Below are 115,343 nucleotides of genomic sequence, written 5' to 3' on the forward strand. Positions count from 1 at the left end.
GAATATCGCGACGTCGTAGGGTCATCGAAATCGCGATGACGACCAAATCCATCGAAAAAGAATCCAATATGGATCACGGCGCCGCACGGAATACAATCGGTGCTTGGATATGCGCTCCTGTTTTCGCCGATTGCAGCAATAACTTCATGCGGCGTCCGGTCAGCGGGATCGATTTGAGTCGTATCAGCCATGCTCGGCTCCTGTCAGCATATGCTCAAAATGGTTGCTCTTGATTTCCTGGATTACGGTATCAGGCAGCTTCTGCATCGCTACACCGAATGCACCGGGCTTCCCTTTCGTTTCCTGGAGGATGCGTTGCACGGCCGGATGCTCGTCGAACTTCGGGCTGACGAGCAGCGTGTAGTACACGTACTGCTCCAAATCCGCTGTGTCCGTTAGCTTGTATTTCAGCCAGCCCTGCGATGCGACGCGCGCGGTTCTTCGGAACGCTGTAGCCTCGTCCAGGTCATCGGAATTGACCATCTTCCCGTATTTGGTTTCGAACCAGTAAGCGACGTCTGCATAGACGATCCGGCTGCCGCTCAAATCGTTCCGAAATTCAAATTCAACGTGATAGTCGGGATAGAAATGCACGGCCAACACCACATCCCCGGCACCACCAGATATCTTGGTCTTGGGGAAGTGGACCTGCGTAACCTTGTGGATAGTCTGGATCGGTTTTTGCGAGTCAATCGCCTTGATCGCTTCGTCTGCGTCATACACTTCCCAATCCACAGTGAAATCTGTCCCTTTCAGTTTGTAGCAGCAACTCAGACTACCGGCGCCAGCACCTGGCATGAGATCACCACCACCACTGGCTCTGTTTCCATATTTATCGCGAATAGTAAATCTATCGAGATTGAACGGGGTGTAATTCATTCCCTCGACGCTAATACCGCTATAGGTCGGTTCCGAAGAAAACGCGTCACACCCTGCCAAGGCCACTGACGCAAACAACAGAAGAAGTAGCTGCTTTATCATCGTGTTGCTCCTGTCAGCATATGCTCAAAATGGTTGTTCTTGATTTCCTGGACCACGGCATCCGGTAGCTTCTGCATCGCTGCACCGAATGCGCCCGGCTTTCCCTTCGAATCCTGGAGAATGCGTTGCACCGCCGGATGCTCATCGAACTTCGGATTGACGAGCAGCATGTAGTACACGTACTGCTCCAGATCTGCCGTGTCCGTCAGCCGGTATTTCAGCCAGCCTTGCGATGCGACGCGCGCGGTCTTACGGAACACGGTGAATTCGTTAAGATTGCCCGGATTCGCCGCCTTTCCATATTTGGTTTGAAGCCAGTAATCGACCGCTGAATAGTCGATCCTGCTACCGCTCAGGTCGTTTCTAAAATCGAACTCAACGTGATAGTCGGGATAAAAATGCACGACCAACGCCACATCGCCCGCGCCACCGGATATCTTCGTCTTGGGAAAATGTATCTGCGTTGTTTTGTGAATTTTCTTAATAGGCGCGTAAATATTCTTGACAGCTTCATCTGCATCGTATATTTCCCAGTCGACCGTGAAGTCCGTTCCCTTCAACTTGTAGCAGCAACTGAGTCGCCCCTCACCGGCACCGGGCATGAGATCCCCTCCGCCGCTAGCTCTGTTGCCATATTTGTCGCGAATCACGAAGCGGGTAAGATTAAACGGGGTGTAATTCATCCCTTCCACGCTAATTCCACGATAGACCGGTTCCGACGAAAAAGCGTCGCAGCCCGCCAGTACCAGTGCGGCGAACACGGGGAGGACTATCCGTTTGTTGACGAATATCATGTGGTTAGCTCGCTTGTGAATCGGGCAGTTCGTGCATGCGGGAAGCCTGGCGCAGTACCTCACGATCGATCTGGGTCAAGGCTTCGCGGTAAGTCATCTGGCCTTGCATCGCGCGAGTTAGCCGCTCCTGGATGAGCGGGTGTTCGTCAAACCACGGTGAAATTACGAGCCCCTTGGAAACATAATTCAAGAGATCATCATCGTCGGCGATGCGGTATCGTGCGGCACGCCCAAGCTGTTCCGACACGTGGTGAAACAATGCAGTGTCCGATACGTTATCGATGACCGCGCCGTACATTTCTCGCAACTGCATCGCAAACTTATCGGGCAGGCCCAGCCAGAGCAGCGTCTTGTGTTGGTCAACCGACAGGACCTGTTCGTCAATGGTCGCAAGATCCGTGGCAGCAGCATCGTTGCGCCAGATAACCTCGTTCAGATCCCGATCGCGATACCAAAGCTCTTCGCAAGGCGAAAGGAAGGCATGCGCCTCTTCTTCGGTCCAAACCGCAAGCAAGCGCTCCAAAATACGGTTGTCATAGAAGTGCAGAAAGAACGCGCGCTTGTCTGGGGTCGCGTATCGGCAGTAATGTCGGAAATGCAGATTCAAAGACTTGAGCGACAACGGGGACCAGATCCACGTCAGCATGTGCAGATCGCGGCCCTCTTTCCAGAGACGCCGGACCAGTCGGCTCTGCAGGTCGCGTGGATCACCGAATGCAATCCGATCGATCTGAATCAGATACGGCGCGATGTCTGTATAGGACTCGAGAAGAGATTCCTGCCAGAGGGATGCCCAGGCAAGACCCGGCACTAGGGGCAAAAGCTTGTCAAGGCCAGGATTGGCCCGGGAATCAACAAGAAGGTAAAGCTGTGTGCGCCGTTCATCATTTTGCACAACGTCGAATTGCGCCAGCAGGCTCTCGCGCCACTTTTCCCAGGAGAATTCGTTGTCCTGGCTCGAAGCGATGACCGGATCGGGCATTATGCGACCTCCGTCATCGCTTCGACGCCGCGATGGGCGTCCAGCAGGCATTCCTTGCATGGTCCAATCGGCATTGCCGATAACGGGACAGACAGATTGCCAGGCCCGGTCCAATGAAAATTGCCGCACTTGAGTGTGATATCGCCAGGACACCCTAGTTCGATGTTGCCACCGTCGATCTTGATGTAGGCCCCCCCACTTGTCAGTGTCACTGCGCCGCGGGACGCAGCCACGATCGCCCCATCGACGCTAGTCAGATGCAGATCTTTCGACGCCGACAGCGCCATTGCGCCGGTACGAGCCTGCATGATCACGTCCTGCTTTGCGGCAACCAGTCTCATACCTTGCGCCTGCGCAAAAAGCGCAATTTGGCGAGCTGCCGCCACCGTGAAATTGTGCATGACACCTACGTCGAAGTTGCCCCCAGCCGTCGCGATGAGGTTCTGATCGGCGTTGACCTGCAGATGCTCACCCGACGTTAGTCCGATGCCGGCTGGAGCGCTCATGAGAATGGCTGCCCGTTTCAGGCCATCGAGTGCTTCCGCGTAAAGGGCCTTCTGCTTTCTCAGTTCGGCTACCGTGGATTCAGCAGCCTGAATGGCCCCGGTCAGTGACTCCATTCGGTCGATTGCCCGCTGCAGTTGCTCCTTGGCACCCGTCATATCGAGCTGGTGCCCCGATGCCCCGTTCTGAGTCTCCGTGGTCAATAACATGCCTTGCGGCCCACGTGCGGCCAGATGTCCGTCGGTCCGCAACTCCGCCCCCCGCCCCCGCTCCTTGCGATCCCCATCGACCATATGCCCCAGATTGAGCTCACTGGTCTGATGCGGCGTGGTCAGGTGAATGTGCTCGATCCCTTCCTTATCCTCCATCCGCAATTCGTTCTGCGCCGCAGTGCGAACGATGTTCCGGGTGTGATTCAGGTTGTTGACGAGATCGGGATGCAGGCTGTCGTGCATCGCCCCGATGATTACGGGCCTGTCCGGATGACCATCGGTAAAGACAACCGCCACCTCCGCCCCGTCGATCAGCGGGAAGTGATGACCGTAGTTGTCGCCGCTATACGGCTTCGCGAACCGCACCGGCCGGCTCGTACCGCCCGGGCTCCATTCGTCCAGATCGAACGGCAGCTTGATCACATACCAGCCCTGCTCGGTCAGGTACGCGTACTTGTAGTTTCCCGGCGACGTGATCCGCGCCGGCAGGATGCCGTCAATGGTCGGCCGCCTGATCACAGCGATGGGCGTGCGCCAGACCCGATCCGATGGAATCCCCTCGAAGGTCAGCCAGAATGAGTCACCACGCCCGCCACTCGATTCGACGGACGTGATAAAAATCCCGTGCTTGGCGTCGGCCGGATTCGGATCGACGCGCATGACCTCGCCCGCCTCGAGCCAGAACGGATTGCCGGTACCCTTGAAGGTGATTTGATTTGCCAGATACGCCTCGTGACGCCGACGAGCGACGCCTTTGCCCTCTTCCGGCGTCTCGTAGTGCTCGCCCCAGCGGTAGTCGATGCCGCTCGTCGTCTTGTCGTCGCGCGCCGCGTTTTCCTCTACCAATAGCGGTACACCTGCCTGACGGTGGTTATAGTCGTGCAACCGCACGGCCTCGGGCACGCGCCGGGTCCGCTTGTCGAGCGTCTTGATCGCGTCCATGCCGGAGCTTTCCAACCCCGAGTCGCGCCGATATGGCACGGTGCGCTGCTTGCGCGCGTACGCGTCGAGATCGTCGCCGAACACCACCACCGACCGATCCTTCTTCTGCTCCCAACGGAACCAGATGCCCTCTTGCGCACAGAGGCGCTGGATAAACGCAAACGTTGTCTCGCAATACTGGGTGGTGTACTCGTGCCGCTTGTACTTGTGGCGCAACTGAAACACGAAGTCCACGCCGGCCCGGTAGCCGTAATGGCGCAGCGTATCGGTGATGATCTCTTCGACCGACTGCTTCTGGAACAGCCGGCTCGTGACGCCTCGGTTCAGGTCGGCGAGCGCCGGCTCCAAGCGGACCCGATAGTGCGTCTGATCGGCGGACGTCGAGAACTCATCGAACTCCGTAATGACGCCGTGAACCGTATAGGCGGCCGGCATCTTGCTAAACTGCTCCGCGTTCTCTCCGAACATCGTGCGCAGATAGTTCATGTTCGGGTCGATCGGGGCAACGATGAACTTCGCGGGACGACCCACCACCTGGTCCATCGCGATGCCGGCCACGGGGCTCGTAAACTCGATGTCGTATCGGTAAAGCTCGCTCAGCGCATCCCTGCCCGTGAACTTCAGGACCGAGGTGGGCGCCGGATGCGGCGCCAGCTTCAACTCATAAGCCTGTGTAGGCAGGATCGACGACATGCGAAAACTCCGGGGTGCGGGCGGAAGATATGAACCGCACCGCCGGAGCAGCGAGGGCTCCGGCGGTGAACACAAGGTGCGTGTGGATCAGCTCTTGGCCTTGGGCATCTGCGAAACCAGCGACAGCCCGATATCCATACCCTCCACCTGGAAGTGCGGAATGATGAAGAGCTTGATGCGGAAAAAGCCCGGGTTGTCCTCGATATCCTCGACTGTCACCTTCGCTTCTCGCAGCGGGTGCGACGCCTGCAGCTCGTCACCCGGGTCCTTCATCTCGGTCACGAGCCCCTTGATCCAGCTGTTCAACTCCAGCTCGAGCAGACGGCGGTCCTTGGTCGTGCCGATGTTCTCGCGCTGGATCAGCTTCAGGTAGTGCGCGATGCGCGAGAGCAGGAAGATGTACGGCAAGCGCGCGTTGATGCGGCTGTTGGCCGTCGCCTCCTTCGTCTCGTACAGCGCGGGCTTCTGCGTCGAGCTGGCCGAGAAGAAGCACGCAAAGTCGTGATTCTTGTAGAACGACAGCGGAATGAAGCCCAGATTGGCGAACTCGAATTCGCGCGTCTCGGGAATCAGCACTTCCGTCGGGATCTTCGGCTGCACACCGGTGCCAAGGTCGTACAGGTGAACCGGCAGATCCTCCACCTTGCCGCCTGCCTGCGGGCCGCGAATCTGCACGCACCAGCCGTTGTTCACGAAGCTGCGCACCATGTTGGCCGCGAACGCGAACGACGCATTGACCCACAGATACTTGTCGTGATCGGGGCCCTTCACGGCCTCTTCGTAATTGAAGGCGCGCACCGGCGTCGTATCCTTGCCGTATGGCAGGCGCCCGAGCACCCGCGGCATCGTCAGGCCGACATAGCGCGCATCGTCCGTCTCACGGAAGCTCTTCCACTTGATGTACTCGGCACGGTCGAAGTAGTTGCCGATATCCTGGATAGCCGCCACTTCTTCCATCGATTTCTTGCCGAAGAACGCGGCGCCCACCGAACCGATGAACGGCATGTGGGCCGCCGCCGCAACCTTCGAGATGTTGCGCAGCAGCGCCACATCCATCGGCGAATTCGCGAACTCGAAGTCGCTGACCATCGCGCTAATGGGCTGCCCGCCGGGCGTGTCGTACTCTTCGACGTAGGTCAGGCGATAAAGACCGCTCTGGATGAGTTCCGGCGTGTCCTCGAAATCGCGCTGCAACGCATCCTTCGAAACGTCGAGCACCTCGATTCTGGCGTTCTTGCGGAAGTCCGTGCGCGACACGAGCATCTTCAGCCCGCGCCAACGGCCCTCGAGCGCCTGGAATTCGGGCGTATGCATCACCGCGTCGAGCTGGCGGCTGATTTGCCGGTCCAATTGCCCGATGTAGAAGTCCAGCAGCGACTTGTCGAGCCGGTCCACCGGCCGGCTCTCCTGCGCGATCAGGTTCAGCAGCGCGTCCATGCCGCGCGCCACCCGTTCATCGGCCGAAGCCTCGGATAACGTGTCGTTGTCTCTGAAGGCCTCAAGCGGCCGCGCTTCGGCAACCGCCTTCAGATTGATCTTGTCGCACAACGAAGCGTAAACGCTGTCGCTCTCGCCCATGGTCGGCTGCGCGGAAGTTTCGAGCACAGCGCTCTCGCTGGCGCTGCGCCGGGATTCGTTCTGTTTCATGTTTCTCTCGGTCTCGGTTCGTGTGGCTACCTGGTTGCGGAAAGCGGTCACGGCCATCTTGGGCCGTCCTCGCTTCGGAAGGAGCGGACGCTTCAATGCTCAGCTCCGGTTCCCGCCACCCTCAGGCATGTCCTTCCGGCTGCGTAGCCGCCGTTGCAATCTGCGCGAGCTCGCCCCGCAGCTTCTCCGAAAGCCGCTTGTCTTTCAGAATTTTTTCGAACTCCCGGCGGAAAGTGCCGTTGTCCAACAGGTTCGACTTGAGGTCGCGCAACAGATTGCGCATTGCCAACGCCGCTTGCAGCTCCGGGATCTGCCGGGCAACGTGCTCCGGCTCGAAGTCTTTCATCGAACGGAACGACAGGCTTACCGGCAGCTCGGAACCGTCACCCGCCAGCGTGTTCTCCGTCTCCAGCTTCAGATCCGGCGCGTAGTCGGCCAGCACCGCGTCGAAGTTGTTCTTGTCGATGTTCACCTTCTTGCGCTCGGCAAGCGGCGCCTGTTCGCGGCCCGCGCTGAAATCGCCCGCGACGAGCAGCTTGAGCGGCAACTCGACCTTCTTCTGGGCGCCGCCCGTATGCAAATCCAACGTAATCGAGACGCGACTCTTCGGAATTTCGCGCTGGAAGCTGTCCATTAGTGTTCCTTGTCAAATCAGGAGGAGGGTTCCCGCAGAACCCGCCCGTTTCGATGCCATTCCGCTTCCTGCGCGATTCCTGCGCGCTTCCCGCGCACAAAGCAATACAAGCGGAATGATCGGCGGCATCCGCTGGCGTGTCCTACATTCAATTGATCGACTACAGCGCGTATTAAACATGTTTACCCGATCATCGTCAAAGGCTATGAGATATCGCAATACACCAACAAATTGTCAACCAATGTTAAATGTCAAAATTATCGGACAATGTTACGCAGCATTGTGAATGTCGGATTGATCATCGCCGAGCGGTCGCCTCAAACCACCGCCCATAAAGGCTTTGGCGGATTTTCAAGACGCCAATTTACATCCAGTTACAAAACTTTTTTTGCCCCACTCTGTAAAACGCATTGCGCGCCTCGATCAAGGCGAGGCGCGCCACGCATGGAATTAGACCGTTGCCCGACCATCACCATCTCGAATGAGAACCGAAACGCGGGGGGGTATACGCTCCACTAATCGCGCAATTACAATCGCGGCTCCAATGACCGATAAAAAGACGCAGACCAACCTATGCGGATCGATAAACCGCTATGGCACGAGGGACTGATCCTCGCGCAGCAGCACTTTCAGCAGCAGGATCGATGGATGGGGTTCGCGATGCAGCAGCTCGCGACGTCCACGCTCGCTGCGCCGTGGGGGACGCTTGCCGTCGAGATCGACGAGGAGGCCCTCGCAACAGGGCGCCTGAAGCTGACGCGCTTGAAGCTGCGCTTTCCCGACGGCACGCCGTTCGACACGACGGTGGCCGACGCCTTGCCGCCCACGCGCAATCTGACGCAAGACCTGCCGGCCGATCGGCAAAGCGTCGTGGTCGTGGCCGCGCTGGCGCTATCCGATGCAAACGGCAACAACTGCCGTTTCGACGAAGCCGCGCTCGCGCGGCCGCGCCGTGCCTACCGCGAATTCGTCAAGGTCACGGACTTGAACGGGACGGGCGAAACCGAGATCGCCGCCGAGCGCTACGCGGTCCGGCTGCTGTTCGACTTCGAGCCGCATGCCGATGACACGGTCTGCGCGATCGCGCGCCTCACGCGCGGCACCAGCGGGCAGTTTCAGGTCGATCATCGGTTCGTACCGCCTTGCCTGACGCTCGGTGCACACTCGCTGCACGTCGATCGCATCGGCCGGCTCGCGGACATCCTGCAGGCCAAAAGCCTTGCTCTCGGCGCGCGCCGCAGCGAGCGCATCGAGCAGGTCGCGGAATACGGCGTGGCCGACGTGCAGCTCTTCTGGCTGCTTCACTGCATTCACGCGGCGTGGCCGCAACTTCGCCTCTACGCCGATCATCCGAGCCGCTCGCCCGAATGCTTGTATGAAACGCTCGCCCAACTTGCAAGCGCGCTGATGACGTTCTCGACCCAGTCGCAATTGACGGATCTTCCCGGCTACGATCATGCACGCGCCGACGAGGTATTCGCCAAGCTGGAATCGATGATTCGCGACCTGCTCGACGCGATCATCCCGTCTCGCGTCGTCTCGATCGGGCTCACGCGCAAAAGTGCGACGACGTGGGCCGGTCAATTCGCCGACGAACGCATCGTATCGGATACCGCCGACTGGTATCTATCGGTCAATGCGCCCGTGCCGGCGCTCGAACTCGTGGAGCAGTTCCCCCGGCTGTGCAAGATCGGCGCGCCGGACGATATCGAACACATCGTCAACTCGGCCCTGCTCGGCATCCCGCTCAAAGCGGTTGCGCGCGTGCCCGCCGCCATCCCCGTGCGTCTGGACAATCAGTACTTCGCGCTCGATTCGACGAGCGCGCCCCACGCAAGAATGCTTGCGGCGCGGGCCTGCCAGATCTATCTGCCGGCGTCGGTGCCTGACGCCTCGCTCGAACTCTACGCGGTGCTTCGCGCATGAACGCCCTGACCTCTCATCGGCATGAAACCGCCCTGCTCGAGGCGGGGGGCGCTCGCGCATCGAGCCCGGGCATGCGTGCGCTGCTGCGCGATACGGCATTGCTCGTCACCTCGCTCGCAACGGGCGGCGCACCCGGTGACGGACAAGCGCTGCGCAGTCGCTGCCGAGACCTGATCGAACAGTTCTCACAGGCGCTCGAGCAGCGCGGCTATCCCGACGACGTACGTCGCGAAGCGGTCATCGCACAGTGCGGGCTCCTCGATGAAACGGCGCTCCGGTCCTTGGATCCGGCGTTGCGGGCCGACTGGGAACGCAAGCCATTGCAAGTCGAACGATTCAACCTGCACGACGCGGGCGAGCGTGTGATCGAGCAGCTCGAAGCCAGAATGCGGGACGCCTCCTCTTCCGTGGATCTGCTCGAAGGCTATTCGGCGATTCTCGGCATGGGATTCGTCGGCCGATATGCGCGAGACGGAGAATCGAAACGCACTGCGCTGATCGCTTCACTGAACGCACAGCTCGAAACACGCCGTTCATCGGCCGCGCAGGCGTTCGTCGTCGATCGACCTGGGCGGCGCTTCTCCGATTGGCTCCATCGTCTCTCTCCATGGGCCATCGCGGGCCTCGCGTGCATCGCGGCGGGTGTGCTCTGGGTCGTGTGGGCCACGGCGCTCGACGCACAGGTTGCGCATTTGGCGCTGACCACGGGCGTCCGGCCGTGAAATCGGAGCTGACCGCCGTGCCGGCCACGCCTGTGACATCGCTCGACGACACCCACGCGAGCCTCGGCTATCCATTCAAGTCGATGCTCGCGTTCGCGGCCTTGCTGGCATTCGTGCTGATCTGGGCCGTGTTGCCGCTCGCGCGCACCGCGGCATGGATTCTTACGGCGGGCATCGCGCTCGTCGGCCTCGCGCTGGCAGGGTGGCACATGCGTCAACTGGCGCATGCTCGAAACAGCAATGCGAAGATATTTGCCGCACTGGGGCCGGCAACCGCGGATATTCCCGTCAACCTGCGCACGCGCATGCCGCTCGTCCTCGTAACGGGGGACGGCCTCGGCGCACTGTTCGATCGCGACGGCGAAACGCGGTACGCACATGTCGGCGAAGGCGCGATATGGCTGCGCGTCGATCGTCCCGAGGATCTGCCACGGCTGGCCCTGGCGATCGAGCAGTGGCGCGACGGCCGCGCGCCGGACGGCATCGTCCTGTCGGTCGCGCCCGCGTTGCACACGAGCGCGGACGCGCTCTCGCAGTCGCTGCGTATCGCACGGCAGGCGGCCGCCGATGCCTCGAGCAGACTCGGCGCGAAACTGCCGGCGTACGTGGCGGTATATCAACGGCTCACGGCGGGTCCGGCAGCGCTCTCGACGCCTCAGTGGTACGGCGTGTCGTCGGCTACCCGCATCGCGGACACCGGGCGCTTCGAATGGGCGATTCAGGCCGCCGAGAACGAAGTTCAACGCGCAACCGGCGAGCGCCTCGCAGCTGTCCGCGCAGCCGCACTGGCTTCGGTCGTCGGATGGACGCAACGCGTCGTTATCGGTGCGCTCACCGACCACCCGCAACCCGCCCCGGCGTGGCCGCTGTTCGGTGCCGCCTGGATCGACTGCGGCCCGGCGAGCGGCGCGAATAATCCGTGGCAGCGCGATGTCGAAATGCAAACGGAGGTCATGCGCGCGAATGCAGGCGCCTCCCCACTGCCCTGGCCGCTGCCGCAGCCGCTGATCGAGGCGATGCCTGTTCGCCGCTGGATCTCGCCGCGCATCGCCGCCCTCGCCCATGCCCTGATATTCGTCGCGTTGGCCAGCGCGACGGCCTTCTGGGGTGCGGCACGCAACAACCGAACGCTCGTGGATGGCATCGCCACCGATCTCATGCGCTATTTCGCGATTCCAGCGGCGCGGGACACCGCACGCCGCGACGCACTGAAGACGCTGATGGCCGACCGGGATCTTCTCGACCGCTATGCACGAACCGGTGTTCCCACGCGCCTGTCCTTCGGCATGTACCGCGGCGCGCAACTGATGCCCGTGCTCGACCATGCGATCGCATCGTATGCGCCGCCTCCCGCGCCCCCGGCCGTCGTGACGCTCGACAGCATGTCGCTTTTCGACAGCGGCAAAGCGAAACTCAAACCCGGCTCGACCCGCGCCATGGTGGAGGCGCTCGAAATGATCAAGGCACACCCCGAAAAGCGAATTCTCGTCGCGGGGCACACGGATAACGCCGGCACGCCCGAGAACAACCTGAAACTCTCCATCGCCCGCGCCGGTGCCATACGCGATTGGCTCATCGACGCATCGGGCATTCCGGCCACTCAGTTCGCGATTCAGGGATATGGCGACACACGGCCGATCGCCGGCAATGAGACCGCGGACGGACGGGCGAGAAACCGGCGCGTGGAGATCACGCTGATCCCCGACGAAGCGAACAATCGTTTGCCGGTCGAAACGGATTCGTCGCGCGAAAACGCCCCATCCGAGCGCATCGCGCATTAGATATCACGTTCAGCCCCGAAGCAGGCGCTTCGGGATCGTTACGCCCGGGGGTGGCTCCGGGCAATTGTCGCAGCACGAAAATGGAGTGAAACATGGCAATTCCGGCCTATATGTGGCTCAAGGACGATGGCGGCGCCGACATCAAAGGTTCGGTGACGGTCCAGGATCGCGAAGGTAGTGTCGAATTGGTCGCATTCGATCACGGCGTACACATTCCGACCGACGGCAACACCGGCAAATTGACCGGCACGCGCGTGCACCAGCCGATCACCTTGACGAAGGAAACGGACGCGTCCACGCCGTACCTTTACAAGGCCGTGACGAGCGGCCAGACGCTGAAATCGGTCGAGATCAAGTGGTACAAGATCGACGACGCCGGCAAGGAAAAAGAGTACTTCAACACCAAACTCGACAACGTCAAGGTTGTCGCCGTCCGCCCGAAGATGCTCGACATCAAGAATCCCGAATACGAGCGGCACAACCATCTCGAAGACGTCGAGCTGCGTTACGAGACGATCACATGGTCATACAAGGACGGCAACATCATCCACAAGGATACGTGGAACGAGCGTTCGTAAGCGACCCGCACGCGCGGTGAGATCGGCCTGCCGCCACTGACCGCTTCGCCAGCCCGCCAGCGGGCTGGTCCTTCTACTCCGGGCGCGCCGCATCGCCGATCGCCGGCTGCGCCCTTTCGTGATCGATCGCCATGACACCCCGAGACACGCCCGATCTGCTCCGCCAGCTCAACCCCTATTGCGCAAAGGCGCTCGAAGCGTCCGCGGGCCTGTGTCAGGCCCGGCTCGCGGACGAGATTACCGTCGAGCACTGGCTGATAAAGCTGATCGAGGCCGGCGACGGCGATATTCCTGCCATCCTCCGGCACTACGGGATCGATATCGATGCCGTGTGGGAGGCCCTGCTCGCCTCGATCGCGCAGGCGCCTCGCACACTGCGCGGCAAGCCCGCGCTCTCGCCGCAGCTCGCCACGGTGTTACGGGACGCATGGCTTCATGCCACCTCCGAAAGCGACGATGCACCGATCCGTTCCGGTAATTTGCTACAGGCAATCGTCGGCGCCCCCTACGTACTGCGCGCGCGCGACGCCTGGCCGCTGCTGTCGATCAGCGGTGCACAGATTCAGCGGCTCCTCCCGCGGCTCGGTCCGCGATCGTGCGAAAACGCACTTGATGAGGAGGCCAGCGAGCCCGATGCGCGTAAGAGCGGCGGCGCCCCCAATGCGGGCACCGGCGAAGCCCCAGGCGCGGCAGCGAGCAACGCGATCGGGCGCGACACGGCAACGGGCGAGCCGCCACGGCGCGAGCGCACGGCCGACGGCGATGCCCTCGCACGTTTTGCCATCGACCTGACCGGCAAGGCGCACGAAGGCCGCATCGATCCCGTGTTCGGCCGCGACAGGGAGATTCAGCAGGTCATCGACGTCCTCGCACGCCGGCGCAAGAACAACCCGATCCTCGTTGGCGAGCCCGGGGTCGGCAAGACCGCACTCGTGGAAGGCCTGGCCCTGCGCGTGGCGGAAGGCAGCGTACCGAACGCGATTCGCGACGTGCGCATCCTCACGCTTGATCTCGGCTTGCTGCAGGCGGGCGCTGGCGTGAAGGGGGAATTCGAGCAACGGCTCAAGAACGTCATTGACGAAGTGCAAGCCTCACCGGTGCCCATCCTGCTTTTTATCGACGAAGCGCACACGCTCATCGGCGCGGGCAACGCCGCCGGCGGCGCGGATGCCGCGAACCTGCTCAAGCCGGCGCTCGCGCGCGGCGAACTGCGCACGATCGCCGCCACGACATGGTCCGAGTACAAGGAGTTCTTCGAGCGCGATGCCGCACTCGAGCGGCGCTTTCAGATCATCAAGGTCGACGAGCCTGACGACGAGGCCGCCTGTCTGATGCTGCGCGGCCTCAAGACACGCTATGCGGCGTATCACCGGGTGCATATCCTCGACGAGGCGATCGTCGCCGCCGTGAAGCTTTCGCGCCGCTATATCCCCGCGCGGCAGCTCCCGGACAAGGCAGTGGATCTCATCGACACGGCCGCCGCGCGCGTGCGCATCGGACTCGAGTCTCCACCCGCCGAGCTGCAGCGGGCACGGGCAACCGTCAGTGCCCTGGAGCTCGAGCTCGCCACGCTTGCCGACGATGCGCAAGCAGGCATCGAGGGCACACCTGCGCGCCGCGACGCGCTCGACGCCGCGCTTGCCAACGCGCGAGCGGAGCGGGCGGCACTCGATGAGCGCTATGCGAGAGAGCTCGATCTGGTTCGAACGCTGCACGAACGACGCGAGGCACCACCGAACGAACGAGACGACGCATTGTTCGACCAGGCGCGAAAGGCACTCGCCAGCGCCCAGGGTAAGGCTCCGCTCGTGTTCGCCGACGTCGACGCACAGGCGATCGCCCGCGTGGTGGCCGAGTGGACCGGTGTGCCCGCCGGCAACCTCGTCGACGACGAGCTTCAGCGCTTGCTGACGCTGGAGGTTCAGCTCGCGCAGCGCGTGGTGGCGCAGGACGATGCATTGGGGGCGCTGGCGCAAGGCCTGCGCACCGCGAAGGCGGGGCTCCGGAGCGAGCATGCGCCGCTCGGCGTCTTTCTGCTCGCGGGACCGTCCGGCGTCGGCAAGACCGAGACGGCACTCGCACTGGCCGATATTCTGTTCGGCGGCAATGCGGCGCTTACCACGATCAATATGTCGGAGTACCAGGAGGCACACTCGGTATCGCAGTTGAAGGGCTCGCCCCCGGGCTACGTGGGATATGGGCGCGGCGGCATTCTGACCGAGGCGGTACGCCAGCGGCCTTATAGCGTGGTGCTGCTCGACGAAGTGGAAAAAGCCCACCGTGACGTGCTCGACATGTTCTATCAGGTATTCGACCGTGGCACGATGCGCGACGGGGAGGGCCGCGAGATCGATTTCCGCCATTGCGTCATCCTCATGACGGCGAACCTGGGTAGCGCACAGATCGACGACGCAACGGCCGCCCACCCGGAGGTTTCACACGCTGAACTGCTCGAAGCCATTCATCCGCAGCTGGTCGCCCATTTCCAGCCAGCACTGCTCGCCCGCTTTCAGACCCTCGTCTACCGGCCGCTCGACGTGCCTGCGCTCGGCGCCATCGTGCGCCTGAAACTGTCGAAAATTGCGGATCGCCTGCGACGTCAGCACGATATCGCGCTGACGTGCGAGGAGTCCTTGATCGAGGCCATGGCCGAGCTTTGCCTCGCGCGGGAATCGGGCGCTCGCAACGTCGATGCGTTTCTCGATCAGCGCATCCTGCCAACCGTGTCGCGAGAACTGTTGGCACGCATGGCAGCGGGTGCCGCGCCGGCGGAGATCGCGCTTTCGAGCACGGCGGAGGGCAGCCTCGTACTCGATTTCGTCGATCGCAACGAAGGGGACGCCGGCCGAATCGCCTCGGCGCCGGCCACAGCCTGAGGGGAGACGTACCGTGCAGGCAGGCCCCTCCCTTTACGACATGCTGCTAGGCCATATAGACGGCGAGCCGCTCGCCAACTACGACGACGGGACACTCGAATGCATGAGCATTCGGCGCAATGTCCAACGCATCCTCGACACGCGAGCCGGTTCGCTCAAGCATCTTCCCGATTACGGCCTGCCCGATTTGACGAACATCTATAAGGCCCTGCCCTCATCCGCCCACATATTGAAGCAGCAAATGGAAGCCACGCTGTTGAAATACGAACCGCGCATCCGGGCCATCGACGTCGAGATTCTCGAAAACGACAATCCGGGCGTGCTTGTCAGCTTCGAGATGACGTGTCATCTCAAGAAAGCCGGGCTCGTCCGGTTCGGCACATATTTCGAGCCACCCGGGCGCATGCGCATCCAACAGCGCATGGCGGCGCGGCGCTGACGCGCGCCGCCGAATTCGACCATGCCGCATGCCTCTGCGGCTCAGCGCTTCAAGCCTGCGACCGGTTTTTCGACGCCCCGATACATCGCATAGCTGAAGAGGAAGGTCAAACCGAACACGAGCGGCGCATACGCTGCCTGTTGCGTCAGGCCAATTACCGGCGGCGCGATCTTGCGGAGCGCCAACATGACATCGGAGTGAAGGACGTAGATGCAGTACGTCAGCGTACCGCCGAGTTGCGTCCAGCGAACGAACCATGCCATGCGCCCCTCGACCTTGCAGGACTCCCACAATCCGATGGTGAGGAGCGTCCCCGCGACAACCAGTGGTGGCACATACACGAGGTACCGTGCAAACCGCGTTCCGTAAAACGCCATGTAGGAGGCCAGCAGCGTTTGCGCGAGCAGCATCAAGCCAAGCACCATCGAGCCGGCGGAGAGCATTCCCGGCGCCCTTTTGCCCGTGTTCATCCGCAGTTTGGCGAAGAACATTCCTGCCACGAACAGAAACAGATTCGCGCCGATCGGATTGTAGATGTACTTCAGCATCCGCAGCAGATCCCAATCCATTCTGCGCGCCAGCCAAATGTTAACCACAGAACCGATTGCGATCACGAGTGCGAGCATCCAATATCGCGCCCCCCACTTTCGATCGACCCAGTTGATCGCCAATGCAATCAGCGGCGCGAGCAGGTAGAACTGGAACTCCGTGCTGACAGACCAGAGCGCCCCAATAATGTTGATCGGCATGTGGCCGCTATAGTCCATCAGCAGCACCTGGGCCGGCATCCACAAATTGGCACGCTGAAAGGTCTGGGGATACACAAAGACCATTACGACGAACAACGCGAACGCGTAAACGGGCCAGATTCGAAGCGCCCGATTCCAGAGAAAATCAGCCACGCCGAATTCATCGAGCGCATACCGCCCCGAGAAGAATCCTTTGCCCATCAAGTACCCTGAGAGCACGAAGAACATCCAAACGCCGGCCCACGGCGCTGACATCAGCAGCCGCTCGATGAAATGCGGATGCACCGCAGGCCCCGACGGCGGAGCGAACACGACGCCAAAATAATGCCCGAACATCACCACCATGCAGGCAATGAATCGCAGGCTCAGCAGAGGATCCGGCCCAGCCGATGCAAGGGCGTGGCGGACTGAAACACGCCCCGCATAGCACCATACCCAGACAGCGACAAGGCTGGCAGGTATCGCATCTGCGATGACGATATAAGCCCACCGCTCCGAATTGCTTGCCATCCCGGTCGTGTAATCGACCAAAAAAGACTTCGGGATGACAAAGATCAAGGAAAACGCAAAAAATAGCCCTAATGTGCGGCGTGAGATTGCCGCAGTGACCCCGTTCTTATTCATTTGTGCCCGCTCTATCGTTATTAACCCCTTGGCGCCGGCATTATCCTCCGTCCGCGAATATTTTGTAAGGATTTCCCTACATCGCTGGCCGTAGCAGGTGCAAGGGCCGATGTTGCACCGTGGTGCGGCAGCCGCGGCGCCCGCGCTCAGACATCGGCCGAACAGGCTCAACTGCAAGCCACCAATCGGCCGGCGACGAATCCCGGCGCGTACATCGCGATCACCTGCCACCGAATGCCGAGACTCGACGACGCCGGCGACAGTCCACAGCGCTGCATGGCCAACGGTGCGACTCCCCCTTCTCAATCGGCGCGCGCTGGCGATGTGCCGGGTCGGTCATTTAACCGATACCGCCGCGTCGCCCTGCATGCGACTCTGGTTCCCGGTCCAGGATCGCGGCACGTAACGGTTGGAACGGTCGGCCACGGACCATCGTTCGATGCGGGCGGCCGTCAGCCGCGGGCGCGCCGGGTTTGCGCGCCGCCCGCAGTCAGGCCAAACCCTTTTCGCCACCGTCAACAGCGAGGTTGCCTTGCATCAAGCACCGATACATCCCCTGTGGGTGCGTGTCAGCCACTGGATCAATGCGGCTTCGATCGTGCTCATGTGCCTGAGCGGTTGGCAGGTGTACGAAGCGTCGCCGATTTTTCAGGCCATCCGGTTTCCGGCCTCCATCACGCTGGGTGGCTGGCTCGGTGGCGCACTGCTTTGGCATTTCGCGGTCATGTGGATATTGGCCGCGAACTTCGTCGTCTACCTTGCCCTCGGCATTTTCACGGGACGCCTGCGCACGCGACTCTTTCCCATCGGCATTCGCGCGATTGCCACCGACCTCGCGGCCGCGCTGCGCGGCAGGCTCGCCCACGGCGATCCGGGCCAATACAACGCGGCGCAGAAGCTGGCTTACCTCGCCGTGATCGCCGACATCGTGCTCGCGGTGCTGTCAGGCCTGGCGATCTGGAAGCCGGTTCAGCTCCCGCTCCTGCGAATGCTGATGGGGGGCTTCGACACCGCCCGCATTATTCACTTTGCTGCGATGAGCGTCCTCGTCGCCTTTCTCGCGATACACGTCGCAATGGTTGCCCTGGTGCCGCGATCGCTACTCACCATGATCCGGGGCCGTTGATCGACATGACTTCGAAAAAATCCGAACACCCGCTCGATGCCGCCTCGCTCATCCGGGATGCGCAAAAAGAGCTGCCGTCGTCCGCTCGCCGCTTGTTCGGCAAACGAATTCTGACGCTGGGAGGACTGGCGCTGTTGTCGGGCTGCGATTTGACGAACGACAGATCGGTCAACGCCGCACTGCGAAAAATGTCTTCGCTCAACGATGCGGCGCAAGCCCTGATGTTCGATCCGCGCAATCTGGCGCCAACCTATCCGGAATCGATGATCACTCGTCCATTCCCGTTCAATGCCTTTTATGACATTGACGAAGTGCCGGACGTCGACGCGCGAACTTATCGTCTCGAACTCGGCGGTCTGATCAAAGGCAAGCGCGTTTGGACACTTGACGAGCTGCGGGCGATGCCGCAGCGCAGCCAGGTGACGCGGCATATCTGCATCGAGGGTTGGAGCGCGATCGGCAAGTGGGGCGGCGTTCGGTTCTCCGACCTTCTACTGCGGGCCGGCGCCGACACCACCGCAAAATACGTCGCGCTGCACTGCGCCGACAACTACTGGACGAGCATCGACATGCCGACTGCATTGCATGCGCAGACACTGCTCACGCTGACCTATGACGGCCATATCCTGCCCGCGAAGTACGGTTTCCCCATGAAACTTCGCATTCCCACGAAGCTCGGCTACAAAAACCCGAAGCATATCGTCGCCATCACCGTCACCAACGAATTTCCCGGCGGCTATTGGGAAAACCAGGGTTACAACTGGTTCGGCGGGTCCTGAACCGCAAGCCGCGCACGGCTGTCATTTCAATTAATCCACTCATTCGATGGAGCAATAATGTCCCAACGTTTCAAGCTCGCGGCCTCCTTTGTCGCGCTCGCCCTCGCCGGCACAGCATTCGCTCAATCTCCCGCGGAGAAGCCCCAGCGCATTCGTGGCGAAATCGTGTCGTTCGCCGGCAGCACGCTGAAAGTGCATCGGCGCAGCGGCGACACCGTGACGATCGACATGAAGGAGTCATCCGGTATCAACGCCGTGAAGGCGATCCAGCTGTCCGATATCAAACCGGGCTCGTATGTCGGCGCGGCGGCCATGCCCGGCCCCGACGGCAAGCTGACCGCAAAGGAAGTGGTGGTATTTCCGGAAGCCGCTCGCGGTACGGGCGAAGGCCACTATGCGTGGGATCTGGGCGCGAACAGCACGATGACGAATGCCGACGTGGATACGGTCGTGCAAAGCACGAGCGGGCGCGATCTCAAACTTTCGTACAAGGGCGGCAGCAACAGCATCATGGTGCCGGCCGGCGCTCCGGTCGTCACGCTTGTTCCAGCAACCCGCGCCGAATTGACCGCGGGCAAGAAGGTGTTCGTCGTGGCAACACCGAAGGCTCCCGGCACCTATGACGGCCGACTCGTCGTGGTCGAAAAAGACGGCGTTGCGCCGCCGATGTAAATTCGGGATATCGAGTCGGCACCTCGAGATTGCCGACTCGAGGAAAGCGGATCGACGGCAGCCTCCGGCGCCGCGTAGTCGATATGGCCGCTCGGACTTCCGGGCCGGCCCAATGCCGATGGGTGCCCGCCCGGGGACAAGCCTCAGGCGGGACGCAGATGCGGACGAAGCGCGAGCGCCAGGGGAAAGATGGCGAGCGCGGTGAACGCGGTTGCCATCGTGGCGCCGAGTACGCCGATTCCATCCCCCAGGATCCCGTAAGCAACCGGAGACAGTGCACCCGAAGCGATGGTGCCCGTATAGAAGAGCGCAAATGCCCGCTCCGTACGCTCGACGGAAGTCAGCTCGGGCACCGTTCCGTAGAGAACGGACGACGTACCGTTGAGCATGAGGCCGAGCAACGGCAGCACGATCACAGCGGGCGCCAGGGGCAGGTACATCACGGCAAAAATCAACGCCGCCGTGCCGCCTTCCGTTGCGAGCACGGTTCCCGTCACGCCCGCGCGCGTACCGAGCCAACCACAAACGAACTTGCCGGCGGCGCCGCCGATGAAGACGAGCGCGAGCGCCGTGCCCATCATCGGTTGCGAGATCCCTTTCGTCTTCAACAGAAATGGCAGGAAGGTCAACAACCCCATACGCACAGCCGTGTCGAGCACGCCGATCGTAAACAGCAGCGAGAATCCCGCTCGCGAGCCGCGCGCGGGCCGGCTCGATCGCTCCTCGACGGACGGCGCGTCTCTCGATACCGATGGGAGAAAAAGTGCAATCACCGCCGCGACCACGACGCCCGCGGCCGACACGGCCCAGAGCGCATGGCGCCACGCCATCACGATCATCAGCAGCGAGAGCGCCGCCGGAAACACGGATTTTCCGAGGTCGCCCGCGAAGTTGTAGATGCCGAGCGGCCCCCGGGCCTCGCGCCCATACGCGCGCGCGACGGCGCCTGAAGCCAGCGGATGTTGCGTGCTTGAACCGCACCCGGAAATGGCGAGCCCGGCGCCCAGGCCCAGCAGGGTCCCCGACATACCCGCGACGACATAGCCCAGCGCGGCCAGGAACGTGCCGAACGCGAGCGTCGCACGCGTGCCCCATCGGTGGGCGAGGCGCCCGGCAGGCATCTGCAGCGTTGCCATCGTGCCCGCATACACTCCGCGCAACACAGCCAGGGCACCGAAATCGAGTCCGAAATCCGCCTGCCAAACAGGAAGCAAGGCGTAGATCATGTCGGTGTACCCGTCGTGCAGCGCGTGCGCGATGCATGAAAGCCACAATACGCGCCTGCGTGAAACGGAGGCCAGCCGATCCGGCCTGCCGTCCGCGCGCGTCGTTGGCGAGGAGAAGGAAAAAAGTCTCATGATCAGGCCGAATCGCACAAGCGCGGGGCTTGGCGACAGCTCGAGCGTTCGTTGCGGGATGCCCGTAGTCTAGGTTCGTCCCGAACGTGTTACAACCGACGTAAAATCGAGCGAGACGTGAGAAAAAGTCACCCATGACCATGGACACCACGAACACCGCGGGCAAACGCACAGGCAAGGACGCGGAAAGGTTGCCGCCATTAAACGCGCTGCGGCACTTCGAGGCCGTCGCCCGCCTGGGCAGTTTCGCGGCCGCGGCGAGTGATCTGCACGTCACGCACTGGGCCGTCGGCAAACAAATCCGATTGCTCGAAGACTGGTTCGGCGTTCCGCTCTTCGAGCGGCGCTCACGCGGCGTCGTCCCTACCGACGAAGGCGCGGCCCTGCTCGATGACGTCAAAGGTGCATTTTCGCGGCTGAGCAGTTCGGCCACCCGTCTGCGGCACGAGTCCGTTGCCCGTCGCATTACAGGCGTCGTGCGCGTGAATGCACTGGCGAGCTTCGCTTTGTGCTGGCTGATACCGCGTCTGTCCGATTTCCACGCTCGTTACCCCGACATCGACGTGCGGCTCTCCACGACCTCGCGCAAGCTGCGCTACGTCGGAGAGGCATTCGACGTGGGCGTGCGCTCGGGGCCCGAGAACGCGGCGGGCCTCGCGTCGACGACGCTGATGCCCGACTTGCGCCTGCCCGCCTGCAGTCCGGCCTTGCTGCTGAGCCACCCGATCAGGACCGTCGCCGATTTGCGAGATCACACGCTCCTTCACTCCACGAGCACGCGCACAGCATGGTCGGATTGGCTGCGGGAGGCCGGTGCGCCAAGACTGCAAGGCGCCCGCCACCTCGACTTCGATCACGTCTTTCTCCAATTGGGCGCGGCGGCCGAGGGCCTCGGCGTGACGTTGGCATCGCTGCCGTTGATCGAACGCGAGATCGCAACAGGACGTCTCGTATGCCCCCTGTCCGAGCCGGCGTGGCACGCCCCCGATTACACGCTGGTTGTGAATACCGATCGCGCGGACGACGACGCGGTCATCGCATTCAAAACGTGGATCATGGCGGCAGCGGGAAATCCGGGGCGTTGACGCTCAAAGCAGCCCCATCGACGACGCCTTGAGCGTCGCCGCCGCCCGCGTGGTGCATTCGAGCTTGCGGAACACGCTCTCGACATGCGTGCGCACCGTGCTCGGACTCAGCGCCAACTGCCGCGCGGCCTCCTTGTTGCTCGCACCGCGCGAGATGACGCGCAGCACGTCGATCTCGCGTGCCGACAGGTGCGGACCTTGCGGCGCGCGCTTGACCGCCCGCCTGGCGACGGGCGCCTCCTCCACGAGCAGCGCCTCGACCGCCTCCACGCTCAGCCTGCCGTCCGCCGCCTCCGAGCGCAGGGTTTGTGCGGCAGCGCCGGCGGATAGCGCCGCGCGCCAAGGCCGCGGCGAGCGCAACGCGATCCATGCCACCGATGCGGCGAGCACGCGCGCTTCCAGCGTCAACGCCCGAGCGTCCGCGCCGCGGAAATATCCCGAACCGTCTTGCCGTTCGTAGGCATACGACGCCAGTTCGGCTGCCTCTCCGAGCGCGCCCGTCTGCCTGCCTGCCCGCGCCGCCCAATACGGCGCAAGCCGCACCTTCTCCCAGGCGCTGGCAGGCAGCGGGGTGGGCAGGTTCCATACATCGTTCGGCACGGCGGCACGGCCGATGCCGTGGATCAATCCGGCTCGATAAACGCGCGCTTGCGCCGCCTCATCGGCCGCGAGCCGTGCGCAGCACGCGGCAGCCGTTGCGGCAACGTTGCGCGAAAAGCCCGTCATCCACGGCAATTTCAGATCGATCACGTCGGCTATCAATTCGGCCGAGGTGGTGCCGCGCATATCCGGCGTGGTCAGCGCGGCATCGAAATCCGCAAGCGAGACCCGCTCGAGATCCGCGAGCCAGCCCGCTGCATGGTGGGTGGCGGCCTCGACGAGCGGCGCCGGGTATCGCACGCCTGCACGTTGCCCGATCAGCGCGAGCGCGCCCTCGACGCCATACGCGCGGCTGAAAATCTCCAGGTCGCCCGCAAGCGCAACGACGAATACAGGCATCGGCACCTTGTCGCGCGCAACGCGCGCGGGCAGGCCCGTACCGTCCCACGTTTCGAAAATGTGGCGCAGCGCGATTTCGGTAACGGTCGAAAGGCCGAGCATGCGCGCGACCTCGCCCGACACCTCGCAATGGATTTGCGCGAGCGGTCTCATGACGGCGCCGGTACCGCCCAACGCTTCCAGCGGCTCGGCCCAGCCTGGCCGGCCTTCGAGCATCGCCACACGGACCGCGATGTCGTCGCCAAACACCTGCGCGAAACCCTCGGCGTTCGCGGTGCAGCCGGACCAGCGCAGCAGCGACACCTCGCGAACCGTATCGCGAGCCTCTGCATCGAGCCCCGCCGCATGCGCGAGACGCGCAGCCAGCCATCCGGTGCGCAACGAATGGTCGGTGGGCTGCCCCATGCTGAGATCCCCGATGAACGCGAGCGCTCTCACGGAATCGAATACGCGCAGCGCGGTCGGGCCTGAATCGACGTCGAACATCGGTATTGAGTGCGGAAACTAGCGAGGCGCGGGCCCTCATCATATGCGACGCACCTTACAGACGCACGCGCGTCGCACGAAGCGTTTCGCAGGTTTCACTATCCAACTCTTATATAAGATATAAGACATTTGACGTTAGGCGCCGCTGCGATTAGAATCGCGAACGAAGCAGTGCCCAGGAAGCGCCTCGGAGACGCTTGAAAAAGTCTTCCCCTGAAACGCCAAATCAGCAGGTCCCCCATGCTTGAAAAATTTCGTGCTCACGCGGCCGAACGCGCCGCACTCGGTATTCCCCCCCTGCCGCTGACGGCCCAGCAAACCGCCGAGCTGGTTGAACTGCTGGTGAACCCGCCTGCCGGCGAAGAGCAGACCCTGGTCGATCTGATTACTCACCGCGTGCCTGCCGGCGTGGACGAAGCCGCCCGCGTGAAGGCGGGTTTCCTGGCCGCCGTGGCGAAAGGCGAGACGGCTTGCGCGCTGATCTCGCGCGAGCGTGCCACCGAGCTGCTCGGCACGATGCTGGGCGGCTACAACATCCAGCCGCTGATCGAACTGCTGTCCGACGCTCAAGTGGGCGCGGTGGCTGCGGACGCGCTCAAAAAGACGCTCCTCATGTTCGACCAGTTCCATGACGTCAAGGAACTGGCCGAGAAGGGCAACGCACACGCCAAGGCCGTGATGCAAAGCTGGGCCGACGCCGAATGGTTCACGAGCCGCCCGGAAGTGCCGCAAAGCCTGACTGTCACCGTCTTCAAGGTGACGGGCGAAACGAACACCGACGATCTCTCGCCGGCGCCGGACGCCACCACCCGCCCGGATATTCCGATGCACGCATTGGCGATGCTGAAGAACGCCCGCCCCGGTATCGTTCCGGAAGAGGACGGCAAGCGCGGCCCGGTCAAGTTCATCGAGTCGCTGAAGGAAAAGGGCCATCTGGTCGCCTACGTGGGCGACGTGGTCGGCACCGGCTCCTCGCGCAAATCGGCCACCAATTCGGTGCTGTGGTTCACGGGCGAAGACATCCCTTACGTTCCGAACAAGCGCTTCGGCGGCGTGTGCCTGGGCGGCAAGATCGCCCCGATCTTCTACAACACGATGGAAGACGCCGGCGCGCTGCCGATCGAACTCGACGTATCGAAGATGGAAATGGGGGATGTGGTCGAACTGCGCCCCTACGAAGGCAAGGCCTTCAAGAACGGCGAAGTGATTGCCGAGTTCCAGGTCAAGTCCGAGGTGCTGTTCGACGAAGTGCGCGCCGGCGGCCGCATTCCGCTGATCATCGGCCGCGGGTTGACCGCCAAGGCGCGCGAAGCGCTGGGCCTGCCGCCGTCGACGCTGTTCCGCCTGCCGCATCAGCCGGCCGATAGCGGCAAGGGTTTCTCGCTGGCCCAGAAGATGGTCGGCCGCGCCTGCGGTCTGCCGGAAGGCCAAGGCGTGCGGCCGGGCACGTACTGCGAACCGAAGATGACCTCGGTGGGCTCGCAGGACACCACGGGCCCGATGACCCGCGACGAACTGAAGGATCTGGCGTGCCTGGGCTTCTCGGCCGACCTCGTCATGCAGTCGTTCTGCCACACGGCCGCTTATCCGAAGCCCGTGGACGTGAAGACCCACCAGACGCTACCGAACTTCATCAGCACGCGCGGCGGCATCGCGCTGCGCCCGGGCGACGGCGTGATCCACTCGTGGCTGAACCGCATGCTGCTGCCCGACACCGTGGGCACGGGCGGCGATTCGCACACCCGCTTCCCGATCGGCATCAGCTTCCCCGCCGGCTCGGGCCTCGTCGCCTTTGCGGCCGCCACCGGCACGATGCCGCTGGACATGCCGGAATCGGTGCTCGTGCGCTTCAAGGGAAAGATGCAACCCGGCGTGACGCTGCGCGACCTCGTCAACGCGATTCCGCTGTACGCGATCAAGCAAGGCTTGCTGACGGTTGCCAAACAAGGCAAGAAGAACGTCTTTTCGGGCCGCATTCTCGAAATCGAAGGCCTGCCCGATCTGAAGGTCGAGCAAGCGTTCGAACTGTCGGATGCCTCCGCCGAGCGCTCGGCCGCCGGCTGCACGGTGCGCCTGAACAAGGAGCCGATCATCGAATATCTCAACAGCAACGTCACGCTGCTGAAGTGGATGATCGCCCAGGGCTACCAGGATCCGCGCAGCCTGCAGCGTCGCATCGCGGCGATGGAGCAGTGGCTGGCCGACCCGAAATTGCTCTCGCCGGATGCCGACGCCGATTACGCCGCCGTCATCGAGATCGATCTGGCCGACGTCCATGAGCCGATCGTGGCCTGCCCGAATGATCCGGACGACGTGAAAACGCTGTCGGACGTGGCGGGCGCCAAGATCGACGAAGTGTTCATCGGCTCGTGCATGACGAACATCGGCCACTTCCGTGCCGCATCGAAGCTGCTCGAAGGCAAGCGCGACATCCCCGTCAAGCTGTGGGTGGCCCCGCCGACCAAGATGGACCAGAAGCAACTCACGGAAGAAGGGCACTACGGCGTGTTCGGCACGGCCGGCGCCCGCACCGAAATGCCGGGCTGCTCGCTGTGCATGGGCAATCAGGCCCAGGTGCGCGAAGGCGCAACCGTCATGTCGACCTCGACCCGCAACTTCCCGAACCGCCTGGGCAAGAACACGAACGTGTACCTCGGTTCGGCGGAATTGGCTGCGATCTGCTCGCGTCTGGGCAAGATCCCGACCAAGGAGGAGTACATGGCCGACATCGGCGTGATCAATGCCAACGGCGACAAGATCTACAAGTACATGAACTTCGACCAGATCGCAGACTTCAAGGAAGTGGCCGACACGGTGACGATGTAAGCGTGCTGTCGGACTACGGCGGGTCGTTTGCGTCGTAGCTGTCCGCGCCATGAATAGCGCCGCAGGTCGAATGCCTGCGGCGCTATTTTTTTGGGCGCGTGGTGGATTACCGCATACCTCCGCTCGCGACGATGTGCTCTCCCGTCAGCCACCGCGCATCGTCCGACTTTGGCTTCGGAACATTTCGGCCACAAACGATCTTTTCTGTGTGGTTGTAAAGTCAAACTTGTTAATCGGCTCACCTGGGTCATCGAATTTCTGGAACGATTACCCAGGCAAACGATCGTCACCGCGACGAAGCACTGCCGCCAAGGACCGAACGCACGGGCGGGTCCACGCACCGCGCGCAGGAGGCGACGTTGCCCGCGCTGGCGAAACCGCTGGCGAAACGTTGGATGCCCCCGGTTTCCAGCACGATCACGGTGGCAAGCGTCTGGCCGATGCCGGGCACCGTGGTCAGAAGAGCGTAGTGCGTGTTTGACGCGACCTTTTCCTGAAGACGCTTTTCCACAATGGCGATCTGTGGTCTCTTCCACAAAGATAGCGGAATGCCCGGCAAGCCTTGTGTGGCGGAAGGCAGCCGGAGTCGAACCGACCCGGGAGCGGCTGGCGCCCCCAACCGGGTTTGAAGCCCGGCCGCACCACCGGATGCGGATGCCTTCCTTCGAGCACGGCATCCGCGATGCGGCGCCGTGCGATCGAGTATAGCGGGCGCACGCGCGACCGCAACCGGCATCGGCAGCCCAACGCATCGGGCTATACCCGTCGCACGCAGCCGAGCCAGGCCGCTCAATACAGCGTGAAATCCTCATTGCGCTCGGGGATGGCCGCGAGGAACGGCAACAATCGCTCCATTACATGAAGGCATCCGCCGACAACGCCCCCGATCGGCCGGCGTACCGCGAAACCGCGCGTGGTTCCCCGGCGCCTCGGACTCGCCTGCACGCCCACGTGTCGCCCAGCGCCTCGGCATACGGCACGGCGCGCATCGGTCGGGGTCATCGCCGCGCTCCTTCGTCATGTCCAGGAGGCACAATCCGCGCTGCCGCGCCGCTCGGCACGAGCCCGGCAAATACCGTGTCGATCGTCGTCTCGCCGAACCGTCGCTCGCTCAAGCCCGGCTCCACATCGATTCTCCCGGCGTTATGAGCGTCATAAAGCTCGACGATGAGCCGGACATAGGCAGGACTCATCCCGGCGCTCAGAAGTGTCCGCTCCCACTCGCCTCGCGGCAATTCGATCGCCTCGATATCGCGACCGCTCGCGCGGCTCAGTGCCTGCGCCACCTCGCATACGTCAATGCGCCGCTCGCCTTCCACACTCACGATTCGCCTTTGCGACCCGCTCTCGCTGTCGAGCAGGAGCGCCGCGGCCACGCCCCCGACGTCGCTCGCCGCCACGGTCGGGAAGTGCTTGCTCACCGGATGGTGAAAGCTCGGCAGCGTTCCGGTCGCCAATGCAGCGGGTATCACTCGCGCCCAGTTATGCATGTGTTCCGCCGAACGTAGCATGGACGAGCGGGATGCAAGATCGCGCCACTGTTCTTCCATCTCGTGGAAGAGCGTCGTGATTCCCGTCCCGCTCGGCACTTCGGCGCCGTAATCCGAAAGCGCCAGCAGGACTGGCGGTGGCGCGGCCCGCAGCGCCGCCGAAACCGCATCGATGGTCCGCCGCATCGTCTCCTCGGGCTGCGGATCATCGCGCGGGACCGGACACAAGATCTGCACCGCCCGCGCCCCAGCCATTGCGCGCGCAATCTCCACGCTGCGGCTCATGTCCGCATAAGCGACCTCGCAACCGAGCCGCTCGAACGGCCGCGCGCACCGCTCGTCGCGCAACACCGCTCGAACAGGCACTCCCGCGCGCCGCAGCGCCTCGACCGTTGCGCGGCCCACGTTGCCCGATGCACCAAAGATCACATACACGGTCCGTTACCTCGCAAACGCTCGATTGAATGGCCCCCATGCTAGCGACGAGCGAAGACACCGGCGCTCACGAACGGATGCAAATTCACAAAAACGGATGATGGACCGGCCACCCGAAACCGGCGCAAGGCGAAGCCAGCAAAATGTGCGAAAAGCCTGCACAATCGGGGCATTCGAGCGTCCTCCTTCGCCGGGGCGGTTCGACCGCCCACCTACTCAGCGGAACACGCGTCATGAGCACGATTGCACAAGCCACGATTCCAACGCCGACATCCCGCCACGCGCTGCGTTCGAGCGTCGGCCTGGGCTGGGAAGGTTTCGGCGCCGAATTGCTCGCGTTCCCGGCAGGGGTCTATCAGGTGCCGGCAAGCCGTGCGCATCGCGTCGCCTTTCATGTCGGCCCGCCCGTCAAGGCACGCTGCCGTTGCGACGAAAGCCGTTGCGTGCGCGTTCAAACGCATGGCGACGCCGATGTCGTCCCGGCCGGGCTCGAAGGCGAATGGATCGACGAAACGGACAGCACCATTCTGCGTATCTGGATCGGCGAGCACTTCGCGCGAACCACGTTCGACCAGTTGGGCCTCAAGGCCTCGCAAGCGCTCATTCACCCTCAGTTCCAATTGCGCGATCCGCGCCTGCAATACCTCGCATGGGGTCTGCGCGCCGAACTCGAAGCGCAGACTCCCTCCGATCCGCTCTACGCGGAGAGCCTGTGCACGGCCATGATCGTGCGCCTGGCCGGCGCGCCGCCGGCCGACGCCCGGCGCAGGCACACGCTTTCGCCGCGCGCCGCCGCCCGAGTCGTCGACTTCATCGAAAGCCATCTTGACGAGCGCCTGAGCCTCGCCACGCTCGCAGCTCTCGTCGAACTCAGCGTGCCGCATTTCAAAGCGCTCTTTCGCGAGACGATGGGCATGCCGGTACACCGATACGTCGTGCAGCGCCGCGTCGAGCGCGCACGCGACCTGTTGTTGCAAGGCAAGCTGCAAGCAAGCCAGATCGCCCTCGAAACGGGCTTCTCGCATCAAAGCCACATGGCGCAATGGATGAACCGGCTGCTCGGTGCGACACCGCGCGAAATCGTCCGATCGGGCAGGCAGCGCGAGGACGATGCGGGCTACAACGAATCCAGCAACCGGTTGTCGGGCCGCAGCAAGCGCACGCCGCGCTGAAAGCGCGTGAGCCCGATACGATCGTAGAATTCGAGCACCTGGATGGCGCGTTTTCTTCCGAGCCCCGATGCATCGCGAAACGTTGCCGCCGCAAGCCCGCACTCGCCTTGCTCGATCAGCGCGACGATCAGTTGCGCAACCGCTCGTACCGCATTGCGGCTATACACGAGGTCGGGCACCACCTGATAGGCCTCCGCCCGACGCGCAAGCACCCGAACCAGCCGGCGAACGACGTCCTCGGGTTCGCCCAGCTCCGACGCCAGATCGCGCACCCACTGCGGCTCATAGGGTTGCTCGTCCAGGAGCCGCAGCATCCGCTGCGCAAGCCCGTCCTCTTGCTCGCTCAAATGGGCGCGATGCTCGGGTAAATGCAGCCATGGGCCGACTCGCACGAGTGTGCCGTCAACGAGCAGCGCCTCGATCCGCGCATTCCATAGCCCCTCGTCGACGAGCGGCGCAGCGATACGGCGCAAGCGCCCCATCTCCGGCCCTTGCTCGTCGGGCGCCCTGGCGTGAAACTCGCGCAGTGCGGACAACGCCCGTTCGCCCATCGCCCTCCACTCGTTCCGATGCACGAAGTATTCGTCGGCTCCTCCTCGATGTTTCGTGCTTACGGCAACGGCCTCGCCCGGCAGCGCGATCGCATTCGCGTCACAGCCGATCAAACGTTCGAGCGCCGGCCGCGTCATACCCGAGGGCACATGTTTCAGCACTTCGTCGATACGTCCCGAATCGAGCCACTGCGCCAGCGCGTCGAGCAATGCGCGCCGCTGCGACGTGGCCCGCTTTCGCGCCGGGCCAAATGGATCGAGCACACGCCCACCTCCGACGGTATGTGTGGCCTGCGCGTTGCGGAGGATGAAGCGATCGCCCGCCAGGGCGCACACGGGTGCATCGAATACGAGTTGGACACGCGCGCCGCGTTCGCGCTCTTCGAGCATCACCACGTGCGCCATTCGGTGCGTCGTGGCGAGATGCACATGAAGCGGCATGCCATGCTTCAATGCGATGCCGGCATCGCGCAGCCATACGAGCTCCACGTCGAGGCGCTCGGAGCCCGCAGCCAGCCGCTCGTCTACGATCCAATCGCCGCGTGCGACCTCATCGCGCGCGATGCCTGCGAGGTTCAGCGCGCAGCGCTGCCCGGCGAAGCCTCGCTCGGCCGGCTGGTTTTGTGCGTGAATGCCGCGCACGCGTACGGCGACGCCCCGCGGCGCCACGCACAGCGAATCGCCTGCGCTCACGGTTCCGGCGAACACCGTCCCCGTCACCACGGTTCCGACGCCGGCCAGCGTAAACACGCGGTCGACCGCCAGCCGAAAAAAGCCGTCGGTCCGCCGCGCCGGCCTGACGGCGGCTCGCTCCGCCAGATACCGCTTCAAGGCCGCGACACCGGCGTCGTCTTCGCACAGCGACCGAGTGTCGACGATCGGGCAGCCGGCGAACGCTGAGCCTTCGAGCCACCCGCTCACCTCGCTGCGCACGGCGTGCAGGCGTTCGGCGTCTACGCGATCGACCTTCGTCAACGCGACCGCACCCTCGGAAATGCCGAGTAGCTCGACGATAGCAAGATGCTCGCGCGTTTGCGGCATGATGCCGTCGTCCGCGGCGATCACGAGCAGCACGAAATCGATCCCGCACGCACCCGCCGTCATCGTATGCACGAGCCGTTCGTGGCCGGGTACGTCGATGAAGCCCAATACCTCCCCATTCGGCAACGGCGCGTAGGCATAGCCGAGTTCGATCGATATGCCGCGCGTTTTCTCTTCCTTGAGCCGGTCGGTATCGACGCCCGTCAGTGCCCGCACGAGGGTGGTTTTGCCATGGTCGATGTGCCCGGCGGTGCCGACGATCATGCGGCCGGCCTCGGAACGATCGAATCGCATTGCGCGACGAACACCGCTTCGTCGCGCAGCTCCAGGCAGCGCAGGTCGAGCAGCAGCGCATCGTCGGCAATCCGGCCGATCACGGGCCGCGCCCACGCACGCATCGCCGCTTCGAGCCGCGACAGCGCCCGCCCGCTGTGCTTGTCCAACGCGGGACGCACCGCAAGCCCGAAGCTCGGCAAGCGGTCGACAGGCAACGCGCCGCTGCCGATCTGGCTCGACATCGGCGAGACCGCAACTTCATAGGCGCCGCCGAGCGCACGTTGCAGCACGGGCCGCACGCGTTGCGCGCAGGCCTGAATATCGTCGAGCGGGCGCGTCAGCAGACGCAATGTGGGCAACGCGCCGTCCAGATGCTCGGGCGAACGGTAAAGACGCAAAACCGGCTCCAGCGCGGCGAGTGTGAGCTTGCCCACGCGCAGCGCGCGCTTGAGCGGATGCCGCCGGATCTTCGCCACGAGATCGGCACGGCCGACGATCACGCCTGCCTGCGGCCCACCGAGCAGTTTGTCGCCGCTGAAGGTCACGAGATCGGCGCCGGCTTCGATCGTTTCCCGGACGGTCGGCTCCTTCGGCAGCCCCCACGCCGCGAGATCGACGAGCGTGCCGCTGCCCAGATCGACCGCCACCGGCACTTCGCGCGCGCGCATGGCCGGAACGAGTTCGGGCAACTCGACCGATTTCGTGAAACCGCTGATCGCGTAGTTGCTGCAATGGACCTTCATCGCAAGGGCCGTGCGCGCCCCCACGGCCGCCTCGTAATCGGCCAGATGCGTGCGGTTGGTCGTACCGACCTCGCACAGCTTCGCGCCTGCCGAACGCATGATGTCGGGAATCCGAAATGCGCCGCCGATCTCGACGAGTTCGCCGCGCGAAACGATGACTTCGCGCCGGGAAGCGAGGGCGGAAAGCATCAGCATTACGGCTGCCGCGTTGTTGTTGACGACCGTGGCCGCCTGCGCCCCCGTCAATTCGACGAGCAGGCCCTCGACGAGCGTATCGCGCTCGCCGCGCCCGCCCGAGGCAAGATCGAATTCGAGGTTGACCGGTTGCGAGAGTGCCGTCACGACGGCCTGTACCGCTTCGGCCGGCAGCAATGCGCGGCCCAGGTTCGTGTGCAATACGGTGCCCGTCAGATTGAATACGGGCCGCAGGCGCGGCTGGGCGTTCGCTTCGAGCAGACGCGACATCGCCTCGGCGATCGCCTCGACGGTGGGCATGGCAACGGGCGGCTTCCCGGGCGCGCGGCCCAAACGGCGCAATTCCTCGAGGACGTTGCGTGCCGCGGCGAGCACTTGTGTCCGCCCGTACCGTTCGATGAGCCGAGCGGCCGCGCGCGAAGACACGATGCGATCGACCGATGGCAGTCGGGCCAGCCTTTCATTGAGGTCGGGCGAATGTCGATGTTCGCCGCTTTCGCCGCTCGCTTGACGGTTGAGGGGCGCGGAGCCGCTCATTCGGCACCGTCCGTCACGAGCGGCCACAGCAGCGGATTCGGCGACGCGCGCTGGTAGCCTGCCTCGCCCATCAGCACATCGAGCGTGATGCTCGCCAGATCGTCGGCAAGCGGCTCGAAGGCATGGTCTTTCTCCTGATAGCCGATCTTTCGATAACAGCGGCATTCGTCGCACGACTCGGCTTTCAAGGCCTCGTTGCCGCCTTCCACGCCGTGATAGGCGATGCCCCTTGTCGAGTCGCAATGCGAGCATTTGACGCGCACCATATGCCATTCGGTCGCGCATAGACTGCATTGCAAATAGCGATAACCATGAAAAGCGCCGCCGATGCGTACTATGCTCGCCACCGGAAGCGAGCCGCAAACGGGGCACAGCCCCGGGGCCTCCAGATACGGAACGGCACGCGGATCGAGGCGGCTCGCCACCTGGGTCCAAACCACCTGCAGCGCCGCCATCAAAAACGGGGCAGCTGCGGGGTCGATTTCGGCGAACCGTAATGCCAGGACGGCATCGGCCGCGCTGGCCAGTTCGACATCGGCGGCGCAGCGCAGCCGTTCGAGCAGCGCCGCGAGCGCGGGCGTCACGGCGCCGGCCGCATCGACACGCTCCACGAGTTGGCGCAGCACGTCGCGCCATACGGGATCGCGCCCGGGCGTCAATGCATTGGCTATGGGCATCGAGTGGGCCTGAGCTTCGGCCATCGCCGCATCGCTCGGCATACGCGCCGAAATTCCCGAGAAAGCTCGCTCCTGCGCCGCAACGAGCACGGCCATGAGCTGCAAGTAGCCGGACAGCCGGTGCCCATGGGCAAGTTCGGAAAGCCGCGTCGCGCGAGCGGCAAAGACGCCGCTCTGCTCGGGCAAGCGAATACGCGGAATGGCCGTCCGATCCAGCGATTCGATCTCGCCCGGCTGCAGGATTCGCTGAGTCATGTCGTGCCCCAAAGAATGAGTCATTGCCGCCGACGAAGGGTGCGCTTCCCTCGCCGGACGGCGCATAACAGACTACAAACGATGTTTTAGGCCAAATCCGTTCGGACGTAAATCGACATGCTTGACGCAACGACGGATGGATAACCGTCCGACGACCGATCGCGCGGCCGCCGGAACGCCCCCGATATGGCGGCCGCGCAACGCGTCTTCGGCCATCGTGAGGAGCATCCCGCGCAGTAAAGTAGTCCGGTCAAACGTGCTCGATCAATCCTCTTCGAAGGAATCCTCCGAGATATCGAGCCCGGCCATGTGTGCAGCCGGTGCGGCCTGTCGGGCCTCCTCGGCGATCTCCCACAGGCGCTCCCTTCGCCTCCAATCCTCGGGGCCCAGCTTCCGATGTCCCTCCTCGACCATACTCTCGTACACCGCGAGTACCGCTCGACCGGTCTCCGGGTTCTTGTTATCTCTCGGCAAGTATGGCCCCCTGCCGGACAGCACCTGCGATCTTACCAAGTCAGGCAGCTCGTCCCCGAGGTTCGCATACATCTTTTCCGCACTCCTGTTGATGGCGGATTGACGACGAATGTCCGAATAACCGACGCGCAACGAGTCTTCATCGCGGGAGAGAGAACTGCTCGCCTCCGATGGCTCATACTCGACCTGCTGGTGGGTGTCGTCGATCCTAACCTCCCAGCGCCTCGACGAAGTATGCGCTGCGACCGACGATGAGGCCGACGGCGAGCGGCCCAACTCCGCAAGATGCGAACCGAGGCCGAGCCCATGGCCATGCTGAGTGGTGCGACGCGTGCGCGTCGTCCTGTTGCTGGAGGCGCCGCTCAGGCTGGAGGCCGCACCGCCGACGCCCGAAACCGTCGACGACCGGTCCGATTCCTGCCGGCCGGCTGCCGAGCGGCGCGTCGTTCGCGATCCGCTCGAACGTTCGGAAAACTCGGAGAGGGCGCGCACTGTGCTCGCACGACTTCTGGCGTCGTCGCCACGCCACGCCCAGTTGTTGGGGTTGCCCGGCTGCGGTGGTCCATCCGGCAAGTCTCTCAACCAGCGTAGTACTTCGCCGCTACGCGCACTCGATCGGCTGCTGCTCGCATGCGAGGATACGCTTTCTGTTTCGGGTTCCTCGGAACGGATTTCCGAATAGTCGGGCGAACCCGTTCGGCCAATTCTGCCGCTCATAATACTCTCCTGTCTTGATTTCGAATTCCCTGGTCGCGATGCAAACCCGGCAGCGGGGCCACGCGCTGGTGTGCACGAAACCCGCCGATGCAGGGGCGTATGGTTCGGGATATTGGAGCGCGCCCGAATAGCTCGAGGTGCGCTAGCCCGGATGTGCCGTTGCCGGCGTACCGTGCTCCATGAGATCGCGGATGAGACTCGACTTCGAGTTCACCCTGCCTTCGACGCTCTTCAGCGTGCGGTCGTCCCCGGCGGTGATTGACCGGGCGCGCGAGGCGCGCATCTGCCTCGATAGACCGCGTGTGATCTACGGCGTTGCCGTATTTGAAGGATTCCATGCCATAGCCCTGCTTTGCCGGATTGTGCTCGCCCGCATTGCCCATGTTCGTCGCGGCATGCGTGATGCATGCCCAAGACCCGGGGCTGCGGCGAAACGCGCAGGACATCGGTCATGACCATCCGCTGCGCCGGCCAGCAAAGGACGGCGAACGGAGTTTCGGTTACGGCGAAAATGAGAAATGGCGCTCCGGTTGGAAACGCAGGTGCATCTTGCACCATGCGTACGCACGACAACGCACCAGCGAACGAAAAGATGGCGAACGGAGCGACACGCACCTGCCGGTACGCTCCCCTTGCCGTCCGCGCAATCGAATCGCCAGGCTCACCCGCGCCTCGGGTTGCGGCCGACCACGGCAAAGCTCAGCGCAATGCTGCCGCCCGCCGTGGCCGCGCCGGCGTACCGCTCGACGCTCGAGGTCGGGCCCTCCACCGCACTCAGTACGTCGTAAAGATCCGGCTGGCGCGCAGTCATCCAGCGCCGGGCCACGCTCGATTCGGCAAGGCGCCCATCGATGGCTGCCTCGGCGACGGCACCGCAGCGTCCCGCCCCTCTCGCGAGCACACAGCCCGCCGGATCGGCGATGAACGAATCACCAAGGTCGGGCGGCCCCTTCGCGTCGCGGCCGGAAGCGCCACCCCCACTGCTGAAAATCACAAACGTTCCGTTGTCGGCCGCGCGCGCCGGCAGCGATTGCACGAACCAATCCCGCCCCATGCCCCCACCCGCGATTTCCGAGCGATCGGGCCGGTGCGGTGCGATCAGCAGCGTCGCGCCCAGCAGCGCTACGGCACGCGCGTTCTCGACCAGGTAGTTGTCGCTACCGATCAGGATGCCTGCACGCACGCCCCACGGCGTTGCAAAAACCGTATATCGGTCGCCGCCGCTCAGATGCCGATGCCCCGCGACGAAAAGCTTGCGGTGGCGGAAGCGAAGCCCTCCGGGCAGGCAGACGAGGTAGCTGTTGAAGAGCCGCCCGTCCTCCGCGCCTTCGAGCCATCCGACGCCGGCCGCTACGCCGGTACGCTCCACGACCGAGCAGACCCCGCGAAGCATCGCGCCGTCGATCGGCTCGGCCATCGAAGCGATATGGCGGCGGCGCACGGACGCCTCTTCGATCAATAACGACGCCGGTGCGAGGCACATTTCCGGGAACACGGCGAGTCGAACGCCCTGCCGTCGTGCGTCGGCCAAACGGTCGGCGATGAACGACAGGCCGCCCGGAGTGGCAAGGCGGGCGTCGTCGCACACGAATGGCATGGCGGCAACGCGAAAATCGGCAGAGGGCAAAGAGGACATGGTGCGGTTGCTGACCGGAAACTTCGTTGCCCTCATTAAACGGTGCGCGCATTCATAAGTAAAATGAATGTTTCGATCGATAAAATTACTGGACGGAATGGATATCAAGCTGCTCAAGGCGTTTCTGACTGCGGCCGAACTGCGGCATTTCAGCCGGGCTGCGGATGCGCTCCATGTCACCCAGCCCGCGTTGAGCAAGCAAATTGGCGCGCTCGAGGCGAGCCTGGGCGGCAGGCTCTTCGAGCGCGGCCGGCATGGCGCCGAACTGACCGCCTTTGGCGAAGCGTTCCTCGCCGATGCGCAAGCACTCGTACGCGACGCCGACGACATCCTCGCCCGGGCAAGAGAGGCCGCCGGCGGGCGGCGCGGCCAGTTGCGCATCGGCATCTGCATCTCGGTGCTGACCGTGGTGCCGAAGCTCATCGCCGAATTTCGCCGGCTGCATCCGCACGTCGGCATCGCGCTTTACGATCTTTCGTCGGCGGAGCAGAGCCGGCGCATCGCAGCCGGCAAGCTCGATGTCGGTTTCATGCGGCTCCCCGCGGCGGAGGGGCTCGCCTCGGTGCGCGTGGTGGAAGAAACGCTCGCACTCGCGGCACCGGCACACGCGGGCCTGGAGCGTTTGCCACGCGATCTCGCGAGCCTCAATGCGCTCGGATTCATTTCGCTCGCACGCGGGCGCGGCCCCGGGCTCTCCACCCAGATCGACCATTGGTGCAACCGGCGCAACTTCGTGCCGCAAGTGACTCAGCACGCGCAGGACATCCAGTCGTTGCTGACCTCGGTAGCCGCTGGCGTGGGCGTCGCTTTCATTCCTTCGCGCGCCGAGCATCTGCTGCGAGACGCCACCGTGCTGCCGTTGCCGGGCCGCGATGCCAAATGGAGCGTCGGGCTGGCGTGGCGCGCCGGCACGGACGACGCGGTAACGGCCCGCTTCGTCGCGTATATGCGTGCCGCTCTGCGCGAAATCGCGCGGGAAAGCGACGTGAGATCGGCCGCAGGCAACTGAAACCGACCTCGCGCCCGCTGCCAACGCTCAGATATTGGCGGGCTCCTCCACCGTGAGATCGCCGTCGAGCGCCTGCACGGTGTAGGGCACGTTCTGCGGGATGATCACCTCGATGTAGTTCGGCACGGCGGACAGCGCCGGGCAGCTTCCCGCGCTGCGGATGTTGTTCTTGTTATGGGTCTCGTAGACGACGAAATTGGCCGCCCCGAACGGATTGAGGCGCCGGATACGGATGCTGAAATGACGCAGCGTGCTGCCGGGGAAGCTGAGATGGCTCTGGCCGGGGACATTGCTCGTAGGCACGGTGGCTCTCCTTTCCAGGTTGTCCGGAGCGGCGCCGCGGCATGCGCGCCGCACGAGCGAGGGCGGGCATGCCGAACGATGCCGCGATTGCTCGTACGAGAGGGACGTGGCCAAACCGTGACCGTGAAGCGGAACGCGAGTGAGCGCAGCGGGCGCGCCGCGTTTCGGACGCCCGATGCATCCAATCGAGCGGCTTCACCTCCTACTTGATGCTCTCCCTGAACCACTTGGGATGGTGCTTGCGCGCCCAGCCGAGCGTGACTCTGCCTCGCGCCATCGCCGAGACGGAGCCCTTCACCCATATCGCGGCGTACACGTGCACGATGATGCCGACGATGAGCACGAACGCGACGGCAGCGTGAACCACCGACGCCGCGCGAATGGCGCCGACCGACAAGGCATCGCCGAAATACCGCCGCCAGATTGCGATGCCGCTGACGAGCAGCAGCACAAGGCATACGGCCATCACGAAGAAAATGACCTTCTGCCCCGCGTTGTAGCGCCCGACCGGCGGCAACTGTTCGGTGCGGCCCGTCAGCACGTCGTCGAACTGCCTGAGCCAGCGTACGTCGTCGCGATCCAGCAGGTTATGGCGCGCGACGCGCACGGCCAATGCAAGAAACGAGACGGCCATCACGAGGCCGATGAAGGGATGCAGTATCCGCGCCCACTGCCCGCCGCCGAAAAGCGCGCTGAGCCAGAACATCGCCGGGTGAAACAGGGCGAGGCCCGAAAGCGCCAGCAGGACGAACGCAATGGCGGTTATCCAGTGAAAGGCGCGCTCGCCCGGCGAATAGCGCTCGATCGTCTCCGGTTCTCGCATTCTCATGGCCGCTCCTTGCGTTGCTCGCGGATACGCTGCGCTTCCTCGGCCGCTTCGTCCTCGTCCGCCTGCGAGGTTTCGTCGGGGCCCACACGCGTGTAATGAAAGAACCCGGCCAGCACCGCCAGCGCCATGGCGCCGAGCGCCAGCGGCTTGGACAAGCCCTTCCACAGCGAAACGAGCGGGCTGATATGCGGATCGTCGGGCAGGCCGTGGTACAGCGAAGGCTGATCCGCGTGATGCAGGACATACATCACATGCGTGCCGCCCACGCCCTGCGGATCGTAAAGCCCCGCTTTCTCGAATCCGCGCTCCTTGAGATCGACGATGCGATCGGCTGCCTGCTGGCGCATGTCGTCCTTCGTGCCGAACATGATGGCGCCGGTCGGGCAGGTCTTCACGCAGGCCGGCTCCTGCCCCACGGCAACGCGATCCGAGCAGAGCGTGCATTTGTACGCGCGGTGGTCTTTCTTCGAAATGCGCGGAATGTCGAACGGGCATCCGGTCACGCAATAGCCGCAGCCGATGCAGTTTTCCTCATGAAAATCGACGATTCCGTTCGTGTACTGCACGATCGCACCCGGCGCGGGGCATGCTTTCAGGCACCCCGGGTCCTCGCAATGCATGCAGCCGTCCTTGCGGATCAGCCACTCGAGGTTGCCCGAGGGGTTCTCGTACTCGGCGAACCGCATGACGGTCCACGAATGCTCGGTCAGGTCCGCCGGGTTGTCGTAGACGCCCTGATTCGTGCCGATCTCGTCGCGCAGGTCGTTCCATTCCATGCAGGCGGCCTGACAGGCCTTGCAGCCGATGCACTTCGTGACATCGATCAGCTTGGCGACCGCGCCCGTCGCCGGCTCGCGCACGGACGGCGGCTGCACGGTGGTGGCCGAGCGCCGTTTGATATCGAGGGATTGCAAGGCCATGACGTCGCTCCTCTCAAGCCTTTTCCACTTTCACAAGGAAAGACTTGAATTCGGGTGTCTGCGAATTGCCGTCGCCAACCGACGGCGTAAGCGTATTCGCGAGATACCCGGGCTTGGCGAGCCCCGTAAACCCCCAATGCAGCGGAATGCCTACGGTCTGCACCTGCTTGCCTTCGATCACGAGCGGCTTGATGCGTTTCGTCACGACCGCAACTGCAACGATATAGCCGCGCTTGGACGACACTTTCACGCGATCCCCAGCCGCCACGCCGAGCGAGCGCGCGAGATCCTCGCCGATTTCGACGAACTGCTGCGGCTGAAGAATGGCGTTGAGCCGCACATGCTTCGTCCAATAGTGAAAGTGCTCGGTCAGGCGGTAGGTTGTCGCCACGTGCGGGAAATCGGCCACCGTGCCGAAAGCGGCCCGGTCGTCGGCGAAGACGCGGGCGGCCGGGTTGCTGACCGCCTGCGCATTGCGCGGATTGAGCGGGTTGTAGCCGAGCGGGTTTTCGAAAGGCTCGTAGTGCTCGGGAAACGGCCCTTCCACCATGGCATCGCGTACGAAAAAGCGCGCCGCGCCTTCCGCAAGCATGATGAACGGCCCCATACCGTTTTCGGGCGGCTCGTCGAGCTTGAAGTCGGGCACGTCGGCACCGCCCCAGGCCGTGCCGTTCCAGGCAATCAGCTTGCGCGACGCGTCGAACGGCTTGCCGCTCGCGTCGCACGAGGCGCGGTTATAGAGAATGCGGCGGTTGGCCGGCCACGCCCATGCCCAGCCCAGCGTCTGGCCGATGCCGGTGGGGTCCGCGTTGTCGCGCCGCGCCATCTGATTGCCGGCCTGCGTCCATGCGCCGCAGAAGATCCAGCAGCCGCTCGCGGTCGTGCCGTCGTCCTTCAACTGCGCGAATGTCGAGAGCTGATCGCCCTTCTTGACGAGCACTTTCGTCGCATCTTTCGGATCGGGCAGATCCGCCAGCGCGCGGCCGTTGTATTCCTTCGCGAGCTCCTCCGGTGTCGGGCTCTCCGGGTTCGCATACGGCCACGAAAGATTGACGATCGGGTCGGGGAATTTGCCGCCCTCCTTGCGATAAAGCGCGCGCATACGCACGAAAAGCCCGCCCATGATTTCCAGGTCGCTGCGGGCGTCCCCGGGCGGCGCCGCACCCTGCCAATGCCACTGCAGCACGCGCCCCGAGCTGACAAGCGAGCCGTTTTCCTCGGCGAAGCAGGTCGTAGGCAGGCGAAACACCTCCGTCTTGATCTTCGCGGGATCGACGTCGTTGTACTCGCCGTAATGCTTCCAGAATTCGGACGTCTCCGTGGCCAGCGGGTCCATCACCACGAGCCATTTGAGCCTGGCGAGCGCGGCGGCCGTCTTGCCCTTGCTCGGGGCCGCCGCGAGCGGGTTGAAGCCCTGCGCGATATAGCCGTTCATCTTGCCCTGGTACATCAGCTCGAGGCCCTGCATCAGGTCGTACGATTTATCGAGCTTCGGCAGATAGTCATAGGCCCAGTTGTTTTCGGCCGTGGCCGCATCGCCCCACCATGACTTCATCAGGCTCACGAAAAACGCGCGGTAGTTCTTCCAGTAGCTGAGCTGGTTCGGCCGCAGCGGCTTGAGCGCGCGCTTGTCGACGTACGCCTCGAAGTCCTGCTCGGCCTGCGCCGGCAGCGTCATGTAGCCCGTCAGCAGATTGGACATCAATCCGAGATCGGTCAGCCCCTGGATGTTCGAATGGCCGCGCAGCGCATTCATGCCGCCGCCGGCAATGCCGATGTTGCCGAGCAGCAACTGCACCATCGCCCCCGTGCGGATCATCTGCGCGCCGACGGAGTGGTGCGTCCAGCCCAGCGCGTAGAGAATCGTCGCGGCCCGGTTCGGCGCGGCTGTCGTCGCCAATATTTCGCAGACTTGCGTGAACTTGTCGCGCGGCGTGCCGCAAGCCTTTTCCACGACTTCCGGCGTGTAGCGCGCATAGTGCGCTTTCATCAGGTTGTAGACGCAGCGCGGGTGCTGCAGCGTGGGATCGGTCTTCACGAAACCGTCGTCGCCGCGCTCGTAGTCCCACGTGGATTTGTCCGCATAGCCGTGCTTGCCTGCGTCGTAGCCCGAATAAAGGCCGTCGTTGAAAGCGAAGTCCTCGCGCACGAGGAACGACATGTCCGTGTACTCGCGCACGTAGTCGTGCTGGATCTTGTCGTGCGAAAGCAGATAGTTGATGACGCCGCCGAGAAAAACGATGTCGGTGCCGGTTCGTATCGGCACGTAGAGATCGGCCACGGAGGCCGTGCGCGTGAAGCGCGGGTCGACGACGATCAAGCGCGCCTTCCTGTGCGCCTTCGCCTCGGTGACCCATTTGAACCCGCAGGGGTGCGCCTCGGCCGAATTGCCGCCCATCGCCAGAATCACGTCCGCATTCTTGATGTCGACCCAATGGTTCGTCATCGCACCGCGGCCAAACGTCGGGGCAAGACCTGCCACCGTCGGGCCGTGTCAGACACGCGCCTGATTGTCGAACGCCAACAGCCCGAAGCTGCGAACCGCCTTGTGCGTCAGATAGCCGACCTCGTTGCTGCTGGCCGACGCCGCCAGCATGCCGGTGGTCAGCCAGCGATTGACCTTGAGTCCGTCGTCGGTGGTTTCGACGAAATTGGCATCGCGATCGTCCTTCATCAGCCGCGCGATCCGGTCGAGCGCATCGTCCCAGGAGATGCGCTGCCAGCGGTCGCTGCCGGCCGCCCGATATTCCGGATAACGGAGCCGGCTCGGGCTGTGGATGAAATCGACGAGGCTCGCGCCCTTCGGGCAAAGCGTGCCGCGATTGACCGGATGGTCGGGGTCGCCCTCGACGTGCACGATACTCGGCACCGCGTTCTTCGCACCGTCGCCAAGACCGTACATGAGGATTCCGCAGCCGACCGAGCAGTACGGGCACGTATTGCGGGTCTCGATCATGCGCGAGAGCTTGTATTGCCTGACTTCGGCCAGCGCCGGCCCAGGCGAAAACCCGAGCAGGGCCACGCTCGAGCCCGCCAGCGATGCGCCCGTCAGCTTCAGGAACTGACGTCGTGAAATCTGCAGCATGTTTTCACTCCTTGCGCTTTCGAATGTTTTCGTTTTTGGGAGTGCTTAAAGTCTAGGCGCTCCCGCGCGCATAGGCGAATCCCGCGATGCTGCGACGCAGCAACAAAAACGGGCACGGCTTCTGCATGGCGGTTCGATGGCTAGTCGCACTGATAGCGGAGGCGGTCGATGGTGACATCCCAGCTGCGAATTTCGCGCGAACTCGCCCGGCGGGAGGGCGCTTGCGCGCTCGATGCGGTCACGCATTTCAGCGAGCACCGCTGTACGACGATGGCGGCCGGCATCGCGTTTTACAGTGCCTTTTCGCTCGCGCCGATGCTCGTCATGGTGATCGCCGTGGCCGGCTGGTTCTTCGGCGCGAACGCGATTCGCGGTGAAATCTTCGACGACGTTCATCAGTTGATCGGCGACGACGCGGCGCAGGCCGTTCAGATGATCGTCGCCAATGCGCGCACGCACAGCGGCACGGGCGGCTTCGCGGCGCTCGTCTCGTTCGTGGCGCTGGCGCTGGGGGCGTCGGCCACCTTTGCCGCGCTCAACAGCGCGCTGTCCATCGTGTGGCCCGTGCCCGCCGTCAGCCGCACCTTGACGAGCGTCGTCGCACTCGTCAAGGTGCGGCTCATCTCGTTCGGGCTCGTGCTGGGCGTCGCCTTTCTTTCCATCGTTTCGCTCGTGCTCGACACGGTCATCACGTTCGTCGGCGAATGGCTCTGGGGCGGGACGCCTTACGCCGTTGCCGGCGATCTGCTGCAGTTGAGCTTCGGGCTGGCCGTGCTCGCGCTTTCTTTCGCCGCCTTGCTGAAGTTCCTGCCCGACGCGCACGTGCCATGGCGCGACGCGGTAACGGGCGGCATTGTCGCCGCGCTGCTGTTTTCCGGTGGGAAAAAGGTATTCGCGCTCTATCTCGCCCATGCCGGGATGGCCAATGCGTTCGGCGCGGCCGGATCGCTCGCCGCCCTGCTCATGTGGCTTTATTTCTCGGCGGCCGTTTTGCTGCTCGGCGCCGAATTTGCCGCCGCGCGCGGCCGGCAACGGCGTTTGCGTCAGACCGAAGCCGCCGCCGCAGCCGGTATTGCGCGCGCCGGGCGGTGAACGCGGCACGGCGGCAGCGGTCCGTCGGACAAAGTTACGCCGTATTGAACCTTTTCACGGAACGCCAATCCAATTGCGCGCTCGCGCTGATTCAATTCCGAGTACCAATCAAGCATTGGAAATGAATCGTTAGATAATCCGGGCGGCATTTCGTATGCCGCAATGCGCGCGCTCGCCCCCGAAGCGGCCTGCTGCCGCTGGTGTTTCGTTTTGGAGACACTTTTGTTTTTTTTCGTTCGTGGCGGCGAGGACATTGCGATATTCTCCGTTGCGCAACAGTTTCCATAAATCATTCGCGTGGAGAAATGATGAAAAAAATCGCATTGTCGACGCTCTCGCTCGCCCTGCTGGGTGCAGCCGGCGCCGCCCAAGCGCAAAACAGCGTGACCCTGTATGGTGTCATCGATACGTCGATCACCTATGTCCGCCATCAGTCCGGCTCGGACAACGGTTGGAACATGGGCAGCGGCAACCTGTCGGGCAGCCGCTGGGGCCTGAAGGGCCAGGAAGATCTGGGCAACGGTCTGGCTGCGATTTTCCAATTGGAAAACGGCTTTAACTCGGCGAACGGCCAACTCGGCCAAGGTTCGCGCATGTTCGGTCGTCAAGCCTTCGTTGGCCTCCAGAGCAACCAGTTCGGTACGGTAACGCTCGGCCGCCAGTATGACCCGGTCGTCGACCTCGTTCAGCCGCTCACGGGCGACAACTACTTCGGCAGCGTGTTCGCCACGCCGGGCGACGTCGACAACAACGACAACAGCTCCCGTACGAGCAACTCCATCAAGTACCTGTCGCCGAACTACGCAGGCTTCCAGTTCGAAGGCATGTACTCGCTGGGTGGCGTAGCAGGCAAGACGGGTGCGGGCCAAACGTGGGCAGCGGCTGTTGCTTACAACAATGGCCCGCTCGGTATCGCCGGCGGCTATTTCCACGCTGACAACAGCAACGGCGCGCGCGTCGTCGACGCCAACAACGGCACCGGCTGGTCGAGCACGTCGGATGGCACGTTCGACGGCCCGATCAACTTCGCATATCAAACGGCGAAGTCGATCGGCATCGCGCAGGTCGCAGCTCAGTACTCGATTGGCCCCGTCACGTTCGGCGCGGGTTACAGCAACTCGCAGTACAAGGCTGATGGCCACTCGGCATTCGGCACGGAGAAGTACAACACGGGCCGCGGCTTCGTAAACTACCAGGTCACGCCGGCTCTGCTGGCTGGCCTCGGCTACAGCTACACGAAGTCGAGCGGCGACACGTCGGCCAAGTACCACCAGATCTCGCTCGGCGCCGACTACTCGCTGTCGAAGCGCACGGACGTCTACCTGGTTGGCGCATGGCAGCACGCAAGCGGCGACCAGCGCAGCGCGTCAACCGGTGCGATCGTCAGCGCCCAGGCTTCGGTCGGTTCGTACGGCTACGCTGGCACGAGCAACCAGGCCGTCGTCGCGGCTGGTCTGCGTCACCGCTTCTAATAGCTCCAATCGGGCATCGCCCGAACCGCGGCTGCCGAGTTCCCTCGGTAGCCGACATACCTCAAAGCCGGCCGAGCACACGCTCCGCCGGCTTTTTTCTTTCCGCGCGCATTACAGCGTCATCGCACAGAACCGTCTGGCGAAACGAATCAGAAAGCTCGCCGCGCCCTTCCCGAAAGCAACCTGCCTCGGGCGCTTCATCCGCGCATGGTCCAATGCGCCCGGTCCCCAAAAAACCGACTCGTGCCCGGCGCTGCGCATATCGTCGCAGCGGAGAAAGGCGACGACAGCCGTCGCGTAGCGCCGCGCGCACCCACGCCCAGACCAGGAGCCTTCATGTTTCGCCGGAAAGTTCTGCCCGCCGCGCTGGCGGCCGTATCGCTGCTCGCGATTGCCGCGTGCGGCAGCAGCAACGACTCGTCGCCGTCCCAAACGAGCACGCTGAGCGCTCAGGACGCGCTCGCCACCTCCACGCCGATCAAGCACGTTGTCGTGATCTATAACGAAAACGTCTCGTTCGATCATTACTTCGCCACCTACCCGAACGCGACGAACCCCACCGGTGAGCCGGCATTCGCCGCGGCCGCCAATACGCCGACCGTCAATGGTCTGTCGGGCACGCTGCTCACGAACAATCCCAACTTCACGAATACGGCTAACGGCACGGGCGCGGCCAACCCGTTCCGCCTCGACCGCACGCAGGCCGCCACGGCCGACCAGAACCACGCGTATACGGCCGAGCAGCAGGCCTACGACAACGGCCTTGCCGACCTCTTCCCCAAGTACACGGGCAAAGGCACGAGCGGCGGCGCCGGCGCATTCGGCACGACGGGTCAGGTCATGGGCTACTACGACGGCAATACCGTGACCGCGCTCTGGAACTACGCGCAGAACTACGCCATGAGCGACAACGCCTACACGGACACCTACGGCCCGTCGACGCCGGGTGCGCTCGAGGCGATCTCGGGGCAGACGAACGGCATGCAGATCGTCAAATCGTCGAGGACGTCCTATTACGTCAACGACGGCCAGGGCGGATTCACGATGATCAACGACGTCGATCCGGCCAACGATATCTGTTCGAGCACAACGGATACCGCATTGATGGCGGGCAAGAACATCGGCGATCTGCTCAACGCGAAGAGCATCACGTGGGGCGGCTTCATGGGCGGCTTCAACCTCTCGACGACGAATGCCAACGGCACGACGAACTGCAGCCGCAGCACGCTTTCGAGCATCGTCAATGCATCCACGGCCGACTACATCCCGCATCACAACTGGTTCCAGTACTACACGTCGACGGCCAACCCGCAGCACTTGCGCCCGAGCTCGACGGCGGCTGTCGGCTACACGCTGCAAGCGGACGGCAAGACCGCCGACCCGGCCAACCACCAATACGACAGCGACGATTTCTTTGCCGCTGTCAAAGCGGGCAACTTCCCGTCCGTCAGCTTCGTCAAAGCCCCCGCTTACCAGGATGGCCATGCCGGCTACTCCGATCCGCTCGACGAGCAGGCATTCACGGCGAAGGTCGTCAACTTCCTCCAGCAGCAGCCCGACTGGAAAAACACGGCCGTGATCGTGACCTGGGACGACTCCGACGGATGGTATGACCATGCCTACACCGCGCCCACGAGCGCGTCGTTCGACTCGGTCGCGGATCAGGTGAACGGCTCGGGGATCTGCGGCACCGGCACGGCGCCGAACGGTCTGAACGGCAAACCGGTCAACGGCCGCTGCGGCCCCGGCACGCGCATTCCGTTTGTCGTGATCTCGCCGTATGCGAAGAAGAACTACGTTTCGCATGCGCTGATTTCGCAGGCTTCGATCGTGCGCTTCATCGAGGACAACTGGCTCGCCGGCCAGCGCATCGGCGGCGGCTCGTTCGACGCCACCGCGGGCGACATCAGCGACCTCTTCGACTTCAAGTCCACGCCGAACACGACGCCCGTCTATGTCGATCCGAACCTCGGCACCGTCGTCGCCACGCCGCCGCAAACCTGATCCGCACGCATTACGGGCGCGCCACACATAGCGCTGCCCACGCGGTGCCACAGTCCTTCGCAAAGGGCTGTGGCTTTTTCCTCGTGAAAGAGTCGAGTTTCGTTCTCCGATGCAAACGCCCACCACTGTCCCGACCGAGCACACAGCCGCCGCGTCCAGGCAACGCCCGCGCACCCGCATCGCGGTATTCGCCGTATTTGCCGCCTTGACGGCGGCATCGGTCCTTGCCTGCGCCGCCGCGCTCGCGTTCGCCTATCCGCAGTACGCCCCGCCCGCCGTCGGCGATCTCGTCGAAACGCTGACGGGCGCGAATCCGCATCCGGTTTCCCTGCGGCGGCCGCAAACGGCACCGCTCAGTGCGATGGCGATGCTCGGCAAGCGCATCTTCTTCGATCCGACACTCTCGGCATCGGGCCGGCTATCGTGTGCCTCGTGCCACAGCCCCGAGCATGCCTACGGACCGCCGAACGCGCTGCCCGTGCAATTCGGCGGCGCGTCGATGACGCTGCAAGGCGTTCGCCCGCCGCCATCGCTGATGTATCTTTACCGTCAGCCGAATTTCAGCATCGGGCCTTCGCAGGCCGATGCCGACGAGCCCGCAAACGTGGCGCAGGCGGCACAGCAGGCATCCGGTGCGGCCCGATCGCAGAAACAGGCGGGAGCGGCTCCGGCAGCGGCCGAGATGGTGCCGCAAGGCGGCATGTTCTGGGACGGGCGCGCCGATACGCTGCAGGCGCAGGCGTTCGGCCCATTGCTCAACCCGGTCGAGATGGCCAATGCGAGCGAGGATGCCGCGGCTGAAAAGATCGCGAAGAGCGCCTACCGCGACGATTTCGCGCGGCTTTTCGGGGCGAACGTCTTCAACGACAAACGTCTTTTGCTGTCCGAGGCCATGTTCGCGGTAGCGCGCTATCAGGTCGAAGACCCGTCGTTCCATCCTTATTCGAGCAAGTACGACTACTGGCTCGAAGGAAAGGCACATTTGACGCGGGCGGAAATACGCGGCCTGCGTATCTTCAACGACCCTCAAAAGGCGAACTGCGCGGGGTGCCATCTTTCTCAGCCGAGCAAGGACGGGCAGCCGCCGATGTTTACCGATTTCGAATACGAGGCACTCGGGGTACCGCGCAACCGGCACCTGAGCGTCAATCGCAACTCCGGCTATTACGACATGGGATTGTGCGGCCCGTATCGCACCGATCTGGCCTCGCAGACGCAGTATTGCGGGATGTTCCTCACGCCGTCGCTGCGCAACGCCGCCACGCGTAAGGCATTTTTTCACAACGGCGTGTACGGCACGCTCGAGCAGGTCATCGCGTTCTACAACGAGCGCGATCTCGCACCGGGCAAGATCTACCCGCGCGATGCCCGGGGCAAGGTCGAGCAATACGACGATCTGCCGGCCCGATACCACGGGAACATCGACAAGGCGGACGCACCGTTCGACCGCAAGCCCGGCGACCCGCTCGCGATGACCGAAGCCGATATCGCCGATCTCGTGGCCTTCCTCCACACGCTGACCGACGGCTATCGGCCCGCGTCGGACAAGCGTTGAACGACCGGTGCCCCGCGCCGTTCAACGAAAAAGCCCCGCGAATTCCGAAGATTCGCGGGGCTTGCACTTGCAGCAAAGCGTGATGCCTCGATGTCTTGATGCCTTGATGCTTCGAGGGCGTCTTAGCCTGCGGCAGCGTCCTTCAGCTTCTTCAGCGCGCGGGCCTTGATGCGCACCGAAGCCGGCTTCGCCGGGAACCAGCGCTCCTCGCCCGTGAACGGATCCTTGCCGAAGCGCCGCTTTTTCGCCGGCACGGCTTGCACGACGATCTTCAGCAGGCCCGACAGCGTGAACTCGCCGGCACCCTTCTTGTGCACCGAACCGAGGATCGTGTCTTCGAGGGCAGCCAGAACCGCCTTGACCGACTTCGGCTCGACAGCCGAACGCTCCGCGAGGTGAGCAGCCAGCGAGGCCTTCGTGAAGGTGTCCTTGATCGGCGACGCAGCGCCGGACGCCTTCACGGCGACCTTCTTAGCCGCGACTTTCTTCGCGGGTACCTTCTTCACAGCTGCTTTCTTCGCCGGTGCGGCGGCAGCCTTTTTCGCAACCTTCTTTGCGGAAGTCGACATGTTTCTCCTACCTGTTGGTCGTTGAACGCACGAAGCCGACGCATATGCGCCGCTTCAACGCCGGATTCTACAAGCGCTGCGCGATTTCATGCATTACTTTTATGCGCCCCAGGCCCTTTGACGGCCTCGAATGTTGCGCGCGGCAGACTGTCGAGTATCGCAACGCCCTTGTTTTACGGGGCAAAAACGACGTGTCGTCTCGCAAACGCCCGACGCCCCCCGCGAAAACGTCCGACTCCGCATCGGGTAAATCCGTACGCATCATGACATCCCGAACCCGGGATCGCTCATGCTGCTGCGCCCGGTCTCCACATGTCCCGCCAAAACACGCTCGAATTCGGGATCGCCGGTAACGGTCACGGCGAAATCGTACCAGCCGTGAAACGCGCGCAAGTCGAGGTAGATGTTCGCGGCGTCGCCTCCCGTTACCGTGTAGCGCGTCGTTTTGCCGTCATAGTCGTTGGCGACCGAGAATTCGCAGGCGGCTGTGCCGAGATTCCTGAGCCGCAGGCCGAGGTTGCCGTTGGCCACGTCGTACGCTTCGGCCACTTCCGGCACCGCTGTCGCCCCGCCCGCTTGCCGCGTGTCGACGGCAATACCCTTGAAGCGCCGGTAAAATCCGTTCGGCCCATGAACGGCCCACGCATAGCGTCCTTGCGCATCGAGCAGGAACTCGTCCGCCAGGCGCTTATGCGCTTCCACGGCATAGGCACGCGGCGGCATCGTCCCGCCAAGCGAATAAAGGTGAAACGCCGCTCCGCTCGTGCCGCGGCTGACGAACTCCAGGCCGAAGGTCCCTTTCGCGCCGTTCGGCTTGCCGAGCACGAAGAGCTCGTAAGGCAACGCGCGCGCCGGCCGGACCCCCGGTTCCTGCACGGGCTTCGACTGGCTGAGCGGCGGCAGCGGAATGTAGCTGAAATGCCGCTTCCTATCGACGGGCACGTATGCACTCGTACCCGGCAGCGTCGTCGGCCATTGCGCATTCGGGTTCGCAAAATCGAATGCGCTCGTCAGATCGCCGCAAACCGCCTTGCGCCAGGCCGTGATGTTCGCCGACAACGAATTGCGCCCGCGGCCGAAGCGCCTTTCGATGAAGCGGATGATCGACGTATGATCGAACGTCTCCGAACAGACCCATCCACCTTTCGTCCAGGGCGAGACGATCAGCGTCGGTACGCGCGGCCCGAGTCCGTAGGGGCCGGCCGCTTTGCCGGGCGCACCGCCGAAGTATTCGTTGGTGGTATCGACGGTGGAGCGGCCCGTCGCGTCGGACCACGGCGCGAAAGGCGGGGGCACGTGATCGAAGAAACCGTCGTTCTCGTCGTAGGTGAGGATGAGTGCCGTCTTGCTCCAGACGGCGGCGTTCGACGTCAATGCCTGCAGCACCTGATCGACGTACCATGCACCGTAGTTCGGTGGCCAGTTCGGATGCTCCGAGTAGGCTTCGGGCGCCACGATCCATGACACCTGCGGCAGCGTGCCACCTTGCACGTCGGCCTTCAGGATGTCGAAATACCCGCCGCTCGCGGCCACGTTCGTACCCGTGCGCGCGTTGTCGTAGAGCGGGCTGCCCGGCTGCGCATTGCGGAACTGATCGAAGTAGAGCAGCGAGTTGTCGCCGTAGTTGCCGACGAACGGATCGCGCGTCCAGCCCCACGATCCGCTCGCATCGAGGCCAAGGCCGACGTCCTGATAGATCTTCCACGTAATGCCCGCTGCCTGCAGCATCTCCGGGCACGTCGACCACGAATAGCCCGCTTCCGCATTATCGATGACGGGGCCGCCACCCACACCGTCGTTGCCGATCGACCCCGTCCACATGTAGTAGCGGTTCGGATCGGTCGGCATCATGCCCGAGCAGTGGTAGCCATCGCAGATCGTGAACGCATCGGCCAGTTGGTAGTGGAATGGGATGTCGCCGCGCGTGAGGTGGGCCATCGTCAAGGGCCCCTTCGCCATGATCCAGCGGTCGTAACGTCCGCCGTGCCAGGCCAGCTGCGTCGTCGCCCAGTCATGCAGCAAGCCCTGCATGTATTGCATGCCGAGTTCGGCGGCGTCGGGGCGAAAAGGCAGGACGTGGCCCATGCCGGCGACGATCGGCTGATACCAGACGGGCTTGCCGTTCGGCAATTCGATTGCATGGCGGTCGCCGTATCCACGCACGCCGCGCAGCGTGCCGAAGTAATGATCGAACGAGCGATTCTCCTGCATCAGGATCACGATGTGCTCGATGTCATCGATGCTGCGCGTCGCATCGTTCGCGGGAATCGCGAGCGCGCGTCGAATTCCGGCGGGCACGACGCCCATCGAAGCGATGACGCCTGCTGCCTGCGCAGCGGCACGAAAAAAATCGCGGCGGCTTCTCGAGGTCATTTTCGATCTATGTCCGGTGGCGTCGTTGAAACCGGCGGCCCGCGCCGAAACAGCGTTGCGACGCCTGGGCCGTCGAATAAAGAGATAGACGACGTTATGGACCACGGAAGGGCCCATCGCAAACGAAAACCGGCGCGTTAGAAAAGAGGATCGAGAGAGGGAACAGCGAAAACGTTGCGCAGCGACTTCGTCATGCAGCGGGTTGCACGCAGCGTGTCCGTGGGGACCCGTGCGACAGGCATTGCGCGGATCGGGGGGCGTACGCGTCGAGCGACGCACGCGATCGTTGCGATCGCGCCGCCCCCCCTTTCCGATCAGGCCTCGCCCAAGGCGGGATCGCTCATGCTGTTGCGGCCCGTCTCGACGTGGCCGGCCAGTGCCCGCACGAACGAAGCGTCGGTATCGACGCTGACGACGAGATCGTACCAGCCGTGCCACGCGCGCAGATCGATGTACAGGTCCACGGCTTCGCCGCCGCGCACGCGCCGCGTCGTCTTATGGCCATCGTAGACATTGAGCACCGTGAAACGGCAAGCCGCGGTGCCTTCGTTCTTGAGGCGCAGCGAAACGTTGCCGTTCGCAACGTCGTAGGACTCCCGCACCTCAGGCACGGCCGCGCGGGCACTCCACCAATGCGTCGCCACAGCCTTGCCGGCGAAGCGGCGCATGAATCCGTTCGGACCGTGCACGACGTAGTCATAGCCGCCGTCGAGACCTAGCGAGACGTCGTCGGCGAGGCGCTTGCCCGCCTCGACCGTATACGCGCGCGGCGCGTCGAGCGTATGCCGGTGGTAGAGCTGGAACGCAGCACCGGCGTCGCCCGTATTGACGAATTCGACGTGCAGCTTGCCGCCATGCGCATGCGTATGCGCACGCACAAACAGCTCGTAAGGCAATGCACGCGCGAGCCGCACGCCCGGCTCCTGGCTCGGCTTCGACTGCACGAGCGGCGGCAGCGGCACGTAATCCGGATGGCGCTGTTTGTCGGCAGGCACGTAGCCGCTCGTCCCGGGCAGCGCCGGAAACGCCGCATTCGGATGCCGGAAGTCGAACGCGCTCGTCAGATCGCCGCATATCGTCCGGCGCCACGGCGTGACGTTCGGCGACAACAGATTGCGCCCATGGCCGAAACGCTTTTCGATAAAGCGGATGATCGACGTATGATCGAAAGTCTCCGAGCAGACCCATCCGCCCTTCGACCAGGGCGAGACGACGAGCATCGGCACGCGCGGGCCAAGTCCATAGGGGCCCGCCGGGTTCGTGCCTTTGCCGGGGTAGTATTCGTTCGCCGTATCGACGGTCGAACGGCCCGCCGTATCGGACCACGGCGCATACGGCGGCGCGATGTGATCGAAGAAGCCGTCGTTCTCGTCGTAGGTGATCAGCAGCGCGGTCTTGCTCCACAGCGTCGGATTCGACGTGAGCACCTGCAACACCTGATCGACATACCATGCGCCGTAATTGGCCGGCCAGTTCGGGTGCTCCGTATAGGCTTCGGGCGCCACGATCCACGACACCTGCGGCAGCGTGCCATTGGCCACGTCGGCCTTCAGAACGTCGAAATACCCGCCGCTCACCGCCACGTTCGTGCCCGTGCGCGCGTTGTCGTAGAGCGGGCTGCCCGGCTGCGCGTTACGATATTGGTCGAAGTAGAGCAGCGAGTTATCGCCATAGTTGCCGATGAAGGCGTCCTGCGTCCAGCCCCAGGAGCCGTTCGCATCGAGCCCCGTGCCGATATCCTGATAGATCTTCCACGTAATGCCCGCTGCCTGCAGCATCTCCGGATAGGTCGACCACGAATAGCCCGCCTCGGCGTTGTCGATGACGGGGCCGCCGCCGCTGCCGTCGTTGCCGACCCAGCCCGTCCACATGTAGTAGCGGTTCGGATCGGTCGGCGTCATGCCCGAACAGTGATAGGCATCGCAGATCGTAAACGCGTCGGCCAGTTGGTAGTGGAACGGGATGTCCTCGCGCGTGAGATAGGCCATCGTCGTCGTGCCCTTCGCCGGCACCCACTGATCGTAGCGGCCGCCGTTCCAGGCCGCTTGCGTCGTCGTCCAGTCGTGCGGCAGATCCTGCAGGAATTGCAGGCCGAGATCGGGGGCGCTCGGGCGGAAAGGCAACACGTGGCCCAGGCCGGCCGCCAGCGGCTGATACCAGACGGGCTTGCCGTTCGGCAACTCGATCGCGCGGCGGTCGCCATATCCGCGCACGCCGCGCAGCGTGCCGAAGTAATGATCGAACGAGCGGTTCTCCTGCATCAGGATCACGATGTGCTCGATGTCGTTGATGCTGCGCGTCGCATCGTTCGCGGGGATCGCGAGCGCCTGGCGAATGCCGGCAGGCAACGCACCCATTGCGGCGGCGGCGCCTGCCGCCTGAGCGGCGGCGCGCATAAAATCACGGCGGCTTGTCGAGGTCATTTTGGATTCGTATCGGCTAAAAGAGGATCGGCTAAATGCGAATGGGACGGCGACGCGCTCGCGGCACCGTCGACGGCTATTTCGAAAACCAACAACGCGAAGCGAACAACGGGACAACTCATTTCTCGGCGATGGCGGCACGCCGCAGCGGGGGCGAGCCCGCCGCGTGCCGCTCACTCGGCCGTATGCATCACCGGCGGCAGCAATGCGCCCGATGCCGGCATTGACGGCTCGTCGCGCGGAACAGCAAATCGTTGCGCCAATGGCCGGCTGCTGCCGCCGGGCGTATCGGTATCGCGTGGCGCCGCGCCCGCGCCCGGAAGCATCGGTACCCGCTCCGGATTCGATGCCGCCGCGCCGCCGCTGCCTTCGTCGCGACCGCCGCATCCCGCACCGCCCGCGGCCATCGCCGCGCCGAGCAGCACGAGTGCAAGCCGACGCAGCGTCGCAGTGCGTCTTGTCCGCGTTTTCATACGCGCGTTTCCTCCGCAATCGCCGGCCAGCCGTCGGCTGTTTTCTTCCTTGTGTTCACTCATGCAAAAAGCATTCGAATGGCGCACAAGATAGAAACGAATCGTGTCTGATTGATGAAGAACGTTATGGATCAATCGCCCGCATCGCTCAATGGCGGCACGATTGCATTAGAAGAAAAATTCGGGATGGGGAACGGCGGGAAATGCGGGTAAAACTCGCATGCGGCGGGAACTACGAGCAGACGGTAACAGGAGGGGGAAGTGGCGGCGCATCGATGCGCGCAAACGTGCAGCGGCACCGCACGCAGGAAGGCGCGGGGATTCGGCGCGCTTATCGCCCGCCGGGGGGCGGGCGATAAGCGCGGGCAATAATGCAGCGACTGCTCAGGAAGCGGTCATGTGCGCGATGCAATCGCGCAGATAAGTATCGAACTGCTCGCCGATCTCGGGATGCCGCAGCGCGAACTCGACCGTGGCTTTCAGATAGCCGAGCTTGCTGCCGCAATCGAAACGCGTGCCGTAGTAGCGATAGGCCAGCACCTGCTCCTCGGCCAGCAACGAATGAAGCGCGTCCGTGAGCTGAAGTTCGCCCAGCACGCCGGCCTCGAGCTTGCGCAGATGCGAGAAGATGCTCGGCATCAGCACGTAGCGCCCGACCACGCCGAGATTCGACGGCGCGGCATCGGGAGCGGGTTTCTCGACGATGCCCGACAGCTTGAAGATATCCTCCTCCCATTCGCGGCCCTCGACCACGCCGTAGGAACGGCTGTCCTCGCGTGCGATGGCTTCCACGCCCACGATCGAGCTGTGATAGTGGTTGAACACGTCGATCATCTGCTTCATGACGGGCTGTTCGCCATAAAGCAGGTCGTCGGCCAATATCACGGCGAACGGGCTGTCCGCCACGAGCTTCTCCGCGCAGAGCACCGCGTGGCCGAGACCGCGCGCCGCCGGCTGACGCACGTAGAAGCAATCCACGTGGCTCGGCTTGATGTTACGCACGAGATCGAGCAGCTTGTCCTTGCCGCGCGCCTCGAGTTCGGCCTCTATCTCATACGAGGTATCGAAGTGATCTTCGATGGCCCGTTTGCCACGGCCCGTCACGAAGATCAACTCGGTGATACCTGCTGCAACTGCCTCCTCCACCGCATATTGAATGAGCGGCTTGTCGACTATGGGCAGCATCTCCTTGGGGCTCGCCTTCGTGGCGGGCAGGAATCGGGTTCCAAGCCCCGCCACCGGAAATACCGCTTTGGTGACTTTCAACATCATTCATCCCCTTCTGGGAAGTCGTTATCAACGCTCCAAAATAGAACTACACTCGCCGGATCGCCCGACCGCGGGAACTACGCGCGCTCCATGCTTCGGTCGACATCGCGACTATCGGCGCCATCGCGCCGAAGCCCCGCTGCACGCATGGTTGCGTCGCTTTCCAGCGCTTCCCGGTAAGCTGATACGGCAACGAGAATCAATAGCACCGCAACGCCGGCTATCCAGTGCAAGTCCATGACACGGCTCCGTTAGCAATCTGTCGTCGAATGCAAGCTATCACGAAAAAACGGAACAATAATCTCCGGCGCCGTGCAGTCCATTTTTTCCTGGCCGCATTTCAAATGCGCCTATCAGATCGAACAGGGCGTTTGTTAATTCAACGTTTTCGCCGATTTTTTTCGGCCTACGATAAGGCGCGGAATCGGCACTTTTTATACCGACCCGCAGGATCAAGTCATTATTTCCGAGCGTTCGGACAGGACCGCGCATGAGCGATTGGACAGCATTTCCCGTATCCGGCAGGACCTCGGCGACACAGGGGCCCGCACCGGCGGCCGGCCGCCTCGAGGCAGTCTCCACCGCCACCGTATCCAAAGATACTTTCATCGACGCGATGCGCGGTGTAGCCGCTTTGATCGTGGCCTATTTTCACTGCCGCCAGGTGGTGTGGGTAGGTGTGCACCGCTTTCACGAAGTCGTCGGTTTTTCGCTGAATCCGAGCGTCTTGCTGGGTTACCTGACGCTGCCAGTCATGTGGGGCTCCGCGGGCGTATCGATCTTCTTCGTGATCAGCGGCTATTGCATCCATCGCAATCCGGCTGCCCGGCTCGCGGCCGACCCGACGTACCGGCTCGATACCCCGATCTTCTGGGCACGGCGTTTCGCCCGCATCTATCCCGTGCTCTTTGCGGCACTGCTCGTCACACTCGCGCTCGATTCGATCAGCCTCAGCCTCCCCCCGGTCAATCACAAGATTCTCGACATCGGCCCCAAGGCCTTTTTGATCAGTCTCTTTTCGATGCAAGGCGTGCTCGCCCATCCATATGGCTCGAACGGCGCGCTGTGGACGCTTGCGATCGAAGTGCAGTTCTATCTGATGTACCCGCTGCTTTTCGCGGCACGACGCCGCTTCGGCCTGTCGCGCGTAATGGTCGTCATCGCGGCCATCAACGTGGTCTCGGGCTATCTGCTCGAGCCCGTCTGGATCTATTTCTTCACGTCCTACTGGTTCTCTTGGACACTTGGCGCCTACGTCGCCGAAATTCGTGCGACGCCGGGTGCCTTTTCGCTCACGAGGGGGCAGATCCTCAAATGGCGGATCGTCGCCCTGGTAACTGCCGCGCTCGGCTGCGCCGCCTTCAATTACAGCTTCTACATCGGCCAGTACATCGGCTTCCAGCTGTGGGCGCTCGGCTTCGCATTCTGGCTGCGCACCACTCTCAAGCGCGACGACGAACCCACCCGCGAGGGACTCTTTACGCGCCTGCTCGTGCACTGCGGGGCGTTCAGCTATTCCCTCTATGTCATTCATCTGCCGATCTTCATCTGCCTGACCGCGATCTTCTTTCGCTCCGAGCTGCAGGTATCGATTTGGCCCTCGTTCGCATTCTTCCCCGTCGCCATCGCGGCCGCCTACGTCTTCTACCGATGCATCGAGTTGCCGGCCATGCGCTGGTCCTCGAGCATCAGGCGGCGCAAGCCGGCCGCGCAGCGGCCGTCCGCGGTTTGACGAAAGGCCATCCGCCCCGTGCGGCGTGCGGGCGAACGAACGCGCCACGCCTCGAGCTGCCCCTCCGTCGGCGCATGCAAGCGGTGAAACCGACTGCGGATGCAGGTATGCGTAAGCGGCCGATACAGAGCCGATACAGGACGCCCAGGCCGGCTGTGCGAGTCATCCTTGGCAGAACGCAACGGCTTCGGTTGCGCGGCGGCTTCGGCAGTGAGGTAGTGAGGCAGCGAACGGCTTGCGAGAACCGAGCGGGCGCGTTGAGCGGCCCGCTCTGTACATCCGCGCCTGAGGCGCGGGGCGATCCGCTGCCCGCGGCACCGCAATAACGGCACCGGCGGTTCGGTAAATGAGCGCCGTTCGCGCGGAGTGAGTGATCAGGGGGCCTTGCGCCGCGCCCGTTGCGCACCCACACGCGACAACACGCGCCGCACGCCGTCGAGATAGGCGCGCGAGCCGAAGCGCTGGCGCGCGACGTCATAGCCCTTTTCGACAAGCCGGGCACGCAATTGCGCATCGGTGCGCAGCCGCGTCAGCGCCGCCGCGAGCGCCGTCGCTTCGCCCGGCTCGCACAGCAGGCCATTGATTCCGTCGTCGACGATCTCGGTAACGCCACCGGCCCGCATGGCGACAACGGGGCGCCGGGCAAGCATGCCCTCTACGATCACACGGCCGAACGGCTCCGGTGCGATCGACGTGTGCGCGATCGCATCCATGGCGCGCATGCAGGCCGGCACGTCGTCTCGAAAGCCGAGGAAGTGCACGCGCGAGCGCAGGCCGTGCTTCTCGACGAACGCCTTCAGCGACAGCTCATAGTCGTCTTCGCCGAAGAACGCCGCTCCGACCAATGCAACGTGCATTTGCGGATCGAGCCGCGCCGCATCGAGCAGCACGTGCTGGCCCTTCCAATGCGCGAGACGGCTGAAGCAGCCAACGATGAACGCATCGGCCGGCAAGCCGAGGCGCGCGCGCAACGCCGCCTGAGGGATATCGTCCTGCCGTCGGAACGGCGCCTCGGAAATACCGTTGAACACGACGTCGATGCGCTCGTCCGGCACGCCGGAGAGCTCGGCGAACGCAGCGGCCGAGGCACCTGAATTGGCGATCACGTGGTCGAGCGCGTGCTGGCCGCACCACTTGATGAGCGCACGCTGCAGCCTGCCGAAATGCTCCTCGCTGACGATGTCGCGCAGATGCCAGACCACCGGTTTGCGCGTGAGCATGCCGGCCAACGCACCGATGACCATCGCGCGTTGCGTGTTCGCGTAGATGAGATCGGCGTAACGTGCGCGCCGGACGGTTCTGCGCACAAGCGACACCACACCCGCGAGCGTGCGCAGAATCGGCATGCGCGCCTGCTTCGACACGCCGCCGAGCGCGCCGCTCGCGAGCACCTCCACGCGCACGCCGGCGTTTTCGAGCGCGAGCCTGAACGGGCCGTCATCGAAGAGCACGACGTCGATCGAAGCCTTGAAATTGCGCGCAACCTCGAGCAAAGACAGCTCGGCACCGCCGAGCACGCCGCTTTGATCGACGGCGAGCACGCGCATGGGCAGCTCCGCGCCGCCCGACGGGGCATCGGCGGCCGCCACCGGCTCGGCTGCCGGCGAACCCGCGGCGGCAACGGTGGCCGTACGCTGCGAAGCACCAGGGCAGAGACTTTCGACGCAGGCGACGAACCGCTCGCGAAAATGCTGCACGGAAAAACGTTCGGCGTTGGCGCGGCAGTCGCGGGCGGAGAAGAGGTGCGCATCGCGCTCGAACGCCTCGACGGCACCCGCAATGGCCGCCGCGTTCTGCTCGTGAAAAAAGAGGCCCGTGGGACGGTTCTGCGACAGATCGCGCACCGTCTCGAGCACCCCGCCCTTTCCATAGGCGATCACAGGCGTGCCGCAGGCCTGCGCTTCAACCGGAGCAATGCCGAAATCCTCCTCCGCGGCGAACACGAACGCCTTCGCCCGGCGCATATGGTCATGCAGCACGGCAAACGGCTGATAGCCCATGATCACGACGTTGGGCGAGGCTTTCGCGCGAACCGCCGCCATCTCGGGGCCGTCGCCGATGACGACGAGTGTCTTGTCGGGCATGTGGGAAAATGCTTCGACGATCAGATCGATCTTCTTGTAAGGCACGAGGCGCGAAGCGGTGAGATAAAAGTCCTCCTTGCGCTCGTTGAGGCCGAACGAATCGACGTCGACGGGCGGAAAGATGACCTGGGCATCGCGCTGATAGACCTTCTTGATACGCCGCGCAATGAACTGCGAATTGGCGACGAAATGGTCGACCGAATTCGAGGTGCGGATATCCCAGTTGCGAATGTAATGCAGAATCATGCGCGCGAATGCCGAACGTACGCCATGCGTCAGATGCGATTGCTCGAGATACTGATGCTGCAAATCCCACGCATAGCGGATCGGCGAATGCACGTAGCTGATGTGCACTTGATCCGGGCCCGTGAGCACGCCCTTCGCCACGGCATGGCTGCTCGAGATCACGAGGTCGTAGGCGCTCAGATCCAGTTGCTCGATCGCAAGCGGCATCAGCGGCAAATACGCGCGATACCGCTTGCGCGCGAGCGGCATGCGTTGAATGAACGAAGTCGTGGCGCGCTTGCCGCGCAGGAACGTACGATCGTCGAGGAAATCGACGAGGCTGAACAAGTCCGCATCGGGAAAGCAGGCGAGTATCTGCTCGAGCACGCGCTCGGCACCCGCGTAAGTGACGAGCCAGTCGTGAACGACCGCGATGCGCGGCGCGCGGGTTTGCGCCACGGTGGGTGCGAGACGTCGCGGCCGAAGAGCCGGAACGAGTTCCGCCGCCCCGGTTGCGGCAAGGGTTTCATCGCTCATGCGCTTCTCCTTGCATTGACACGCAGCACCAGCGCGCGGGCCATGCCGCGCAACGAGGGGGACGTCGAGACCGACCAGGCGAGGTTCGTACCGGCGAGCCCGGCGGCCAGCGCGGCCAGCGCCGCCAGATTCGTGACCGCATGCGCGAGATAGCCGGCCAGGCCGAGAAAGGCCAGGTGCCCGATCATGTCGAGCACGATCGGCCGCGCATGGATCTTGGACAGATAAAGCAGAACCGCATAATCGACGAGCGAGCGCATGACGACGATGGTCGCCGCGCCCGTCAGGCCAAAATGGCTGATGCCGAACATCAGGATGGCCGCGAACAACGGCAGCTCGATAATGCCGATCCACGCCGCCCGCGCCGGATCGATTTGCGATTGGATCAAAAGCCGTGTGACGCCGGCCTGCCCGACGAGCCAGACGCTGATGATCAGCACACGGCCGACGTTGACGGACGCGTTCGCCAGTTCGCTGCCGACCCACAGGTTCAGGAACGGCCCGAGCGCGAGCATCGCCACGATCATGATCGGCGTGAATACGCCGTTGAGAAACTCCAATGCCTGCCTGACGAGCACGTCCGCGTGATCGCGCTCGATGGCCGATAGACGCGGAAAGAGCGTGCGCACGAGCGCATTCGGCAGCATGTTGAGCCGCGTGACGAGATTTTGCGGGACCGTGTAGTAGGTCACGAAGCGCGCGCCGAGGCCGGCGCCGAGCAGCACGCGATCGAGCGTGTCGCCCACCATGATCGCCATGCTCGCCGCCAACATCCAGCCGCCGAAACGGAACAGGTCCTTGGCCACGCGAAACTGCGGCATCCGGATGCGGTCGATCTCGAGCACGCGCATGCTCGCGCGCGCGAGCAGCACCGCGGCTATGCCGCGCGCGAGCACAGCCGCCGCGAGCACATTGGGCAGCGTGGGCGCGATCATCCACGCCGCACCGAGCGGCAACAGCTGAAACAGAAACGTGCCGAGCGTCTGATTCGTGTTGTAGACACCGAACCGTTCGGCGCCGTTGATCGCGCCGGCACACACCCACGAAATATTGGCGATCGGAATGGCCAGCGCGAGCCACGGCAGCGCGTGATAGACCTCGCTGCGCATCGCCGGCTCGACATGCGTGAAATAGGCCGTGTAGAGATACCCGCCGATATAGACGATGATCCCGCCCGCGATCCCGGTCGCGAGGTTCAGCCAGAACGCACTCCAGAAAACGATGGCGCTTTGCTCGGGATCGTTGGCCGCGCGCGCCTTCGAGATATGGTTCTGCGCGGCCATGCTCATGCCGAGGTCGAGCACCCCGAAATAGCCGATGAACGTCCATACCAGACTCACGACGCCATACCGCTCCACGCCGAGCAGCTTGATGTAGGTCGGTACCGTTACGAGCGAGACGAACGTCGGCAGGATCAACCCGAAAAAGTTGATCGCGACGTTCTTCAGCATGCCTTTATCCATCGATTGCGACTCCGTCATCCGTTCGCCTTGTCGACGGAAAGGCGGTCCGCGCCTGCCTCGGTGCCTTGTCCTTTCGGCGGCCGGTGGCCCTCGCCTTTGCCGGTGCCGTTGTCGCCCTTGCCGGCCGCGGAAGGCGTCCACCGGTACATGATCACCTTGCCGCGTGCGTCCTCTTCGACGAAAACGACGTACTCGCCGTTCTCGCGCCGGTAAGCGCTGATCGCGTTCGCGACGTCCACGTGACCCGACGCCTTGCCGACCTCGGGGCCCGGCTGAATGAGCCCGACCTCCTCGCCCGTGTTGCGATCGAATACGTGCACGGTGCCGATGAATTCGACGGCGAACACGTAATCGCCCTCCTGTGTCACGCTCACGAGCGTGCGGCGCGGGTTGCCCGCCGGCTGCCACAGCAGCGAACGCTTATAGCGCAACACGGGCTTGCCGGTCGACCACGCGTCGTAGCGAGCCAGCACGCGGCCGATTTCCTTCGGCACGTCCTTGCTTTCCGGCATCTCGTCGTCGGTATAGCCGGTCAGATAAAGCGAATCGGTCTTGGCGTCATAGATCGCGCGCTTCACGTAGCGAAACGGCTCGGGCAACGGGTACGTCGTCATCTTCTCGTACGAGTAGCTCGGATTGCCGGCGCGATCGAGGCCGCCGAAGCGCAGCCGGTGAATGCGCGTATCGTTCGCGCGCCAGATGTCGCCCTTCGCGTCGACCCACCAGCCCCAGCCGCCCGCGAGATGCTCGCCCGACTCGTTGCGCTCGAATTCGGTCGGATTGAACTTGCCGTCGCCGTTCGCGTTGCGCCAGATCCACTCGCCGCCCGGCGGTGCTGTCGTCACGGAGTGCACGGGCCCGGGCCGGCCGGCGATGAAACCCGAAGGAATCGCCGTTTCGCCGTCGCGTGCCTGATCGAACCGGTAAATCTTGAGGTGATCGGCGTACATGTCGGTCAGATAGAGGAACGTGCGCCCGTTCAGCCGCCGCGCGATGGGCGTGCCCGGCCACTGGTCCATGTGAAAGACGGTGTCCTCGGGATACTTGAACCGGTTCGAGAGGAAACCGACATAGGTCCATTCGCGCCCGGGCGGCTTGGACCAATCGAGCTCGAACCGCTTGTTGCCCGTAAAGACGCTATTGGGCCGGCCCGGGTCGATGCATGCGCCGTCGACGAAGAGCAGCCCATCCACCTGCCAGCGCAGCTTCCCTTCGGCCGTGTAGCTTTGCAGCGACGCGCCGAGTCCCGCGCCGGTCGAACCCAATTGCGGGCCCACCCCGTTCATGGACACGTAAATGTTTCCGCCCGCGTCGACGCCGACGCCGGTCAGACCGTTGAAGCGCAACGGGCCGGGACGGCCCCGCTCGCTCGGCTTGCCGGCCCAGATGCCATATCGCTCGCCGAATGTATCGGTAAGTTCATACTGCCCTGGGCGCGACGCGGTAAAAATGAGCACTTGCTGGCGCCAACCGTTGTCGGCCACGTAGAGGCGCCCCTTTTTGTCGATCGCGATATCCACGGGATCGGCATCTTCGGGTATGGCCACCTTGTCGGGCAGCGGCTTGCCATCCGCCGTGTAGTGCACGAGATGCGCGCCCGGCGCGCTGCGCGTATCGGTCAGCACCCACAGCGTGCCGTCGGGAGCGAGCGCGATGCGTCCCGGTTCGTGCACCTTCCATGCGCTCTTTTGCTGCATCGAATCGGCGTCGATCACCGCGATTTCGTCACGCGTCGTATTCGCCGCATACACGGTCGAATCGCTCGCCGCAAGGCCGTAAATCGGCGCTTTCGCGCCGGCCTGCACGCGGTTCACGGGCAGGAAGCTGGCCGCAAGCTGCCCATGTACGTCGGCCCGCGCGGCCGCGCGGAATGGGACCGTCTTTTTCACATCGCCGATCGCACGGCGCGAAATGCCGTACCACGACTCCCCTTTCGGCGGCCAGACGCCATCGCTCACGAGCTTGCCGCGCTCGTTGTTGACCGACGATGCCACGAACACATAGCGCGCATTCACCGCAACGGCATCGCCGCCAGTACGCCCCCATCCATGCGTGCCGCCCGCGAACGTCAGTTGCCTGCCATCCTGATAAACGCTCGCCTCGGCGCCGCTTTCATCCCACGGCGAATTCGTGTAGACCTTCCCGTCGGTCGATACCGCGATGGCGGTAATGTCGATCTGGGTCCATGTGCCGTGGCCAAAGCCGAAAGTATTTCCGATCCACGATGTCGTCGCAGGCAACAGGTTGTCGTCGGCGCGCGCGGCCACGCCCGCCAGGGCGGCGCCGATCCCGATAGCAGCGGCAACGAGCACCGGGCGAGACAGGGGACGCAACAAGATGGCTCCTTGTATCCGAAATCTATCGCGATAAGCCTACGGTCAAACTATTAGGGCGAAAGCCACAAATAATTCCAAAAAATTCTCGGCGCACCATCGCCCATGCGGCACCGATTTCAGCCGGAGACAGCGGGTTTTTCGTCAATTTCTTTTTCCGCACAATGGGTTCGCCTTTTCAGCTACTGCCGGGTGGACCCGCCGGCGAAGGGAAATTGCAAGGACACGTATGTCTGAATTGATTGCTCCAGCGTTGCAGGAATCCGAGGTCGTGCATCCGTCGCGCCGCATCGTGCAGCTCGACGGCGTACGCGCCGTGGCCGTGCTCGCCGTGTTTCTCAATCACGCCCTCGGCATATCGCTATGGATGGGTGTCGATCTCTTTTTCGTGCTCAGCGGCTTTCTGATCACGGGCATTCTTCTCGATCGAAAATCGCGCAATCAATCGTATTTCGGCTATTTTTACGCGCGCCGCGCGCGGCGTATTCTGCCGCCCTATCTGATGCTGCTCGTACTGTCGACGCTGCTCTTCGGCACGGGCTGGATGAGCCAGTGGTGGTGGTACGCCTTCTTCGCCACGAACATCGGACAGTCGCTCGGCGTATCGGGCAATCCCGGCTTTGGGCCGCTCTGGTCGCTCGCCGTCGAAGAGCAGTTCTACCTGGTGTGGCCGATCGTCGTATTGTTCGTCTCCGAGCGCACGCTCGGTTTCGTGGCCGCTGCCGGCGTGATCCTCGCGCCCGTGCTGCGCGCCGTGGCCACGCCGTTTTTCAGCGAATTCTGGCCGATCTACTTCCTCACGCCGTTTCGCATGGATCTGCTGTGCGCCGGTGCGCTGCTGTGCATCCTGGTGCGACGCCAGCCCGATCTGCCCGAGCGGATGAAGTGGGTCGCCTGGGCCGGCCTCTTCGGCGCGCTGGCCACGCTCGGGTGGCTGCATGTGCATTACCCGTTGATCCGCGATTCCAATCAGCCGCTCTCGAATGCCGGCCTCTACAGCGTGACCCTCGTGCTGTCCACCTCGGCGATCGTATTGGCGCTGCGCAGCCGCGGCATCGTCACGCGCGTGCTGTCGAATCCACTGCTCGTCTATATCGGCACGATCAGCTACACGTTCTATCTCGTGCACGTGACCTTCATCGGACTCATGTGGCGGCTCGACATGGGGCGCTATGCGAGCGCGCTCTCAGCACTCGCGCTGACGATCGTCTATGCAACGCTCAGCTGGTTCTGGATCGAAAAGCGGCTCGTGCGCGGCGGCACCCGGCGCTCACCGCTTTCCGTCGCGCTCGCGCGCGATTGACGATCGAGCGCCACGCCCCTGTCCATTCCAAAGCCGATTCTACGAACCACATTAAAAGGAAAATTCCATGAACGCGACGAAGCCTGCACGCAAAGCCATCGTCACCGGCATCACGGGACAGGATGGCGCCTATCTCGCGCAATTGCTGTTGGACAAGGGCTACGCCGTCGTCGGCACCTATCGGCGCACGAGCTCGGTCAATTTCTGGCGCATCGCCGAGCTCGGCATCGAGCAGCACCCCAACCTCACACTCGTCGAGCACGACCTGACCGACCTCGGCTCCACACTGCGCCTGCTCGAGAGGGCGCAGCCGAGCGAACTCTATAACCTCGCGGCGCAAAGCTTCGTCGGCGTGTCGTTCGATCAGCCCGTCACGACGGCCGAGGTGACGGGCGTCGGCGCGCTGAACCTCCTCGAGGCGATTCGCACCCTCGACAAAAGCATTCGCTACTATCAGGCGTCGACTTCCGAAATGTTCGGCAAGGTACAGGCCATTCCGCAAGTGGAGAGCACGCCGTTCTATCCGCGCAGCCCGTACGGCGTCGCCAAGCTCTTTGCGCATTGGACGACCATCAACTATCGCGAGTCATACGACATCTTCGGCGCCTGCGGCATCCTCTTCAATCACGAATCGCCGCTGCGCGGCATCGAGTTCGTGACGAGAAAGATCACCGATTCGGTTGCGCGCATCAAAGCGGGCAAGCTCGAGAAGCTCGAGCTGGGCAATCTCGACGCAAAGCGGGACTGGGGCTTCGCGCGCGAATATGTCGACGGCATGTGGCGAATGCTCCAGGCCGACGAAGCGGACACTTATGTGCTCGCGACGCAACGCACGGAAACGGTACGCGATTTCGTGCGCATGGCGTTCGAGGCAGCCGGCTACCAGCTCGAATGGAGCGGCAAGGCGGAAAACGAGCGCGGCATCGACGTGGCCACCGGCAAGGTGCTCGTCGAGGTGAACCCGCGCTTTTACCGGCCCGCCGAAGTCGATCTGCTGATCGGCTGCGCCGACAAGGCGCGCGACAAGCTCGGCTGGCAGCCGCAAACCACCCTCGAGGGGCTCTGCAAGATGATGGTCGAGGCAGATCTCGCTCGCGTTGGTGCGGCATGACGGCGGGCAACGGGCAGCGCGCGCCTCGCGCGCTCGTCACCGGCGCTGCCGGATTCACCGGCCGGCACCTCGCGGCCACGATGAGCGAACGCGGCTACGACGTCTGGGCCGCCGTCAGTCCTGGCGTTGCCGCGCCGCAAATCGCCGCTCGAGAGGTGGCGCCGATCGATCTGCTCGATCCCGACGGCCTGCACGCGCTCGCGAGCGATGCACGGCCCGACGTCGTCGTGCATCTTGCCGCGGCCTCGCATGTGACGCAGGGCACACCCACCGATACCTACGTGACCAACATCGTCGGCACGCGCAACCTGCTCGCCGCGCTGGCCTCGCTCGACGAGCGGCCGCGCTGCGTGTTGCTCGCGAGCAGCGGGAACGTGTACGGCAACGCAACGCTCGAAGTGATCGACGAGAATGTGGTGCCGCAGCCGGCGAACGATTATGCGGTCAGCAAGTTCGCAATGGAGCATGCCGCGCGCCTCTGGATGGATCGCCTGCCGATTTGCATCGCGCGCCCGTTCAACTACACGGGCGTGGGGCAACGCGAGGACTTTCTGCTGCCGAAGATCGTCGGCCATCATGCGCGCCGGGCGCCCAGGATCTCACTCGGCAATCTTCACGTCAGCCGTGATTTCTCCGACGTGCGCGATGTGGTGGAGGTGTATGCGCGGCTTGTCGAAGCCGCGCCAGCCGGCGAAACGTTCAACATCTGCTCGGGCGTATCCCATTCGCTCATGGACGTGCTCCGAATGCTCGAGGATATCGCGGGCTACCGGATCGATGTCTTCGTCGATCCGCGCTTTTTGCGCGCCAACGAAGTACACCGGCTCGTCGGCTCCAATCTCAAGCTGCGGCGCGCGATCGGGCACGCGCCGAATACCCCGCTTCGGCAAACGCTCGAATGGATGTATACGCATGCGGCACAGCCATCGGCGTGAGCGCGCATACGCGCTTGCCGATTCGACGCCGCACGTGCTTCGCCTCCGTCAGTTGCCGCGCCATGGCGGGACTGGCGAGCCGCTCGTCTGCGCCGTCTGCGCCCAGTCGGCGAACTCCGCATCGAACTGCTTCGGCAAACGCTTCACGTAGGCCCAGTAGTCGACATAGTCGCCACTGCGGAACATCGGCAGGATCGTCGCCATCACCTCCGGATGGCGCTCGAACATGAATCGCACCGCCATATAACCCCAGCGGTAAGCGCGGTTGACATAGTCGTCCATCGCATAGGTGTTGCGAAGGATGTCGCTGAGCCTGTAGCGTCCCGTTCTGGCCGCGGCGATCGATTCCGGATTGTCGTTGCCGCGCGAAAGGTACTCCGCCAGGCCCTCGATGTACCAGACCGCGGGCATGCGCGAGGATTCGTCGAAATCGCCGTACATGTCGTACCGCCCATCGAGGTAATGCACGAACTCATGTTCGAGGTTCCATATCTCGAAGTGCGGCTGCAGCCACGTTGCGACGAACGCGATGAACCGCGGCAGATTGTCCGGCCTGCGCGGATCGCCTTCGAGGTACATGCCGCCGTTGTTCGTATCGTTGCCGAAAAGCGCACTCGAATAGGTCTGGTATTCCGTCCTGTCGGAAAAGACGACCACCTCCAACCGGGCGTTGTAATCGTCGGCCACCGGCACGCGCCGGGTGTCGAGCATCGTGTGAAAGCGAGGCGCGAGCCTGGCCAGCGTCGAGCAGGCCTGCCCTGCCTGCCCGGGGTTCAGTGAGGCGGTACGCAAGACGATCGCCCCATTCGCGCAGGCATAGCGTTTCGAAAGCAGTGCGTCGGCCAGTGCCTTTTCGAAGTCGCAGGTTCGATAGGCACTGCAATTGGCATTGTCGTAGGTCTTGATCGCCTGCGCCGCCGCCAGCCAGACCAGCCGGTCCGCTCCCGCCATCGACGAGTTCGCAAGTGCGTCCTGCAGCAGCGTGCCGACCGTCGGCCGCAACGCCGGATGCATCGCGAACCGGAACGCCTCGTTCGCCGCCTGCTGCAGTTGATAGCCGGCCTGCTTATCGCCCGCGAGGCTTTGCTTGTTTGCCTTCACGAAGGCATAAAGGGTCATTGCGAACGACGGATCGGATTCGACGCGCGCCAGTGCGTCCGCGCGGTAATGCGAGAAATAAAAGACTTTCAGGATCGCTGTGAAACCATAGCCGATGGTCGGATCGCGCAGCGCCTTCGCCACATTCGGCGCCGCCGCGCGATTCGTGAATCGCTCGACCCATTGCTTCATCACGTCGAGATAGGGTGCCTCGTCGTTCATGTTGACGATGAGCGTCACGACTTCGCCCGCCGTGGCAGGCGCCGCGCGGTTGGGCGTGAAGAGCATGCTGCCGTTCAACAGCGCCATGAGCGCGGGCCGCAAGGTGGCCCGTACCTCGGGCGAGATCGCCGCAAGCCGCCCTTCGCCCTCCGCGAAGTAAGCGGCTCGGAGAAAGAGCGCGAGGCTGAGCAGCGCACGGTTGCCGGGACGGTAGGCCGCCGCCTCCGCTACGAACCGCGTGCTCACCGCGCCGATGTTTTCAGCGCTGAAAATGTGCCCCGCCTGTGCGTGGGCGAGCGGAAACAACGCGTACGTGCAAGTCGGGTCCGAAAGCTCGGCGATACGGGCCGCGAGCGTGGCGCCGTGATATCGCCCGAGCGCATCGATCGAAGGGCAGTCCGCCGCCGCGCTCACCGAGGACATGATGTGATCGCGCCATTCCCGGGGCGTCGAATGCGGAATCAAGTCCGGTCGCAGCCGTTCCGATGGCGCAAGGTCGTACCGCCATTCCTCCGGCGACAGCGGTAGTTGCGACGGCTTGCGCGGCATGGGGGCCGGCCCGGCGGCCACTGTATCCGAGGCGCCCGTGGCGATATCGGCGGACGTGTATGCCATTTGAAAAACAGCCGCATGTGAATGCAATGAAAACAATGCCGATGCGAGCGAAATCAATCCGCCGCACAGGGCCGATGCTAAACGCCTCATGATCGTCGTCTCCTTCGATGGTTGCGTTGCATTCGGCCGGCCTTCGGATCTGTCGACGCAGGCCACTCTATGGGGCTCGCGAGGCATCCACAACCTAAGCGGTCTGATAGCTGCGACTATTCGTGCCTCGAGCGACACGAGGTGCCGACGACGCACGCGCTATCGGCCCGCCACGCGCGGCAAAGGTGAGCGTTTTCGGGAAGACGACTCGAGCGCCCGCCCGTATAAGGCGGCAGAGGGCTTCAAAGGTGAGAGTATTCGGGATCGACGGCGGACGACGTACGTCGCCTGCCGTTTCGCTCGTTGGGGGGTATTCGATGCGCGCCTCAGCGCACTCCGCAAATCGTGCGCTCGTAGCGCGCGAGCACCGCGTCGGCGTCCACGCCAACGCATACGCCGCATGCGGGGCGATGGTCCCATGCTGGTGCCGGCGCGGGCATGCCTCCCGGCTTCTGGATCGTATGACCGGCTGCGATGCCGTCGGTCAGGACGCGAACGGGGCCGCTGCGCGTCGTAAAGTACTCCGGCGCCACGACGTAAATCGCGGCCGACGCGTCGTGCACGTAGATGCCGCGCAGGCTTTCGCTGTTGAAGTGGAAAGCTTCGTAGTGCAGCGAAATGTCTCGAACGAAACGGCCCGCTTCGCCGCCACGCTCGCCCAGGCTCTCCAGGTACTGCGTGGTCATGATGACGCGTTGCGTCACGTCGAGCCCGACGATCGCGATGGGCCAGTCGGCACCGAACACGATATCGGCTGCGAGCGGATCGGCGAACATGTTGGCTTCCGCGGCAGGCGAAACATTGCCGCCGATGCCGCCAAATCCGAATGCGCCGCCCATTACGACGACGCGCTTCACGAGCCTCGCGATGTCGGGACCTTCGTCGAGCGCGAGTGCGAGATTCGTGAGCGGACCGACGGCGAGTAGCGTCACTTCGCCGGGATACTCACGGACGGTATCGACGATGAACCTCGATGCGGCGCGCGGATCTGCATTCGCCGCGGCCGACACGGCCAGCCGCGTATTGCCGAGCCCGTCCTCGCCGTGGATGGCCGGCAGCGGAACCGGCGCCGATCCCGAGAGCGGCGCGGCGGCCCCGCGCGCAACCGGCACTGCCGGCGCGAAGCGCGCCGCCAGATACAGCGCATTGCGCGTTGTCACATCGATTGCCGCATTGCCGAATACGCTCGTCACGCCGAGCAATTCGATCTCGGGATCGAGCGCCTGGAATACGAACGCCATGGCATCGTCGACGCCGGGGTCCGTATCGTAGATGACCTTGTGCTGATTCATAGGTAGAACGCATCCGGCAGTTGTTCGCGTGCGGTCGTATCGCGCCAGGTCCCTTTCAAATTGCCGAGGCGGACCTCGAGATCGGGGCCGCCGAGTTCGATGATGACCTGACGGCAGGCGCCACACGGCGCGATCGGCCCATCGGTGTCGCCGATCACGGCGAGCGCGGCAAAATCGCCGCGCCGATAACCGGCTGCAACGGCGCTGAAAAATGCCGTACGTTCCGCACAATTGCAAAGCCCATACGACGCATTCTCGACGTTGCACCCGTCGAACACCTTGCCGTCGCGCGTAAGCAGCGCAGCCCCGACCTTGAATTTCGAATAGGGCGCATAGGCGCGTTCGCGCGCCGCCGACGCGCGCGAGAGCAGTGCTTCCTTGTCCATGCCGGTTTTCCTCAGCGAATAGTGACGAACATGCCCGCGATCGTCGCGCTCATCAAGTTCGACAGCGTGGCGGCGAGCACGACTCGCACGCCGTAGCGTGCCACCTCCGCACGCCGCTCCGGCGCGACGGCACTGAAGCCGCCGGTCAGCACGGCGATCGAAGCAAAATTGGCGAACCCGCAAAGCGCGAACGAAAGAATCGCGAGCGTGCGCGCATCGAGCACCTGCAGGCCGGCCGCCGCCACACTCGCGGGATCTTTCAGGTACGGCGATAGCGAAGCATAGGCCACGAACTCGTTCAGAATAAGTTTCTGGCCGAGAAAGTTGCCGGCCAGCACGGCCTCGTTCCATGGCACGCCTATGAGGTAGGCGAGCGGCGCGAAGACGATGCCGAGCACTGATTGCAGCGAAAGGCCGGGGTGCCCGAACCACGTGCCGATCCCGCCGACGATGCCGTTCGCGAGCGCAATGAGCCCGACGAACGCAATCAGCATCGCACCGACCATGACGGCGATTTTCAGGCCGACCGTCGCGCCCGAGCTTGCGGCCTCGATCAGATTCGCGGGGCGACGCTCGTCGAAATGCAGATGCGCGAGCTGAACGCGGCTGGCCTCCGTAGTGGGATGAATGATCTTGGCGAAAAGCAGCCCACCCGGCACCGCCATGAACGACGCCGCGAGCAGATATTCGACGCGCACGCCCAGGCCCGCATAGCCGGCGAGCACCGAGCCGGCCACGGCGGCCATGCCGCTCGACATCACGGCGAAGAGTTCCGCGCCGGTCATGTCGCGTGCAAAGGGCTTGACGACCGCGGGCATCTCGCTTTGACCGAGAAAAATAGTCGTGACGGCGGAAAACGATTCGAGCTTCGAGACGCCGAGCAATCGTTGAAAGAGCGTGCCGAGCACGAGCACGATCCAACGCATGACGCCCAGGTAATACAGCACCGAGATCAGGGCGGTCACGAAAATGATGGCTGGCAACACGCGCGCGGCGAAGACGAAACCGCCCGAGCCGAATATCTCGAACATTTTCGATTGCACGAGACCGCCGAAAAGGAACTCTATGCCGGCATTGCCATAATCGAGCACGCGGTTGACGCCCGCAGCCATGCCGGCAAGCATGGCCTTGCCGAACGGAACGAAAAGGATGAAAGCGCCAATACCGATCTGGGCGACGAGCGCGGATAAAACGGTGCGTAGGCGAATGGCGCGCCGGTTGGTGGAAAAAACAAACGCAATGGCGAGCAACGCCAGCACGCCAAGGAGGTTCCGTGCGATCAAAGCCATATTCCATCCTACGTTTTCATGATATGGCAGTGATGCTAAACGAAAAGCCGCCCCGAACGAAATGCGCCCTATGCAAGGCTCGTTCGGGGCGGCTCGCCGCCTTGCGCGCTACCCTTACTGCTGGATCAGGAACCGCTCGCGGCGCTTGCCGAGCCACGCCGGGGCGCGCCCGCGGCCACTCCAGGTCTTTCCGGTCTTCGGATCCATGTACTTTGGCGGCAATCCTCCGGAGCTTGCCTTGCGAGCCGTCCGTTTGCCCGTGAACCCGAGCTCCTCGGCGGTAATGCCGTATTCCGCTATCTGCGCCTTGATTTGCTCGATGGTGGCCGACATTTCCTTCTCACGGGCCGCCGCCATCTGCGCCTGGACTTTCGCAAGCTGTTCGGTGAGTTGCCTGTACGTCGCCATAAAAGATTGCCTCCGTTGAATTGCCAATTGTTACTGCTGGGACCGGCGGTGCGCCAAAAAGTGCAATGTCATTTGCTGCGGCAAGCGAAAAGCACGTTATGCGCACCGCTATCGGTCGATTGCTGGATGATGTCGATATCACCCGAGCAGATGCCGCGTGCATTTTCCGTGCACGCGTTCCAAGGCCCTTGCGCTGGGCATTGCACCTGTATAGTCGGACGGCCGTCGCGTGTGAAGAGCGGAGCGCTGCTGCCGCAGCCGGCCAGCAAAGCCGAGAGTACAGCTGCGCAAACCAGCCGGCCGGCCATACCGTTCCGAACGCAACAGACCACCATGTGTTTCATCGAATGAGCTCCATTCGTTCTTTTTCGAATGGCCGGAGTATGCCACGGCCGCGGCGTCTTGTTATTGCACCACGGTACGCCGGCACAACGAATTGCACGATTGCAACGCGATTCGGGGGCCCGGCCATCGCACACGAGACGTCGTCCTAAGCGACCGGTCGATTGAACAGGTCAAAAGCGCGCAAGCTCCATCGCCCCTTTTTGATAAGCATTCCATTACAACGAGCATCGCGATGGGCGCTTGGCGAGGTGAACCCGGTGCCGGCCGGCATCGACACCGACACCGACACCGACACCGACACCGACACCGACACCGACACCGACATCCAGATGCTGGATCACCGACTGCGAGCGCCGCAACAGACGACTCGACAGGAGGCTGGCCATGTCAAATATGCACGGCAGGTTGCGCTTCATTACAGGCATGAGTTCGGACGTCGGCCACGCACTCCCGCAAGCGGCGTTCGCCGAGGGCCACCGCGTTGTCGGAACCTTGCGCGACGATGCGGCGCGTGGCGAGTTCGAATTGTTGAAGCTGGGGCCGACGCCGTGGGCAAGCTGATCCGCCCTCGCGCATACGACGCCGTAGCGGACGTCGAAGCCAAAGTCGCCCGTCGACGTTCTGGCCAACAATGCCGGCTATGAATACGAGGCAATTCTCGAAGAATCGACGCTCGAGCAATGGCGCAAGCGATTCGAGGTCAACGTATTCGGCTCAGTGCCTATCACGGCAGCGGGTTCGCTTTGGAAGGCATTTCCGAAAGTCTGGCGAAAGAAATCGAAAGCCCCGGCATCGCCGTGACGGCGGTCGCACCCGGCGCATTTAACACCGATTGGGCGCGCCGCTCGCTCATGCACGCCTAACGCACGCCCCTCCTAACGCGCGATATCCAACCACGATGCCGTATTCGAACCCGTACGCGAGCGAGGTGCGCCTCGCTGCCTCGCCGCATGCGGCGATCCTTCACGATCGCAAGCCGAACATGCCATGCCAGACGGTGCGAAAAAAGTTCGCATGGGAATACTGCTGCGCGCCGGTAACCGGCTCCTCGGCGTGATCGGAAGCCATTGAGTCATCGGCCGAATCCGCCGCCGGGCAGCGTGCGGCGCCGCGCTTCGCGCCGTCGGGCCCGCCGCCCTTGCGCACTGCCGGCGCACCCTGCGCTGGCGCGCGCGCGGCGGCCTCTTGCTCGTCGGCTTGCTCGTCGGCTTGCGCGCCGGCCTCACCGGCCACGCGCTCGTCGAAGAGCGCGCTGACGCCATCGGCAATGCGAGCGGCCAGCGCTTCCTCGCAACCGCGCCCGAGCAACACACCGAACACCACGTCGCGATTGCGCCCACGTTCCGCGAAGCGCATCGCCGTCCTCACGAGCGCGGCATACTCCGCCTCGCGCTGTGCCAACGCCTGCTCCTCGCGCAAACGCGCCTCCTCGCGGTGTTGCGCCAACCGCCGCATTTCCTCGGCGAACACCGCGTCGTAGACGCGCCGCTGCTCCGGGTCCGAGAGGATCGCATAGGCCTCTTTCACTTGCTGAAACGCCGCACGCGCCTGCGCCTCGCGCCCGACGTTGCGATCGGGGTGCGAGCGCATCGCCGCTTTCCGATACGCTCGTTTGATCTCTTCGCCCGTCGCATCCTCGTGCACCCCGAGCGTGTCGTAAAGGGTCGCCATTGCTCGTCCGCAAAAAATGAAATCCGCCAAGCTGCCCAAATAGTGTCCAAGCGTAGCATGCCGCGCATTTCCCGCGGCGGCCAGGCGGCCGCCAATGCAATCCGCATCGGCCGAGGCGCAAATAAATCGGGCTCATGACTCGATTATTAAAGCAAGGCACTTGATTTTGCGGCGCGCTTATATTTGAATTACATCACTGCGATCAGAGATGGCATTGAGAGGTGCCGTACCGTCCGATCGGGGTCGGCTGCCGTAGAACTATTTTTGGGAAAAAAACGTTTTCCCCGAAAAAATTGGCTCGGCGGACGCGTTTCGCCATCGGAACGCACAACTTTCAACATATATTAAGCGGGCCAAAAATGAGTGAGAAAAAGAAAGCGCTGATCGAGACCGCCACGCGGCTATTCTCGCGGTTCGGCTTTCACGCAGTCGGGATCGATCGCATCATCGCTGAATCGCGCGTAGCGAAAATGACGATGTATAAGCACTTTCCGTCGAAGGTGCGGCTCGTCGTCGAGGTGCTGAACGAGCAGGGCGCCGCGCTGACGGCGGGCATCGCGGCGGCTGTGGCCGTCCATTCGGAGCCGATCGACAAGCTCCACGCGGTATTCATGTGGCACGACACATGGTTTCGCACGGACCCGTTCATGGGCAGCATGTCCATCCACGCGGCCGCGGAATTCCACGCCGAGGAGAACGAGATTCTCGCCGCCTCCGCCGCGCAGCGACGCGCCTTGGTGAGCCTGCTCGAGCACATCCTCGAAGATTGCTTCGATACTCCGGTAGCCATACGGCTCGCACAGCGCTGCGCGCTGCTGCTTGACGGCGCCACGCTCGCCCGTCAGTTGAGCGGCCGCGTCGATGTGGCGCGCGACGCCTGGGAAATGGCGCTCGCGCTGGTCGAAAACGAACGGCTGGCGAACGTTCAGGCTGCCTCGGCGGCCTGAATTGCCAGAGGTCTCGGCGGGCGGCCGCGCGTTCCACGGCGCGGCCCGCAGCCTCACCTTGTCTGTTCGGGCACCTTAAAAAGGCGCTGACGATTCTCGAGTTCGCGTTAAACTCTTCGCATGAGATGGGCGAGAAAGCGAGCCGCCAGGCAAGCATGGCGGCGGCGGTGCGCTGTGCGCGCCGGCCGACAGACGTGAGCACCTGTCGGCCCGTACGATCAGCCCGTACAATCGCTTCACCTACGACTCGAGGACACATTCGATGCGCACCACCCGTTCTTCCGGGGCTATGACCCTGCTCACCGAAATCGACGAGGCGAGCGGACGCGAAGTACGCTCATTGCGACTGGAGACAACAGAAGACGGCAAGAGCATTCTTCTGATCGAAGTGGACGAGCGCAAGCCCGGTATCCACCGGGAGCTGCGCTATGAAATCACCGCGGCGGAATTGATTGCCGCCATCCGCGCGCACGGCGCCGAACTTCCTGGCGAGCAACACGCGCGATAGCCATACCGGCGCCACGGCGTCACCATCCCATCGCGGCGGGTAGCGAAACCCGCCGCGATTTTTTTTTGCCGTCGAAAAATCGTTCCGCCGGGTCTAGAACACGCTGATCGGCAGCGTCATCACGAGCCGGTAGACTTGACCGGTCGGATCCGGATAATAGGTGGACCCCACGTGCCACATCGCGCTCAGCTGGAATTTCAAGTGCTTGAAGCGGCCGCCTTGCACCATGTAGGACTGAACGACGCCGAACTCATGGTGGCGTCCGTGCACGGGTTGGCCGTTGCGCAGATAAAGCGTACCCGCCGCCGTACCGGCGCGTCCCGGATCGCGCGCAACCGCCGAACCGTCGGCGCCCCACCCCTGCTGCGCCCAGAGCATGGCTGAAAATCCCGGCAGGTTCGCGTATTTTCCGTCGAACATGTAGCGCAGTTGCAGCGACTGCTCATGCGGCGCGTTGTAATCGACATCCATCGAGTTGGCGAGATAGTCGCCCGCCGTTTCGTTCACGTAATCGAAAAACTCGTCGCCGAGCACCCTCTGGTACCCGAGAAGCAATGCATGCGGGCCGTGCTGCGCCGTCAGTGCGACGCTGAAGGTTTTCGTATCGATCGGCCCCTGGCGCGCCGTGCCCGTATCGCGCGTCGCATACAGATTCGCGAAGCCGGTCAGCTTTACCGATTCCGTGCGGCCGATGCTCTGCTGTACCGATGCATAGTACTGACGCCAGACGTCCTCCGCTTCGTCGGCGAATAGCGCCGCGGACCCATTCGACGAGTAGTCCCACACGCCGCCAAGATAGCTCAGCCGATCGAAATTCACGCCGCCATAACTCGTGCTCAGCGACGAAAGACTCGTATGCCCGCGCGCATTGACCTTCGTGAAGCTGCCAGCCTGCAAGGTAACGTTGCGCCACTCGCGGCTCGCGAGCGAGACGCCTAGAAAGGTCGGCGGCAACGCGCGGTTGTCGTGCGGCTCGAGGAACGGATTCGATACCGCGTGCAGGCCGAACTTCGCCACCGTCTCCGAGATGCGAGCCTTGACATCGTAGGTACCGGGGTAGCCCCACGCGAGCCGGTTCGCCCCGCCGCCGTTCTTGTCGACGTGGACCATATTGCCTGCTCCCATTCCGCCGTCGAACTTCAGTGCGCCGAATAGCGCCGCGTCGAAGCCTGATCCGATCAGGCCTGTCGAAAAGCCGGATTCGTATCGGGCCTGCGTGCTGCCAACCCACGCCCGCCGTGCACGCGTGCCCGCGTTATGCAGATAGTCCGTGTAGCTGCGCAGCTCGATGCCGAAGTGGCCGTCCGCGAAGAGTCCCCTGCTCCTGGCCTGACTCGATTGCACGGCGAGGTCGGCGGGCGCCGCTTCGATGACGTCCACGTTGGCCACGGTTTCAGCGGCCTGTTCCGCGCCCGCCGTCACGCACACGCACGATAGCCCTGCGCAGGCGATGAACGTTGCCGCGCGGACGGTCAGTGATTTGTCTCTCTCCATTTCGTTCTCGTTCTCGTTTGTTTCGCGGCTCGCAGCGGCCCTGCATGCGATCGAATCCGGCCAAACCGCAACCGAACCAAGATCCAACCATTGCGGGCAACCCTGCGAAAATTAGTAAGGATTACTAAATAACAAGCGCCGTCGACGCGCGAAGCGGGATAAGATCACAGCGATTCTTTCGTGTGCAGCTATCTACCCGAACAGGGGTGCCTTACTCCGTGTAACCCCTCAGTGACGGTCGCGGCCGGCATCCAGAGAATCGCGGCGGCATTGCAACAGCGGGGCGCCTTCGGCTCGCCCCGCTGGGCTGTCGCAATGCGCTTGATCCATCGCTCGCGCTACGGCGCTCATTCGATTCGCATGCAATGTTCGGCGCGCCCATGAAGTGCGCCGGCCGTGCATTCACAGCGGAGACGTATTCGATGAATAGTTCTAAATCGCAGACCCGTTCCTTTACGACAGTTTTTCTGATAGAGATGTGGGAGCGCTTCGGCTACTACGGCATGGCAGCGTTGCTCGTGCTGTTCATGATCGAGCGCACGGGATTCACCGACGCGCGCGCCAATCTCACATGGGGCGCTTTTACCGCACTCGTCTATGCGGCGCCTTGCGTCGGCGGCTGGATCGGCGACCGCATACTCGGTACGCGCCGCACCATGATGCTCGGCGCATGCGTCCTGTCATGCGGCTACGCGGCGCTCGCCGTCCCTCACGATTCGCTCGGGTTTCTCTATGCGGCGCTTGGCGTGATCGTGGTGGGCAACGGGCTCTTCAAAGCCAATGCAGGCAATCTCGTCCGCCGCATCTACGAGGGCGACGACGCGCGTATCGATAGCGCGTTCACGATCTACTACATGGCCGTCAATGTCGGCTCGACGATCTCGATGCTCGCAACACCGTGGGTCAAGGACCGCTGGGGATGGCACGCCGCATTCGCCGTCTGTTGCGCGGGGATGGTAGCCGGCGTTCTCAACTTCGCAGTGCGCGCGCGCTCGCTGGCTCATGTCGGCTCGGCAGCCGACGAACAGCCGGTCGAACTGCGCCGCATCGCGCCCATCGCCGTGGGCAGCGTGGCCCTTGCCGCCGCAACGGTGGTCGTGCTGCAGCACGAAACGCTCGCGGTCGCGTGCGTCTATGCCGCGGCGCTCGCGGTCGTCGCGATCTGCGGTGTCATGCTGACACGTTGCGAGCACAACGAACGCGCGGGGCTCGTCGCCGCCTTCGTACTGATGGTACAGACGATTCTCTTCTTCGTTTTCTATCAGCAGATGTCGACCTCGCTCACGCTGTTTGCCTTGCGCAACGTCGATCCCGTGCTGACGCTCGCCGGCCTGACTCTTTTCACCTGGAGTCCCGCTCAATTCCAGGCGCTCAATCCCATTTTCATCATGCTGCTCAGCCCCCTGCTCGCATCCGCTTACACGCGGCTTGCGCAAAGAGGCAGCGATATCGGCATCGCCGCGAAATTCACGCTGGGGTTCGTGGCCGTTGCGGCCGGATTCTTCGTCTATGCCGCGAGCAGCCGATACGCAATCGACGGGCGCGTGTCGTCATGGTTCATGATCGCCGGATACGCGCTGAATGCACTCGGGGAATTGCTCGTGAGCGGGCTGGGTCTGGCCATGATCGCGCGCTATACGCCCGCGCGCATGAGCGGCTTCATGATGGGCGCCTATTTCGTCGCCACCGGCATTTCGCAGTACCTCGGCAGTGTGGTCGCGAATCTCGCGCAGTTGCCCTCGAACAACCTGAGCGCGGCGCAGTCCTTGCCGCTCTATACGGGGCTGTTTGCCGAGTTGGGCTGGATCGCCGGCGCGTGTGCGCTACTCTCCATGACGTTGCTGCCATGGATGCGTAGACTGTCGCATTCACACCGTCGTTTCGCCAATGTCGGTACGGTCGCACGCGCCGAGGCGCTGGGTACCGACTGAACTCGAACTCGCCCGAGCCCGGCGGCTTGCCGGGCCGGGACCGGGGCCGGGGTGCGGCGCGCCGTCTCGCATTTGCCGAAAGGAGCCGATCATGAAGCCCAAGTCGACACGCCATACCGCGCCCGATATCCGCATCGGTATCGGCGGCTGGACCTACGAGCCGTGGCGGGGGCGCTTCTATCCCGAGGGCCTCACGCAAAAACGCGAACTCGAATACGCGAGCCGGGCGCTGAATTCGATCGAAATCAACGGTACCTTCTACGGCACGCAACGCGCGACGAGCTTCGAGAAGTGGCACGACGAGACGCCTGACGATTTCGTCTTCGCGCTGAAGGCGCCTCGCTTCGCCACGCATCGCCGTGTGCTGGCGGAAGCTGGAGATTCCGTCGAGCACTTCTTCTCGAGTGGCGTGCTCGCATTGAAGAACAAGCTCGGCCCGATCAACTGGCAGTTCGCGCCGACCAAGCGGTTCGATGCGGAAGACTTCGACGGGTTCTTGCGATTGCTACCGAAACGCGTGGGCGGCCACATCATGCGGCATGCCGTCGAAGTACGGCACGAAAGCTTCCGCCATCCCGAGTTCGTTTCGCTCGCTCGCGAGCATGGCGTCGCGATCGTCGTGGCCGGCGACAGCGACCACCCCCAGATCGCCGACGTCACTGCGCCCTTCGTCTATGTTCGCATCATGGGCACGGTCGAGACCGAGGCGCTCGGGTATTCGGAGCAAGCGTTGACGGATTGGTCGACGCGGGCGAGGCAATGGGCAGACGGTGGCGCACCTGAAAACATGCCGACGATCGCTCCCGCGCTCAGCTCGAAAAACGTGCAGCGCGATGTCTACCTCTATGTAATCGGCGGCTATAAAGTGCTCAATCCAGCAGCCGCGATGGCACTGATCGAACGTACCCGCAACGGCGCGGATTGACGCCGGCTACTCAGGTAATGCGTCGCGATGCCCGTGCATGCCGTGAACCGAGAAATGCGCTACTGCGCGGATGCCGCCGAGCCGGCATTTCGTTCGGTCAAGGACCTGGTGGTTTCGAGCAAGCTCGTGGCCAGTTCGCCTTTCCAGGAAACGTCGAACGCGCCCGCGACTCCGAAGATCGTCAGAACCAGGACGATCTCGCCGTTGGCGTCGAAGACGGGCGCGCTGAAACTATTGATCCCCGGAATCGGCAGCCCTTCGCCGCGAGCCAGGCCCCGCTTGCGGATATCGGCGAGAACGGGCTCGAACTGCTCGAACGTCAGGTGCTCGCCGGCCGGGGTCTGCGAACCGATATCTGCTCCGATCAGCGTTGCAAGAGCCGGAACCCGCTTATAGGCGGCAAAAACGCGGCCGGTGGTCGAATGCGATAGCGACATTACCGTGCCGACATGGATGCCCGCATGCAATGACGCCGCGGGCTCGATGCTTTGGAGAACGGTGGGCCCGCGATCGGCCCACGCCGCCAACAGTACGCTTTGACCGAGACGAGCTGCCAAGTCGGCACAGGGCTGCATCGCGTTACGCACGGCAGGTATTCTCTGCAACGCGTGCAACCCCAGGCGCAGCGATAGAGGCCCGGGCTCAAACCGCAAAGTGACGGAATCCCGCTTGACCAGTCCGGTGCGCAGCAGGCTCACCATGTAGGTGAAGACCTGATTGGCAGGAACGCCGCTCAGCGTGCTGAGCTCCGCGAGCGTCACAGGCTCGCCTGCATCCGCAAGATGCTGGAGGAACCGCCCGCCAACCTCCATACTCAGGATACCCCGCTGCTCCTTGCGAGCCTTCGTGGCTTGAACTTCAGGCGCCTGTTCTTTTGCCGGCCGCTTCGTTACCATGCAGTCCTCTGCCGCTCGTGCTGGTTTGATTCGCTGATTTTACTGGCTTTCGCTGCTGCCGCGAGCCGAGCCCGGGTCAAGTGGCTAGATGCCTGATCGAGAAACAACCCATGGATACCGAAAGCACCGAAAAAGCGCAAAAAGGCATTCAATCCGTCGAGGTAGGCAGCGAAGTTCTGCGTGCGCTCACTCACTCGGCCGCCGCCATGACGCTCAAGGAAATCGCGAAAGTCACGGGCATGTCACCCGCGAAGGTCTTTCCTTACCTCGTGAGCCTCGTCAAGCTGCAGTTGGTACAGCGCGTCGAACCGTCCGGCGCCTATGCGCCGGGTGCGCTCGCTTTACGACTGGGTCTGTACGGTCTGCAACGACTCAACCCGTTGCGCGAAGCGGAGGCCGAAGTCCTCTCACTGGCGTCGAAGACTGGGCAGAGTGTCTTCGTGACTACGTGGGGACCGAACGGCCCCGTAGTCGTCCGCCAGGAAGATCCGCCCTATCCGCTGCATCTCACGCTGCGCGTCGGAACGATCATGTCGCTGGTCAATACGGCTACGGGGCGACTGTTCGGCGCGTACCTGCCCGAATCGCTCGTACGAAAAGCACTGGACGACGAAGGAATCAGACTGAGTGGGGCCGCCCATCTCAAGTCCGCGGACAAACTTCAGCTTTTCAAGGACTACGAGCAAATTCGCGAAGAAGGCATGACGCGAACGATCGGCAATCCTTTGCCGGGCGTAAACGCCATCGCCGCGCCCGTCTTCCTGTTCAACGGCACTATCGCACTCGCCATTACGCTCGTTGGTCCAACAGGCAGCTTCGATACGCGTTGGGATGGCGAACTCGCGCTGACCTTGCGCCAGGCAACGAACAACCTGTCCTACCGGCTTGGCTATGCCGCGGTACAAGACGGCGGCGCTTGAAATCGCGACATAGATACACGAACGCCTCGACGTACGCTCCATCTGTCGGTCCGCCGATACGCACGTTCAATCGAGCAACGCCGCGGCTTGCAGCTTGAGCACCGCGCCGAACTCGTCGAGCAGCCCGATGGAAAGACGCCAGCTCTGCCAGTACAGGTCGACATCGAGATGCCGGCCGGGCTGCAACTCCACCAGTTGCCCCTGCTCGAGCGCGGCGCCGATCATGTGCGTCGGGCACATGCCCCATCCAAGGCCCGTCATACACGCGCGAAGGAACCCCCCGACGTGCGGCACCCAGTGCACGGGCGGATCGACCACGGCCCGGGTGATGCGCCGGATGAAGCGCGACTGCAGTGCGTCCTTCGCGTTGAAGACGACACACGGTGCGCACCGCAGTGTGTCGCGCGTCACGCCCGCCGCAAAATGCCGCGCAAAGAACGCCGGTGAGCAAATGGCCAGATAGCGCATCGTTCCCAGCCGCGTCGACCGGCACCCTTGCACCGGGTCCGCCTGCGTAGTCACGGCGCCCTGCACGCTGCCATCGCGGATGCGCTGCGCCGTATGGTCCTGATCGTCGATGACGAGATCGAGCAATATTTGCCGTTCGACACAGTACGCCGCCACCGCATCGATGAACCAGGTGCCGACGCTGTCGTCGTTGACGGCGACGCGTAGCGTAGGCCAAGCATGGGCAAGCGCCCCCCCGCCCGGCATGAGCGGCATGCGGCCCGAGAGTTCGGCCTCGAGCAGGCGCACGCGCTCCGTGTGGCGACACAGCAGCGCGCCCGATGGCGTCGCGGTACACGGCTGCCCGCGCTTCACGAGAATGCTGCCGATTCGCTCCTCGAGCAACTTCACGCGCTGCGAGACGGCGGACGGCGTGACGTTGAGCTCCTGCGCCGCGCGATCGAACGATCCGAGCCGCACCACGGCCGCCAGGGCATCGAGCAGGGAATAGTCGAGCATTAGCAGTGCTTAATCGAGTTTAAGAAAATTAGGTGTTCTTACCTGCCCGCTGGGCGGCAGACTACGCCTGTTCTCGTTTGAAGTCCACTGTCTCCGGCCTGCCCTCCATCATGAATTGGACCGCTTTCTCGCACGGCGCCCTGCTATGCGCCTCGCTCATCGTCACCATTGGCGCGCAAAACGCCTACGTGTTGCGCCAGGGTATCCTGCGCTCGCACGTCGGCAAGATCGTGCTGCTTTGCATCGTCTCGGATTTCGTGCTCATCGGCGCCGGGGTGGGCGGTGCCTCGGCGCTGGCCAGGCAGTACCCCACCTTCGTCCAATTCGTCCTTTATGCGGGGCTCGCCTATCTCGCGTGGTACGGGATCGGCGCCCTGCGGCGCGCGTTGCGGCCCGGCCATGCCGTCATGGACGTCAACCACGATGGTGCCGCCTCCGGCCAAAGCGCATGGTCCGTCATGCTGATGACGCTCGCCTTCACCTGGCTTAATCCGCACGTGTACCTCGACGCCATGCTGCTGGTAGGCACGGCTGGCGCTCGCGAGCCGCAAGGGGCGCGCGTCGCCTTCGCACTCGGTGCGATGTTCGCAAGCCTGATCTGGTTCCTGGGCCTCGGCTACGGCGCACGGCTGCTCGCGCCCCTATTTCGCAAGGCAACCGCCTGGCGGCTCCTCGACGGTGCCACGGGCAGCATGGTGCTGCTGCTGGCCGCGACGCAACTGCGGTAGTTGGCCCGGTAGTTGGCCCGGTAGTTGGCCCCGACCCCGATCTGACGATTGCATCCGCCGCACACTTCGGCTATATCTTTCACAGCGCTCGTTGTGCAAAAGATCGTCGAACGTCGGGGATTACGTCCATGAAAACCGCTGGATATTGCGCCCTTCTGGCCGTTGCGCTCGGATTATTCGTCGTAATGTGCGCCATTTTGCGCGATGACGTCATCACGCATAACCTGGCCGTGCGCGGGCAAACCGAGAACAGTGCGCGTACGGCCGTGCCCGAGCCGCTGCGCGCCTCCACGCCGGACAGCACGTCGAAAGGACTGTAGCGCACCGCCACGGGCGGTAGCGGCTACCGCCGGCGCAAGCGATCCGGGGTGGGACCGAGACCGGCATCGTTCGGCCGGCCGCCGCGCCCGGGCGGGCACTTCAGGGCTCGGGCAGTCGAGCCGCCACAAGGCGGCTCAGGTAGCGATAGTCGCGCATCAGTGCGCTATGCCCCTTGCCCCAGGCCGAGAGGAACTTGAACAGGTGCGGGCCCGAGAACACGGCTTTCTTCGCGCCCCATACGAAGCCGAGGAATTCGTACGAGAGCACCCGCAGCGGACGCGGGTTGGCGATCATCGCGTCGAACAGATTGACGTAGATGTGCGAACTCTGGTGCTCCACGCCGTAGCTCACGTGCTCATGGTCGTGCACGGCGCGCGCGCCCGGCTCCCACAGCAGCTTGACGCCGCTGCTGCGCCACAGCGCCCCCATGAAACGATCGTCGGAAGTGCGGATCCCTTCGTTCCAGGGCTTCGCCAACGCCAGCCGGCGGGCATAGATGAAGAACGCGCCGATCAGGAAATCGGGCGATTCGCCCGGCTTGGCTGCCCGACCATAGCCGATCGCACGCATGACGACAGGACTGCTCCACGCGTCGCCCCAGCAGACACTGCCCGCCACCACGCGATAGCCGCCCGATTGTGCCTCGTAGGTATCGAAAAGCCGCTCGATGGCGTGAGGCTCGACGCAAATGTCGTCATCCACGTTGACGATGAGATCGGTATCGGCCGCCCGAGCACAGAAATTACGGGCCGCCGCCACATTCTTTCCTTCATGAAAGCGCAGCTTGACGAAGGGATAGCGCGCACAAACGTCGACGACTTTCTTCTGCAGTTCGCGATCGGGGGTGGAGTCGCAAACGAACACGTCGAAGGGAATCCGGCCACGCGCGGCCGATAGCGCATCCAGGCAGCGCTGCAGTTTCTCGGGACGATTGCGTGTGGGAATTACCACGCTGACGGACGTCATGACTTTCTCCGTGGTCATTGGAACGATTGGAAAATCGCCTCGCCATAACGTTACTCGTACGAAAAGGCACAAAAACTCCTTCGGAAAACCGCGGGGGCGAAAGCTTGCATACGACGCAAATTCACCGCCAACCTTCCGATTTTTTTTGTTTTTTTTCGGCACCCTTCGGCAGGAATGGGTAGAACTGGCGACAAGTCCCAAAGCGGACAGCTCGCGTTGCACGCGCTGAAAACGGCGCACGATCCTTGCTGCAACACCGATGAATGCCGCCAGGGAGGGCCCCTTTTTTGAATCTGGAACCCATTGAAATCGAATGGCACGCCGGTGACGACCCCACGCCCCTCTTCGAGCGCGAATGGCTCGACACGAACGGTATCGGTGGCTACGCATCAGGGACGATAGCGGGCGTCAACGCGCGCCATTACCACGGGCTGCTCGTTGCGAACCTTGCGTCGCCGAAGGGGCGCCACGTGATGCTGTCGCGCTTCGATACAGAAGTACGGGGCGAACACGGTTGCGTGCTGCTGGGCGGCGCCGAATACGCCGATGGCCGCTTAGTCGGCGATGCGCCGCGGTACCTCGAGCATTTCAGCGTAGACCGGCAAACGCCGACCTGGCGTTATCGAATCGGGCAATCGCGCCTCGAGCAATCGATCGTCATGCCGGAGGGGCAAAACACCGTGCTCGTTCGCTATCGGCACTTGGGCGGCCCGTCGCTCTCGCTGCGCTTGCGCCCGTATGCGTCGTTTCGACGACAGGACACGCCGCTGCCCTGCGAGCGACGCAGATCCTATTCGCTGAGCGCGAGAAACGGCGTACTGACGCTGCACGCCGACGGCGAGGCGTGCGTGGTCCACTTTACGAGCAGCCCGGGCCGCGCGCCGTTCGTCATCGACGAACGCTTCGAGGAAGACGTTGTCTATCGGATCGAGCGGGCACGCGGCTACGATGCGCGGGAAACGCTCTACAGCCCCGGCCATCTCGAACTCGCGCTGGCGGCCGGCGAATCCGCTTCGTTCATCGCAACCACCGATGACCCAGCTGTGCTCCGTCATCACGCACAAGCAGCGTTCGACGACGAACGGATACGCATCGACAGGCTCGTCGAAAAGGCACCTCCCGCGGCCCAGGAAGGGTTCGCCGCCGCGCTCGTGGCAGCCGCCGACCAGTTCATCGTCGCACCCGCGGCGCGCGTGCGGGATACGGCGGCCGCGCACGCGACGGGCAGCGAAGCGCGAACCGTGATTGCGGGATATCACTGGTTCGGCGACTGGGGGCGCGACACGATGATCGGCCTCGAAGGACTGACGCTCTGCACCGGGCGCCAACCCGAAGCGGCCTATATTCTGAAGACGTTCTCGCGCTATGTGCGCAATGGACTGATACCGAATCTTTTTCCCGAAGGCGAACGCGAAGCGCTTTATCACACCGCCGACGCAACGCTGTGGTTTTTCCACGCGCTGGCTCGCTATGAAACAGCGACTGGCGACGAATCGCTCGTGCACGAACTCTTCCCCGTGCTCGAGGACATCGTCGCCCATCATCTGCGCGGGACCGACTTCGGCATCGGCATGGACGAAGGCGATGGCTTGCTGCACGCGGGCGCACCCGGATATCAGTTGACGTGGATGGATGCGAAGGTCGGCGATTGGGTTGTCACGCCGCGGCGCGGCAAACCCGTCGAAATCCAGGGCCTCTGGCACAACGCGCTTGCGTTGACGGCACATTGGGCCACCCGCTTCGGCACGAACGGCGCATCGTACGAGCGCGCTGCGCAGCGCGCGAAAGAGAGCTTCAACCGGCGCTTCTGGAATGAATCGCGCGGCTGCCTCTTCGACGTGGTGGACGCCGAAGAGGGCGGCAACGATGCGAGCCTGCGCCCGAACCAGTTGCTCGCGATCTCGCTCGATCATCCGGTCCTGGCGCCCGCGCGTTGGCGGCAGGTGGTCGACTGCGTGCGGCGCGAACTGCTGACGCCCTTCGGGCTGCGTACGCTTGCGCGTGGGGAACCGGGATATCGACTGCAATACATCGGCGACCTGCGCGCACGCGATGCCGCCTATCACCAGGGCACCGTCTGGCCCTGGCTTTTCGGGCCGTTCGTCGATGCATGGCTGAAAACGGGCGGCGACCGGGCACAGGCGCGCGAGTGGCTGGAGCCGATGGCCGGGCACTTGCGCGAGGCCGGCATCGGGTCGATCAGCGAAATCTTCGATGCCGAACCGCCCCATCATCCGCGCGGGTGCATTGCGCAGGCGTGGAGCGTGGCCGAAACGCTGCGGGCGTGGCTCGCGGCCGCCGACGAGGGATCGGGCAGATGACGGTTCACCGGATGGCGAGCCGCACGGACGGAGCGCCCGCCATGCACGGCCCTGCGCTCAACCGCCCGCGACGCCCTGCGTATTGACGTAGAGCGCGTACACCGACTGGCATGCCGCCATGAAAAGACGATTGCGCTTGAGCCCGCCGAAGCACAGATTCGCGCAGCGCTCCGGCAGCGCGATCCGCCCGATCAGCTTGCCTTGTGGCGAAACCACCATGACGCCATCGAGTTCATCGCTGCCCATGCCCCAACCGCACCAGAGATTGCCGTGAATATCGCAACGCATGCCGTCGATCGTCCCTTCGCCCGCATCGAGGAAAACGCGGCCGTTTGCGATCGTTTTCCCATCGGCGCTCACATCGTAGACGAAGATCTTTCGCGTGGGCTTGCCGCGCGATTCGATGAGGTAAAGCAGGCGCTCGTCGGGTGAAAAGCAAAGCCCGTTGGGCCCGGCCACGTCGCCAGCCACGATCGTCGCCTCGCCCGTGCCGCCATCGATGCGGTAGACGTTTTGCGGCAACTCGGGCTCGGCCTGATGGCCTTCGTAGTGGCCAAGAATGCCGAAGGTCGGATCAGTGAACCAGACCGAGCCGTCCGATTTCACCACGACGTCGTTCGGCGAATTGAGCGGCTTGCCGTCGAAGCCGTCGAGCAGGACCGTCTGCGTGCCGTCGTACTCGGTACGCGCGACGCGCCGCCCACCGTGCTCGCAGGACACGAGCCGGCCTTGCCGGTCGCGCGTGTGACCGTTTGCGAAGTTCGAGGGCTTCCTGAAAACGCTCACCGCACCGGTCTCTTCTTCCCACTTCATGATCCGGTTGTTGGGAATGTCGCTCCAAAGCAGATAACGGCCATCACCGAACCACACGGGGCCTTCACACCAGCGAAAGCCCGTGGCGATTCGCTCGACGGCGGCATGCGGCAAACAGAACCGCTCGAACGAGGGGTCGAGAATCTGAACGCGGGGATCGGGGTACCGCTCGCTTTGTTGCCACATGCAATGCGCTCCACCAGGGAATCAGGGAATCGAGGAATGGAGAACGGCCGTCAGCGGCCGCCCGTGCCGTTATTTTGCAAAAAGCCGGGACATGTCGGCAAACGCTTTCAATTCGAGTGCGTTACCCGATGGATCGAGGAAGAACATCGTGGCCTGCTCGCCCACTTGGCCCTTGAAGCGGACATGCGGCTCGATAATGAATTCGATGCCGGCTTCAGTGAGGCGCTTCGCCATGTCCTCCCATTCCTTCATCCCGAGCACGACGCCGAAATGACGGACCGGCACCGAGTCGCCATCCACGGCGCTCGTACGCCGATGGCCCGCTTCCTCGGGTGCGAGGTGTGCGACGATCTGATGGCCGTAGAAATTGAAATCGACCCAATCCGGAGCACTGCGACCTTCGGGGCAGCCGAGCAGCTCGCCGTAGAAACGGCGCGCGGCGTCGATGCTGTGAACGGGGAAAGCCAGATGAAAGGGGGGCAAGGTAGGAGCGCTGGAAATGCTCATGGCAGTTCTCGGTTTGGCTTGTGTACGGGGAAGCGGGGGAAAGGAAGCGGTGGAAAGGGAGCGCGAGCGGCAATCCGCCGCGCCCATGCCTGGACCATCGCCATTCTAAAGGCTCGCGTTTTCCGGCGGGAGCGAAACTCAATTCGCCCGCAACGCCGTGGCGATCGGCAGTCGCGCTGCGCGTATCGCCGGCAGCAAGCCGCCGAGCATCCCCACTGCACAGGCGACGAAGACACCCGAGACGAGCAGCGAAGCCGTGACGGTCAGGTGAAACACGACCTGGCTGAATCCCGCGCCGAGCGTATTGACCGTATTCCCGTCGAAAAACACCCACGCCGCCACTGACCCGATCGCACTGCCAACCAGCGCGAGCAAAAGCGATTCGACGAGCACCGACACGACGATCGGCAAGCCGCTGAACCCGATCGCGCGCAACGTCGCGATCTCGCGCGTACGCGTGGAAACGGCCGTATACATCGTATTGAGCGCCCCGAAGCAGGCACCCAGCGCCATGATCCCGCCGACGAAATACGCCAGCAGATTGAGCAGCTTCGAGAGGTTGCGCGATTGGGCCGCGTAATACTCGGTTTCGCGTTCGACGCCCACTTTCAGCGTGGGATCGGTCGTCAATGCGGCCTTGAACCGATCGAACGCGGCCGGCGATTCGAGCATCACCGATACCGATTGAAAGAGATTGCGCCGGTACGCCGACAGCACCTTCTCCACATCGCCTTGCAGTTCCGATTCGTGCGCATCGCCGCCGCTTTCGAATATGCCGACGACGGTCCACTCGGAATCGCGAAATGCGATGCGGCTGCCGAGCTCGAGCCCCTTGAACTGGGCCACCGCAGACTTCCCGACGACGATTTCGCGCAATGCGGGCTTGAACATCCGACCTTCGATCAATCGCATCTCCGGCCGCAGCGCTCTGGCATTGGCACCGATGCCGCGCAGCGTCACGTTCGCGTCGACGCCGTCCTTCTTTTGCGGCAGCGCCACGATCACGACGACCTCGGCAGAACCGATGGGCCTCCCCGCGGCATCCTTGCGCACGCCCGGCGCGTCCATGATCGTCTGCGTGTTCTCGCGCGAAATGGTGCTTGCAAGCTCGGCTTCGGAGCCCGAGCGCAACACGATTGCGCGATCGAGGCGCGCCGTGCCCTTCAACGTTTTCGTGAAGCCTTCGGCCATTGCCAGCACCGACACCATGACCGCGACCGTCACGGCGATCCCGATCACGATCACCCAGGCCGTGCCGAGCCGCTGCGGCACGCTGCGCAGGTTCATCAACGTGACGGCGACGATTTGCTTGATCATGAGCGCAACGCCTCCACGATGACAAGGCGCTTGGCGCGCCAGGCCGGCACGATGCCCGTGGTGGCCGCCAGCACCGCCGCCATCAGCACACCCTCTATCACGACGCTCCACGGCATCGTGACCACGCCGAGCGTGTTCCTCAAGAGCGGGAACAGCAGATCGGCGATGCCGAGCCCAACGAGAGCCGCGACCACGCATAGCGCGAGCGCCTGGCACAGCACCAGCACGAGCACCTGCGTATCGGTGAACCCAAGCGTCTTGAGCACGGCCAGTTCGGGAATCTGCTCGCGCACGGCTTGCATCGCCGTACTGCCCACCGCGAACAACAGCGCGAAGAATACCGCGAAGAGGATGTACGTGACGATCAGGTTGATATCGGCAATCTGCTTCAGGAACGCCTGCTGAAACTCCTTTTCCGTTTGCGTTTTCGTTTCGTTGGGCGAATTCGCGAACATGCGGTCGATTTCCGCTGCGATCTGCGCGGACTCGCCCGGGTCTTTCAGCTGCACGACATACCACCCCACGGTGCCCTTGGCGAAGCTGCGGGCCTCGTCGAAATACTTGTAGTTGAAGAAGAACCCGTCTTCCCGGGCACGATTCGACGGTTCCTCGTAAAGGCCCACGACATCGAAATCCCAATCGGAATTGCCGTCTGCCGCCTTGACCCAGATTGTCGAGTGCAACGGAATGCGATCGCCTATTTTCCATCCGTATTTCTGCGCGAGCCCCACGCCAATGATCGCGCCCGTGCGCGTATGGGCCAGTGCGTCGATCTGCGCTTTGGGCACCACGATCTCGGGATGCGCCGCAAACTCGCGCTCAGGCTCGACCGGAAAAGCGGCGATCACGTTTTTGGGGTCCTGATAGTACGGGCCGAACCACGATTCGTGCGAGACCGCCGCCACGCCCTTGATCGACTCGAGCTGCGAAAGATACGAATACGGCAGGCTTTCCGTCAGCGAAATACGGTTCGCAACGATCAGCCGGTTCACGTTCGAACGCTCGATCGTCTCCTGAAACGCGGCGTTGATTCCCTGCAGCATGCCAAAGAGCAGGAACGCAATCACGATCGAAAAAAGCGTCAGTGTCGTGCGCGTCTTCTTGCGCCACAGCATCGCCCAGACCAGCGGGAAATATTTCATCGGGGTACTCCGACGGCATCAGCCCGTCATCGCTCAGGCTTCGGTTCTCACCGGCTCGTCGACGAACCGGCCCTTGTCGAGATGCAGCGTGTGCGTCGCGAAATCAGCAGCCTTCGGATCGTGCGTCACCATTACGATGCTCTTGCCGTAATCGCGATTGAGCACCTGCAGGAGGTGCAGGATTTCGTCGGCGGTCGTGCGATCGAGGTCGCCCGTCGGTTCGTCGCATACGAGCAGCTTGGGATCGGAAACGAGCGCCCGCGCAATCGCCACACGCTGTGCCTGACCGCCCGAAAGTTCGGACGGCTTGTGCTTCACGCGCTCCTCGAGCCCCACCACGGCCAGCGCGGTCTGCACGTTGCGCCTGCGTTCCTCCCTGTTCAGCGACGTCAGCAGCAACGGCAGTTCGACATTGCGCTCGGCACTGAGCATCGGCATCAGGTTGTAGAACTGGAAAACGAAGCCCACGTTGTCGGCGCGCCAGCGCGCGAGCCGGCTACCCTTCAATTCGTCGATACGTTCGCCCGCCACGATCACTTCGCCGCTCGTGGGGTGGTCGATGCCGCCGATCAGGTTCAGCACGGTCGTCTTGCCCGAGCCCGACGGCCCCATCAGGGCGACGAAATCGCCGTCAGCGATTTCGAGATCGAGGTTGTGCAGCACTTCGACGCTCTGCTTGCCGCGCGTGTATGTTTTCACCACCTTGCGCAGAGAAACGATTGCACTCATTTGCGTTGCTCCTCGGTGAATGTCCGCCGCCGCCCGTTACTGCGCGATGCGCACGCGCGCGCCATCGGCCAGTTGCGCCGGCGCGCCCACGGCCACGCGCTCACCCGGCGCCAGCCCCGACAGCACGATCTGGCCGTCTTCGTTGCGCGCACCCAGCTTGACCGCGCGCCGCTCGACCTTGTCATCGTGCAGCACGAACACGGTACCGGTACTGGCGTCGCCACCGGGTTGCACCGCGTCGGGCGGCACCGCGACGCCCGCGCCCGCGGGTACGTTGGCGCCCGCTTTGTCGGGCCGGGCCTGATCCGGCCGACTCAAAAACGATACCCGCGCGCCCATTTCGGGCAGGATACGCGCATCGCGCGACTTGAAGCCCACGCGCACCTTCACGGTGGCCTTGCTGCGATCAGCCGTCGGAATGACGGCGATCACATAAGCCGGAATCTGCCAGTCGGGGTACGCATTGAGCTTGAGCACCGCGGGCTCGTTCGCCCGCACGCGCCCGATGAAATTCTCGCTCACGTCCACTTCCACTTCGAGCGAATCCATGTCCACGAGCGTGCAGATCCCGCTACGCGTGAAACCGCCGCCTTGAGAGAGCGGCGAGACGATTTCGCCGGGCTGTGCGTTCTTCGTCGTCACCACCCCGGAAAACGGCGCGCGCACGATCGTGTCGTCCATATCGCGCTGCGCGACCTCGAGGGCCGCCTGCCGCACCGCGAGGTTACCGCGCGCCACCGCAAGATCGGTCTGCCGCGCATCGAACGTGCCTTTGCTCGTTTCGAGCGCTTCGTGACTGATGACGCCTGTCGCCGCGAGCTTCTCGTTGCGGCGATAGATCGGCGTGATGTCCTCGGCGGCCGCCTTGGCCTGCGCAAGCGTGGCCTCGGCCTGTGTCACGCCGGCCTTCGCCTGCAGCAGGGCGGCCGATGCGTTCGTCGCATCGAGCTTGGCCACCACTTCGTTCTCCTTCACGTGCTGCCCTTCCTCGATGAAGAGCTGCTCGAGCTTGCCCGTGATCTTCGCCGACACCGTTGCCTGCCGGCGCGCGACCACATAGCCAGAGGCATCGAGGATCGAAGCCCCTCCTGCCGACGAGCCCGAGGCGAGCGGCCGCGCAACGGCCACTCTCACGGCAGGCGCCGCCGAGCGCGTCCAGAGCCAGCCGCCCAACCCGAGCAGCACGACGAGCGCGATGGCCGCGCCCACGAGCCACCATCGGCGGGGACCGCCGCCGGTACCCGAGCTTCGTTTGTCGCGGTCGATACGCAGTTGGCGCAGCAACTCCGTCTTGTCGGTCATAGGAAGATCCGCTTTTGCTTGTAAAAGATGGGCGATCGGGGCCTGACGAGGCGCGGCTCACTCCGGCTGCGGCGCAACGCTCGACGTATATTTGCCGTCGCTCGCGGCACGCCAGTCGCCGCCGAGCGCGAGAAAGAGTGCCGCGGTGTCCTGATAGCGCGCCGCCAGCGCCTGCACATACGCGATGCGCGACTTCTCGTACTGTTGCTGCGCGACCAGAAGCTCAAGATGGTTTGCGCCACCCAGGCCGAAGCGCTGCTCGATCAGGTGCATGCTCTCGGCGGCCGCCTGCTGCGCGCGATACTGCGCATTCAAGGTCCGCGCATCGTTGTCGAGCGCGCGCAGCGCATCGGCCACGTTCTTGAACGCGAGCAGGACGGTCTGCTTATAGTCGGCCAGCGAGCGGTCGTACTGGGCGATCGCCGCTCGACGTTTCGCGTTCAGCGTCCCCCCTTGGAAGAGCGGCTGCGAAATCGTGCCCGCGATCGAGAACACGCCGCTCGACAAGAGCGAACGGAATTTTTCCGTCGCATCGCCAACGCTGGCGGACAGGCCGATCTGCGGCAACATATCCGCTGTCGCCACGCCGATCTGCGCACTGGCTTGATGAAGCTGCGCCTCGGCACGGCGGATATCGGGCCGTTGGCGCACGATCTCCGACGGCAGCATGACCGGTATGTCGGGTGGCAGCCGCAATGCCGCCAGCTCCAGTCCGCTCTGCTGATATTCGACCGGCGTCTTGCCGAGATAGACGGCGAGCTGGCTGCGCGCAGCCGCCAGTTGCTGCTGCAACGGCGGTAGCGTCGCCTGCATCGAAGCGAGGTTCGATTCGGACGACAACAAATCAGAGCGCGCCGCCCCGCCAAGCTCGAACTGCTGGCGGCTCAGATCGACCTGATGCTGAGCGGAGGCGATGAGTTCCTGCGTGGCGTCGATCTGCGCGCGCAACGAAGCCTCGCTCAGCGCCGCCGTGACGACATTGGCCGCAAGCGTCTGATAGGTGGCCTGCAGCTCCTCGCGCTGGGCATCGCGCGCGGCCGCCTGCGCCTCTATGCCGCGCCGCACGCCGCCGAATATGTCGAAGTTGTACGACAGATTGACCGAGGCGTTATAGAGCGTGAAAAGAAAACTTCCCGCCTGGGGAAAGCCTTCGCTCGCGCCGTTGATCTTTTCCCTTGCCGCACTCGCGCTGCCGCTTACCGATGGGAAAAGCCCGCCGCGCTGCGCGGCGAGTTGCTCTTGCGCCGCGCGCAGCGCCGCCTGCGCCGACGCAACCGTCGGGCTCCCGCGCAACGCTTCGTCGACGAGCGCATCGAGCCGCTCCGAGCCATACGCGGTCCACCAGCGTGCGTCGAGCGGCTGCCCTGCGGCGAATGCTTGCGCTTCGCCGCCCGCCACGGGCGTTGCTTCGGTGCTGGCCGGCAACGGCGTTGCCGTGACCGACGAGACCGCGGGCACGGCCGGCGCCTTGAAATCGGGGCCGACGGCGCACGCGGCCAGCGCCACCGCCAGAAGAGATACGAGACCCGCCCGGGTAAAACGCACTGGCCCTGTATGTTCGTTTTTCAGCCGGCGCAATTTGTCGCGCATCTTCTTATCCATGTCTGAAATCGGGAGCTTTTTAACGAGATTCCTCCGCGTTTTCGGAGGACTTCGGAAACCGCTATCCGGCATTGGCAAATGCGGCAACGAGTATAGCGCCCGCGTTCGAATGCCGATAGGGACTGGCGCGGGAATCAGGATTAAGGCGAATTAAGGAGCGCGGTCCACGGAAATTGCGCTCCAGATGGACATATTCGCGTCATCGACGCCGCCGCCGGCGATGAGCGGCGCCGGGCAGCAGCCCGAAGCCCCCCCGGCAGGCACGCCTCCCACGCACATTTGCTTACACTGCCCGCGCCCGCCGGGCAGGGTCCCTCGCTATACTTTGGGCCCACAAACTTTGCCCGCATTCGATGAAGAAGTTCCTGGCCGGCCTGCTCATGGCCGTGGCGGCGGTTCAAGCCAGCGCTGCACCCGCCTGCTCGCAATTCGTTCCCGGGGCGGAGTTCCCGGTGCTGACGAACCCGAAGATGGCGCCGAAGACGCGCCTCGTCTGCTACTCCGATTTCGTCGTGCTCCACTCAGGCATCACACACGGCCCGCTCTGGTCGGCCGAGCACCTCACGCGCGATCATCTGCGCGAGGCCAAGGAACAGGTCCGCACCAACAAGTTCTACGAAGAGCCGTCGTTGCCGGCCGGCGAAGGTGCAACGCTCGCCGACTACAAGCGCAGCGGGTTCGATCGCGGGCACATGAGCCCGGCCGGCGACCGCTTCAGCGGCACGGCGATGGCCGAGTCCTTCACGCTCGCCAACATCGTGCCGCAGGACCGCGACAACAATCAGCATCTGTGGGCCCGCATCGAATCCGCCGTGCGCAAGATCGCGGCCAGGAACGGCGATGCCTACGTCATCACCGGGCCGCTCTTCACCGGCGGCCAGTTGCGCACGATCGGCGCGACGCGCGTATTCGTGCCGACGCAGATCTTCAAGGTCGTCTACGTGCCGGCGGCGCGCACGGCATTTGCAATCGTCGTCGATAACCGCGCGACCGACAGCTACGACGTGAAATCGGTGCTTGAATTCGAATCGATGAGCGGCATACGGATTCCGGGCATTCCCGAATCGCTGAAAAACCAACGCATCGGAGGACTGAAAGGTGTCTGACTTCAACGCTTACGCGAATGACGACGACGTACTCAACATCGAGGGCGACGCGCTGACCGTTTCCAACGGCACCACGCGCGTGGTGATCGCCGGCACGCTCGAGATCGCGCGCGACCGGCGCGGCTTGAAAGCGGCGCTCGCGCTCAAGCAAGCCGTCGATGCCATCGTGACGAGCCTGCAGGGCGATTCGCATCTGCCGCAGCGCGTAGACGACGAGCCGCCCACACCCACCGGCACCGTGGACAACCCATTCGCCTGAACGCACCCGGGCGCGCCGTTATTCAGCGAATGACACATTCAATCGCTTGAAGACGGCCGGCGAAGTGTGCAATGGTGACGAAGTCTGCAACCCGCGGGCCCCGCACGGCGGCCCGCTCACCGCCACCCATGAAGACGCTCACCGACCAGCTTTCGCAATACGCCGCCTATCACCGCGACCGCCGCAACGTTGCGACGCATTTCGTCGGCATTCCGATGATAGTCGTCGCGCTCGCGGTTCTGCTGAGCCGCCCCGCGTCGACGCTCGGCGTGCTGCCACTGGCCATTTCCCCGGCGTGGCTGCTCTTCGGCGCCGCGACGATCTACTATCTGCTGCTCGATCTTCCGCTCGGCGCGGCGATGCTCGTGCTGTCGGCGGCCTGCGTGGCCTTCGGCCACTGGGCGGCTTCGCTTTCCACGGTTGCCTGGGCCGGCACGGGCCTCGGGCTTTTTCTCGTCGGCTGGGTGTTTCAGTTCGTCGGACACATCGCCTACGAACATCGGAAGCCCGCATTCGTGGACGATATCGTCGGCCTCTTGATCGGTCCGCTCTTCGTGCTCGCCGAGGCGCTCTTCGGGCTCGGCTGGCGGCCTGGCCTGCGCGAGGCAATCGAGCGCCGCAGCGAGGCCACGCCTGCCGGCGGCGGGCGATAAACATCGCGCCGCACTCGCTGCGGGACCGCATTGGCGAAGCCACGCCGTCCAATGCACGGCAATGCCGAACAGGCGAAGCGGACCCGATACCTTCAGCGCGAACGCAGCAGCAACAGCGTATGCACGGCCGTGACGGCGACGGCAGCCCAGATCGGCGCGTAGGTCCACCATTGCTGCGCCGTCAGCGATTCGCCGAGCAGCGCTACTGAAATCACGACGAGCAGCACGGGCTCGACGTAGCCCAGAATGCCGAAGAGCGCCATCGGCAGCAAACGGCTCGCCTTCAGATAAGAAGCCAGCGCGGCCGTGCTCAGCGCGCCGAGCCCCGGCAGCAGCACCGCCCACAGCATCGGGCTGCCGAATGCCGCGCGTGCCGCTTCGCTCGTCGCAACGAGCACGACGGCGACCGGTACGATCAGCAACGTCTCCAGGGCGAAGGTCGCGAGCGAATCGGCACCGATCCTGCGGCGAATCACGAAGTAAGGCGGATAGCCGAGCGCCACCACGAGCGTCGGCCAGGAAAATGCGTGCGTGGCCAGGAACTCGTGCGCCACGCCCACGGCGGCGCACGCGAGCGCGAGCCATTGCATGCCCGAAAGGGGCTCGCGGTAGTAGAAACGCCCCACGAGCGCCATGCAAAGCGGCAGCAAGAAATAGCCGAGCGACACTTCGAGCACACGCCCGTGCAGCGGCGCCCACATGAAGAGCCACAGTTGCGTGGCCATCAGCGCGGAGCACATGACCAGTGCCAATGCCACGCGCTTGTCGCGCGCCGCACGGCCCGCAAGCTCGATCAGCGCGGGCAGGCGCGAGCGCAACAGCACGAGCAGCAGGGCGCCCGGAGCCGTCCAGAGAATCCGCCACGCGAAAATGTCGAGCCCGCCAAGCGGAGCCAGAAGCCGCGTATACGCGGACATGAGGGCGAACAAAGCGGAGGCGGATACCGCGAGCGCGATGCCTCGGCCCATACCGAGCGAATTCATGGGAGGGAGCTGAATATCGTTGTTCTTCTGATCTTCCGATCTGCCGATCAAAAGACAAACTGCAAAGGCACACGCACAAAGCGCTTTACCAGCAAGCCGGAGGCACGAAACGAGAGCCGTTTTTCGTTAGCGGCGCATATCGAGGCGTATCAACGCGTATCGAAGCATATCGGGGCGCGGCGCCATAAATTACCGCAAACCGCTCAATGCTGCTCGAAGCGAGCGAAGCGTTTCTCGATGGCCCGCTCTTCGCTCGTGCATTCGGTCACGCGTGCCGAAGGCGGCCCGCGGCGCATCCATTCGAGCATCCGATCGATGCGCTCGGCCGGGCCCTGCACCATTGCCTCCACGGAGCCGTCGGGCAAGTTCGAAACCCAGCCCGTAATGCCGAGCGAATGCGCCTGGCGCACCGTCGCATGGCGAAAGCCGACGCCTTGCACGATGCCCTGCACGCGCACGTAATACGTTTCGATCCTGCTATTCAAATCGGGGCCAATCATACCCGCTTCTCCCAGCGAACGCTTCAAACCGGGCATTGTAGTCGCCGTTGGCGGGAAGGGGCTCGCCGGCCTGGCCTAAAGAATCGTCGCCGGACCGCCGTTAATTGCACTAATTGCGAGAAGCGACAACGCATTTGCGTGACAGGAGACTTTCGTGGCTGAAGGACACCACGCAGCAGGAGTCGATCGCAACGGCGTGCCCCGACGTTGGCTTGGCGGGTACGGAAAGACGGCGGTCAGCATCGCAGCCTGCGCCATCGCGCTGGCCCTGGCGTTTCGCGCCGCCGTCCGGCTGTCCATCGGACTCGAAGTGGACGTGCTCGCCACGGCGGCGGCCTTGGCGTGCCTCGCCTATGGCATCTATGTCAGGCATCGGCTCGAAATAGCCGAGGCGCGCACACGCATCGCCGATCGGAAAGGCGAAGCCCTCTTTCACGCGTACTTCGAAGGCCATCCGCTGCCGATGCTCGTCTACGACATCGAAACGCTGACCGTCAGCGCGGCCAACGACGCGGCCTTGCAGGTATACGGGTATGCGCGCGAAGAACTCGCGGGCCTGCCGATTACCGCACTGCGCCCCGAGGAAGATCGTGCCCGGTTTCTGGCGGCCTTCGGCGAGTTCATCGTCAGCCCCGGCCCCAAAAGCGGTGCCCCGGGGGTACGCACGCACTTGCGCAAAGACGGCTCACGGCTATTCGTCGAGCCGACATATCACATCATGACCTATCACGAGCGCCAGGCGTGCTTCGTCGTCATCGTAGACGTGACCGAGAAAGAGCAGGCGAAGGCGGCGCTGCAGCAATCGAAGCAAATGCTCGAAGTGGTTATCGACAGCGTACCCCAGCGCATTTTCTGGAAAGATACCGCGTCCCGCTATCTGGGATGCAATCAGGCGTTCGCGGACGACGTCGGCGTGCAAGACAGCCGCGAAGTCATCGGCCGCACCGACGATGACATGCCTTGGCACAATGCGGCCGCTGGCGCGCGCGCACGCGACCGGGCAGTACTCGAGAGCGGAAAGCCGTCGCATTACGAAGAATTCGTGCCAGCGGCGCGCGGCGTGTGGCGCTGGCTGCGCAAGACGAAGGTGCCGCTTCGCGATGCGAACGACGCAATTATCGGCCTGCTCGCCACGTACGAGGACATCACCGATCGCAAAAATGCCGACCTTACGCTGCATTTGCGCAGCCGCGCACTCGATGCAAGCGTCAACGCGGTACTCATCACGCGCAGGACCGACGAAGGGGACCTGATCGAGTACGCCAATCCGGCATTCGAGCGGATCACCGGGTACTCGATCGAATCCGTCAAAGGCCAGGACTGCCGCTTCTTGCACGGCACGGACCGCAATCAAGGCGGGCTCGATTCCATACGCCGCGCACTACAGCAGGACCGCGAGGTGACGACGCTGCTGCGCAATTACCGGCGCGACGGCACCCTATTCTGGAACCAGATCTACATTGCGCCCGTGCGCGACGAAGGTGGACGCCTCACGCACCATATCAGCGTGCTCAACGACGTGACGGAACTCGTGCGATCGCGCGACTTGCTGAGCCAGCAGGCCAATGTCGATTCGCTGACGACACTGCCGAATCGCAACCGCTTCAACGAGCGGTTGGCCGACGCGATCGCCGATGCACGCATGAACGGCTCGCGCGTGGCGCTCGTGTTCATGGACGTCGATCACTTCAAGGACGTCAACGACAGCCTGGGCCATGGCGTGGGCGACCGCCTGCTGCACGAGATCGGCGCAAGGCTTTCCGCATGCGTCAGCGAGACCGATACCGTCGCGCGTTATGGCGGCGACGAGTTCGTCATCGTCGTGCTCGAATCGGGCGCGCAGGACCGCCTGACGGAAGTGCTGGCCCGCGTTTCGCAGGCCTTTGCGCGCCCCGTGTGGATCGACGACACGGAGTTCTACGTGGAGACGAGCATCGGCATCGCCTGCTTTCCCACCGACGGGCACGATGCCGAAACCCTTTTGCGGCGCGCCGATCTCGCGATGTATCGCGCCAAATCGAACGGACGCAACGGCGTGCAGCGCTTCACGCCGGAGCTGGGACGCGCGGCCGACGATCGCCTGCATTTCTCGCGGCGCATGCGCATGGCGCTCGCGAACGGCGAATTCCGCCTCGAGTATCAGCCGCAAGTCGATCTGCAGACGAACCGCGTGACGGGCGTGGAGGCACTACTGCGCTGGACCGATGCCGAGCTCGGCCCCGTAAGCCCCGCCACGTTCATTCCGATCGCCGAAGAAAATGGCCTCATCGTGCCGATCGGCGAGTGGGTCATGCAGCAGTCCTGTTTCCAGGCCCAGGTCTGGCAGGCAACTTTGCCGGGCCTGCGCATGTCCGTAAACCTCTCGCCGCGGCAGTTCGCACGCGCCGATATCCTGCGCGTGATCCAGCAGGCGCTCGGGCGCGCGCAGCTGGCCCCGCATCTGCTCGAAGTCGAAATCACCGAGGGCGCGCTGCTGAACCTCGGCTCGCTCGACGTGCTCAACGCATTGCGCGCAATGGGCATCGACATCGCGATCGACGATTTCGGCACCGGTTACTCGAGTCTCTCCTACCTGCGCAGTTTCCGCGCCGAGCGGCTCAAGCTCGACATGTCGTTCGTGCGCGGCATCGGCGTGCACCGCGAGGACGAGATCATCACGCGGGCCATCCTCTCGCTTGGGCGCGCGCTCGGTTTCAGCGTCGTTGCGGAGGGCGTCGAAACGGACACGCAGCTCGCATTCCTGCGCCGCCATGGGTGCGCCGTCGTGCAAGGCTACCGCTTCGCGCGGCCAATGCCGGCGGCCGAGGCCCATGCCTTCGTTCGCCGCTTCAACGAAGGCGCGCTGATGTTCGGGTAATTCGGCCGGGCGCGCCGCCGCCCTGGCCCTCGCCCCCCGCATCCGCCATCCCCGATTACAATCGCACCTCGTTCGATGCGGCGCACCGCATCGCCACAAATCGAGGAATGCGATACCCATGACCGCCACATCACGCGATCTCGTGCTCGTCACGGGCGCTTCGGGCTTCGTCGGCTCTGCCGTCGCACGCGCCGCGCTCGGACGTGGCCATGCCGTGCGCGTGCTCGTCCGACCGACGAGCCCGCGCAAGAATCTCGAAGCACTCGATGCGCAGGTCGTCGTCGGCGACATGCGCGACGAAGCCTCGATGCGTAAAGCACTCGAAGGCGTGCGCTATCTGCTGCACGTGGCGGCCGATTACCGGCTCTGGGCAGCGGACCCCGACGAAATCGTGCGCGCCAACCTGGAAGGCACCGAGGCGACGATGCGCGCCGCACTTGCGCAGGGCGTCGAGCGTGTCGTCTACACGAGCAGCGTCGCGACGCTGAAGGTCACGAGCGAAGGCCGCGAAGCGAATGAAACGATGGCGCTCGCGGCCGATCAGGCTATCGGCGTCTACAAGCGCAGCAAAGTGCTGGCCGAACGCGCCGTCGAGCGCATGATCGCCGAGGCCGGGCTGCCTGCGGTCATCGTCAACCCATCCACGCCAATCGGCCCGCGCGACGTCAAACCGACGCCTACTGGCCGCATCATCGTGGAGGCCGCGCTCGGCAAGATTCCGGCATTCGTCGATACGGGCCTGAACCTCGTGCACGTGGACGACGTTGCGCACGGCCACCTGCTCGCACTCGAGCGCGGCCGAATCGGCGAGCGTTACATTCTCGGCGGCGAAAACCTGCCGCTGCAGCAAATGCTCGCGGACATCGCGGCGCGCATGGGGCGCAAGGCGCCGACGGTACGCCTGCCGCGCTGGCCGCTCTACCCGATCGCACTCGGCGCGGAATGCGTGGCGAAGTTCACGAAGCGCGAACCGTTCGTGACGCTCGACGGTCTGAAAATGTCGAAGAACAAGATGTATTTCACGTCGGCGAAGGCCGAACGCGAACTGGGCTACCGCGCGCGGCCCTATCGCGAAGGACTGCACGATGCGCTCGAGTGGTTCCGCGAAGCTGGCTATCTGAGCCGTTGATAAGCCCGTGAGGCGCCGCTGAGCGACAACGCGCGGTGTGTATTTTGTTACAACGTCGAGGCCGAAAACCACCGGGGAAGCGCGCGCCGAGCCGTTAAAATCGCGAGTTCACTCCCGAGAATGCAGCAGATGAATCTTAACGAACAGATCGGCGCGCTCGAAGCGAGCGTCGATCGAATCAACGAACTGAACCGGCTTGCGCACGAGGCGCTCGCCGCGGCGGCCGAAAGCGCCCGCGCCGAGCAGGCGGCGCCCGAAAAAACCGAAGAAACCGAGCAAAAGCCGACCCTGCGCGTAAGCCGTCCGTCGCAGGACGCGATTACGCTCGCGATCGGCGAGCAGTCCGTCGCGCTGCAGCCTGAGCAGATCGGCCAGTTGATCGAGGAACTCGCAAACGCGCGCGCCTCGATGACGCCCGAGCCGCCGATGGCGATCGCGCCTGGCTGGCGCTTCGCCGCCACCAGGAACCCCGTCATGGCCGTGCAGAAGCAGGCAAACGGCGACCGCCTGCTCATCGCGCGCCACACCGGGCACGGCTGGGTGCCGTTCACGCTGTCGCCGGACGCGATCATCCAGCTCTACATGATGCTTTCGAAGTAACGCCCCCGAAATAACGCCGGATATCCGGCCCCCGGGAGCGCACAGCGGGCCGGGGATACGACCGACGGCCCGGGCCGCCGCGCTGGCCTCAGCGCTCCTGTACGGGCGCCTGCACGCGAGCCTTCCATTGGCCGCCCTTACCGCGCCAGTAACGCACGGCCGACGCCACCGTCGCCCCCACGTAGAACAGCGCGACGAGCGGTAGCGCGGGCGCCCAATAGAGCGAACGCCGGTAGTACCGCAGCATCGGCGCATAGGCGCAGCACATCGCGGCCCATGCCAGCCATGCCGGCCAGCCCGGCGCGCCGAGCACGAGCGCCACTACGGGCGGCACGAGGTAGATGATCGTCATGCCGGCAAGCGTGCCCGCGAGCAGCCACGGCGAATAGCGCAGCTGCGTGAAGGCCGTGCGCGCGATCATGTTCCAGATCTCGCGCGGGCTGTCGTACGGGCGCAAAGAAAGGCTGCGATCGGCCACGTCGAGGCGGATCGGGTGGCGCCCCGCACCGCGGTGCTTCACCCGCGCGGCAAGGCTGCAATCGTCGATGAGTTCGGCGCGAATCGCCTCGATGCCGCCCGCCTCCTCGAGCGCCATGCGCCTGACGAGCATGCAGCCGCCGGCCGCCCCGGCCGTCTTGTTGCGTACGTCGTTGACCCAGGCGAACGGATAGAGCTTCGCGAAAAAGAAGACGAAGGCCGGGATCAGCGCCTTCTCCCAGAACGAATCGCAGCGCAGCCGAACCATCAGCGAGACGAGATCGCGCTGTTCCGCCGCCGCGCGCGCGACGAGTTGGGCAACGGCCTCGGGCGGATGCCCGATATCGGCATCGGTCAGCAAGAAGTAGTCGGCAGACAGGCCGAGGGCCTTCGCGGCGTCAATGCCTTGGGACTGCGCCCAAACCTTGCCCGACCAGCCCGGCGGCAGCGGCTCCGCCGCAACGACGTTGAGCCGCTCCGGGCATCCGAGTTCGAGCGCCGCGGCACGGGCGGCGTCGGCCGTGCCGTCGGTACTGTGGTCATCGACGACGATCACATGAAATTCGCCCTCGTATTGCTGCGCGAGCAGCGTGGCGAGCGCTTGCCCGATCACGTCGGCCTCGTTGCGCGCCGGCACGATGGCCACGACAGCCGGCCACGCGAACCCCGGCGGCGGGCTGACGGGGCCGGCCGGACGCGTGCGCCAAAAACCGCCGCGCGCGAACAGCAGAACCGCCCAGATGACGAGCGAGAGCAGCGAAAGACCGAAGAGCACGGTGGTCATGCGCGCCCCCCGTCGAATTCGGGCAAGAACGCGCAGCGGCCTGGTGCGGAATGCGTGTAGTGGTGGAAATCCATGCGGGTCGCGGCCATCGGCGATGGCTCCGTAAAGCAAACGTAAGGTTGGCGATGGCGAAGCTGCCTAGTTTAATGGGTCGAGCGCCGCGCCGCTCGCGAACCGGGCGCATGCCGGCGCCCGTGCGCCACGCGCAACGGCGCAAAAGGGGCAAAAACGGGCTTTGAAGCGTTTGCCGGCCGATGGCGTTAGAATGCGCGTTTGGGTTCAGTTTGCCGGCTATCACGCCCGCTTTCTAATTAATAATTAGTTGGATCAGTTCGGTTGGGGCGATCTGAGCGCGTGCTCTGCGTCGGCTCAATCCGATACCCCCGACTCAGTCGGAGTTCGCCACAACATGCGAGTCATCCTTGCTCAGCCGCGCGGCTTCTGCGCGGGCGTCGTCCGTGCGATCGAGATCGTCGATCGTGCGCTGCAACGGCACGGCGCGCCCGTTTATGTTCGCCACGAGATCGTGCATAACCGGCACGTTGTCGAAAATCTGCGCGGCAAGGGCGCACAGTTCGTCGAAGAACTGAACGAAGTGCCGCACGGTGCGGTGACGGTATTCAGCGCGCATGGGGTTGCGCAAAGTGTGGAGCGCGACGCGCGCGAGCGTGGGCTGGACGTGCTCGATGCCACCTGCCCGCTCGTGACGAAGGTCCATGTGCAGGGAAGACAGTATGTGGCCGCCGGGCGCACGCTGATCCTGATCGGCCACGCAGGCCACCCCGAGGTGGAAGGCACGATCGGCCAGATTCCGGGCAAGGTGCTGCTCGTGCAGAGCGAGGCCGAAGTGGCGAACCTCGATTTATCCGACGACGCCCCGCTCGCCTACGTCACGCAAACCACGCTGTCGGTGGACGACACGCGCGGCATCATCGATGCGCTGATGCGCCGCTTCAGCGACATCGTCGGCCCGGACACGCGCGACATCTGCTATGCCACGCAAAACCGGCAGGCGGCGGTGCGCGAGTTGAGCACACATGTGGACGTACTGCTCGTCGTGGGCGCGACGAACAGTTCGAACTCCAACCGCCTGCGCGAGATCGGCACCGAAAGCGGCGTGCCGAGCTACCTCGTTGCGGACGGCTCCGAACTGAAGCCCGAATGGTTCGCGAACGCCCACACCGTCGGCATCACGGCGGGCGCATCCGCCCCCGAGGAAATGGTCGAACACGTGATCGACGCGCTGCGCGCGTTCGGCCCCGTGGATGTCACGACGATGGCGGGACGCGAAGAGAAAGTCGAATTCAAGCTGCCGGCAAAGCTCACCGAGCCCATGGCCGCGCTCAAGTCTTAAGGAGGACGCCTTGTCGATCCCATTCCTGCAGAAATTTCGTGTAGGCGCCTATATCACGCGCCAACATCTCACGGGCAATAAGCGCTATCCGCTTGCGCTGATGCTCGAGCCGCTTTTCCGCTGCAACCTCGCTTGCAATGGCTGCGGCAAGATCGATTATCCGGATCCGATTCTGAATCAGCGTTTGTCGGTGGAGGAATGCCTCGGCGCGGTGGACGAGTGCGGCGCACCCGTCGTCTCGATCGCCGGCGGCGAGCCGCTGCTGCATCGGGAAATGCCCGAGATCGTGCGCGGCATCATCCAGCGCAAGAAGTTCGTCTATCTGTGCACGAACGCGCTGCTGATGGAAAAGAAGATGGACGATTACCAGCCGAGCCCGTACTTCGTCTGGTCCGTCCACCTCGACGGCGACAAGGAAATGCACGACCATTCGGTGTCGCAGGAAGGCGTGTACGACAAGGCCGTGGCCGCGATCCGCGAAGCGAAGCGCCGCGGCTTCCGGGTCAATATCAACTGCACGCTCTTCAACGATGCGAAGCCGGAGCGCGTGGCCGCGTTCTTCGATACGCTCGGGCCGATCGGCGTGGATGGCATTACTGTTTCCCCGGGCTATGCGTATGAGCGTGCGCCGGATCAGCAGCACTTCCTGAACCGCGACAAGACCAAGCAGCTTTTCCGCGAGATTTTCAAGCGCGGCAATCGCGGCAAGAACTGGTCGTTCAGTCAGTCGGCGCTGTTCCTCGATTTTCTGGCGGGTAACCAGACTTATCACTGCACGCCGTGGGGGAATCCGGCGCGCACGGTGTTCGGCTGGCAGCGGCCCTGCTATCTCGTGGGCGAGGGGTATGCCAAGACGTTCAAGGAGTTGATGGAAGAGACGGATTGGGATGCCTACGGTACCGGCAACTATGAGAAGTGCGCCGACTGCATGGTTCACAGCGGTTTCGAGGCTACGGCAGTGATGGATACGGTTGCGCATCCGCTCAAGGCGCTGGGCGTGAGCCTGCGCGGGCCGAAGATCGAAGGGGCCTACACGAAGGATATCCCGCTCGATAAGCAGCGCCCGGCGGAGTATGTGTTCTCGCGCCACGTCGAGATCAAGCTCGAGGAAATCAAGCGGGCGCCCGGTGGTGGTAAGAAAGCGCAGACCGCGGCGGCTCATTGAGCGGTGGGTGGTTGGTTGTAGCCTGCGGTTGATGCTTTAACGCAAAAAGCCTCGCATTCCTGGGATGCGAGGCTTTTTTGTCGGGTGTGGTGTATGCACGCATGAGGCAGCAGAAAAGCCGGTCCGTCAATAGACCGGGAGCGCGAAGTCTTTGTCGATCTTCCGAGCGCTAGTCGCGGCGCTTGGCTTCAACAGCGCCTGAATCAGTGCGCTACCGAAGAATCGTTGCGCGATACGAACGACAGAAATCCCGAATCGGGTCTTCACGTGCATGAGTCGAACGAGTCCGGGGCTCAACTCCTGCTGCGAACGCTCGACGTACGGGCGAAGGATGCTTTCATATCTTTGGAAGGCAGTGGTGTGGGTCGAGCCGTGCTTGATCTCTCCCGCCAGGACATACGCTCCTATGAGAGCCAAGGCTGTGCCCTTGCCCGTGAACGGCGTGGGGCAATGCGCAGCATCGCCCAACAACACCACCCTGCCTTTCGACCAGGCAGATGCCTGCACCTGGCTCATCGGTCCGAAGTAGAAGTCATCTACGCCATCCAGTTCGCCCGCAATCCGATCTGCCAGCGTGCCACGGCCCTCCAGCGCCGCATGAAGCATGTTCCGCGGAAATTTCGCCGACGGCCCGTACAGGTCACGCTCGTTGACTGGAAAAGTGATCAGGACCGTGGTCTGCGTCGGACCGCCCGGCCTGAGGTGGGCCATTGTTCCGCCAACCCCATTGAAGGAACAGGCCCAGAAATCGTCTTCCGGACGCCGGGGAATGTCGAAGAACGCCATGTAGGCACCGAGGTAGCGCAAGCGGGTTTCCTCGGCGAGCACCAGGTCTCTCGTCGAGGAGTTCAGTCCGTCGGCGCAAATCATCAATTCGAATTCCTCGGCCGAGCCATCGACGAAGGTCGCGCGTACGCCGTCCTCACGCTCTTCGATGCTGCGGACGGACGTGCCGAAACGATATTCGCAGGTGCTGCGGGTCGCGTCGAACAAAACACGCGCGAAATCGCCTCGTAGGATTTCGAAATCGCTGGTCAAGCTGCCAAAGGCGCCCTTGGGAAAAACGGCCAACGCCTTGCCGGCCTCATCAAGCCACTTCTGCCCGCACTCATGTGTGTTGTGAGCGTCGACCTGCTCCGTCAAACCCATGAGATCGATTACCTGCTGTCCGACGCCCTTCACGTCAATGTTCTGCCCACCGTCTCTGAACGCAGCGTGCTTTTCAACGACGACCACGGAAAAGCCGTATTTGTTCAGCCACCAGGCACATGCGGGCCCGGCGATCCCGCCGCCGCATATCAGGATTTTCTTCGATTGCTTCATGTGACCGCTCGCGTGGTTGTAATGTCCACGTTTATGCTAAATACCCCGTGTGTTGGTCACAATAATGCAACTTGCCACTGTATAGTGAATTCTTGCCACACCGATCCATCTTCTTGGAAAGTCACCCGATGCCGATTTTCAGCGACGCTTCGTCGATTGATTGGGAGGACCCTGACCTCATCCCCAGGCCAGTGATCACGGTGGGAGCCGCCGGCCTGGACATGGTGGCTGTGACGGGTAACGACAATGCGCGTCAGATCAATAGCCGCAAGGAAGCAGACTTCCACTTCCATCGAAAAGGTCAGTTCCTGCTTTGGATGCGCGGAGTACTCACCTGCGAGGTGGCCGGTGGTTTCTGGCTGGTGCCACCAGGAGGCGCCATCTGGGTACCGGGTGGTCTGCCACATCGAATGGAGGCGGCCGGCACAATTGAGTGTTACATGGTGTACGTCGACCCTGTTGCAGGCGAGGCGTTGCCGCGAAACTGCTGCACGTTGTCGACAACGCCGCTGCTGCGCGAGTTGGTAATCCGTTCAGCGGCATTGCCCTTGCGCTACAAAGAGGGGGGCATGGCGTCAAGATTAACGACGCTCCTTCTCGACGAAATGGCTTTGGCGCAGCCCGGGCGGGTTCATCTTCCCCTGCCAACAGACAAGCGACTGCGCACACTCGTCGAGTGGATCATGGCAAGGCCGTCCGAATCGGGAAGCATCGACTCTTGGGCTCGCAGGATGAGCATCAGCCCGCGCACGCTCTCACGTCTGGTGTCCCGAGAAACGGGCATGAGCTTCGGACGCTGGCGTAGACAACTTCATATCCTGCTCGCCCTGCAATGGCTGGCCAAGGGCGCGACGGTCCAGGATGTCGCAAACGGTCTGGGCTACGAGAACGCGAGCAATTTTGTGGTCATGTTTCGCAAAGTGCTTGGCGAACCACCTGGACGTTACTTGAAATCGCACGACTGATGCTCGAGAGAGATCTGAGACGCCTCGCCGATCTCCGGCGCCGGAAGGTCGCTACTCGTCTCCTACCGTGGCGTTTCGCGAACCCTCTCACCAGGAAAGCGGACCGACAGCTTGCATCGCTTGACCGACGCGTCAATCATCGAGAGGAAGTTTCGCAACGACCTTGATCTCAAATTCGAAGCCATAAAGCCACGTCACGCCGACCGCGGTGAGCGTCGGATGCGGCGCATCGCCCCAGAATTCAGGTATGACCTGCCAGATGCGCTCGAACGTCGATTGCGGGTCGACCATGAACACCGTCACGTCCACCACGTCGTCGAACGTGCATCCTGCTTCGTGCAAAATCGCATTCAGGTTTCGAAAAGCGAGCCGCACCTGCTCCTGCAGATCCGGCTCGGGCGTGGCGTCCTGGCGGCTGCCGACTTGTCCCGACACGAACAGCAACCCATTCGCCCGTACGGCCGGAGAATACCGGTTACGCTCGTAGAGCGCCCGACGTCCCGGCGGAAATACCACATCGCGCTTGCCCACATTCACCTCCATCGATAGATCATGGCTCCGATCAGCCACTCTACCGATCGGCGCGCGCAGGATAAACCGCCAACCCTGTTCATGACTATTTGTAAAACGCAAACAATTCAAACGCGAGGCAAACACCTATGGATCGCTTCGACGCAATGCGCGCTTTCGTCCGGGTAGTCGAGGCCGGCAGCTTCACGAAGGCGGCCGAAACGCTTCATATGAGCAAGACCACGGTGACGCATCTGGTCCAGCAACTCGAAGCGCGCTTGCGCGTCCGGCTCCTGAACCGGACGACGCGCAAGATCAACGTCACGCCGGATGGCATCGTGTACTACGAGCGTGTGACCAGGCTGCTCGCCGATGTGGACGCCGCCGAGACGAGCCTGTTGAGCGCATCGGCGGCACCGCGAGGCCGCCTGCGTGTGGATGTGCCTAGTCCGTTCGCCCGCCTGATTCTTGTCCCGGCGCTTCCGGCATTCCTCGGCCGCTATCCGGACATTCAACTCGACATGGGCGTGAGTGACCGAACCGTCGACATCATCGGCGAGAACGTGGATTGCGTCGTGCGTGGCGGCGAGCCGGACGGCCAATCCATGGTCGCCCGGCGCGTGGCAGACCTTCCGCTCGGTATCTTTGCGTCGCCGCGATATCTCGCATTGGCAGGCACGCCCTCCCACCCCGGGGAACTCGAAAACTCGCATCACCGCATTGTCGGGTTCTCCTGGGGACGAGCAGGCAATCTTTATCCGCTCGTCTTGCAGCGCCGCGGCGAGACCGCAAGGGTGCAAAGCCGCTACGCCCTTTCAGTGGATGACGGCAACGCCTATCTGGCGGCTGGGGTGGCCGGCCTCGGTATCATGTGGCTTCCGCGTTACATGTCGAAAGATCACCTGAGACGAGGCGAACTCGTTGAGCTGTTCGAGGACTGGCAGATCGATCCGATGCCTCTTCACATCGCGTATCCGCCGAACCGCCACGTCAGTGCGAAGCTGAGAGTGTTCATCGACTGGGTGGTTGAACTGATGAGCGACCATGCTCCCGTACAAATGAAATAGCGTGCGTGTCCGTCATCACCGCCTGCGCGGGACGCCTTGTTTTCCAGTGGCGGGCTGGCGAGGTGGCCATGGCGGTCGAATGGGCGGCTGCTGAAGGGAGGCGCGCCCCCATCCGTGCGCTGCGACGGTAACAGCAATCCGATCGCGTCATAGCGGTGCAGGACTCGGACGCTCAGCCCTGCCTTTCTTGCCAGTTCGCCGATTTTCAGTCGCATCGCCTTCTCAGTCGTCGGTGCGGACCATAAAAGCTAACGGAACGTCTGGTGCAAGCGAAATCACGCGCACCGCCCGAATGCTTTCAAGCTGAAAGCACTTCACATCGTCCCACCCGCAGCGCCTCAATCGCGCTGGAATTCCCCATTGCAACTATTTTTTTCCCGTGAAACACTGCGCTTCATCTGCTGTGTCGGACTCCGTTCCGATATACCAGACAAGTAGCTACTCGCGCGGTCGCTGCGATCTCATCGGTCGGAGCCGCGCCGCGAAGGCCAAGCTATCGCCGCATCCGTCCACGCACGGACTCCTCACACCAGATCGGGATTCTGAAAAATGAAATTCGTCAGGGAACGCTCAAAATTCACTTGTTTGTTCGCCTTTGCCGGTCTGTTGATGCTTGCCGGCTGCACGAAGGTCGCTCCGCCGGAGCAAGGTGCTTCGGTCGCTTCGACACTGAAGCAGGTCCTGCAAAGGGGCACGCTGCGGGTAGGCGACTGTTTGACCTTTGCGCCGTTCGGCTTCTACAACAAGGACGGCCAACCCGATGGTTACGACGTCGACCTGGCGAAAGAACTGGCGAAGCAGATGGGCGTCAAGCTGGAAGTCGTGAACACCACGAGCGCGAATCGCATTCCGAATCTTCAAACCAGCAAGGTCGACGTGGTGTTCTGCAACTTCACTCGCAACCTCGAGCGGGCGAAGGAAATCGCCTTTACGAATCCCTATGTGGTTGCGAGCGAGGCGCTGCTGGTCAAGAAGAGCAGCGGCATCCAGTCGATCAACGACATGGCGAATCGCACCATTGCGACCGTCAAGGGTTCGACAAACGGCGACGAAGTGCGCTCGCTGAACATGAAGGTCAAAATCCAGGAATTCGACAGCTCTCAGGCCGCGATTCTTGCCGTCAAACAGGGCCAGGCCGATGCAATGATCGAGGACAACAATTTTCTCGCTTATCAGGCATCGCTAGATCCGGGTCTGACGGTCACCAATGAAGCGCTGGTTCCGCTCGAATACAACGCGTTCGGCGTAAAGGCGGGCGATCAGATCTGGCTCGATTATCTGAATCTGTTCCTGTTCCAGGTCAACGCATCGAAGCTGAACGCGCAGCTCTACAAGAAGTGGTTTGGCGCCGAGCCGCATTTCCCGCTGAGCCCGCAGTACTGACGCCCCGCCCAGCGCTATGCGGCCGACGGAGGAACCATGAGCTATCAATGGCTGACCCTGGCAGGTTATTGGAATGATTTCGTCCATGCGTCGTGGCTGACGCTCCAGGTCACGCTGCTGGCCTTCGTCGTTGCACTGCTGCTCGGCCTGCTCACCGCACTCGCGAGCGTATCGCGCGTCGGGCCGCTGCGCGCGATCGCACGGGTGTATATCGAAGCGATCCGCAATACGCCCGTGCTGCTGCAGATCTTCATCGTATTTTTCGGCCTGCCGTCACTGGGTATCACCCTCGATGCCTATACGGCAGGCGTCATCGCGTTAGGGGTGAACGTCGGCGCGTATCTCGCCGAGGTGCTTCGTGCCGGTATCCAGTCAGTGCCGCGTGGCCAGCTGGAAGCCGCGTCGCTTCTCGGTCTCGAGCGTTCGCAGATCTTCTTCGAGGTGGTGCTGCCGCAGGCCGCGCGCGCGGTCTATCCGGCGATCGTCAACAACCTCATTCAACTGTTGCTCGGCACGTCGCTCCTGTCGGCGATCGCGTTGCCGGAGTTGAGCGGAACAGCGACGGTCATCAACGCGCGCACGCTGCTCTATATCCAGACCTTTTCTACTACGCTGATTGCTTACTTGTTGCTGAGCAACCTGCTTTCGTGGCTGGCGGGACAGATCGGCGTACGGGTATTTCACCCGCCGCTCGTCATGAAGAAACGCGCGCGCCAGCCGTTTTTCGTCGCACGACAGGCCGATCGCATCTGAGCGCTCAAACGGGAGACCGAACATGTCGCGCGAATTGTTGATGACCAGCCTCGCGATCCTATTTCAGGGATTGCTGGCGACCCTGCTTCTGTCCGCGGCGTCGATCGTGGGTGGAACGCTGATCGGATTGCTGGCAGCGGTATTGCGCACGTTCGGGCCGTGGGGTACGCCGCGCATCGCGAGGCTCTACACCGAACTGTTTCGAGGCACGCCCGTGCTGATCACGCTGATGTTCATCTATTTCGGGGTGTCGTACTTCGGCTACGCGCTCGACGTATTCGCCGCCGGCGTCGTGGGCATGAGCGTCTATCAGGGCGCCTACATCGCCGAGGTGCTCCGCTCCGGCATCGAAGCCGTGCCCAAAGGCCAGTGGGAAGTGTCGCAGATCCTCGGGCTTGGCAAGACCCAGGCGTTCTTCTCCGTGATCCTGCCGCAAACCGGAAAGATCGTGATGCCACCGCTCGTCGGCCAGTATTTATCGCTCATCAAGGACACGTCGATCGTCAGTATGATCGGCATGTCGGAATTGATGCATGGCGGCCAGGCCATCGTCGACCGGGTCGGCAAACCGGTGGAAATCTATGGTCTCGTTGCCGTGCTTTATTTCATTGTGTGCTTTCCACTGTCGCAGTGGGTGCGCCACCATGACGGAAGAAGGAGCCAGCGGTCGTGACCACCATCACTACGTCGAAGCCCATCATCAGCCTCACCGGCGTCAGCAAGTCGTTCGGTGCTACACAGGTCTTGAAGGCGATCGACCTCGATGTGCAGCCGGGCGAAGTGCTCGTGCTGATCGGAGCGTCGGGCTCCGGCAAGAGCACGGTACTGCGCATCATGAGCGGTCTTGAAACGGCCGACACGGGCGAAGTTTGGGTCAACGAAATACCGTTGCACGATGCGCGCCGGACGAAGGAAATCCGGGGGCATGTCGGTATGGTGTTTCAGCAATTCAATCTGTTTCCGCACAAGAGCGCGCTCGGCAATGTGACGCTCGCCCTGATCAAGGCGCGCAAGATGAACGCCGCAGACGCAAGCAAGCGTGCGATGGACGCGCTCGACCGGGTGGGGCTTGCCGACCGGGCCGAGCACTACCCCAGCCAGCTCTCCGGCGGCCAACAGCAGCGTGTCGCGATCGCCAGAGCGTTGGCCGTCGAGCCGGGCATCATGTTCTTCGACGAAGCCACGTCGGCACTGGATCCGGAACTCGTTGGCGAAGTGACCGAGGTTATGCGGGGACTGGCGCGCGACGGGATGACTATGGTCGTCGTCACGCACGAGATGGGCTTCGCGCGCAAGACCGCGGACCGCGTCGTATTCATGGATAAGGGCGTCATCGAAGAACAGGGCGCGCCCGAGGAGATTTTCGTGAACCCGCGGAACGAACGTACACGACAGTTCCTGCACCGCGTGCTCGATCATTGAATGTGTCTGAAAGGGCGTCGTGCGTTTGCGGGCCGCAGCATGGCGAAGCGTCACCCTATGCCCTTTGCGCGCTAAACTCGCGTCACACAAACGATAAACCGCGATCCTATCGCCGACGGAGTTGAAGGAATGTCCGCACCAGAATCATCGAGGGCCAGGGGGGTCAGCCGCGTCATCGACATTCTCAAGCAATTGCATATCGCGCGGCGGCCAATGACGATGCGCGATCTGATCGAAGCGACCGGCGCGCCCCGTTCGAGCATCTACGAACTGGTCACCATGCTCACCGAAGCCGGATGGCTCGAGACGACCGCGGACGGAAGCGTCTTTTTCGGCCGCGAGATGCACTACTACGGCTCGGACTATGCCTCCCACAACGATCTGATCAGTCGTGCCCACCAGG

97 protein-coding genes, 1 tRNA gene and 3 pseudogenes (2 of these 101 only partly in view) are annotated in these 115,343 nt (G+C 63.5%); 46 read left to right on the top strand and 55 right to left on the bottom strand.

Annotation, left to right across the window (positions count from 1 at the left end; all coding sequences use genetic code 11):
* The 7 genes from U0034_RS25125 to tssB form a co-directional block, all read right to left on the bottom strand.
* Nucleotides 1-191, bottom strand: the 5' end (the start) of a protein-coding gene (locus U0034_RS25125; protein WP_085230862.1) for a DUF2235 domain-containing protein. The gene continues 2,050 nt to the left of window position 1, outside the view; 191 of the gene's 2,241 nt are visible here — the first part of the coding sequence; the start codon lies at nucleotides 189-191; its stop codon lies off the left edge, out of view.
* Nucleotides 184-981, bottom strand: coding sequence for a DUF3304 domain-containing protein (locus U0034_RS25130; protein ID WP_085230863.1), 798 nt, complete (start codon nucleotides 979-981; stop codon nucleotides 184-186). The genes U0034_RS25125 and U0034_RS25130 overlap by 8 nt, the downstream gene beginning before the upstream one ends.
* Nucleotides 978-1,775, bottom strand: a complete 798-nt coding sequence (locus U0034_RS25135) for a DUF3304 domain-containing protein (protein ID WP_085230864.1) — start codon at nucleotides 1,773-1,775, stop codon at nucleotides 978-980. Before U0034_RS25135 ends, U0034_RS25130 begins: the two co-directional genes overlap by 4 nt.
* Before the next feature lie 4 nt (nucleotides 1,776-1,779).
* Nucleotides 1,780-2,757 carry a DUF4123 domain-containing protein gene (locus U0034_RS25140; protein ID WP_085230865.1) on the bottom strand — a complete coding sequence of 326 codons (978 nt, stop codon included), beginning with the start codon at nucleotides 2,755-2,757 and terminating at the stop codon, nucleotides 1,780-1,782.
* A complete protein-coding gene (locus U0034_RS25145) occupies nucleotides 2,757-5,108 on the bottom strand; it encodes a type VI secretion system Vgr family protein (protein WP_102622855.1) in 2,352 nt (783 codons plus the stop codon). Before U0034_RS25145 ends, U0034_RS25140 begins: the two co-directional genes overlap by 1 nt.
* A gap of 87 nt (nucleotides 5,109-5,195) precedes the next feature.
* Nucleotides 5,196-6,755: a type VI secretion system contractile sheath large subunit gene (gene tssC / locus U0034_RS25150; RefSeq protein WP_085229426.1), complete on the bottom strand. Its 1,560-nt coding sequence runs from the start codon at nucleotides 6,753-6,755 to the stop codon at nucleotides 5,196-5,198.
* A gap of 121 nt (nucleotides 6,756-6,876) precedes the next feature.
* The gene (gene tssB, locus U0034_RS25155; RefSeq protein ID WP_085229278.1) at nucleotides 6,877-7,389 is read right to left on the bottom strand and encodes a type VI secretion system contractile sheath small subunit; all 513 of its coding nucleotides are present in this window, start codon (nucleotides 7,387-7,389) and stop codon (nucleotides 6,877-6,879) included.
* 573 nt (nucleotides 7,390-7,962) lie between these two features.
* Between tssB and tssK the strand changes: the two genes are divergently transcribed.
* From tssK to tssE, 6 genes are all read left to right on the top strand, one after another.
* A complete protein-coding gene (gene tssK, locus U0034_RS25160) occupies nucleotides 7,963-9,315 on the top strand; it encodes a type VI secretion system baseplate subunit TssK (RefSeq protein WP_085229279.1) in 1,353 nt (450 codons plus the stop codon).
* Nucleotides 9,312-10,037, top strand: a complete 726-nt coding sequence (locus tag U0034_RS25165; protein ID WP_085229280.1) for a DotU family type IV/VI secretion system protein — start codon at nucleotides 9,312-9,314, stop codon at nucleotides 10,035-10,037. Before tssK ends, U0034_RS25165 begins: the two co-directional genes overlap by 4 nt.
* On the top strand, nucleotides 10,034-11,818 hold the full coding sequence (locus U0034_RS25170) for an OmpA family protein (RefSeq protein ID WP_085229281.1): 1,785 nt from the start codon (nucleotides 10,034-10,036) through the stop codon (nucleotides 11,816-11,818). Before U0034_RS25165 ends, U0034_RS25170 begins: the two co-directional genes overlap by 4 nt.
* A 92-nt stretch (nucleotides 11,819-11,910) precedes the next feature.
* Nucleotides 11,911-12,396: an Hcp family type VI secretion system effector gene (locus U0034_RS25175; protein WP_085229282.1), complete on the top strand. Its 486-nt coding sequence runs from the start codon at nucleotides 11,911-11,913 to the stop codon at nucleotides 12,394-12,396.
* Between the two features lie 131 nt (nucleotides 12,397-12,527).
* The gene (tssH, locus tag U0034_RS25180) at nucleotides 12,528-15,272 is read left to right on the top strand and encodes a type VI secretion system ATPase TssH (protein ID WP_085229283.1); all 2,745 of its coding nucleotides are present in this window, start codon (nucleotides 12,528-12,530) and stop codon (nucleotides 15,270-15,272) included.
* 13 nt (nucleotides 15,273-15,285) lie between these two features.
* Entirely contained in the window at nucleotides 15,286-15,711 is a 426-nt protein-coding gene (tssE, locus tag U0034_RS25185) for a type VI secretion system baseplate subunit TssE (RefSeq protein ID WP_085229284.1), read from the top strand.
* A gap of 41 nt (nucleotides 15,712-15,752) precedes the next feature.
* Here the strand turns inward: tssE and U0034_RS25190 are convergent, their stop codons facing one another.
* Nucleotides 15,753-17,084, bottom strand: coding sequence for an acyltransferase family protein (locus U0034_RS25190; protein WP_085229285.1), 1,332 nt, complete (start codon nucleotides 17,082-17,084; stop codon nucleotides 15,753-15,755).
* A gap of 439 nt (nucleotides 17,085-17,523) precedes the next feature.
* On the opposite strand from U0034_RS25190, the gene U0034_RS25195 reads away from it, so the two are divergent.
* The 3 genes from U0034_RS25195 to U0034_RS25205 are packed head-to-tail and all read left to right on the top strand — an operon-like array spanning nucleotide 17,524 to nucleotide 19,661.
* Nucleotides 17,524-18,210: a cytochrome b/b6 domain-containing protein gene (locus U0034_RS25195; RefSeq protein WP_085229427.1), complete on the top strand. Its 687-nt coding sequence runs from the start codon at nucleotides 17,524-17,526 to the stop codon at nucleotides 18,208-18,210.
* A gap of 5 nt (nucleotides 18,211-18,215) precedes the next feature.
* Entirely contained in the window at nucleotides 18,216-18,989 is a 774-nt protein-coding gene (locus U0034_RS25200) for a molybdopterin-dependent oxidoreductase (protein ID WP_085229286.1), read from the top strand.
* Nucleotides 18,990-19,046: 57 nt separating this feature from the next.
* Nucleotides 19,047-19,661 carry a hypothetical protein gene (locus U0034_RS25205; RefSeq protein ID WP_085229287.1) on the top strand — a complete coding sequence of 205 codons (615 nt, stop codon included), beginning with the start codon at nucleotides 19,047-19,049 and terminating at the stop codon, nucleotides 19,659-19,661.
* A 143-nt stretch (nucleotides 19,662-19,804) separates the two neighbouring features.
* On the opposite strand, the gene U0034_RS25210 is transcribed toward U0034_RS25205, so the two are convergent.
* Nucleotides 19,805-21,019: an MFS transporter gene (locus U0034_RS25210; RefSeq protein ID WP_085229288.1), complete on the bottom strand. Its 1,215-nt coding sequence runs from the start codon at nucleotides 21,017-21,019 to the stop codon at nucleotides 19,805-19,807.
* A 134-nt stretch (nucleotides 21,020-21,153) separates the two neighbouring features.
* Between U0034_RS25210 and gcvA the strand changes: the two genes are divergently transcribed.
* Entirely contained in the window at nucleotides 21,154-22,104 is a 951-nt protein-coding gene (gene gcvA, locus U0034_RS25215) for a transcriptional regulator GcvA (protein WP_386092460.1), read from the top strand.
* 3 nt (nucleotides 22,105-22,107) lie between these two features.
* Here the strand turns inward: gcvA and U0034_RS25220 are convergent, their stop codons facing one another.
* Nucleotides 22,108-23,589 carry an HD domain-containing phosphohydrolase gene (locus U0034_RS25220; protein WP_085229289.1) on the bottom strand — a complete coding sequence of 494 codons (1,482 nt, stop codon included), beginning with the start codon at nucleotides 23,587-23,589 and terminating at the stop codon, nucleotides 22,108-22,110.
* A gap of 240 nt (nucleotides 23,590-23,829) precedes the next feature.
* Between U0034_RS25220 and acnB the strand changes: the two genes are divergently transcribed.
* Nucleotides 23,830-26,415 (top strand): bifunctional aconitate hydratase 2/2-methylisocitrate dehydratase, encoded by a 2,586-nt coding sequence (gene acnB / locus U0034_RS25225; protein WP_085229290.1) that lies wholly within the window; start codon nucleotides 23,830-23,832, stop codon nucleotides 26,413-26,415.
* A gap of 331 nt (nucleotides 26,416-26,746) precedes the next feature.
* Here acnB and U0034_RS25230 read toward each other — a convergent pair.
* The 3 genes and pseudogenes from U0034_RS25230 to U0034_RS25240 all read right to left on the bottom strand — a co-directional run.
* A pseudogene (locus U0034_RS25230) lies at nucleotides 26,747-26,938 on the bottom strand (transposase); the annotation flags it as partial.
* Between the two features lie 44 nt (nucleotides 26,939-26,982).
* Nucleotides 26,983-27,078, bottom strand: a tRNA-Sec gene (locus U0034_RS25235).
* Nucleotides 27,079-27,413: 335 nt separating this feature from the next.
* Nucleotides 27,414-28,340 carry an NmrA family NAD(P)-binding protein gene (locus tag U0034_RS25240; protein ID WP_085229292.1) on the bottom strand — a complete coding sequence of 309 codons (927 nt, stop codon included), beginning with the start codon at nucleotides 28,338-28,340 and terminating at the stop codon, nucleotides 27,414-27,416.
* Between the two features lie 233 nt (nucleotides 28,341-28,573).
* Between U0034_RS25240 and U0034_RS25245 the strand changes: the two genes are divergently transcribed.
* On the top strand, nucleotides 28,574-29,512 hold the full coding sequence (locus U0034_RS25245; protein ID WP_085229293.1) for a helix-turn-helix domain-containing protein: 939 nt from the start codon (nucleotides 28,574-28,576) through the stop codon (nucleotides 29,510-29,512).
* Here U0034_RS25245 and selB read toward each other — a convergent pair.
* From selB to U0034_RS25270, 5 genes are all read right to left on the bottom strand, one after another.
* Nucleotides 29,458-31,368: a selenocysteine-specific translation elongation factor gene (gene selB, locus U0034_RS25250; protein WP_085229429.1), complete on the bottom strand. Its 1,911-nt coding sequence runs from the start codon at nucleotides 31,366-31,368 to the stop codon at nucleotides 29,458-29,460. The two genes, U0034_RS25245 and selB, sit on opposite strands and share 55 nt — an antisense overlap.
* A complete protein-coding gene (gene selA / locus U0034_RS25255; protein WP_085229294.1) occupies nucleotides 31,365-32,855 on the bottom strand; it encodes an L-seryl-tRNA(Sec) selenium transferase in 1,491 nt (496 codons plus the stop codon). Before selA ends, selB begins: the two co-directional genes overlap by 4 nt.
* Nucleotides 32,852-33,787: a formate dehydrogenase accessory protein FdhE gene (fdhE, locus tag U0034_RS25260; RefSeq protein WP_085229295.1), complete on the bottom strand. Its 936-nt coding sequence runs from the start codon at nucleotides 33,785-33,787 to the stop codon at nucleotides 32,852-32,854. Before fdhE ends, selA begins: the two co-directional genes overlap by 4 nt.
* Before the next feature lie 264 nt (nucleotides 33,788-34,051).
* A complete protein-coding gene (locus tag U0034_RS25265; RefSeq protein ID WP_139831191.1) occupies nucleotides 34,052-34,978 on the bottom strand; it encodes a hypothetical protein in 927 nt (308 codons plus the stop codon).
* 661 nt (nucleotides 34,979-35,639) lie between these two features.
* Nucleotides 35,640-36,614, bottom strand: a complete 975-nt coding sequence (locus U0034_RS25270) for a nitrilase-related carbon-nitrogen hydrolase (protein WP_233211810.1) — start codon at nucleotides 36,612-36,614, stop codon at nucleotides 35,640-35,642.
* A 97-nt stretch (nucleotides 36,615-36,711) separates the two neighbouring features.
* Between U0034_RS25270 and U0034_RS25275 the strand changes: the two genes are divergently transcribed.
* Nucleotides 36,712-37,623 carry a LysR family transcriptional regulator gene (locus U0034_RS25275; protein ID WP_085229299.1) on the top strand — a complete coding sequence of 304 codons (912 nt, stop codon included), beginning with the start codon at nucleotides 36,712-36,714 and terminating at the stop codon, nucleotides 37,621-37,623.
* 27 nt (nucleotides 37,624-37,650) lie between these two features.
* Here U0034_RS25275 and U0034_RS25280 read toward each other — a convergent pair whose 3' ends face one another.
* The 4 genes from U0034_RS25280 to fdnG all read right to left on the bottom strand — a co-directional run bounded on the left by U0034_RS25280 (nucleotide 37,651) and on the right by fdnG (nucleotide 42,760).
* The gene (locus U0034_RS25280; protein WP_139831192.1) at nucleotides 37,651-37,926 is read right to left on the bottom strand and encodes a hypothetical protein; all 276 of its coding nucleotides are present in this window, start codon (nucleotides 37,924-37,926) and stop codon (nucleotides 37,651-37,653) included.
* A gap of 202 nt (nucleotides 37,927-38,128) precedes the next feature.
* Nucleotides 38,129-38,755, bottom strand: coding sequence for a formate dehydrogenase subunit gamma (locus U0034_RS25285; protein WP_085229301.1), 627 nt, complete (start codon nucleotides 38,753-38,755; stop codon nucleotides 38,129-38,131).
* The gene (gene fdxH / locus U0034_RS25290; RefSeq protein WP_085229302.1) at nucleotides 38,752-39,675 is read right to left on the bottom strand and encodes a formate dehydrogenase subunit beta; all 924 of its coding nucleotides are present in this window, start codon (nucleotides 39,673-39,675) and stop codon (nucleotides 38,752-38,754) included. Before fdxH ends, U0034_RS25285 begins: the two co-directional genes overlap by 4 nt.
* Before the next feature lie 13 nt (nucleotides 39,676-39,688).
* Nucleotides 39,689-42,760, bottom strand: a complete 3,072-nt coding sequence (fdnG, locus tag U0034_RS25295; protein WP_085229303.1) for a formate dehydrogenase-N subunit alpha — start codon at nucleotides 42,758-42,760, stop codon at nucleotides 39,689-39,691.
* 168 nt (nucleotides 42,761-42,928) lie between these two features.
* On the opposite strand from fdnG, the gene U0034_RS25300 reads away from it, so the two are divergent.
* The 4 genes from U0034_RS25300 (at nucleotide 42,929) to U0034_RS25315 (ending at nucleotide 48,883) form a co-directional block, all read left to right on the top strand.
* On the top strand, nucleotides 42,929-43,852 hold the full coding sequence (locus U0034_RS25300) for a YihY/virulence factor BrkB family protein (RefSeq protein ID WP_085229304.1): 924 nt from the start codon (nucleotides 42,929-42,931) through the stop codon (nucleotides 43,850-43,852).
* A 308-nt stretch (nucleotides 43,853-44,160) separates the two neighbouring features.
* Nucleotides 44,161-45,324 carry a porin gene (locus U0034_RS25305; protein ID WP_085229430.1) on the top strand — a complete coding sequence of 388 codons (1,164 nt, stop codon included), beginning with the start codon at nucleotides 44,161-44,163 and terminating at the stop codon, nucleotides 45,322-45,324.
* Nucleotides 45,325-45,660: 336 nt separating this feature from the next.
* Nucleotides 45,661-47,328, top strand: a complete 1,668-nt coding sequence (locus U0034_RS25310) for a phospholipase C (protein WP_085229305.1) — start codon at nucleotides 45,661-45,663, stop codon at nucleotides 47,326-47,328.
* 109 nt (nucleotides 47,329-47,437) lie between these two features.
* Nucleotides 47,438-48,883: a cytochrome-c peroxidase gene (locus U0034_RS25315; protein ID WP_085229306.1), complete on the top strand. Its 1,446-nt coding sequence runs from the start codon at nucleotides 47,438-47,440 to the stop codon at nucleotides 48,881-48,883.
* Between the two features lie 122 nt (nucleotides 48,884-49,005).
* On the opposite strand, the gene U0034_RS25320 is transcribed toward U0034_RS25315, so the two are convergent.
* From U0034_RS25320 to U0034_RS25345, 6 genes are all read right to left on the bottom strand, one after another.
* A complete protein-coding gene (locus U0034_RS25320) occupies nucleotides 49,006-49,452 on the bottom strand; it encodes an HU family DNA-binding protein (RefSeq protein ID WP_085229307.1) in 447 nt (148 codons plus the stop codon).
* Between the two features lie 261 nt (nucleotides 49,453-49,713).
* Entirely contained in the window at nucleotides 49,714-51,825 is a 2,112-nt protein-coding gene (locus tag U0034_RS25325) for a phosphocholine-specific phospholipase C (RefSeq protein WP_085229308.1), read from the bottom strand.
* Nucleotides 51,826-52,139: 314 nt separating this feature from the next.
* Nucleotides 52,140-54,248, bottom strand: coding sequence for a phosphocholine-specific phospholipase C (locus U0034_RS25330; protein ID WP_085229309.1), 2,109 nt, complete (start codon nucleotides 54,246-54,248; stop codon nucleotides 52,140-52,142).
* 173 nt (nucleotides 54,249-54,421) lie between these two features.
* Nucleotides 54,422-54,721, bottom strand: a complete 300-nt coding sequence (locus U0034_RS25335) for a hypothetical protein (RefSeq protein ID WP_139831193.1) — start codon at nucleotides 54,719-54,721, stop codon at nucleotides 54,422-54,424.
* A gap of 384 nt (nucleotides 54,722-55,105) precedes the next feature.
* The gene (galU, locus tag U0034_RS25340) at nucleotides 55,106-55,990 is read right to left on the bottom strand and encodes a UTP--glucose-1-phosphate uridylyltransferase GalU (RefSeq protein ID WP_085229431.1); all 885 of its coding nucleotides are present in this window, start codon (nucleotides 55,988-55,990) and stop codon (nucleotides 55,106-55,108) included.
* A 77-nt stretch (nucleotides 55,991-56,067) separates the two neighbouring features.
* Nucleotides 56,068-56,229, bottom strand: coding sequence for a hypothetical protein (locus tag U0034_RS25345; protein WP_170151713.1), 162 nt, complete (start codon nucleotides 56,227-56,229; stop codon nucleotides 56,068-56,070).
* Nucleotides 56,230-56,480: 251 nt separating this feature from the next.
* On the opposite strand from U0034_RS25345, the gene U0034_RS25350 reads away from it, so the two are divergent.
* Nucleotides 56,481-57,722: an acyltransferase family protein gene (locus U0034_RS25350; RefSeq protein ID WP_085229311.1), complete on the top strand. Its 1,242-nt coding sequence runs from the start codon at nucleotides 56,481-56,483 to the stop codon at nucleotides 57,720-57,722.
* A 374-nt stretch (nucleotides 57,723-58,096) separates the two neighbouring features.
* Here U0034_RS25350 and U0034_RS25355 read toward each other — a convergent pair whose 3' ends face one another.
* Genes U0034_RS25355 through U0034_RS25365 form a run of 3 tightly spaced genes read right to left on the bottom strand, consistent with a single transcriptional unit; the run spans nucleotide 58,097 to nucleotide 64,367 of the window.
* Nucleotides 58,097-60,568, bottom strand: coding sequence for a glycosyltransferase family 4 protein (locus U0034_RS25355; RefSeq protein ID WP_085229312.1), 2,472 nt, complete (start codon nucleotides 60,566-60,568; stop codon nucleotides 58,097-58,099).
* Nucleotides 60,565-62,031, bottom strand: a complete 1,467-nt coding sequence (locus U0034_RS25360) for a flippase (RefSeq protein WP_085229432.1) — start codon at nucleotides 62,029-62,031, stop codon at nucleotides 60,565-60,567. Before U0034_RS25360 ends, U0034_RS25355 begins: the two co-directional genes overlap by 4 nt.
* 14 nt (nucleotides 62,032-62,045) lie before the next feature.
* Entirely contained in the window at nucleotides 62,046-64,367 is a 2,322-nt protein-coding gene (locus tag U0034_RS25365; RefSeq protein ID WP_233211811.1) for an NHL repeat-containing protein, read from the bottom strand.
* A 226-nt stretch (nucleotides 64,368-64,593) separates the two neighbouring features.
* Here U0034_RS25365 and U0034_RS25370 point away from each other — a divergent pair, with 226 nt between their 5' ends.
* From U0034_RS25370 to U0034_RS25380, 3 genes are all read left to right on the top strand, one after another.
* Nucleotides 64,594-65,667 carry an acyltransferase family protein gene (locus tag U0034_RS25370; RefSeq protein ID WP_085229313.1) on the top strand — a complete coding sequence of 358 codons (1,074 nt, stop codon included), beginning with the start codon at nucleotides 64,594-64,596 and terminating at the stop codon, nucleotides 65,665-65,667.
* A gap of 67 nt (nucleotides 65,668-65,734) precedes the next feature.
* The gene (gene gmd, locus U0034_RS25375) at nucleotides 65,735-66,778 is read left to right on the top strand and encodes a GDP-mannose 4,6-dehydratase (protein ID WP_085229314.1); all 1,044 of its coding nucleotides are present in this window, start codon (nucleotides 65,735-65,737) and stop codon (nucleotides 66,776-66,778) included.
* On the top strand, nucleotides 66,775-67,713 hold the full coding sequence (locus tag U0034_RS25380) for a GDP-mannose 4,6-dehydratase (RefSeq protein WP_085229315.1): 939 nt from the start codon (nucleotides 66,775-66,777) through the stop codon (nucleotides 67,711-67,713). Before gmd ends, U0034_RS25380 begins: the two co-directional genes overlap by 4 nt.
* Before the next feature lie 48 nt (nucleotides 67,714-67,761).
* Here U0034_RS25380 and U0034_RS25385 read toward each other — a convergent pair whose 3' ends face one another.
* The 6 genes from U0034_RS25385 to U0034_RS25410 all read right to left on the bottom strand — a co-directional run bounded on the left by U0034_RS25385 (nucleotide 67,762) and on the right by U0034_RS25410 (nucleotide 73,448).
* Nucleotides 67,762-69,876 (bottom strand): collagenase, encoded by a 2,115-nt coding sequence (locus tag U0034_RS25385; protein ID WP_327197061.1) that lies wholly within the window; start codon nucleotides 69,874-69,876, stop codon nucleotides 67,762-67,764.
* A 188-nt stretch (nucleotides 69,877-70,064) separates the two neighbouring features.
* The gene (locus U0034_RS25390) at nucleotides 70,065-71,030 is read right to left on the bottom strand and encodes a nucleoside hydrolase (protein ID WP_085229317.1); all 966 of its coding nucleotides are present in this window, start codon (nucleotides 71,028-71,030) and stop codon (nucleotides 70,065-70,067) included.
* Nucleotides 71,027-71,416, bottom strand: coding sequence for a cytidine deaminase (locus U0034_RS25395; RefSeq protein WP_085229318.1), 390 nt, complete (start codon nucleotides 71,414-71,416; stop codon nucleotides 71,027-71,029). Before U0034_RS25395 ends, U0034_RS25390 begins: the two co-directional genes overlap by 4 nt.
* Before the next feature lie 11 nt (nucleotides 71,417-71,427).
* Nucleotides 71,428-72,705 carry a NupC/NupG family nucleoside CNT transporter gene (locus tag U0034_RS25400; protein WP_085229319.1) on the bottom strand — a complete coding sequence of 426 codons (1,278 nt, stop codon included), beginning with the start codon at nucleotides 72,703-72,705 and terminating at the stop codon, nucleotides 71,428-71,430.
* Between the two features lie 114 nt (nucleotides 72,706-72,819).
* Nucleotides 72,820-73,113 carry an H-NS histone family protein gene (locus U0034_RS25405; RefSeq protein ID WP_085229320.1) on the bottom strand — a complete coding sequence of 98 codons (294 nt, stop codon included), beginning with the start codon at nucleotides 73,111-73,113 and terminating at the stop codon, nucleotides 72,820-72,822.
* 68 nt (nucleotides 73,114-73,181) lie between these two features.
* Entirely contained in the window at nucleotides 73,182-73,448 is a 267-nt protein-coding gene (locus U0034_RS25410) for a YgdI/YgdR family lipoprotein (RefSeq protein WP_233211829.1), read from the bottom strand.
* A gap of 394 nt (nucleotides 73,449-73,842) precedes the next feature.
* Between U0034_RS25410 and U0034_RS25415 the strand changes: the two genes are divergently transcribed.
* Complete coding sequence (locus U0034_RS25415) at nucleotides 73,843-74,019, top strand: hypothetical protein (protein ID WP_158243471.1); 177 nt, start codon at nucleotides 73,843-73,845, stop codon at nucleotides 74,017-74,019.
* A gap of 93 nt (nucleotides 74,020-74,112) precedes the next feature.
* A pseudogene (locus U0034_RS25420) lies at nucleotides 74,113-74,321 on the top strand (SDR family NAD(P)-dependent oxidoreductase).
* Nucleotides 74,322-74,421: 100 nt separating this feature from the next.
* Here U0034_RS25420 and U0034_RS25425 read toward each other — a convergent pair.
* Nucleotides 74,422-75,129 carry a J domain-containing protein gene (locus U0034_RS25425; RefSeq protein ID WP_085229323.1) on the bottom strand — a complete coding sequence of 236 codons (708 nt, stop codon included), beginning with the start codon at nucleotides 75,127-75,129 and terminating at the stop codon, nucleotides 74,422-74,424.
* A 359-nt stretch (nucleotides 75,130-75,488) separates the two neighbouring features.
* On the opposite strand from U0034_RS25425, the gene U0034_RS25430 reads away from it, so the two are divergent.
* Together U0034_RS25430 and U0034_RS25435 are read left to right on the top strand one after the other, a co-directional pair.
* Nucleotides 75,489-76,076 (top strand): TetR/AcrR family transcriptional regulator, encoded by a 588-nt coding sequence (locus U0034_RS25430; RefSeq protein ID WP_085229324.1) that lies wholly within the window; start codon nucleotides 75,489-75,491, stop codon nucleotides 76,074-76,076.
* A 262-nt stretch (nucleotides 76,077-76,338) separates the two neighbouring features.
* The gene (locus U0034_RS25435; RefSeq protein WP_085229325.1) at nucleotides 76,339-76,584 is read left to right on the top strand and encodes a hypothetical protein; all 246 of its coding nucleotides are present in this window, start codon (nucleotides 76,339-76,341) and stop codon (nucleotides 76,582-76,584) included.
* Between the two features lie 93 nt (nucleotides 76,585-76,677).
* Here the strand turns inward: U0034_RS25435 and U0034_RS25440 are convergent, their stop codons facing one another.
* Complete coding sequence (locus U0034_RS25440) at nucleotides 76,678-78,078, bottom strand: OprD family outer membrane porin (RefSeq protein ID WP_085229434.1); 1,401 nt, start codon at nucleotides 78,076-78,078, stop codon at nucleotides 76,678-76,680.
* 422 nt (nucleotides 78,079-78,500) lie between these two features.
* On the opposite strand from U0034_RS25440, the gene U0034_RS25445 reads away from it, so the two are divergent.
* Nucleotides 78,501-80,009 carry a peptide MFS transporter gene (locus tag U0034_RS25445; protein WP_085229435.1) on the top strand — a complete coding sequence of 503 codons (1,509 nt, stop codon included), beginning with the start codon at nucleotides 78,501-78,503 and terminating at the stop codon, nucleotides 80,007-80,009.
* Nucleotides 80,010-80,100: 91 nt separating this feature from the next.
* Entirely contained in the window at nucleotides 80,101-80,934 is an 834-nt protein-coding gene (locus U0034_RS25450; protein ID WP_085229326.1) for a DUF72 domain-containing protein, read from the top strand.
* Nucleotides 80,935-80,993: 59 nt separating this feature from the next.
* Here the strand turns inward: U0034_RS25450 and U0034_RS25455 are convergent, their stop codons facing one another.
* Nucleotides 80,994-81,830, bottom strand: a complete 837-nt coding sequence (locus U0034_RS25455) for an IclR family transcriptional regulator (protein WP_085229327.1) — start codon at nucleotides 81,828-81,830, stop codon at nucleotides 80,994-80,996.
* Between the two features lie 110 nt (nucleotides 81,831-81,940).
* On the opposite strand from U0034_RS25455, the gene U0034_RS25460 reads away from it, so the two are divergent.
* Nucleotides 81,941-82,750, top strand: a complete 810-nt coding sequence (locus U0034_RS25460; protein WP_085229328.1) for an IclR family transcriptional regulator — start codon at nucleotides 81,941-81,943, stop codon at nucleotides 82,748-82,750.
* A 66-nt stretch (nucleotides 82,751-82,816) separates the two neighbouring features.
* Here the strand turns inward: U0034_RS25460 and U0034_RS25465 are convergent, their stop codons facing one another.
* Nucleotides 82,817-83,716, bottom strand: a complete 900-nt coding sequence (locus tag U0034_RS25465; protein WP_085229329.1) for a LysR family transcriptional regulator ArgP — start codon at nucleotides 83,714-83,716, stop codon at nucleotides 82,817-82,819.
* Nucleotides 83,717-83,826: 110 nt separating this feature from the next.
* Here U0034_RS25465 and U0034_RS25470 point away from each other — a divergent pair, with 110 nt between their 5' ends.
* Nucleotides 83,827-84,444 carry a LysE/ArgO family amino acid transporter gene (locus tag U0034_RS25470; RefSeq protein ID WP_085229330.1) on the top strand — a complete coding sequence of 206 codons (618 nt, stop codon included), beginning with the start codon at nucleotides 83,827-83,829 and terminating at the stop codon, nucleotides 84,442-84,444.
* 128 nt (nucleotides 84,445-84,572) lie between these two features.
* A complete protein-coding gene (locus tag U0034_RS25475) occupies nucleotides 84,573-84,764 on the top strand; it encodes a hypothetical protein (protein ID WP_139831195.1) in 192 nt (63 codons plus the stop codon).
* 100 nt (nucleotides 84,765-84,864) lie between these two features.
* Here U0034_RS25475 and U0034_RS25480 read toward each other — a convergent pair whose 3' ends face one another.
* Nucleotides 84,865-85,731 (bottom strand): glycosyltransferase family 2 protein, encoded by an 867-nt coding sequence (locus tag U0034_RS25480; RefSeq protein ID WP_158243472.1) that lies wholly within the window; start codon nucleotides 85,729-85,731, stop codon nucleotides 84,865-84,867.
* A gap of 287 nt (nucleotides 85,732-86,018) precedes the next feature.
* On the opposite strand from U0034_RS25480, the gene U0034_RS25485 reads away from it, so the two are divergent.
* Nucleotides 86,019-88,052 (top strand): amylo-alpha-1,6-glucosidase, encoded by a 2,034-nt coding sequence (locus U0034_RS25485; RefSeq protein ID WP_199187023.1) that lies wholly within the window; start codon nucleotides 86,019-86,021, stop codon nucleotides 88,050-88,052.
* 57 nt (nucleotides 88,053-88,109) lie between these two features.
* On the opposite strand, the gene U0034_RS25490 is transcribed toward U0034_RS25485, so the two are convergent.
* From U0034_RS25490 to U0034_RS25520, 7 genes are all read right to left on the bottom strand, one after another.
* A complete protein-coding gene (locus tag U0034_RS25490) occupies nucleotides 88,110-89,051 on the bottom strand; it encodes an SMP-30/gluconolactonase/LRE family protein (protein ID WP_085229333.1) in 942 nt (313 codons plus the stop codon).
* A 69-nt stretch (nucleotides 89,052-89,120) separates the two neighbouring features.
* Nucleotides 89,121-89,558 carry a VOC family protein gene (locus tag U0034_RS25495; RefSeq protein ID WP_085229334.1) on the bottom strand — a complete coding sequence of 146 codons (438 nt, stop codon included), beginning with the start codon at nucleotides 89,556-89,558 and terminating at the stop codon, nucleotides 89,121-89,123.
* A gap of 138 nt (nucleotides 89,559-89,696) precedes the next feature.
* Nucleotides 89,697-90,875 carry an ABC transporter permease gene (locus U0034_RS25500; RefSeq protein ID WP_085229335.1) on the bottom strand — a complete coding sequence of 393 codons (1,179 nt, stop codon included), beginning with the start codon at nucleotides 90,873-90,875 and terminating at the stop codon, nucleotides 89,697-89,699.
* Nucleotides 90,872-92,017 (bottom strand): ABC transporter permease, encoded by a 1,146-nt coding sequence (locus U0034_RS25505; RefSeq protein ID WP_085229336.1) that lies wholly within the window; start codon nucleotides 92,015-92,017, stop codon nucleotides 90,872-90,874. Before U0034_RS25505 ends, U0034_RS25500 begins: the two co-directional genes overlap by 4 nt.
* Before the next feature lie 33 nt (nucleotides 92,018-92,050).
* Entirely contained in the window at nucleotides 92,051-92,746 is a 696-nt protein-coding gene (locus U0034_RS25510) for an ABC transporter ATP-binding protein (protein ID WP_085229337.1), read from the bottom strand.
* A gap of 36 nt (nucleotides 92,747-92,782) precedes the next feature.
* The gene (locus U0034_RS25515) at nucleotides 92,783-94,048 is read right to left on the bottom strand and encodes an efflux RND transporter periplasmic adaptor subunit (protein WP_085229338.1); all 1,266 of its coding nucleotides are present in this window, start codon (nucleotides 94,046-94,048) and stop codon (nucleotides 92,783-92,785) included.
* A 57-nt stretch (nucleotides 94,049-94,105) separates the two neighbouring features.
* A complete protein-coding gene (locus U0034_RS25520; RefSeq protein ID WP_233211812.1) occupies nucleotides 94,106-95,650 on the bottom strand; it encodes an efflux transporter outer membrane subunit in 1,545 nt (514 codons plus the stop codon).
* Between the two features lie 353 nt (nucleotides 95,651-96,003).
* On the opposite strand from U0034_RS25520, the gene U0034_RS25525 reads away from it, so the two are divergent.
* From U0034_RS25525 to U0034_RS25535, 3 genes are all read left to right on the top strand, one after another.
* On the top strand, nucleotides 96,004-96,756 hold the full coding sequence (locus tag U0034_RS25525) for a DNA/RNA non-specific endonuclease (RefSeq protein ID WP_085229339.1): 753 nt from the start codon (nucleotides 96,004-96,006) through the stop codon (nucleotides 96,754-96,756).
* Nucleotides 96,749-97,015 carry a hypothetical protein gene (locus U0034_RS25530; protein ID WP_085229340.1) on the top strand — a complete coding sequence of 89 codons (267 nt, stop codon included), beginning with the start codon at nucleotides 96,749-96,751 and terminating at the stop codon, nucleotides 97,013-97,015. Before U0034_RS25525 ends, U0034_RS25530 begins: the two co-directional genes overlap by 8 nt.
* Nucleotides 97,016-97,143: 128 nt before the next feature.
* Nucleotides 97,144-97,668 (top strand): Mpo1 family 2-hydroxy fatty acid dioxygenase, encoded by a 525-nt coding sequence (locus tag U0034_RS25535; RefSeq protein WP_085229437.1) that lies wholly within the window; start codon nucleotides 97,144-97,146, stop codon nucleotides 97,666-97,668.
* A 92-nt stretch (nucleotides 97,669-97,760) separates the two neighbouring features.
* On the opposite strand, the gene rarD is transcribed toward U0034_RS25535, so the two are convergent.
* Complete coding sequence (gene rarD / locus U0034_RS25540; protein ID WP_085229438.1) at nucleotides 97,761-98,651, bottom strand: EamA family transporter RarD; 891 nt, start codon at nucleotides 98,649-98,651, stop codon at nucleotides 97,761-97,763.
* A gap of 203 nt (nucleotides 98,652-98,854) precedes the next feature.
* On the bottom strand, nucleotides 98,855-99,151 hold the full coding sequence (locus U0034_RS25545; protein ID WP_085229341.1) for an acylphosphatase: 297 nt from the start codon (nucleotides 99,149-99,151) through the stop codon (nucleotides 98,855-98,857).
* A 154-nt stretch (nucleotides 99,152-99,305) separates the two neighbouring features.
* Here U0034_RS25545 and U0034_RS25550 point away from each other — a divergent pair, with 154 nt between their 5' ends.
* From U0034_RS25550 to U0034_RS25560, 3 genes are all read left to right on the top strand, one after another.
* A complete protein-coding gene (locus tag U0034_RS25550; protein ID WP_085229342.1) occupies nucleotides 99,306-102,008 on the top strand; it encodes a sensor domain-containing protein in 2,703 nt (900 codons plus the stop codon).
* Nucleotides 102,009-102,126: 118 nt separating this feature from the next.
* Nucleotides 102,127-103,137, top strand: coding sequence for a hopanoid-associated sugar epimerase (gene hpnA / locus U0034_RS25555; RefSeq protein WP_085229343.1), 1,011 nt, complete (start codon nucleotides 102,127-102,129; stop codon nucleotides 103,135-103,137).
* A gap of 129 nt (nucleotides 103,138-103,266) precedes the next feature.
* Nucleotides 103,267-103,737: a hypothetical protein gene (locus U0034_RS25560; protein WP_085229439.1), complete on the top strand. Its 471-nt coding sequence runs from the start codon at nucleotides 103,267-103,269 to the stop codon at nucleotides 103,735-103,737.
* An 88-nt stretch (nucleotides 103,738-103,825) separates the two neighbouring features.
* Here U0034_RS25560 and U0034_RS25565 read toward each other — a convergent pair whose 3' ends face one another.
* On the bottom strand, nucleotides 103,826-104,998 hold the full coding sequence (locus tag U0034_RS25565) for a glycosyltransferase (protein WP_085229344.1): 1,173 nt from the start codon (nucleotides 104,996-104,998) through the stop codon (nucleotides 103,826-103,828).
* A gap of 409 nt (nucleotides 104,999-105,407) precedes the next feature.
* Between U0034_RS25565 and ispH the strand changes: the two genes are divergently transcribed.
* On the top strand, nucleotides 105,408-106,352 hold the full coding sequence (gene ispH, locus U0034_RS25570; protein WP_085229345.1) for a 4-hydroxy-3-methylbut-2-enyl diphosphate reductase: 945 nt from the start codon (nucleotides 105,408-105,410) through the stop codon (nucleotides 106,350-106,352).
* Nucleotides 106,353-106,362: 10 nt separating this feature from the next.
* The gene (hpnH, locus tag U0034_RS25575) at nucleotides 106,363-107,517 is read left to right on the top strand and encodes an adenosyl-hopene transferase HpnH (RefSeq protein WP_085229346.1); all 1,155 of its coding nucleotides are present in this window, start codon (nucleotides 106,363-106,365) and stop codon (nucleotides 107,515-107,517) included.
* 126 nt (nucleotides 107,518-107,643) lie between these two features.
* Here hpnH and U0034_RS25580 read toward each other — a convergent pair whose 3' ends face one another.
* On the bottom strand, nucleotides 107,644-108,840 hold the full coding sequence (locus U0034_RS25580; protein ID WP_085229347.1) for an FAD-dependent monooxygenase: 1,197 nt from the start codon (nucleotides 108,838-108,840) through the stop codon (nucleotides 107,644-107,646).
* Between the two features lie 128 nt (nucleotides 108,841-108,968).
* Between U0034_RS25580 and U0034_RS25585 the strand changes: the two genes are divergently transcribed.
* Complete coding sequence (locus U0034_RS25585; protein ID WP_085229348.1) at nucleotides 108,969-109,805, top strand: AraC family transcriptional regulator; 837 nt, start codon at nucleotides 108,969-108,971, stop codon at nucleotides 109,803-109,805.
* Nucleotides 109,806-109,937: 132 nt separating this feature from the next.
* On the opposite strand, the gene U0034_RS25590 is transcribed toward U0034_RS25585, so the two are convergent.
* Entirely contained in the window at nucleotides 109,938-110,336 is a 399-nt protein-coding gene (locus U0034_RS25590; protein ID WP_085229440.1) for a RidA family protein, read from the bottom strand.
* Nucleotides 110,337-110,464: 128 nt separating this feature from the next.
* Here U0034_RS25590 and U0034_RS25595 point away from each other — a divergent pair, with 128 nt between their 5' ends.
* Nucleotides 110,465-111,382: a LysR family transcriptional regulator gene (locus tag U0034_RS25595; protein ID WP_085229349.1), complete on the top strand. Its 918-nt coding sequence runs from the start codon at nucleotides 110,465-110,467 to the stop codon at nucleotides 111,380-111,382.
* Nucleotides 111,383-111,486: 104 nt separating this feature from the next.
* Here the strand turns inward: U0034_RS25595 and U0034_RS25600 are convergent.
* Nucleotides 111,487-111,597: pseudogene (locus U0034_RS25600) on the bottom strand (MerR family DNA-binding transcriptional regulator); the annotation flags it as partial.
* Nucleotides 111,598-111,931: 334 nt separating this feature from the next.
* Between U0034_RS25600 and U0034_RS25605 the strand changes: the two are divergent.
* From U0034_RS25605 to U0034_RS25625, 5 genes are all read left to right on the top strand, one after another.
* Nucleotides 111,932-112,765, top strand: coding sequence for an ABC transporter substrate-binding protein (locus U0034_RS25605; protein ID WP_085229350.1), 834 nt, complete (start codon nucleotides 111,932-111,934; stop codon nucleotides 112,763-112,765).
* A gap of 36 nt (nucleotides 112,766-112,801) precedes the next feature.
* Nucleotides 112,802-113,518, top strand: a complete 717-nt coding sequence (locus tag U0034_RS25610; RefSeq protein ID WP_085229351.1) for an amino acid ABC transporter permease — start codon at nucleotides 112,802-112,804, stop codon at nucleotides 113,516-113,518.
* A gap of 22 nt (nucleotides 113,519-113,540) precedes the next feature.
* On the top strand, nucleotides 113,541-114,191 hold the full coding sequence (locus tag U0034_RS25615; RefSeq protein ID WP_085229352.1) for an amino acid ABC transporter permease: 651 nt from the start codon (nucleotides 113,541-113,543) through the stop codon (nucleotides 114,189-114,191).
* On the top strand, nucleotides 114,188-114,940 hold the full coding sequence (locus U0034_RS25620; RefSeq protein WP_085229353.1) for an amino acid ABC transporter ATP-binding protein: 753 nt from the start codon (nucleotides 114,188-114,190) through the stop codon (nucleotides 114,938-114,940). The genes U0034_RS25615 and U0034_RS25620 overlap by 4 nt, the downstream gene beginning before the upstream one ends.
* 129 nt (nucleotides 114,941-115,069) lie before the next feature.
* Nucleotides 115,070-115,343 carry the beginning of an IclR family transcriptional regulator gene (locus U0034_RS25625; RefSeq protein ID WP_085229354.1) on the top strand. 488 nt of this gene lie beyond the right edge of the window, so only the first 274 of its 762 coding nucleotides appear in the window; the start codon lies at nucleotides 115,070-115,072; its stop codon lies beyond the right edge, outside the window.

Origin of the sequence: Trinickia caryophylli (assembly GCF_034424545.1) — a bacterium.
Classification (GTDB): Bacteria; Pseudomonadota; Gammaproteobacteria; order Burkholderiales; family Burkholderiaceae; genus Trinickia; species Trinickia caryophylli.

Bases quoted from the DNA above. Each gene is read 5' to 3' on its own strand.
- U0034_RS25130 (WP_085230863.1), bottom strand. From the start codon at position 981: ATGATAAAGCAGCTACTTCTTCTGTTGTTTGCGTCAGTGGCCTTGGCA.
- U0034_RS25135 (WP_085230864.1), bottom strand. From the start codon at position 1,775: ATGATATTCGTCAACAAACGGATAGTCCTCCCCGTGTTCGCCGCACTG.
- U0034_RS25140 (WP_085230865.1), bottom strand. From the start codon at position 2,757: ATGCCCGATCCGGTCATCGCTTCGAGCCAGGACAACGAATTCTCCTGG.
- U0034_RS25145 (WP_102622855.1), bottom strand. From the start codon at position 5,108: ATGTCGTCGATCCTGCCTACACAGGCTTATGAGTTGAAGCTGGCGCCG.
- tssC (WP_085229426.1), bottom strand. From the start codon at position 6,755: ATGAAACAGAACGAATCCCGGCGCAGCGCCAGCGAGAGCGCTGTGCTC.
- tssB (WP_085229278.1), bottom strand. From the start codon at position 7,389: ATGGACAGCTTCCAGCGCGAAATTCCGAAGAGTCGCGTCTCGATTACG.
- tssK (WP_085229279.1), top strand. From the start codon at position 7,963: ATGCGGATCGATAAACCGCTATGGCACGAGGGACTGATCCTCGCGCAG.
- U0034_RS25165 (WP_085229280.1), top strand. From the start codon at position 9,312: ATGAACGCCCTGACCTCTCATCGGCATGAAACCGCCCTGCTCGAGGCG.
- U0034_RS25175 (WP_085229282.1), top strand. From the start codon at position 11,911: ATGGCAATTCCGGCCTATATGTGGCTCAAGGACGATGGCGGCGCCGAC.
- tssH (WP_085229283.1), top strand. From the start codon at position 12,528: ATGACACCCCGAGACACGCCCGATCTGCTCCGCCAGCTCAACCCCTAT.
- U0034_RS25190 (WP_085229285.1), bottom strand. From the start codon at position 17,084: ATGAATAAGAACGGGGTCACTGCGGCAATCTCACGCCGCACATTAGGG.
- U0034_RS25195 (WP_085229427.1), top strand. From the start codon at position 17,524: ATGCGGGCGGCCGTCAGCCGCGGGCGCGCCGGGTTTGCGCGCCGCCCG.
- U0034_RS25200 (WP_085229286.1), top strand. From the start codon at position 18,216: ATGACTTCGAAAAAATCCGAACACCCGCTCGATGCCGCCTCGCTCATC.
- U0034_RS25205 (WP_085229287.1), top strand. From the start codon at position 19,047: ATGTCCCAACGTTTCAAGCTCGCGGCCTCCTTTGTCGCGCTCGCCCTC.
- U0034_RS25210 (WP_085229288.1), bottom strand. From the start codon at position 21,019: ATGAGACTTTTTTCCTTCTCCTCGCCAACGACGCGCGCGGACGGCAGG.
- gcvA (WP_386092460.1), top strand. From the start codon at position 21,154: ATGACCATGGACACCACGAACACCGCGGGCAAACGCACAGGCAAGGAC.
- U0034_RS25220 (WP_085229289.1), bottom strand. From the start codon at position 23,589: ATGTTCGACGTCGATTCAGGCCCGACCGCGCTGCGCGTATTCGATTCC.
- acnB (WP_085229290.1), top strand. From the start codon at position 23,830: ATGCTTGAAAAATTTCGTGCTCACGCGGCCGAACGCGCCGCACTCGGT.
- U0034_RS25245 (WP_085229293.1), top strand. From the start codon at position 28,574: ATGAGCACGATTGCACAAGCCACGATTCCAACGCCGACATCCCGCCAC.
- selB (WP_085229429.1), bottom strand. From the start codon at position 31,368: ATGATCGTCGGCACCGCCGGGCACATCGACCATGGCAAAACCACCCTC.
- selA (WP_085229294.1), bottom strand. From the start codon at position 32,855: ATGAGCGGCTCCGCGCCCCTCAACCGTCAAGCGAGCGGCGAAAGCGGC.
- fdhE (WP_085229295.1), bottom strand. From the start codon at position 33,787: ATGACTCAGCGAATCCTGCAGCCGGGCGAGATCGAATCGCTGGATCGG.
- U0034_RS25265 (WP_139831191.1), bottom strand. From the start codon at position 34,978: ATGAGCGGCAGAATTGGCCGAACGGGTTCGCCCGACTATTCGGAAATC.
- U0034_RS25270 (WP_233211810.1), bottom strand. From the start codon at position 36,614: ATGTCCTCTTTGCCCTCTGCCGATTTTCGCGTTGCCGCCATGCCATTC.
- U0034_RS25275 (WP_085229299.1), top strand. From the start codon at position 36,712: ATGGATATCAAGCTGCTCAAGGCGTTTCTGACTGCGGCCGAACTGCGG.
- U0034_RS25285 (WP_085229301.1), bottom strand. From the start codon at position 38,755: ATGAGAATGCGAGAACCGGAGACGATCGAGCGCTATTCGCCGGGCGAG.
- fdxH (WP_085229302.1), bottom strand. From the start codon at position 39,675: ATGGCCTTGCAATCCCTCGATATCAAACGGCGCTCGGCCACCACCGTG.
- U0034_RS25300 (WP_085229304.1), top strand. From the start codon at position 42,929: ATGGTGACATCCCAGCTGCGAATTTCGCGCGAACTCGCCCGGCGGGAG.
- U0034_RS25305 (WP_085229430.1), top strand. From the start codon at position 44,161: ATGAAAAAAATCGCATTGTCGACGCTCTCGCTCGCCCTGCTGGGTGCA.
- U0034_RS25310 (WP_085229305.1), top strand. From the start codon at position 45,661: ATGTTTCGCCGGAAAGTTCTGCCCGCCGCGCTGGCGGCCGTATCGCTG.
- U0034_RS25315 (WP_085229306.1), top strand. From the start codon at position 47,438: ATGCAAACGCCCACCACTGTCCCGACCGAGCACACAGCCGCCGCGTCC.
- U0034_RS25320 (WP_085229307.1), bottom strand. From the start codon at position 49,452: ATGTCGACTTCCGCAAAGAAGGTTGCGAAAAAGGCTGCCGCCGCACCG.
- U0034_RS25325 (WP_085229308.1), bottom strand. From the start codon at position 51,825: ATGACCTCGAGAAGCCGCCGCGATTTTTTTCGTGCCGCTGCGCAGGCA.
- U0034_RS25330 (WP_085229309.1), bottom strand. From the start codon at position 54,248: ATGACCTCGACAAGCCGCCGTGATTTTATGCGCGCCGCCGCTCAGGCG.
- U0034_RS25335 (WP_139831193.1), bottom strand. From the start codon at position 54,721: ATGAAAACGCGGACAAGACGCACTGCGACGCTGCGTCGGCTTGCACTC.
- galU (WP_085229431.1), bottom strand. From the start codon at position 55,990: ATGTTGAAAGTCACCAAAGCGGTATTTCCGGTGGCGGGGCTTGGAACC.
- U0034_RS25345 (WP_170151713.1), bottom strand. From the start codon at position 56,229: ATGGACTTGCACTGGATAGCCGGCGTTGCGGTGCTATTGATTCTCGTT.
- U0034_RS25350 (WP_085229311.1), top strand. From the start codon at position 56,481: ATGAGCGATTGGACAGCATTTCCCGTATCCGGCAGGACCTCGGCGACA.
- U0034_RS25355 (WP_085229312.1), bottom strand. From the start codon at position 60,568: ATGAGCGATGAAACCCTTGCCGCAACCGGGGCGGCGGAACTCGTTCCG.
- U0034_RS25360 (WP_085229432.1), bottom strand. From the start codon at position 62,031: ATGGATAAAGGCATGCTGAAGAACGTCGCGATCAACTTTTTCGGGTTG.
- U0034_RS25370 (WP_085229313.1), top strand. From the start codon at position 64,594: ATGTCTGAATTGATTGCTCCAGCGTTGCAGGAATCCGAGGTCGTGCAT.
- gmd (WP_085229314.1), top strand. From the start codon at position 65,735: ATGAACGCGACGAAGCCTGCACGCAAAGCCATCGTCACCGGCATCACG.
- U0034_RS25380 (WP_085229315.1), top strand. From the start codon at position 66,775: ATGACGGCGGGCAACGGGCAGCGCGCGCCTCGCGCGCTCGTCACCGGC.
- U0034_RS25390 (WP_085229317.1), bottom strand. From the start codon at position 71,030: ATGAATCAGCACAAGGTCATCTACGATACGGACCCCGGCGTCGACGAT.
- U0034_RS25395 (WP_085229318.1), bottom strand. From the start codon at position 71,416: ATGGACAAGGAAGCACTGCTCTCGCGCGCGTCGGCGGCGCGCGAACGC.
- U0034_RS25400 (WP_085229319.1), bottom strand. From the start codon at position 72,705: ATGGCTTTGATCGCACGGAACCTCCTTGGCGTGCTGGCGTTGCTCGCC.
- U0034_RS25405 (WP_085229320.1), bottom strand. From the start codon at position 73,113: ATGGCGACGTACAGGCAACTCACCGAACAGCTTGCGAAAGTCCAGGCG.
- U0034_RS25410 (WP_233211829.1), bottom strand. From the start codon at position 73,448: ATGGTGGTCTGTTGCGTTCGGAACGGTATGGCCGGCCGGCTGGTTTGC.
- U0034_RS25415 (WP_158243471.1), top strand. From the start codon at position 73,843: ATGTCAAATATGCACGGCAGGTTGCGCTTCATTACAGGCATGAGTTCG.
- U0034_RS25425 (WP_085229323.1), bottom strand. From the start codon at position 75,129: ATGGCGACCCTTTACGACACGCTCGGGGTGCACGAGGATGCGACGGGC.
- U0034_RS25430 (WP_085229324.1), top strand. From the start codon at position 75,489: ATGAGTGAGAAAAAGAAAGCGCTGATCGAGACCGCCACGCGGCTATTC.
- U0034_RS25435 (WP_085229325.1), top strand. From the start codon at position 76,339: ATGCGCACCACCCGTTCTTCCGGGGCTATGACCCTGCTCACCGAAATC.
- U0034_RS25440 (WP_085229434.1), bottom strand. From the start codon at position 78,078: ATGGAGAGAGACAAATCACTGACCGTCCGCGCGGCAACGTTCATCGCC.
- U0034_RS25445 (WP_085229435.1), top strand. From the start codon at position 78,501: ATGAATAGTTCTAAATCGCAGACCCGTTCCTTTACGACAGTTTTTCTG.
- U0034_RS25450 (WP_085229326.1), top strand. From the start codon at position 80,101: ATGAAGCCCAAGTCGACACGCCATACCGCGCCCGATATCCGCATCGGT.
- U0034_RS25455 (WP_085229327.1), bottom strand. From the start codon at position 81,830: ATGGTAACGAAGCGGCCGGCAAAAGAACAGGCGCCTGAAGTTCAAGCC.
- U0034_RS25460 (WP_085229328.1), top strand. From the start codon at position 81,941: ATGGATACCGAAAGCACCGAAAAAGCGCAAAAAGGCATTCAATCCGTC.
- U0034_RS25465 (WP_085229329.1), bottom strand. From the start codon at position 83,716: ATGCTCGACTATTCCCTGCTCGATGCCCTGGCGGCCGTGGTGCGGCTC.
- U0034_RS25470 (WP_085229330.1), top strand. From the start codon at position 83,827: ATGAATTGGACCGCTTTCTCGCACGGCGCCCTGCTATGCGCCTCGCTC.
- U0034_RS25475 (WP_139831195.1), top strand. From the start codon at position 84,573: ATGAAAACCGCTGGATATTGCGCCCTTCTGGCCGTTGCGCTCGGATTA.
- U0034_RS25480 (WP_158243472.1), bottom strand. From the start codon at position 85,731: ATGACGTCCGTCAGCGTGGTAATTCCCACACGCAATCGTCCCGAGAAA.
- U0034_RS25490 (WP_085229333.1), bottom strand. From the start codon at position 89,051: ATGTGGCAACAAAGCGAGCGGTACCCCGATCCCCGCGTTCAGATTCTC.
- U0034_RS25495 (WP_085229334.1), bottom strand. From the start codon at position 89,558: ATGAGCATTTCCAGCGCTCCTACCTTGCCCCCCTTTCATCTGGCTTTC.
- U0034_RS25500 (WP_085229335.1), bottom strand. From the start codon at position 90,875: ATGATCAAGCAAATCGTCGCCGTCACGTTGATGAACCTGCGCAGCGTG.
- U0034_RS25505 (WP_085229336.1), bottom strand. From the start codon at position 92,017: ATGAAATATTTCCCGCTGGTCTGGGCGATGCTGTGGCGCAAGAAGACG.
- U0034_RS25510 (WP_085229337.1), bottom strand. From the start codon at position 92,746: ATGAGTGCAATCGTTTCTCTGCGCAAGGTGGTGAAAACATACACGCGC.
- U0034_RS25515 (WP_085229338.1), bottom strand. From the start codon at position 94,048: ATGACCGACAAGACGGAGTTGCTGCGCCAACTGCGTATCGACCGCGAC.
- U0034_RS25520 (WP_233211812.1), bottom strand. From the start codon at position 95,650: ATGGATAAGAAGATGCGCGACAAATTGCGCCGGCTGAAAAACGAACAT.
- U0034_RS25525 (WP_085229339.1), top strand. From the start codon at position 96,004: ATGAAGAAGTTCCTGGCCGGCCTGCTCATGGCCGTGGCGGCGGTTCAA.
- U0034_RS25535 (WP_085229437.1), top strand. From the start codon at position 97,144: ATGAAGACGCTCACCGACCAGCTTTCGCAATACGCCGCCTATCACCGC.
- rarD (WP_085229438.1), bottom strand. From the start codon at position 98,651: ATGAATTCGCTCGGTATGGGCCGAGGCATCGCGCTCGCGGTATCCGCC.
- U0034_RS25545 (WP_085229341.1), bottom strand. From the start codon at position 99,151: ATGATTGGCCCCGATTTGAATAGCAGGATCGAAACGTATTACGTGCGC.
- hpnA (WP_085229343.1), top strand. From the start codon at position 102,127: ATGACCGCCACATCACGCGATCTCGTGCTCGTCACGGGCGCTTCGGGC.
- U0034_RS25560 (WP_085229439.1), top strand. From the start codon at position 103,267: ATGAATCTTAACGAACAGATCGGCGCGCTCGAAGCGAGCGTCGATCGA.
- U0034_RS25565 (WP_085229344.1), bottom strand. From the start codon at position 104,998: ATGACCACCGTGCTCTTCGGTCTTTCGCTGCTCTCGCTCGTCATCTGG.
- ispH (WP_085229345.1), top strand. From the start codon at position 105,408: ATGCGAGTCATCCTTGCTCAGCCGCGCGGCTTCTGCGCGGGCGTCGTC.
- U0034_RS25580 (WP_085229347.1), bottom strand. From the start codon at position 108,840: ATGAAGCAATCGAAGAAAATCCTGATATGCGGCGGCGGGATCGCCGGG.
- U0034_RS25585 (WP_085229348.1), top strand. From the start codon at position 108,969: ATGCCGATTTTCAGCGACGCTTCGTCGATTGATTGGGAGGACCCTGAC.
- U0034_RS25595 (WP_085229349.1), top strand. From the start codon at position 110,465: ATGGATCGCTTCGACGCAATGCGCGCTTTCGTCCGGGTAGTCGAGGCC.
- U0034_RS25605 (WP_085229350.1), top strand. From the start codon at position 111,932: ATGAAATTCGTCAGGGAACGCTCAAAATTCACTTGTTTGTTCGCCTTT.
- U0034_RS25610 (WP_085229351.1), top strand. From the start codon at position 112,802: ATGAGCTATCAATGGCTGACCCTGGCAGGTTATTGGAATGATTTCGTC.
- U0034_RS25615 (WP_085229352.1), top strand. From the start codon at position 113,541: ATGTCGCGCGAATTGTTGATGACCAGCCTCGCGATCCTATTTCAGGGA.